Here is a 98814-nt window from a genome sequence, read left to right as displayed (position 1 = left end):
CGACGGACGCGATGGCCGACAATTCCCAGCCGATGCCCTCAAGGGGTTGTCCGGCTCCGAAGCCCGAGGCCAGAAAGACGCCGGCCAGCCCCGCACAGCCACCTGACAGCAGGTAGACGAAAGCCTTGGCGCGATTGACCTTCAGCCCCATTAGGTTCGAGGCATCCTCGCTGCCACCGATCGCCAAGACAGTCCGCCCGATAGTTGTTCTTTCCAACACTAGCCAAAGTGTCAGCGTCAGTCCGGCGACGATAACGATAGCCCATGGAAACAGGCCGAACGCCTGCCCCATGCCAAGTTTGGTGAAGTTCGACCCCCAATCGACCGAAATTGTCTGGGCGTCCGAAATCACCAATGCCCCGCCTTTGGCGGCCAACATGGTCGCCAGTGTGGCGATGAAGGGCGGGATTCGAAGGATGATTATGCAAAAGGCGTTGATCGCCCCGAAACCAACCCCGGCAAGAACGGCCCCCGGCAACGCAACCTGAATCCCGTATGGGCTGAGATAGGCCGCAACAACCGACGTAAAGGCCGCAACGGATCCTACCGACAGATCAATCCCGCCGGTCATGATCACGAAACACATGCCCAGTGCAATCGCGATGAACATCGCGTTGTAATTCAGGAAAGACGAGAAATTGTAGGCGCTGCCAAAGTTTTCATAGCGCATCAACCCGAACAGGATCAAAGCCAGCAGTGCGAGCCACACCGTCACCGAAGCCGAATTGCGCCGAAGGTACTTTCGCAGGTCAAAAGCCGTTTCATCCAACATCAATCAAGCCCTCCGGAACTGTTGGACCCAAACGGCCAGGATAATGATGGCGGCTTTGGCGATTAGTGCGACTTCGTCTTCTACCCCGTTAGCCAATAGTGTATATTTGACCAATTGGATGATGACAGCACCCAGTATGGCACCAAAGATCGGCGCCCGCCCGCCTTGCAAAAGAGCTCCGCCAACAACCGCGGCTGCGATGGCATCAAGCTCCATCAGATTGCCGTTGCGCGCGGCGTCCGAGGCCGAGTTGATCGCAACCACAATCAGACCGGCCAGCCCTGCAAGCACCGCGCAGACGACATAGGCCCCGATCTTGACCCTTCGTACGGGACCACCCGCCAGATAGGCCGCACGTTCATTGCCGCCGATCGCCAGCAGGTAGCGGCCCCAAGTGGTTCTGGTGATCACCCAAAACAGCACACAGGCAATCGCCAGCGCCAGCCACCCCTGGAACGGCAAGCCAAGCACCTTGCCGGTTCCAAGATAACTGAATGAAGGGTTGGAAAATGTCTGCAGGTTCCCGTTCGTCAAGACTTGGGCAATACCGCGACCAGAGATGAAGAGAATGAGCGTCGCAACGATGGGCTGCACGTTCAACACAGCAACCATCACGCCGTTGAATACCCCGCATAAACCCGCGACGAGCAGCGGCAGGACAATGGCCAAAGTGACGCCGAGCATCGGATTGGCGGCGCCCAGATCCGACAGAAAGATCAGCGGAGCCAGCGCCCCGGCCAAAGCCATGACCGCGCCAACCGACAGATCGATCCCACCCGTGGCGATGACCAGCGTCATGCCCATGGCCACGATGGCGATCGTGGCAACCTGACTGATATTCACGAACAGGGTCTGCAGCTGCAGAAAATTGGGGGTGAAAAACGCGTTGAACACCAGCAGGGCGATCAACGCGGCGATGCCGCCATGAAAGCGGAAGGGCATCGATGCGACCCGTTGCGGCAACTTCATTGCGCGGTCCATGAACCAGTTCCTTCTTCATGATGCGCAAGCGCGCGCACCAGTGTATTCTCGGTAATCCCGGGGTTGGTCAGTTCCTTGACCGAGCGCCCCTCGTGCATGACCACGATGCGGTCGGCGCCTTCCACCAATTCTTCGAATTCCGAACTGATGAGGACAACGCCGAACCCCTTTTCGACATAAGACCGAATGAACGATTGGATCTCTCGCTTGGCGCCGACATCCACGCCTCGGGTCGGCTCGTCGAGTATCAGGATGTCGGGCTGTGTCGCCAGCCAACGGGCAAGCAGAACCTTCTGCTGGTTGCCGCCGGACAACTCGCGAATGGGTTGGTCCATATGCGCCGCCTTGATACCCAGATCGTCGATGAAGGCCTGCACGATCTCGCGCTCGCGGGCAAAGTCGATCTGACCACGGCTGGCCAGTTTCGGTAGCAGCGCCAGCGTCATGTTCTCGCGCACGGACATGTCAGGAATGATCCCTTCGGCCTTGCGATCTTCGGTCAGAAAGCCGACCCCGTTTGCGATCGCGTCGCTTGGTCCGGACGGTTGCCCGACCGCACCGTGCAGCTCGATTGCGCCGCTGCGGGCCCCGTCCACACCGAACAACGCGCGCGCAGCCTCTGTCCGGCCAGAGCCCAGAAGCCCGCCCAGCCCAACGATCTCCCCGCGGTGGAGCGTGAGGTCGAAATGCGTCAGTCGCGGGCCTGTCGAGACAGAGACAGCCCGCAAAACGATATCGCCTTTCTTGGCCTTGGCACCTGCAAAGTCGGTGAGCCCGTCTGCCGCGATCTCGTCCTTGTTGCGGCCAAGCATGTCCGCGATCATTTCCAGTTTGGTCGTGTCCTGGACGTTGCGCGTGCTGACGGTGCGGCCGTCTCGCATCGTTGTGACCCGATCGCAGATCTGGAACAGCTCATCGAGGAAATGCGAGACATAGAGAACGGACACGCCCTGTTTTTTCAACTCGCGCACCACACCGAACAAAACCTCTACCTCACTGGCATCCAGCGACGATGTGGGTTCGTCCATGATGACCAGCTTTGCGTCCAGCGAAACGGCCCGCGCGATCGCAACCAGCTGCTGGATCGCTGTCGAGAAGTTTCCCAGTGGCTCGGTCACGTCGATATCTATGCCAAAACGCCCAAGAACCTCGCGTGCGCGCCTGTTGCCCTCGCGCCAGTCAACCAGAAAGCCGAGGCGCTTGGGCTCGTAACCCATGATGATGTTCTCGGTCACTGACCGCAGCGGCACCAGGTTGAGCTCTTGATAGATCGTGGCAATTCCAGATTCCTGCGCTTCCCGCGGGGTGGAAATGCGGCTAGGCCCACGCGCCAAATGGACGTCCCCGGCATCCCGATCGTAAACTCCGGTCAGAACTTTGATCATCGTCGATTTGCCGGCACCGTTCTGGCCAATCAGCGCATGAACCTCGCCAGGTGCGATCTCCAGACTGGCCTGGCTCAGTGCCGGTACACCGGCAAAGGACTTTTCAATTCCCGACATCGAGACGAGCGCATTCATGAGATGTCTTCCTCCGATTGCTTGCAGGCGGCGCCGACCGCAGGCCAGCACCACCCACCAGGGAGAATCAATAGGCTTCGTCGATGTGATCGGCCGCATTATCCTTGGTAAAGATCCGATCTTCGACTTTCACCCATTCCGGGATCGTCTCGCCTGCTGCGTATTTCTTCATGACTTCACAAGCCAGAGGACCGAAGAAGGGCGAGCTTTCTACTGTGACGCCCATCTTGCCATCGATGATAGCCTGAAGCGCATCGCGTGTCCCGTCGATCGAAACTATAGTCACGTCCTCACCAGGCTTGCGGCCGGCCAGTTCCAGAGCCTGGATCGCGCCGATCGCCATTTCGTCATTGTGGGCGTAGACAACGTTCACGTCGGGATGCGCCTGCAACAGGGTCTCCATCACCTGACGACCCAAGTCGCGCGCAAAGTCACCAGTCTGAGAAGCCACGATCTCAAAGCGGTCATCCGCTGCAATCGCGTCGTCGAAACCCTTTTTGCGGTCATTTGCAGGTGATGAACCAGTCGTGCCTTCCAATTGGACGATGACACCCTTGTCGCCGTCAAAATTCTCCATCAGCCATTGTGCGGCCCGATTGCCCTGATCAATAAAATCCGACCCAAGGAACGCTACGAAATGCTCGCCTGGCTTGGCGACGGCCGGATCAACCGAGCGGTCCACCAGAAAAGTCGGAATTCCGGCGGCACGTGCTTTCATAACAGCCGGAATCAGTGGCTTTTCTTCCCTCGGGGGGAGGAACAGAACGTCGATGCCTTGGGCGATCATGCTGTCCACATCCGCAACCTGCTTGGCCGCAGATCCGGCTGCATCCGTCGCGATAAGGTCCCAGCCGCAAGCCTCGGCCGTGTCATGGAAGGATTTAGTCTCGGCAATGCGCCACGGGTTGTTTGACTCCATCTGCGCAAAGCCGACCTTGTAGCGATCCTTCTGTTCAAGCGGTGGTAGATCCTGTGCGATCACCGCAGTGCCCAGGAGTGCACCCGCGACAACCGTCGAGATCAAAAGAGTTCTGCGTTTCATGATTATTCCTCCTCCATTGGTGCGGTCGCCTCCGTTTTGACCGCGAGTTTTAGGTCATGCCCAATTCATGTAAGTCGTCTGTTTCCTCAGATAGCCGTCGAAACCATAAGCGCCGTCTTCGCCCCCAACCCCGGACAATCCCCAACCGGTGTGAAATCCCTGCACCGCCTCGCCGTTGGAACGGTTCAGGTACAGTTCGCCGAACTTCAAACGGTTCGGGGCCTCCATCAATCGCCGGTGTGACGCCGTAAAGAGATATGCAGACAGTCCGAATGATGTGTCATTCGCAAAGTCTATCGCTTGATCAAAATCCTCGACTCGCATTGCTGTCGCCACAGGGCCAAAAACCTCCTCTTGCATCGCGGCATTGCCGTTGTCTGAGACCTCAAGAACCGTCGGTGACATCCAGTGCCCCTTGTGGTGAGCGCCGTCGGTCAGGGTCCCGCCTGCAAGATGAACCGCTGCACCTTCGGCGATGCTGCGCTGGATAACCTCGGCGACCTTGGTCACTTCGGCTTTGCTGACTTTGGGACCCAGATCGCAGTCTTCCATCGGATTCCCGATCGACAAAGCACGGGCGGCAGACACGAATTTTTCAAGAAACTGATCCGCAATCCCGCGATGCAGATACATACGCTCGTTACAGGTGCAAATCTGGCCGCAATTGGCAAACCGGGCTGCAATGGCAGCCGAAACGGCGGCGTCAATATCCGCATCCTCCATCACGATGAATGGCGCCTTACCGCCAAGCTCGAGCCGGACAACCTTGATCCGGTCGGCCGCGGCGCGAAAAATCTCTTTCCCGGCGCGTGTGCTGCCGGTCATCGTTATTAGTGACGTATCGGGGTGTTCGACCAACCGCTTCCCTACCACCGGCCCCTTGCCTGTCAGAACATTCAGCACACCGGGCGGAAACCCAACTCTGTCAGCGAGCTCGGCGATAGCAAGACCGGAAAGCGGCGTGATTTCGTGCCCCAACAGAACAATGGTGTTGCCTGCGACCAGCGCAGGCCCGATTTTCCTGGCGGCCAATGCCAATGGATAGTTCCAGGCCGTCAACGCTACAACAACGCCATAAGGATGACGCCGGATCTGGATTTCCTCAGACTTGTTGTCCGATGCCACTATGTCACCTGAAATCCGCCGGGCCTCTTCAGCCGCATGGCAAAGAAAGGTAACGGCGGCATCCACTTCACCGCGGGCTTGCGAGATCGGCTTGCCTTGCTCGGCTGTGATCAGGGCAGCCAAACGACCGGCGTCCACCCTGATGGCCTCGGCGAGCTTCAGGACCAGCCGCGCTCGCTCGATTGCCGGGCGCGAGGACCAAGGGCCAAAAGCCCGATGGGCCGCCTCGACGGCCGCATCCGCATGAGCGGCGGCGCCATCTAGAACTCGCGCTACGATCTCTTCATTAGCAGGGTTTTCGACGCAAACCTCGGCCGCATCGAAGTCGGTAAAGCGGCCATCGATGAACATCGAGTGACGTACGATTTGACCCAACTCCCCCACTACAGACCGCAATTTCGCCTCCCGCACGTTCCCGGCCAGACCACAATGGCGACCGCACCGCTGATCAAAGCACTAATAGTATTAGTTCGTCAACACTAATATTAACTTGTTGTTGCTAATATTAGTTGCGCGCTGCCCGCTTAATCGATAAAAAGAACGCGCACAAAAAGGTTGAAAGATGAACGATCAAGCGAAAAATGCCGGGCAGCACAGGGGAGTGGGACGAGTCGCGGGCCGGCAGCGCGTAACGATGCACGACATTGCCCGCGTCGCCGGATGCTCGCAAACGACGGTGTCGCTGGTTCTAAACAACAATGATTCCGTCAAAATCTCCGAGGACACAAAACAACGAGTCCTAGATGCCGCCAACACGCTTGGATACGCCATGCCCTCTCAACTTAGGAAACCCCAGGACAGCGCGCGTCGACCCTCGGCACTAGACGGCACCATCGCTTTTGTTGTGGACGATCTAGCGTCGAGCCCCGAAATGGTAAACGCGTTCAACGGCGTGAAACAGGCCGTTCGGGACACCGGAAATCTTGTATTGCTGGCAGAAACCCAAAACGACCCCGAAGTCGAACCAAGAACGCTTAAGTTTTTCCTCGACCAACAGGTTGCAGGCATTATTTACGCGACCGTTTTCACCCGGCGGGTGGTCGTTCCGGAACTCCTAAGGCAGACGGCAACCCCGGTTCTACTGCTGAACTGCTTTTGCGACGACCTCTCCTTGCCTGCGGTGATTCCCGGCGAAGTCGCTGCTGGACATACGGCGACCAACGCCCTGATCAAGGCCGGGCACAAACGAATCGCCACCATCACCGGCGAGCCGTTCATGGAATGCGCCGCAGGACGAACGACAGGGTATAGAAACGCTTTGGCTTCCGCCGACATTCCATTTGACGAGGACTTGGTCATAGAAGGCAATTGGCTGCCTAGCGCCGGATATGCTGCCACGCGTGAATTGATGGATCTGCCCTCTCCGCCAACCGCAATTTTTTGTCAGAATGACCGCATGGCAATCGGCTGCTATGAGGCGCTCAAGGAACTTGGCCTGTCCATTCCCGAGGACATCTCGGTCATCGGATTTGACGACGATGAAACCGCGCGACACCTGTCGCCGCCCCTGACCTCAATGATCCTTCCCACCCGCGCAATGGGACGCTGGGTCGTGGAACAGCTATTCCACGGACCGACGGATGGTCAGAGGCACCCACTCGTCAAGCTTGAATGCGAACTGGTCGAGCGAGACTCGATCAGCGAACCCAAAAGCCGGATCTGAAGGTGAAATCATGACGGAAACCTTCGATCACATCGTCATCGGCGGCGGCTCTGCCGGTGCCGCTGCTGCAGCGCGACTGGTCAACCAAGGCAAGTGCAGGGTTCTGGTGCTGGAGGCCGGGCATTCGCATCGCCATCCGTTGCTGGACATGCCACCGGGTATTTTCAAGATGATCAACGGGTCCAAGTTCATGACCTACCACCGGACCGAACCGCAAGACCACCTGGACGGCCGCGTGCATGACATTCCGCAGGCCAACGTACTGGGCGGCGGGTCGTCAGTGAATGCGCAGGTCTATATGCGCGGCCGCCCTTCTGACTATGACGCGTGGAACGACCTGCTACGACAGACCAACGACGGAGTCGGCTGGGGATGGGACGATGTGCTGCCCTATTTCCGCAGGATGGAAGACAACAACAGGCTTCACAATGACCTGCATGGCAGCGACGGTCCGGTGCAAGTCTCGGACCCGGGGCATATCGACGACATGTCACGTTGGTTCGTTCAGTCGGTGCAGGCCCTTGGCGAACCATTCAACACGGACTTCAACGGCGCAACGCAGCGCGGTGTCGGGTTCTATCAATTCACCAATCGTGCCGGAAAACGTAGCTCGTCAGCCTATGCTTTCCTCGCCCCACTTGAGACAAACCCAAACTTGACCATCCGGCTTGGCGCAAAGGTCAGAAAAGTCATCATCGAAAACGACAGGGCAGTCGGGGTGCAGTATCGCGACAAACGCGGATCCCACATCGTTCGGTGTGATGGTGAGGTTGTCCTTGCGGCGGGCGCTCTGGTCACGCCGAAAATCCTAATGCTGTCGGGTATCGGACCGGATGCACATCTTGCCGAACACAATATTCCCGTGGTCTGCTCAATGCCTGGGGTCGGCCAGAACTTGATCGACCACCCCGAAGTTCCAATCACCGCCTTTGCCAACGGTCCATACGGATATTTCAAACAAGGTGAAGGCTGGCGGATGCTGCGAAACGGCATCCAGTTCAAACTGTTCGGGAACGGCCCGGTGACTTCGGCCGGGGTCGAAGCCGGCGCCTTTGTCAATCCGTCGAACCCTGACGGAGAGCCGACAATTCAGGCTTTTTGCGTCCCCATCGTCTATCTGGATCGCGACGCGCTGGACGAAGTTCAAGATGACTTTGGCCTGACCATTACGACCGTCGTAGTCAAACCAAAATCACGCGGAGAGGTTCGGCTTCGCTCGGGCGATCCTCACGCGATGCCGGTGGTTTCGCCCAACCTTCTGAAGCATGAAGACGACATGCAGGAGATGATCCGGGGGCAGCGGTTCTTTCGCCAGGCATTCACGTCGGGCCCGCTTGCACAAAGAATCCGCGAAATCGTCATTCCGATAGCGGACGACGACGAGACGCTACGAGCACATTGCAAGAGGTTCGTAAAAACCAACTATCACCCTGCCGGCACAGCCAAAATGGGCCGGGACGGCGACGAAACGGCCGTTCTGGACGCCAGGATGCGCGTACGCGGGATCGAGAGCTTGCGGGTGTGCGACATGTCCGCCGTGCCCGATATAAACGCAGGCAACACAAACGCACCTGCCATGATGCTGGGCGAGCGATGCGCCGACCTGATCCTTGGCATCGGATCAGCCCGCGAGAAATTATCTTAGAGCCCATTTGAATTTAAAGGCAAACGCTTGAAGCTAAGCTTGTGTTCAAGTCTCTGGCTCAATGAAAAAAGCAGCACCCGGACGCATTCTAAGAATCAGATCGACCAGATCGCAGCGTTGATCCGAAAGTTCGGGTTCACAAACCCGGTTCTGGTTGATGGCGACGATGGCACTGTTGCTGGGCATGTCCGCTAAGTGACAGATAGCAGACCGAGCGTTGAAAAAAGCTAACGTCCGCCTTGCGGACTTTGCAGCCCTCCGCATTCTTAATTCAAAGGACCGCAGTCAGCCCGAAGCGGACCTACAAAATCCGACTTTGCAATTCTCGTGTTGCGGACAAGTTAGGCCGCGTACCGCCAAGGTCTCAGCGTCGCTAGCCACTGAACTCTGACAGTGGCTCCGCAACTACAATTGCTTAACACAAACTTTGCGCCAAAGACTGTTGCCAAGCTCTGTTTCAGTTCACTTTGCCTGACAACGTTTGTGTCGGCAGTTGTCCAAAGAGTGCTCTGTAGTCTCGCGCGAACTGACCCATGTGCCAAAATCCGTAAGCGTTTGCGATGTCCGATATACTCTCCTCTGGCGAGCAGGACACCAGTTCATGGCGCACAGCACCGAGACGGGCTCTTAGATAAAACTGCTTGGGGCTCACCCCATATGTTTCCTGAAACGCGCGACGAAGAGTGCATGCAGATACCTGAATATCTGCACATACTTCACCGATTGAAACGTTATCCATCAAATGGGCCCGCATGAACTCAACGGCTTGTTGTGCTAAACGGGTTCTATTTTTACTGTTTCGCCGATCACTCCATTCTTCGCCTACCACCAGCATTTCCAGAAGCTCAAAGATCATATCACTCTCTTCACTATCAGAGCTTGGTCCGGCCGCTGATCCAATTAGAAAGCGCGCTTTGTTTTTGACTAAGGAATGAAGCTTTCCAGCGTCGCTAACGAAAGATCTTAAAGCGTCATTTCGCACGGTGCTGATATCAAGACCGCAATCGTCGGCGATCCGTTGAGCCCTTCGGATGTTGATGCCAAAGGTCAGGCCTGTGAGCGTTGAATTGCTCACGCCTTCAAAAGGGTCTCCGCTACCAAAATTCATCAGAGCGGTGTCTGAGGGTGAGCCGTTAAGCCAAGTCCGTACACTCCCTTTGTCTGGTAAGCCAAACGCTAGAATGTCAGGGCGAGAAACACCAGTTTGGTACACAGCCTTATCAAACGACAAATCAATCATTTGAAGGTCAAGACCTGCCCAAACGGATACCGAAGAGTTCATAGTTCCCTCCTCAATTTGGCGTAGCTCAACATCCCATTGGGACAGCTCGCGGAATTGCGAAGGGTCCTGCAAAAAAAGTGTGTTTGGGGCGCAAGTTTTTTTGGGGGCTGATCGTTTTTTGATGTCGTCCATTCCGCCCTGCAGGTAGTTTTCATGAAATGTTATTCGAATATGTAGGCTTGGACAATTGCAAGACAAAGCAGACAAATCGAGAGGGAAGAGGTTCGGACGCCCATTGTTGCCTGACGATACTGCGCGCACCGAACGCGTCGTAACGCTGCTAACCAAAAGCGAAAAAGAGTTGTTGCGCTCACAGGCTGAAGACAGCGAACTCTCCCTTTCAACCTTTTGCCATCATCTGATCCTTGAAGGTCTGAAAACAAGTAAATCATGAAACAGGGGTATCTCATGAAATCAAAACTGTTCCTCTCAGCGCTGGTCTTTACCGGCTCCGCTATCACGGCGGCAGCTCAGGACAGCAATATCGTGCATGATGCGGAATACTATGTCCTGAAGCAGCAAAACGAAGCCGTTTGGGTCGAGAACGACGCACAGGTTGACCAACTGCTGGCCGATTTTCGTGAGAAAAACGGAGGGAACCCTCCAAACATCTTCTACATCCTTATTGACGATATGGGTTTTGGCGACATGGGTATGCCCGAGATGAACGCGATACGCGGGTATTCGACGCCCAATATCAACGCGCTCGCAGAGGAAAGCATGCGGTTTGCGCGCATGTATACCGAGCCGTCCTGCACACCGTCGCGGGTCGCCTTCATGACGGGTCGCCAGCCGTATCGCAATGGGATGGGCGATACCGCCGTCGATATTTCAGGTTTTGGCCTTGCCGATGAAGAAGTCACAATTGCCGAAGTTCTGAAATCCGTAGGCTACAACACCTCGCATGTTGGCAAATGGCACATGGGCGACATTCAGGAATCCTGGCCTACTTATCAGGGCTTTGACTACGCCGCGTTCCCCATCCATCAGCAGGGCCAGTTGGCCATCTTCAACGAAGATGCAGCCAAGGAAGAAATCACCATGGCCATAGGGGAAGACAACTACAACTCCAAATACACGCTGGATGATTGGTTTCGCCCTGATCCGGGACACATGATTACCGGCCTCGAAGCTGTTATTGGCGGGGAGGTCCGCGAAGTCCATATGGAACCGGGTGAGAAATGGACCCAGGACAAATATAATGAAATGAACATCCGCTATCAGGCACAGGCGATGGAACAGTTGCGCCTGCTAGCAGAACGGGATGAACCGTTCTTCCTGCAATACTGGCCGCTTGTCCCTCTGTCGACAACGCGCACGACGAGAGAGGCGTTCACGACACCCAACGGCGGTACATTCGTTGAAAGCATGGAAGAGCTGGATGAATGGATCGGGGTCATTCTGAACGAAGTCGATGCGCTGGGGCTTAGGGACAATACCCTGATCGTTTTGATGGGCGACAACGGTCACTTCACCAAATATGCCCCCGGCAGTGGGTTTTCGCCGCTGGTCTTCCGGGGCGGCAAGGCCGATACGTCTGAAGGAGGCGTTCGGGTGGATGCGTTCGCCCGCCTGCCCGGCTTGATCGAGGGAGACTCGATTGTATCTGACATTATTCATATCTCTGATTTGTTCACGTCAATTGCGCGTATCGGCGGAGCGATGGATGCCATCCCCCGCGACCGGATCATTGACGGTGTCGATCAGACGTCCCTGATGTTTATTGGCGATACGCATGGGCGCAGGGATCATGTACTGATCTACTCGATCAATTCGCTGAAAGAGGTGGTAAAGGAACACATCAAACTCAAAGTTCCGGCCAAAGGTGAAAATGCTATCGTGGCCAAGTTCTACAACCTGTTCCGCGACCCCCGCGAAGAACAGAGCGTATCGACCGAGATCGGAGCATGGGCTGGACATGAGTTTAACCGCATTATTGCCCGCCACCTGAAATTTAAGGAAATGTACCCCGATCAACCGGCCGCGACTGGACGTCCCTATGAAGGTATCGTGAACCTTCGTCCTGAAACCGTCGCAGCGGTGGATGCCTTTGTCGCCAAGCGGGACATTCAGCCCGACTAAAGGGTGAAGCTGATAAGAGTAATGCAAGCCCCGCATCAGATAATGATATGCTTGATGTGGGGCTTGGCATCCACAACAAAAATTCTGGAAACAATATGAAAATCCAAGCGCTTGTCCTTGCATTGGCGACTGGCATTGTTGCGGCCCCAGCAATCGCCGATGAAAACGCTTCAAACCCTTTGGCCGCAGTTAATAACACGGACATCCGGTATCAGTATTTTGATTTGGGCAACGGTGCTGACAAGCAGGACGCCTTTATAGATGGCGCATACATGCTGCGGCCTGATCTGAAACTGAAATATGAGTTGCACTACAACTCAACGGATGTGACTGGAACTCGGTTCACTGACTTCGAGAAATTGAGCCTCAAAGCGATCTATTTCCCTTCTCAGAGACCGCTCAACGAAACGTGGGCCATCAAGTCGGCCATTGGTCTGGAGTGGATTCTGGACTTTGGCGACCCGGAAAAAGGGATCGGAACCGGGTCCGATCAAATTGCGCCTTTTGGCGGGTTCGCCTTTGCAAACACAAAATCAGGGCTGACGCTGATCCCACTGCTCCAGCATTTTGCTTCATACAATGGCCCGACGGACATAAACCAAACCGCGATGCGGTTGATTGCGCTACAACCGTTTGGCGATGGGTACTGGGCCAAGGCTGACATCAAAGCACCATATGACTGGGAGAACGATGCTTGGCCAGCGACCGCTGAGTTCCAGATTGGCAAGAACCTCAGTCCTGGCATCGCAATTTATGCTGATTTCCTAATCGGTATAGGTTCCGACCGCCCCTACGATAAAGGTGCCGGCTTGGGTTTGCGTTTCAACTACTAGTCCACCCACACCCAACCTCGGCGAAGATCATCTATGTCACAGTCCAGAACTCTGTTCAGCCATTTGTATTCTGCGCCTATCTTGACCCTTCCTGGAACTGCCTTGAGCCAATCCCTGCCCGCGCCGGGTTGGTAGGAAATAAATTGGCGTCACTCGCGCCGCATCATTCTATCTGGTCGCTCCGCTCTGAACTCGGGGAAGATCAATAGTCTCTAGGCGATCCGCTGAGATGGATTTGAACCTTGAAACTGAATCCGTTGTTCGCTCTTCTAATCCCCAACCAGCGATGCTTAGGCCCAGAGTTCTGAGAAAAGAGACTTCTATTACGATCTGTACCCAAGACTTTGCAAAGTCCGCTGTCTGCGCACAGCGGTCATTAGAGCTTCGCGCGACGGCGAACTGGAGTTTGGTCCCACAGAGCTGCCTTAGGGGAATGCAAACCCGCAGCGATTTAGTTTCCAATAGGAGAGTAGATTGGAACAAGTGAGCGCCACTACAACGGTGTTCTCCTGATAATTCACATTATGTTAATTATATTTGATTATCTGTTATAACTAGTTTGAAGCCCGGCTTTTTTTGACAACAATATCTTAGGGCTCAATTCGGACGTTGAAAGAATTCCCCTTGATGTCTGTTGTGCGGACTTTGCGGCCATCCACATTCTAACTCCAAAGGACCGCAGTCAGCCCAAAACGGACTTGGAATGCAAGAATTTGCAATTCTGGCTTAGCGGACAGAAGCTGGCGTTACCAAACCGAAGAAACAACTGAGACTGACCTGCCCGAAGACAGGCCAGCACCAGCTCCTTAAGCCTGTCTAGAAGCAGTAATTCGTTACTCGGAATTAAAGCTGCTAGAAGTCTAACGTTAACCACAGAGTGGGCATCATCGTCATACTTCCCAAAAAAATTGTGCCGAAGATGGGAAAACCTCGAGAAGGTCGGAAGCATGTTTCGTCAATCTCTAACCCTCTGACGACTTTTTCTCATCGTAGTCCCTAAGAAGGGCATGTGTGAATTGTACAAACAGTGTGATGAAAACTCCGACGCCTACAAAAATATACAACACGGTAAAGAGTTTTCCTGTGTCGGTTACGGGCGTTAGATCGCTGAGGCCGACGGTAGAAATAGTGGTTGCACTGAAATACAGCGCGTCCACCCAAGACCACCCCTCGACGCTGACATAAAACAAAGTTCCAGAGAGCAACAAGAGTATTGCAAGGATGAGCGCGCCTCGGAACCTAGGGCTACTCCACGAGCGGACAATCGCTTTTAAGAGCCTGAAGAAATTCAAATAAAGTGAAAACATTCCGCTTTCCCATCCCTAGTTCTGTTTAGTAGATGGTCGGGGTGACATTCCAATCCGTCAAGGCAACTCTGCTGTGTCGTACCCGCTATTGGTATTCAACGTCCTTCGACAGAACGAAAAAGGCAACTGGTCAAATGGGTGCAAAACACTTAGTTTGCTCTGAAGGTAGAACTCCATAAACACTTTTGTACAGGCTGCCAAATCGTCCCAGATCGGTGAATCCGTGAGCAAGCGCCACTTGCTTCACCATGGGTTTTGGCTTGGACGCCTGTACAAGTTTATCATGGACACTGGCCAATCTTTGAAGGGCAAAAAACCTTGCTGGTGTTTCACCCGTTACATCGCGAAACGCTGAGATTAATGTTGGGGCGCTTACCTCGGTTGCTCGACACAGATCCGCCACTGATGGCTTATTTGACAAGCCGGATGCGTAGTACTCTCTTGCTTTTGAGACCAAACCTTCTTTTTGAGACCAAGTCGCTTTGTTTGCACTCCCACTATTCACAGACATGGCAAAAATAATGGCCATCGTCCTTGTAAGACGCCCCTCCAATTCACTTTGCGTAGATTGACCATCGGTTAGGTTCAATATGCAGTTTAGTGTTCGTACCAATGTTGCGTGGCAATCAGAAGGCATATTCACAATGACCGTTGGTCCGTATAAATCTGATGCGTCTCTGCCGGAAAAAAGTTGAACTTCTTCGAGAAATCGTTGCAGGGGCACGCGACCACAAATAGAAAGTCGATTGCTAGCAATTACCTCGGTTTCTGAAGTGGTAAAATTAAAAAAAACGGATTTATCTTCCAACTGAGCGCCGCCGACCGTCCAAGACTCTGATGAGCAGATTGGAACAGTAAAGTTAGCAAAGTCTTCGTTTTGTAAAGTTCGTACCAGTGCTTTGGGCAGAAAGCGAACCCTAGACAAACGAGAGTGTCCTAACCGAGCGCCGTGAATTTGACCTTCGTCAGATCCCCTTCCCAATTGTATCACGTCACCATTAAAAACCGCACCCGACATAGCTTCTCGTACGGTTGCAGTGAAAAGCTCAGGTTTCCCTTCACCCAACTCCTTAAAAAAGTTCATATCGATTTTCCTCGGTGCATTGGCTCCAATCGGTACATTCAAGAAATCGAAGTCTGTGATATTCCTAAGGTGAGAGATATGCGCAAAATTTTATTTTCAACTTTCAGCGTGATAATCTCGGGTATGCTGGCGCCGCTGGTGAGCGCACAAGAGGATCCTGCAAAGACTCTCATAACCAATGTTCACATATTTGACGGGGTAAACGAAACGCGCATCGAGAATGCTAACGTTTTAATCGAAGATAATTTGATAACGGCTGTTTCCTCCGACCCAATCGAAGCCGAAAACGCGGTTGTGATTGACGGTGGCGGTCGCACGATGATCCCAGGTTTGATCGACGTCCATTGGCATACGACATATGCCTACACTCCTGCATCCGTTCTAATGTTGAATCAAGGCGACATGTCGGAAGTGGCCATTCGCAGTATGAAGGGGGCAGAAGAGACCTTAATGCGTGGGTTCACCACCGTTAGAGACCCCGGCGGAAATCCTTTTACGATCAAGAAACTGATTGACGCTGGTGAATACCCCGGTCATCGCATTTTGCCTTCCGGACCCTTCATGAGCCAAACGTCAGGCCATGCCGACTTTCACACGCTGCTTGAAAACCCAAGAAACTCCAACTCGGAACTGAGCTATTGGGAAAAAAACATGATGGCGATGATTTCTGACGGTGTACCTGAAGTCAGAAAGAGAACCAGAGAAATCCTCAAGTTTGGTGCTACTCAGGTCAAAATCACGACGGGTGGTGGTGTCTCTTCCCAATACGATCCGCTGGATGTGAGCGAGTATTCGGTCGACGAAATTCGTGCGGTAGTCGAAGAGGCAACGAACTTTAACACCTATGTTTTGGCGCATGTGATGACAGACAGAGGTATCCGTACCTCAATAGAAAACGGCGTGATGAGCATTGAGCACGGCTTCTTCGCATCAAGAGAAACACTGGAATTGATGAAGGAAAAAGGCGCTTGGCTCAGTCCTCAAGCGATGTTTGAGGCCGATATGGTTTGGGACAGCCCAGTTAGCGCAAAAAAGTGGAAACAGGTGACTGATGCTGTAGACGCGCTGTACCCAATGGCCGTCGAAATTGGCGTTAATCTCGCCTTTGGCACCGATCAACTCATGGATCCATCAAAGGCGTATCAACAGAGCGAATATCTTGTGAGGTTGGGAACTTGGATGACTCCTTATCAAGCGCTCAAGATAGCGACCTCTGAAAATGCCCGCCTAATGGAAATGAGTGGCCCCCGTCATCCCTACCAAGAAGGTCCACTCGGAGTTATCAAGGATGGCGCATACGCTGATCTGATCCTCGTGGACGGCAACCCGCTTGAAAACTTGGAGCTTGTAGGGGACCCGCAAGAAAACTTCGACCTGATTATGAAGGACGGCGTCATCTATAAAAACGAGCTTTGAACTGCGTTTCGCTTGAAGCCCAGGTATCCATTAATGCCTTAAGCTGGCAGTTGATGACGAATTGACCAACATCCAAGTGTCCATACGGTTGAAAGGGACAAGTCATGAAGATTTGGAGAATAGTCTGTGTTGCCTCTTTGATTTCAACGTCGTTGTCCGCAGAAATCGCTGAGTTAGACTGGAACCAATTGATTGATGAAGAATCTCAGGAATACGTAGATCCTTTCAAAGAACTGACACCTGACCAGCTTAGTAATCTTGTTGAAGTCGTCCGACTAAAGCTCAGACTGGATAGTGGAGCCCATTCCGAAGATGTCCGCAAAAGTCTTGAAGCGAAAATTCTGGAAAATGAGACGCCGCTGCAAAAGGCTGGAATCGACATTGATTGGTTGATTGAACAACGATGGGTCGTTGCAGAGCGACGAAAGAAAGCCGCCACGGCTGGTAATCCAGAAATTGACGGAAAAGTCGTAAAGCTGGCGGGTTATGCGATACCCGCACCACCGGACCCTGATGGTACAAACGTCGCTTACTTGGTTCCGGAGAGAGGTATGTGCAGCCATACACCTCCACCGAACCCAAACCAGCTTATTCGTGTTCGATTGCCGGAAGATTGGTATCCAGAACGCTTTCACGAGCCAGTTCGTCTTACAGGGATAGTTTCTATTTCGCCGTCAGAGAGGACGATGAATTTCGTGGATGGGTTCGTTCCAATGAGAGCAACGTATTCATTTGAAGCTCAGTATGTAGAGGCAGGAGATGATCTCCCAGCCTATGGTTGGAAGTTCACTGACGCGGATGAGGTCAACGGTCCAAGCGCCACTGGAAAATTAGGTTCCGGGGCTGCAAAATTTGACGCGTCAAAATTGGCAAACTTTCGAGCCAAAGCTGCGCGTGAAGCAAATTCGAATTAAAAGTCGCCTGTCTTAAGCAAATGGAAGCCAGTGTGTTGCGTGCTCAGACTATGGATAAAACAGAATGTCATGCAGCAATACTTAAATGAAATTGCTCAATACGATTACCGATCTGGCGCCCACCAAGCAATGAAGTGCTACTTGAAGTGCAGTCTGTGGCTGTGCAAAGTCAGCTTTCTGCGCATTGCTGTCATTGGGGCATCGAGCAGCATCGGTCAAAGTGGGCTCGATGCGGCCATTCTTTGCGGCAAGCATGGTTGGCTGGTCGCAGCCCAAAGCGGACCTTCGCAACCAAGCTTTGCAAATTCCGAAATGCCAACCGAACAGACCTTTGTCCGAGGCTACACCCGATACCAGTTTTCAACTTCTCGGGCGGCTGCTTCGACTGTAAAGGTAGTCTCTACCTCTGCGATTGCGTACTTTACTTCGTCTGAGCTAGCACTGAGTTCTAAGACGTTCGCATCCAGATCATGGGCTGATCCGGCATTTGAATAAATCGTATCGACCCCAATTCTAATGGCGTTTCGATGTTGCAGTAGGTGCTCAAAAAACCGCAAATAAATCATCTCCTCGTACGGAGAATGACTGTCCGCTTCAGAGATCAAACCCAATTCTGCGGCCTTGGTACACGTCAAACGCCAAGCCAGTTCCATTGTCGATGGAGGCGCATCTCTGGCCTCATCAGGGTGTTTTGGGTTCGCAAACGTAGACCTTCGGATGGCTTCGAGATTGGCGCGCAAACTCTTTGTAGGAACAGGATAGATGAAGGTGGTTGCCTCGGATGCTAAGGCTGGTTCAACCTGATCCGGCTGCGCCTGGATGAACTCGGAAAACCTGTTTCCGATGATAGGGACTTCACCGACAATCATGTCAGTGGGATCGGTAGTCTCTGTCAGCCATCGCGCTAGGGCTCTCCGGCCCCACAATCCGGCTGCCTTTCGGATCAACGGATGAGTTCCATCTGAAACATCTGGGTACTTTGCGAGTATGTCTTCGGTCTGAAACGCCGCGAGTCCTGTATCCCACCGCATGATATGTACGCGTCGTCCCAACGAGACCGAAATGGATATTTGCTGGCGCAACAGAAATGACTTTCCAGACGCTGGTAATCCAGTGAAGAAAACCATACGGCAACGACGTGCAGCGTCGGCGAGGTGTTTTCCAATCTCAGTGTCCGCAAAACTGTCGATAGAAATTGCGAATCTCCTAGTTCGGTGTCGGCAATAGGCCGGCGCGGCGAGCGTTCACCACCTCCAAGATTGTTGCCCAAGAAATCCGGCGATTTCACAGACGAATTGTCAACCTAAATTGCCCCAAAGTGAATTTTGCCTCTCAGTTATTCTCTTAACCACCTAATAACTCGCCGGTCTCAAAAATTGACCATTCCGCAGCACACGCTTCTTGACGAGCGTGCGTCCTTGACTCTTCACAGACTAGGAACGACAAGAGTGCATTGGTAAAAAATTACTCGCCGCCGCGATGCTGCCGGTTACGATAATCCAATGGCCTTCAGACTAATTGTAGCATGTGCCTCAGCATAGGAACGGGTTTCGCTGGGGTCTTCGCTATGAGCTCGTTCCTCGCAAGCATTCGCAACTGTCACTTGACATGCTCCAGTCATCTCGTGACCCATGAAAGAAGGCGCCGTATGAACAGCACATGGCTCATAAATTGCGTGCTTAATGACCGATAGATCAGGTCTCAGGTTCCGTTTCAATCAGTCGTTCATCGTGTTTACGCGCTGCATTCTTTGTTTGATCCCGACACTTTTGGTGTTGCTCACAGGAACGAAGCTTCCTGCTCAAGTCGCCAGCAATGCCGACGGATCTGTTTGTGACGAAAGTTTCGATAACAAGAACGGATCCTGTCAAAGAACGGACGTACCAGAAAACGCATATTTGACCGGCAGTGCCTTTGGTCCAGTTTGGGAATGCAACCATGGATTCCAGCGTGTTGGAGATCTTTGTGAGGAAATAGCAGTTCCCAATAACGGATATCTTGCATCGACCGGAGATCGATGGGAGTGCAATCGGCTGTTCCAGCGTGTCGGAGAAAAATGCGAAGAATTGATTGCGCCTCAAAACGGGTACGTCGAAACCCGGTTTGGCGCGCAGGAGATACACTGTGACTGGGGGTTTCGCAAGGAAGATCAGGATTGTGTTGCGATTAGTGTCCCAAGCAACGGTCGTCTGAGCGACAAAAGAAGCTCAGAAGGATGGGTATGTCTCAGAGGTTATAGGGCAGCGGATAGCGGCTGTGAGCCTGTGGCAGTTCCGCAGCATGCGTACCTTGCACCTGAAACCTATTCCGGATGGAAATGTGAACGTGGTTTTCGCGCAAACCGGGACAGGTGCGTTGCGATCCTTGTGCCTTCAAACGCTCATTTGAATCGAAGAGGTGATGGTTGGGAATGCAATCGGCCGTTCACACGACAGAACGATACGTGCACCGAAAATGTGCCGCGACAATAGGTTAATGGAAATCAATCTCGCCCGACATATCCGGAAGGACCAAGCCGTGAACCACAACTCGATAGACGAAAACTTGGGCAAAATGCTCAAAGCCGAAAAGGCTCATCGCAGGTCCTACATAGTTAAGATGTTTATCGCGTTAGCGGTTTTTGTTGTGGCGATAGTTGTAGTGGTGTTTCTCTGATGCGTAAAAATGCCCCTCAAGTAACCCTTCCGGCTTCAAAGACGTCAGCTCGCGGTCTGGACCAAAGAGCATTTCAGGACCGCAGTGTTCGTAAAACGCAGAACGCTGACGTATCTGGTGTGATTGAAGAAGAGTTCGGGAAGTACTTGATTAAGGCTGGTATTCTGAGCGGTAACAGCGTTGCGCGCGCCTTCCCCAAGCCACCAGCTAAAACGCAGGCAATGATTGCTGATGCAGTTGGTGAAACACCGGCATTGGCCATTGAAGCCTTGAAAGAAATTCTCGAAGAACGAGACAGGACGCGTAGCGGTCAACGCCGATTTGAGGGAAACTCCGGCACCCTTGTTCCCAGTAAAAGAGAATACGTCGAGGCATTACGCCAGATCAGGCTCACCCCTGCGCAGGTTACAATACTCAAAGCACTTACAATCGCAGGCAAGGAAGGTCTGACCATTGGTCACTTGTCTCAGGCAGCCGGTTACAAATCGCGCGAGGCGTCCATCAAAGTTTTCAAGAAAGTCGGACTATTGATCGCAGAATATCTGGAACTCGAACTTCCCGAAGCTGGATCGGCACAGAATGATGGCGCCGCGCAGGTTTTGGCATTTTCTCACATCGAAAGTGAAGATGAGCCAGCAATCTGGATTATGCATCAGGAACTGCGCGACGCTGTTCGTTCGGTTCTATGACGTACATTCCAGACCCAGCTCTTGTAGCGAACTTTGAACCGGAACAAATGCACGAAAGGTTGCACACGTAGCTTATGCTGGAGAAGAAACCATACCCGCTCGACCTGATCTATGTACCTGTGAAGCGTGCAAAAACACTTGATCAGCAAAAAGTCCTGACGCTGGCCGAAGATATTCTGAAGAACGGCCAGAAGACCCCGATCCAGATACGCGCGGACAACAAGAGGTTCGTGCTGATTGAAGGCCTTCACCGACTAGAGGCCATTCGCGCCCTCGGCGGTGATACTGTCGAAGCCTTTTTGGTGCGCGCCAGGCTACACTAGATGCCTATTGGAATTGGCGTTCGACAAAGCCTCGGAAAAAGTCAGCAGACGTTGACTTTTTTCATCCCAAAGATGCAATCGTGCGCAATGAAGGCTCTCATATAGAGTAATACGCTGGCAATTTTCCAACTCGGAATGGTCACGCAATACCTCGTTTAGCCGATAAAACGGTATGCGGCTGGCAAGGTGGTGAACATGGTGCACACCGATATTGGCAGAGAACCACCGCAGGATGCCTGGCAGGGCGTAGTGAGAACTTCCATAGAATGCGGCGTTCTGAAGATTCCACACTTCTTCCCGCTCCCAAGTCGTGTGTTCAAACTGGTGTTGAATATAGAATAGCCAAATACCAATCGATGCGGCGACGATCATGGTTGGAAGGAATACAAAAACCAGTACATCCAGGCCTCCGGTCCAAAAAATCAGAGCCAGGACCACCGCAATCGCGGCGTTTGTTCCCATTGCACTTGCCCAATACAGCCAGCCTGACCGCATGAAACCAAAGGGCAAGCGATTTTGAAAAAAGAACGTGTAGACCGGTACGATACAGAACAGGAAGAAGGGGTTCCGGATTAACCTGTAAGCGGCACGCCCGAACCAATTCCGTTTCAGGTATTCCTCAATGGTCAATGTAGGAATGTCACCCATACCACGCCGATCAAGGTTACCGGTTGAGGCATGGTGAATCGCATGGCTTTGCCGCCAGACGTCATAGGGTGTCAGGGCGAGAACACCCAGAACCCGGCCGGTCCAATTGCAAACTGTGCGGTTTCTAAAGAAGGATCCATGACCACAATCATGCATAATGATAAAGATACGGACCAGAAATGCGGCGTTCAGGATGGCCAATAGAACAGTGACCCAGATACTAAGGGATAGCGCAAACCACGCTGCGCCCCATAGCGCGAAAAAGGGGATGACAGTGATTGTCAGTTCAATAACGCTACGCTTCGTATCGGGCACACGGTATTGCGCGAGCGCCCGGGTCAATTCCTGCTGTTGCAACTGACTTGTTCTCCAAGGGCTTTTAGCAGCCCATTGTGCAAACGGGCACCCCATAAGGGTGCCCGTAAAAGGTCAGGCCAGTGCCAGATTGGCGGCGCTGTCGCGCCCGTCACGGCCAGCTTCGACGTCAAAAGTGACCTTCTGGCCGTCCTTCAATTCGCTGATGCCGGAACGCTCAAGTGCTGAGATATGCACGAACACATCGCGCTTGCCATCTTCAGGTTCGATAAAGCCAAAACCTTTGGTCGAGTTGAACCATTTTACTGTGCCATTTGCCATGGTGGAAGTCTCCTAATACGTGCCGCCCGCATCATTGCGGCGACTCGGCGTGGTCGGTCTGAATCGAAAGACTGAACGCCGAATTGGGGAGACAGCAGGTCGAAAAAGAAAAACGTAAGCCTCGTGTATATGGACTTCGACTACGCACGATACAAGCCTTGATGCTTTGGCGGACAACAGAGAATTTGAGCCTGTCTGGCTTAGAACTAGGCAAGTCGAGGTGAAACCGTTGCTCTTCGATCCAAACTTGAAGGTGGCTTGGGTCAGCGGCACAGAAGACTAACGATCATTTTTGTGATATTAACCTGCTGCATACGAGACAGCGATAAGCGTCCGTTTTGGTGCCTTAGCGAGACTTTGCAAAGTCCGCTTTCTGCGCATCGCTGTCATTGGGGCACCGCGCAGCATTTATCAAAGAGGGCTCAATTCGGTCGCTCGTAGAATTTGGGCGAATGTCTGCTGTGCGGACAAAGCAGTCGTTCGTGGAATCTCTAAAGACGAAGATACAAATGCGTGATAACTCCAGATTATGGCCACGACATCTGCGCGAAATCGATCGCCCATCCCTTACGCATTTGCGGTTATGGGTGTTCTTTTTGCTTCAATCTGTTTCGGCCTGGTTCCCTACTTCAGCCGCAGCCTAACCGAACAGGGTGTTGCTCCCTATGCGGTCGCATTCTACCGCTACATTGTTGCGGCTCTTCTTCTGCTTCCCGTTCTCATCGTGCACCGAAAAGAATGGCGAGAGATCACTTGGGGTCTTTCCGCCGGAGCCGTAATGGGGCTTGGTTGGATCGGGTATGTAACGGCGCTGGAGAAGTTGCCCGCATCGACAGTAGGTGTGCTTTACATGACCTATCCGGTGTTCACCTTAGTTATTGCTTGGACTGTGTTTGGCGATGCACCCACGCGACGCGCCATGTTGGCCGCTGGTCTGATTGTGGTGGCAGCTGTCATTGCTGGCTCGCCTGCGTCAGTGGCTGCGGAACATCTACCAACGCTGCTGCTATCCCTTGCCGCCCCATTTGGGTTTGGCTTCGGAATCTGCGTCCTGGTACACAGGTTGTCACGGATCGCGACGTTGGCACGTATCGCGTCAGTTTCTCTGGGGTCTGTACTGGGCCTCGCACCGCTCATCCTTGGTGCTGAGGTTGGAGAGCTTCTCCCAAGGGAACAATCCGATTGGCTGCTCATTGTTGGTATTGGTCTGGTTACAGCTTTCGTGCCCCAGCTCATATACACGATATGCTCACCTGCTATTGGGGCTCCCCAAACTGCGGTCATCGGAAGCATCGAATTGCCCACGATGTTTGCCGTGGGATACCTTGCTTTTGACGAAGCCATCTCTTTTCCTCAAGTTTTTGCATGTGCCTTAGTGCTGGGCGCAATCGCAATCACAAGAAGTAGAAAGACGCGCACCGTATCTACCGTGCTCGCAAAATCACCGAGGCGGTAGTATTGGGCTCGGTGATGCCGTTCTCTGAGGTGAGCATCACTGGCTGCTTGCGGCTCGAAGCGGATATTCACTAGCGGGTCTTGCGAATCCAGAGAAACGGAACAGAACCGCAAAGATTTTGCACCATATTTTGCCAAGATTTATCGAATCCGTCACAAGATTGAGAACATATTAGGACGGCTGAAAGAGCGGTTTCGGGTCGCGCAACCACCCCTTTGGTTTTGATGCGGTTGGAAGATCGCCAAGATCAACTGTCTTACCTGACGAGACACCCCATGCGGTACTTTTGACTTTCCCTTCAAAGACCTGTCCCGGAAACGCATCGAGGGCTATTTCGGCTTTGTTGCCCGGCGCAAGCCGCGTCAGGTCGTTCTCGGTCATGAATGCTTCCACCCGTTGATCCTCGATTGAAATCAGGGTCATCAGGGGCGCACCAGCATTTGCAAATGCCCCCTCGTCAATCTTCAGCCCACCCACGATAACGTCCGCGGGGGCGAAAAGATCTGTCTTCTCAAGGTCAAGGCGCGCGCTGGAGCGTAAATTCCTTTTTCTTCCAGCGTGAAGATGCGGGCAGATTGCGCTCGGGTTTCCTCCAGAAGCGCCTGAGCCTTTGCCAAAGCTGCGGTTGCTGTGGCAACAGAAGCAGTCGAGGCACCAACGGTCTGTCCAGCGGCCTCCAGCTCTGCTTCAGCCGCTTCAACTGCATTTTCAAAGCGCGTTTTTTCTATGGATGCCAACGTCGTGCCAGTTGGAACGAGCGTGTTCTTTTTAATCGGAATGTCAGCGATGTAACCCGATACTTCGGGAACAACCGCAATAGTGTAACCTTGTACCGAGGCATTGTTAGTTGTCGGGGTGATCCTGTCGCTAAATACATACCAAACAAAAATCAGCAGTATGATTGCCGCGACGATTGGAACTGCCCATCCTGGTCGCTGAAGCTCGTGGTCAGAGTCCGCCATATCACCTCTCTCATCGTTAGCAAGCTCACCGAGGTTGGCAATATTTTTGCCTTTGGCAGAACCAGTTCTAACAGATCGCCTACTGACGGAATTGGTTCAAAGGCACTTCGACGAGCGACTTGCTGCAAAACATTTAGGCATCTGAATATCTACAATACATGATAGCTCTGGTCATCAAGCTTCGATTTTTGATGAAAATCATCAGGTCGACGGAACTCTGTTGCGGTTCCATGTCATAGTAACGAGGTGGAAAATGAGCCTTGCACTTTCCGAGGGTCGAACATGAATGGCCCCGCGCAGCCCTTGATCCGGTTGTCTACAGCGAGACCGATCTTGAGCACGCTGGATGCAGTCTATGCCGACACCGATGGGCTGCTAACACGCTTGGGCATTTCAAGATCCTCGTTCGATGACCCCGACGCGTATATCCACGCAATTGTCATGTACCAGCTGTTCGAAGAGGCGGCTGAGGCCACAAATGATATTCATCTGCTGGGGAAGCTTAGCGTGAAGATGGCGGTTTCAAACTGGCCACCATTGGTCGACGCTGCCAAAGATGCGAAAACGCTCGGCTCCTTTCTGACGGCAGTCGTTATCGTTGCGACTGAGCATTCAAGTTCAACCGAGCACCACTTGGACATACATGGCAAGTCAGCGCTTATGTCCGGGAAGCGGTATTTTGAAACACCTTTCGTTCCTGCTCAGATAGACGCGTTTTTTGCCTGCTTATTTTCAGAGATTTTCGCAAGGAGTGTCGGGAGTAAGTGGTCCACTGCCAATACGATGATAACCGTAAGCGACCCCAATGCATTACCCGATGACTTCAAAGGTTCCAAACCTATCAAAGGGGACAGGTATGGGCATCGCGTAGCGTTTCCCGCTGAGTGGTTGAACTTGGAGTTTTCAAAGGAAGGGTACTTCCAAGTCCCCGTAGATGACAGTGGTGAACGGAAACTCCTCGCTCACTTACCGAGAGTGTCAGCGAAGCCCTTAGACCACACGTGGATGCAGGTTTTCCAAGCAACAAAAAGGCGGCTGAAATCTTTGGCCTATCCGAGCAGCAGCTTGCTCGGAAGCTTAGGAAAGAGGGCACGACCCTTGGAATACTGCTCGCGGATCTGAAGCGTAATCGCGCGGAAGAATTGTTGAAGGAAGGCGATCACAGTGTGACGCAAGTGGCGGAAATGCTCGGCTACTCTGACGCAACGAGCTTCGCGCACGCATTCAAGGGGTGGACTGGAGTACCACCGAGCAATATCAAAAAGGATGCCTGATCTAACTTCTCAAATTCAAAAACTTAGACAAAACCAATCCTAACAAAATTGACAGAAGATCACTTGCTTGAACGGGGAAACAATACACCATGGAAATGCTTGATCCGATAGAAATTGACAGCTTTGGCGCCGTTACAATCGGTATATTGGTCTATTTCCTTGGCGCACGGTTGACCCGTCGTTACGCAGTCTTGTCCAAGTACAGCATTCCGGAGCCAGTCAGCGGAGGCCTTCTGGCGGCCATTCTGGCTTTGCTTGTGTTTTTAGCCACTGGCCGTGCAATCAGCTACGAACTGAGCGCCAGAGACTTTTTGTTGGTCTACTTTTTCACGACAGTTGGTCTAAACGCCCGTTTTGCTGATCTGACAAAGGGTGGACCACTTCTTGTGCTCATGCTTGGGCTCACGATTGCCTTTATGCTCGTGCAGAACGTGGTGGGCATGATTGGTGCGCTTTTGTTCGGCTTGCCGTCACAAGCAGGAGTATTGTTGGGAACCGCATCCTTGATCGGAGGTCACGGCACAGCCATTGCTTGGGGCCCAACCATAGAAAATAGCTATCAAGTCGTCGGTGCTTCCGAACTGGGTATAGCTACGGCGACCGTTGGTCTGATCTTGGCCAGCGTTCTGGGTGGACCCATTGCCCGTTTTCTCATCCAAAAGAACGATCTAAAGAGTGTCGACGATTCAGAGGAAGAAGTTGCAACGGTTGCGGAGCCAACTACCGACCAACCATCGACAGTTACTCATGTAGACCTGATGAATTGTGTGCTCTGGATTCACATCGCAATCGCGATTGGGTATTCCGTATTTGAAGCACTTGAGGCAGCAGGAGTTAAACTGCCCCTCTTCGTGCCTTGCCTCTTAAGCGGAATCTTACTGTCGAACTTGCTGCCGCCCTTGTTTTCTAAGCTCAAATGGCCCGCGGGCACTCCTGCGATGAACGTGATTTCCGAATTCAGCCTGTCAGTATTTCTGGCAATGTCGCTGATGAGCATGGAGTTGTGGACCCTGGCCAGCAGTGCGGGAGTTTTAATCACCACCATGCTTTTGCAATCCTTTGCGGCCGTCACGTTTATTATTTTCATCGTGTTCCGGCTGATGGGAAAAAACTACTTCGCAGCAGTCATATCAGCGGGGTTCGCCGGTTTCTCTTTGGGTGCAACACCAACCGCCATTGCGAATATGACCGCAGTCACGCAACGGTATGGCCCTTCGCCGATAGCGTTCATTGTTCTGCCTTTGGTGTCAGCTTTCTTTGTCGATCTTGCGAACGCGTTCATAATTCAGTGGTTTCTTGGATTTGGTTGAAACACAGTGATTTGGGTCAAAGGTATAGATTTGCCTCGGCAGATCTAGTTCGGCTTAGCCACGCGTCATGGAACCTGCAAAGTCCAGTTGTGAACGTCCCCTTAGGGTTGACTGCGGTCCTTTGGAGTAAAAAATTTGGACGGCTGCAGAGCCCGCAATGCGGTCATAGACGTTTTTCTCACCAGCGTCTACGATCGCCCTAAGCGGTAATTGGATGTGGAAAGTTTGGTCTTGTGTGCTTGAACGACCGCTCAGCGGCGCTTAGCTCATGATTTGAGCAAATTGCTCGAATGACCGTGTCGAGCCTGCAACATGCTACTAGACTGCAACAGTTGTCTCCGTGTGGCGACTCGGCAATTGAGCAAATCGCATCTTTCGATCAGAGATCATGAACCCCAATTTAGCTTGATGCCTCGCAATACGGCCCCAAAACTTGTGGTTCTAGATACTTGTGGTTCTAGATAATAGTAGCCAACTTAAGCCGTAGAGATTTAAAGCTGCACTGGACATTGCCTTTCTGAACAGGAAAGCATCTCAATAAAGACTGTTTGCGAGGGCGGTCCTCGCTATAGCAACCTCTACCTAGGCCGGACAAATGCAGCCGGTGCTAGTGGAAAACAACATGGGGGGAACTTATGACGTATAAATCGATTGCCATTGCCGCATCCATCGGGTTGCTGGCCACAGGAGCATTCGCTGAGACCAAGGTTGGCATGATTACTACTCTGTCCGGTGGTGGAGCCGGCTTGGGGATCGATGTGCGCGACGGTTTCATGCTGGGTATCAAGCAATCCGGGCGGGATGACATCGAAGTCGTCGTCGAAGATGATCAGCGTAAACCCGACGTCGCCGTGCAGCTTGCTGACAAGATGATCCAATCCGAGAAGGTTGATATCCTGACGGGCATTATCTGGTCGAACCTCGCAATGGCGGTTGTTCCGGCGGCAACGGCCCAAGGTAAGTTCTATTTGTCGCCGAACGCCGGACCGTCTGCGTTGGCCGGTCAGGGCTGTCATGAAAACTACTTCAACGTCGCCTGGCAGAACGACAACCTGCACGAAGCAGCCGGCGCCTATGCCAACACGGCAGGGCATAGCCACAGCTTCATCCTCGCCCCGAATTATCCGGCGGGCAAGGACGCTTTGACTGGGTACAAGCGGTTCTTCCAAGGCGATCTTGCCGGTGAGATTTACACCGAGCTTGGCCAAACGGATTATGCGGCCGAGATTGCTCAAATCCGCGCGTCCGGCGCAGACAGTGTCTTTTTCTTCCTTCCCGGCGGAATGGGGATTTCGTTTCTCAAGCAATACGCGGATAGCGGCGTTGATTTGCCCGTGGTGGGACCGGCGTTTTCGTTCGATCAGGGCATCCTTCAAGCCGTCGGGCCCGCAGCACTTGGGATTGTGAATACCAGCCAATGGAACAAGGATATCGACAATCCAGCAAATGCCGCGTTCGTTGAAAGTTTTGTTGCCGAGTACGGGCGGCTTCCGTCTCTCTACGCAAGCCAGGGCTTCGACACGGCACAATTGATTGTTTCGGCGCTCGGATCGGCTGACGTCTCGGATCAAGACGCGTTCAGAGATGCATTGCGCGCGGCCGAATTCGACAGCACGCGTGGCGACTTTGCATTTGGTCCAAACCACCATCCAATTCAGACTATCTATGCGCGCGAAGTCATTCAGGAAGGGGATGTATTCACCAACCGGATCATTGGTGTGGCGTTGGAAAACCACTCGGACGCCTACGCGGCAGACTGTAAAATGTAATCGGAGGGCCGCCCCCAACTAAATGGCGGCGGCCCGTTTTTGCTCGAACCGTGACTTTAATCCTTATCGCCGAGCAGATTCTGAACGGAATACAGTTCGGCTTCATGCTCTTTCTCATGGCGGCAGGCCTGACGCTGATCTTCGGCGTGATGGGCCTTATAAATCTTGCGCACGGATCACTCTACATGGTCGGCGCTTTTGCAGCTGCGGCGGCCGCTGCAGCGACGGGGTCTTTCTTGGCGGCTGTTGCAGCTGCCATTGCTGCGGCGGCTATGGCCGGGGTCATCGTCGAATTGGCAGTCATTCGTCGGCTCTATGCCCGCGATCACCTCGAGCAAGTGCTTGCGACTTTTGCGCTGATACTGATTTTCTCGGAGGGTACGCGATGGATCTTCGGTTCATTCCCGCTGTTTCTCGAAATTCCGAGCTATTTGTCCGGTCCGGTTTCATTGCCAGGCGGCATTCAGTATCCGCTATATCGCCTTGCACTCATCCTTGTAGGGCTTTTGGTGGCGGTTGGGTTGTGGTTGTTCATCTCACGGACCCGCGTTGGCATTCAGATTCGTGCCGGAGAAAATGACCGGGAAATGATTGCAGCACTCGGCGTTGATATTGGCAGCTTGTACACGTTTGTCTTCGCGCTCGGAGCAGCGCTCGCCGGACTAGCGGGAGCACTTGTAGGTGCCATCCAATCGGTCCAGATCGGTATGGGTGAGCCGATCCTGATCCTCGCTTTCGTCGTCATAGTGATCGGGGGCATCGGGTCCATTCGCGGGGCGCTTATCGGCAGTTTGTTGGTTGGATTGACCGATACCCTGGGCGGAATCTTCCTGCCGGAACTGTTCAAACTGTTCGTGGCGCCGGATGTTGCGACATCGACTGGTTCGGCATTAGCTTCAATGTCAATTTACGTTCTTATGGCTGGCGTGCTGATCTGGAGACCTACCGGGCTGTTCGGGGCGCGCGCATGATCCCGGAAAAAGCACTAAACGCCATTCTCATGAGCCTGCTTCTTTGTGCGCCGCTTTGGGCTTGGGTCTCGGATGAACCCTTCACAATTACATTGGCGACCCGCGCGGTCATCTTCGCTCTGGCCGCGGTTGGTCTCAATGTCGCGCTTGGGCTCGGAGGGCTCGTGAGCCTCGGACACGCGGTCTTCTTTGGGATTGGCGGCTATGCGATGGGTATTTTGGCGTTTCACGCTCAGACGTATTCGCCATTGATGGAATGGCCGTTCACGATTTCTGGAACCAAGCTCATGCCTGTGATCTGGTTGGTGGCAATACTGTTTTCAGGTGTTACCGCTTTGGTAGTTGGGCTTCTGTCGCTTCGAACTTCCGGCGTGTATTTCATCATGATCACGCTGGCCTTCGGGCAGATGTTTTTTTTCTTCGCGATCAGCTGGCCCGCCTATGGCGGAGAAGACGGCCTTTCCATCTACATTCGAAATTCGTTCCCGGGGATGAACACGCTTGATCCCATACAGTTCTTCGGGATCTGTTTTGCAATTCTGAGCCTAGTCCTTTGGCTAAACGTGCGGCTCGCAAAATCATCCTTTGGGCTTGCGTTAAATGCGGCGCGGCAAAGTCCCGAGCGGGTGGAGGCGGTAGGGCTTGATCCTTTTCGGCTGAGACTCATCGCATTGGTGATTTCCGGCATGATCTGTGGGCTGGCGGGGGCGCTTTTTGCCGATCTTAATCGCTTCGTCAGTCCGACGATGTTCAGCTGGCAGATGTCAGGTGAACTGATCGTTTTCATAATCCTCGGAGGGTTGGGCCGGACGTTCGGGCCAGTTGCAGGCGCGACTCTGTTCGTCGTACTCGAACACGCGCTTGGAGGTATTAGCGAATATTTCCTATTCTTTCTTGGTCTGCTTTTGCTGGTGGTCGTCCTTTTCGCCCGCGGCGGCCTTTATGGCGTCATTACGGGAAGGTCTGAACGATGATGCGGCCCGTGTTGCAAGTTGAAGGTCTCACTAGACGCTTTGGCGCCCTGATTGCAAATGACGACGTGACATTGGACCTTAGGCCCCGCGAAGTTCACGCCGTGATCGGCCCAAACGGGGCTGGTAAATCAACGCTCATCGCTCAGATCTGCGGCGGCCTGAAGCCTGACGCAGGTTCGGTTCGCCTTCAGGGCCAGGATATCACTCACGAGACCACGAAAAACCGGGCAAGGCTCGGGCTCGGACGCACCTTCCAGATTTCTGCTCTTGCATCAGAGGACACCGTCTTGCAGAACGCCATGCTGGGCGCGCTTGGGGCCAAAGGCCGACCCTGGCAATTCTTCCTACCCGTTCTTGGCGACAAAAACCTGCGCGATCACGCAGAGAATGCATTGCGTCGCGTGGACCTGATCGACTTTGCAGACAAGCGAACAGGCGAACTCAGCCATGGTCAGCGCCGCCAACTGGAAGTCGCAGTTGCGCTGACCTTAGAACCAAAGGTATTCATACTGGACGAGCCGATGGCCGGTTTAAGCGCGGAAGGCACACAGCTGCTCACGGACCTGCTGAGCGACTTGCGAAATCAGGCCCCGATCCTGCTTGTCGAACACGACATGGACGTCGTCTTCAAATTGGCTGACCGAATAACGGTTCTTGATTACGGGCGTGTGATTGCCACCGGATCAGTCGAAGATATTCGCAAAAATCCAATAGTTCAGCGCGCCTATCTTGGAGAGAACTTATGAGCCTTCTTTCCATTTCCGACCTAGTCGCAAACTATGGCAAGAGCCAAGCCCTCTTTGGCGTTGATCTGACGATCGAAGCGGGCCAAGTCGTCGCCCTTATGGGGCGCAATGGTATGGGCAAGACGACCACCGTTCGCGCTATTTGCAGAATGATCGGAAGTAAAGGCTCGATGGTGTTTGCTGGCACCGACATTCGCAAACTGTCGAGCCACCAAGTGGCAAGGTTGGGGATCGGCCTTGTCCCCGAAGGCCGCCGCGCATTTCGCGATCTAACGGTGCGTGAGAACCTCGTAGCTGTGTCCCGACCTGGCCATTGGGATATAGACAAGGTCGTTGCGCTTTTCCCGCGTCTCAGCGAACGTGCCGATCAGCTTGCGGGCTCACTGTCAGGCGGGGAGCAGCAAATGCTGGTGATCGGGCGTGCGCTAGTTACCAACCCACGCTTGCTCATACTGGATGAGGCTACGGAAGGGCTTGCGCCAAATATCAGGCGAGAAATCTGGGCGACTGTGGAGCAACTGAAACGGGAATCTGGTCTTTCAATTCTGGTAATCGACAAATCGCTTAGCGAGTTGCGAGCGGTCTGTGATCGCGCGACCATCCTTGAGCGAGGCAGATCGGTCTGGTCAGGCGCAATTGACGATCTGGATAGTGAAATCAGCCAGCGACATCTCGGCGTGTAGATGGTACAAATGCCGAAGCCTTGACAGCTACCACGCGGCCACTAAGCCGTTTTTGATGTTCGACGCAAAATCAGAATAGCTATCGCGAAGCGAACCGTATTGCTTTCGTCTGGATGGAATGGATGTTTCGCCCACGAACCAGCCATTGAAGAGAGTTGAGATGAATGACTGCTCTGCGGACTTTGCGGTCATCCGCATTATCAATGCACAGGACCGAAGTCAGCCCAAAGCGGAAACTTCAGATCTGCGGTTCGAATGGGGAGCCGACCTTTGTTGCGCGCAGAGACCAACTTGAGCGCCGGAAAGTAAGCCGACATTCAAAGTGTGGGTGTTTCAAGATTTTGGTTGTCTCGGCTAGGCCATTGTAGCTGTCCTTATTGCCGCACCAAGTTCGCACCACTCTGCGAGAGCGCCGGTGCAGGTCAGCTTGAAGGTGTCTCGGCTGGCTAGCGATCTTTCCTGGTTGAAGTGATTTTAGACCAACGAATGGACGGAGGCGAATTTCTGTAGACTTCGCATGCGCCTGAACCGCTGCATGGCGCGTTAACGCCGTCGGAAAGGCAGATGCGAATTCTCAACGCGGTTGTTGAGCCACCTGCCCGTCTGCTGCTTTTCCCTAGCACCAAGTTCTCTAAGCGCGGCCCGGTACGATGCGAAGCGATCCGTGACGATGGTTTCCGATTTACCGTATGGCTTCATCATTTTTTGAGGAATTTCAGTGCTGCAGCTTTGTTTCGACGTTTGGTGACAACGGCATCCAGTACCTCGCCTTTGTGACCCACAGCCCGCCAAAGGTAGTGCCGCTTGCCATTCACCTTCACGAAAACCTCGTCCACGTGCCACTTCCATTTGGAGTATGCTATCAATTTCTGAACACGCTTTCTTCGGACCTCAGCAGCAAACATTGGGCCAAACCTGTTCCACCAATACCGGACAGTTTCGTGACTCAAGTCGATGGCTCGCTCGTGCAACAAATCTTCGACATTCCGAAGCAAGAGCGGGAAACGGATGGACAGCATCACAGCAAGGCGAATGATTTCGGGACTAGTTTTAAAGTACTTGAAAGAGGCAGGTCTGGTCATCGGAAAAAGCTACTCAACCACCCTGCCCCGCTTAAGCAAAGTTTTTTTTGACAAGGCCAATCAGCATATCATTGATAGAAATCGCCAATATTCCGGTCAGTACGAACGCAATACCAACTGTCGGGTTTTGGAATTTTTGTGTCGCTGTCATGGAGTGCCCTTTCATTGGGCCGCTACCATGGGTCAGCCAATAGATCACGTCGCTTTGCGACACGGTAAGTCGCGCAGCCTTGTCCAACTTAGGTCTTGTGCTTAGCCTTTCTGGCTATGTGCAACCTCTACTCCAACACCATCCCTGCCACAGCGATGCGCCAACTGTTTGATGTGGCCGTTGAACGTGACAGGCTCGGGAATGCGGAACCATTGCCAGCCATCTACCCAAAGCACTTAGCCCCGGTAATCAGGAAAGGCGAGGAAGGTCAGCGAGAGTTGGTCCCACTGAGTTGGGGCTTTCGCACGACAAAGAAGTCAAAGAAAACCGGCGCAATTATTCAACCCGGTGCCTGGAACAACGCACGTGATGACAAGGTTCGCTCAAACGGCTTTTGGAAACAGAGCTTTGAGGAGCGGCGTTGCCTCGTTCCGGCTAGTTCGTTCTGTGAGGCCCAAGGAAGAAACCCTGCAACCTATCACTGGTTTGCCTTGAAAGGCGATGAAGACCGCCCGCCACTCGCATTTGCGGGTATGTGGCAAACCTCGCGATACCAGGGCATTGAAGGGCCAGAGGAGGTTGGAACCTACACCGTCATCACCACGACGGCCAATGAACTGGTAAAGCCCATACACCCGCAGAGAATGCCCGCCATCCTCAAGCCGGAGGACTATGAGCAATGGATGGATGGCAACGCGGATGACGCATTCGAACTGCTGGAGCCCTTCAATTCGAACGAAACGCAAATTGTTCGGTCTGGCGAAGGTGAGAAGTCGGATCCAGCAGGAAGATTGCCGTGAAAATCGTATCGGGTGGTCAAACTGGCGTAGACTTGGCTGCACTTGAGTTCGCTATCCAACGCGGTTTGAGCTACGGCGGCTGGGTCCCCAAGGGTCGCATCAACGAAGCTGGCCGCATTCCAGAACGATACTCAGGTCTAACGGAAGCACCGTCGGCTGAACCCGACGTCAGAACCCGGCTCAACGTCGGTTCAAGCGACGCGACGCTTATTCTGACTGATGGATCAGAAAGCCCGGGCACGAACTATACTCATAAAGTCGCAATTGAGGTAGGAAAACCGGTTTTGCGTATCGCGCTTGCAGATAAAAACCGTCTAGAAACTGAGCGAGTTCGGAAGTGGGTCGCATCAATCACACCTTCGGTTCTTAACGTTGCCGGACCACGTGAATCTGAGGCACCTGGGGTATATTCAAAGGCGTTTGCTTTCCTGAGCGATGCTTTTTCGACCAACTAGGCCAGTTTCTCACACGCCCGAAGTTCTTAAAGGGCTGACCGGTAAACCCGACGGTATTAACAACTCCTACGGTCCAATGATCGAAAATTCCATACTGCCACAATTGAGGTAGCGAAGAATGTCTTGTCACGCGATATGGCAAGATAGATGTCTGCTAAATCATTTCATTTTCACTATTTCCATGCTCAGTGTATTTCGGAGTTCACGTGAATTTTCCCTGATGTCCGACACCAACACTTGCCGAGGGTATTTTTCTTGACCGCCGACCGGCCCACATGGCTAATTTTTGCACCAGGTATATTTGTGGCGGTGTGGTCAACCGGCTATGTCGGTGCCAAGTTCGGCCTCGGTTATATAGAGCCGATGACTTTCCTTGCACTGCGCTTTGCCTGTGTAGTGGTGATTATGGCCGGCTTGTTTGCCATCCTGCGCCCACCGCTGCCAAAATCACCTAAAGAGTGGATACACTTGGCCATCGTTGGTTTTCTGCTTCAGGCGATGTATTTTGGCATGTGTTACATGTCGTTTGACGCAGGTTTGTCGGTTGGAACACTGGCCCTTATCCTCGCTATGCAGCCCATTCTGACCAGCCTGATCGCACCGCGTTGGGCAGGTGAAAGTGTGAGCTGGCGGCAATGGGCCGGATTGGCCCTTGGCCTGACGGGGGCGGTTCTTGTCATTACTGCAAGGTCGGAGGTAGCTACACCGCCATTGTTTGGTTTTCTTTTCGCCGCACTCGCCCTGATCGGTATTACCGGCGGAACCTTGTGGGAAAAACGCTTCGGAGTTTCGCATCATCCTGTCACTGCAAATTTGGTCGGGTTTACGGCAGGCTTGTTGGGGGTTGCGCCATTCATGGTCGCCTTTGAAACCATGCAGATCACTTGGACTTGGCAGCTTTTTGCGTCGCTGGTCTATCTCATCATTGCAAGTTCACTCATCGCCGTTGGCTTGTTGCTTGCCATGATCCGCGCCGGGGAGGTGTCAAAAGTTTCCGCGCTCTTTTTTCTAGTCCCACCGGGAGCGGCAGCTGTTGCTTGGCTGGTCCTCGGAGAAGTCATGCCACCGATTGCTTGGGTTGGGATGGTTGTCGCTGGATTTGGCGTCTTCTTGGCGACCAAAAAATCAAAGGAAGCGTCCTGAGAGAAGTCGAATTGTCTGAACGCAAAAAAACAACTATTGTCAAATAAACAATCGACCGCTTGGAAGAGATGAGTACTCAAAGCTGAACTTGGTGCAATTCTCAAGAATTGGCGCTTTGTCCGCAAAGCGGTCACTCGCCTTCTGTCTCACAAACGAAGTCTGCTATTACGCTGACGCGGCTAGTATCAAGAAGAGCCCAGTAACCGCTTTCGACTAAGATTCCGTTTGGAAGCATCACGAAAGTTATCACGCTAGCGCCACGCTTGCCGTAGCTCTCTGACCTGTGGCATGCAGACAAACCGTTTCGTTGGTCATTGCACATGAGCAACCATTTGCGCTTGATGTCGTGGTCATCCCAGGTAAATACACCCTGATCACCGGTAACGCTGTAAGTGTGATTTGGGCTGTCAGGGTGAGTGCAGGACATCTCCAAAGATACTGCCGCCGTACTAGCAAGCGTCAGAGTGGTTGCAGTCAGTATGATCCGTTGCAAGGTTGGCATGCGTCCATTGTGCATCGCTGCTCTTGCGCCTTGCAAGCTCTCCAAAACCGATGAGACGTTGGTGGCATAGGCCTTTGCTTTGAACGTCTGCTCCATCCACTCCGCTGCCATTTGCGTCCGGCATGGTCGTGTTTCCGCCTGCCGTACTGCCGCATGTCCGGTTTGAGCTGTAAAGCACACCGTTGTCATTCTAGTGCCCCCGCCTCAGAACACGCCACAACGAGTGTTTGGCAAAAGCCTAATACAATTGAGCGTTACGTGGTAATGTCGTAAGAAAAGACCTCTAAGTCTTCATCAAAACCCCGCAAAGAATGCCGCCCCAATTTTTGTGGCTCGTCAGATACCAAGTTCACAAAATCGCCCGTTGCCAAAAGCCGCGCGTCCAGTTTTCGCGTCAGGCCTTCTAACCTGCTGACAATCGCGACTGATGTGCCAGTTACCGTAAAATCCAAGCGCCTTTCGGTGCCAACATTCCCGTAGACAGCGGCGCCCGTGTGCAAACCAACCCCAAACTCAGCACGGTCTGATGGATCAAGTTCTTCATTCCTTTGAAACGCTTCACGCGCTGCGGACAGGGCTGCTTCGCACATGTCCTCAGGTAGTCTTCGTTGACCATCAAATGGAAAGATCGCAAGCAACCCATCACCAACGAATTTGAGAATCTCTCCGCCGTGATCGTGCACCGCCCCACCAACACAATCGAAGAATTGGTTAACCGTCGCGACATATTTTTCCGATGACAAGCGCTGGCTCAAAGCGGTAGAGCCGCGCATATCACTGAACAAGAGAGCACAGTCAATTCTGCTGACATCTCCTCGGGCTATTTGACCGTTAAGTACGGATCGACCGGACACTTTGCCTAGATAGACCTCCATCAATTCAGCTGCCAAGAACTGCTCCGACAATACACGCGCTGCACCAAGCAAAGGTAACGATAGCCGCGACAGACCATCTACCTCACGGTCCGTGAAGCCAGAACGACGCTTTGTAGCAAAAGAAACAGACGCGCCCAAAGCCCACTCCATCTCTCCGTCAAAGACAACAGTACGATTGCCGAATGGCGCACTGAATACGACATAATCGGTGACACCTGCTTCAGCGAGTTTTCGGAATAGCGGAAATTTGTCACGGGTCGCTTCGACAGTCAGATTTGCTCGCATGAAAGGAAACTTGATTGTTCCGTTCGAAAGTCCGTCGGCTAAGTCCCATACTTCCTTACTAAAGTGCTGTTTGGCAATCTCATTGGCCAATTTCGAATTCTCTCCGAAGGGTGCTTTATCAAAGAGATCAGCCGTTACTGAGCTACGTGGAAGAACAGTCCATTCAATACGATGGTTCGAAGCATCCCACGTTGCATCGAGCAATCCGATTACAGGGTGCATCATCAGGCGGCCCAACGAAACACGTGTGACCGGCACGCCACCATCGATCAGCCTGAGACTTAACTGCTCGACTAGTCCGCCAAGATCAGCATCAAAAAAGGCCAGCTTTTGCAGCCAATCTGCAATGCGGTCGAAAACATCCGCCATACCGTAAACCTCCCCCACCATCTTGTTACAGCCGGAGGCTCGTGTCATTCGGTTTGTCTTCGAACTCTCAATTCTCTAACAATGAGATCGCAAATTCTTTTGCGCGTTCGCTCTCAGTATTCAGGTGATCGTCAGCATCAGAGCCCAATTTGAGTTTTGCTGCTTTTCGTCACAAAGTCCGGTGTTTGTTTTTTAGGCAATTCAAATAGGAAGGGCAAAAAAGTGAAATTCATAAAATTGTACTCAGACGCCCAAGGCGAAAGCCATTGGAAAGACATCGAAGTTGAATTTGAGGAGCAAACATTCGCGCCGCCTGCGAAAGCAATTGAGATTTCAAAGCCCGAGGCGGCTACGCAAACCATGTTTTTTAAGGCTCAAGAAAGGTTGGGATGAACCAATTCATCCTACACCTGTCGCTCAAAAGCTCATTTGTCTTTCTGACTCGGTACGAGTGACCGCGAGCGATGGCCACTTCAGGGAGGTGCCGTCAGACGAATTCGAACCAGTCTCAGTTTGCCGCGGAAACCGCGAACCTATCCGGAACAAAGTTGACGCCACTCGCTAAGAGCGGTGGCGCGGGTCGGCTTGAAGGTGTCTCGGCTGACTAGCGATCTTTCCCGGTTGAATTTGTTGCACAAAGAGGAATGGACGGAGGCGAATTTCTGTAGACTTCGCATGCGTCTGAAACGCTGCATCGCGCGTCCGCATCATCGGAAAAGAAGGTGCGAGTTCTCGACTGGGTTGTTGAACCACCTGCCCGTCTGCTGTTTTTCGGTAGCGCTTAGTTCTCTGAGAGCAGTCCGACGCGAAGCGATCCGTTACGATCTCTTCTGAACAGCCATGGCGTTTCATCGATTTCTTGAAGAATTTCAATACCGCCTGCTTGTTTCGGCGTTTGGTGACAACGGTTTGCAGCCCCTTGCCTTCATGGCCAACAGCCCGCGAAAGAAAATGCCGCTTGCCATTCACCTTCAAGAAAACCTCATCCAGGTGCCACTTCCATTTCGATAATACGCAAAGTTGTTGCACCTGCTTCCGTCTGATCTCAGCAGCAAACTTCGGGTCAAACCTGTTCCACCAATTTCGGACAGTTTCGTGGCTCACATCGATGCCTCGCTCATGCAGCAGATCTTCGACATTCCGAAGCGAGAGCGGGAAACGGATGTACAGCATCACAGCAAGGCGAATGGTTTCGGGACTATTTTAAAGCATTTGAAAAAGGCAGACTTGGTCATCGGAAAAAGCTACTCAACCACCTTGCCCCGCTCGAGCAAAGTTCTTCTGACAAGGCACTTCTGATAAGTCCAGATGATCGCTGGCAGAAGCTTAATAAAGACCCTCGACTTTTGCCCGCAGTTTTATCAGTGATGCAACAGTGTCGATTGTGGGTGTTGTGATCCCGATCAGTTGCCCCAATTCCTGCACCGAAGTAACCAGTGCATCAATTTCCATTGGTCGGCTCAACTCCAAGTCCTGCCACATAGAGGTTTTGTGGGCGCCAACTGCTACCCCGCCGTCAATACGTTTTTCAACATCTACCGGAAACCTGATCCCAAGTTTCTCGGCGATTTCCTGAGCCTCTAGCATCATTCCGCGCGCCACAGACCGTGTACCCGGATCAGTACACAATACATCAAGTGTTGAGTGGGTAAGAGCGGAGATCGGGTTGAACGACAGATTACCCCATAACTTTAGCCAAATTTCGTCCCGAATTCTTGGTCTCACGGGCGCACGTAACCCAGCGGCGGATAGTGCCGCCGAAAACTTGGCAGCGCGGTCTGATTTGGAACCATCAGGCTCGCCTAACGAAAAACGATTGCCTTCGACATGCTTGATAGTTCCCGGAGTAACGACTTCTGCGGCTGGGTAGACGACACATCCAAGAACCCGATCTGGCCCGAAACCATTCCATTGCACGTTACCCGGGTCCACAGACCGCAACCTCTTCCCTTCGTAGGGACCTTCCAGTTTGTGGAAGTACCACCAAGGCACCCCGTTCACACCACTTACTAGTGTTGTCTCGGCTCCAATCAGCGGCTGCATTGTATCTACAACCGCTGGAACAGAGTGCGCTTTTAGAGTGATAAAGACATAATCTTGTGGGCCAAGATCGGCGGTATTGCCTGAGGCGCGTACCGGCACGTTGATCGGGTCCCGCCCGCCCTCAAGGAGAGTAAGCCCATTTTCCTGCATTGCAGCCAAATGGGCGCCACGCGCAATGACACTGACGTCGACGTCAGTCTGCGCGAGCTTCGCGGCAACGTAACCTCCGATAGCTCCGGCACCAAAGATGCAAACTTTCATGTGTCTAAGCCTTTGTCAGCCCAAGTTTAGCGGCCAGCCCAATCCGTTGTATCTTACCAGTCGCGCCTTTTGGAATCTCTTCGAGAATGACCACTGATGTCGGCACCTTGAATTTTGCGAGCCGTTCGCCGACAAAATCCCGAACTTCTGTACCCGCGATCGCCGCGCCCTCGGACAGTACCACCGCCGCCGCGATATCCTCGCCCAGTTTTTCGTGTGGGAGGGCAAAACAAACTGCCTGAGCAACGTCCGGGTGGCTCAGAAGCACGGCATCGACTTCGAGCGGGCTGATTTTTTCTCCACCACGATTTATCAGCTCTTTAAGGCGTCCGGTCAGCCGCAGGTAATTCTCTTCGTCGAACGACCCTTGATCACCGGTACGAAACCAAAGCTTTCCATCCGCTTCAAAGAAATTGTCTGCATTTGCCTGCGGGTTGCTCTCGTATCCCGGTGTCACGTTCGGACCGCTGATAACGATTTCTCCGACATCCCGCGAAGCGATCAACACATCTTCCGTTTCGTGTGCAATCCTGACTTCGGGTCCTGCAGCTATTCCAACAGATCCGGGCTTTTGCTTTTGCGGAGGAAGCGGGTTGCAACACATTTGGTGCGCGGCCTCTGTCATGCCGTAGGCTTCGATGACGGGCGCACTAAATGTTGCAACCAACTCTTCCATAACTGGTGCGGGCAACGAAGCAGAGGAAGATCGAAGAAAGCGCAACCGCGATTGATCAATGATTGATTGGTTTCGTGCAGCTCGGGTCAGAATAGCTTGGTGCATCGTCGGGACTGCCGTATACCAAGTCGGATCAACTTCAGCGACCTGCGAAAAAAAGCTTAGAGCGTTGAACCCAGGGGCGCAGCTAATTTGCGATCCGGCGCCTAAAGAAGCCGCGACTGCTGCGATCAGCCCATGGATATGGAACAGCGGCATGATGCTTAGACAACGATCATTGATTGTCAGTGTCAAAGACGAAGCCACATTTCTCGCAGATGCGTAGATATTTGCCTGCGTCAGAGGGACGATCTTTGGGCGCGACGTCGTTCCCGAAGTGTGGAGTATCAGGGCGACATCATCTTCACGCGGCGCAGAGGTATCAGCGACTCCAATTGGGTCGCGGGACAAAATCGAAAACTGGCCGGCCTCTGGGAAGCTATCGGAAGACGCCCGCAATATAGCGATGCCGAGATCGGTTGCCGCTTTTACTGCAGGTCCATCTTCGTTTTCACTTACAAGCAGTGCCTTAGCCCGCAGGTCCTTGAGGTAAAATACGTACTCTTCATAAGTGTAGGCGGGGTTCAGAGGTGCCGTCGTAGCCACTTGGGCAACGGATATGAAAGCCGTCGCCATCTCTGGACCGTTGGGCAAAACGATCGCAACTCGATCTCTACGACCTACTCCGATCTGATATAGATCCGCTTTGACCTTTGCGCAAAGCTCGCGGAGCCCATGGTAATTCAACCAAGACCGGCCAGGAGCACCGATAGCATTTGCAGTGCCGGAATGGGGAGCAATCAATTCAGCGACTAGATAGGGCATCCGGGATCCGTTCACAAAAGCATTGGCCTAACTCGCGGAGAGGGTTTGTTGTAGTACTTGCTAAGTTACGTTGACCGTTATGCTACCCAGTTTGTCGACGGCCAGAACCATAACATCGCCACGGCTCACAGGGCCAACGCCAGAAGGTGTTCCAGAAAGGATGACGTCTCCGGCAGCGAGCTCAAAGTAGTCGCTCAGGTAGGAGATCATCTCTGGGACCTTCCAGATCATCTGGTTCAAATCACCCTCTTGCCGAACGTCACCATTCACCGTCAAAGTAATTGGACCATGGTCGAGATGCCCAACTTCTGATGCCTTGTGAATAGGCCCGCATGGCGCAGAGCGTTCAAACGCTTTACCAATTTCCCAAGGACGGCCCATTTTTTTCATCTGCCCCTGCAGGTCGCGTCGGGTCATATCAAGCGAGAGACCATATCCAAAGACATGATCCAATGCATCGTCCACCGAGATATTCGTACCGCCGGACTTGAGCGCAATGAGCATTTCTGCTTCGTGGTGCACGTCGGAACTGTGCGGTGGGTACGGGAATTCACCCGAGGAATCCAGATTGTTAGGATTCTTCTGAAAGAAAAACGGAGGTTCCCGGTTAGGGTCATGACCCATTTCAATTGCATGTGCGGCGTAGTTTCGGCCGATGCAATAAACGCGACGCACTGGGAATGTGCCGCCCCCCGCTACGGGTATAGTATGCACCTGCGGCGCGGGAATGACATGACCGGACATCGCTTTCCTCCTCAGCGTATAGTTGCCAATGATCGGATTTCCAAACGGCCAGAGACCTTCCGATCGATGCTACGCCAGATACGATCAGACGCGGCTTCCTATGAAGTCATCGCCAAATTTGGGGTGAGTATGCAAGAGCTCCAACCTCGTTGCAGCCCGACCATTTCTAGAATTGGTTGGGCACTTATTCTACATCAGCCGTCAGATTGCATGCTTTTGGGTAGTACGCGCGAATAAACGGATTTCAGGTGATCCACCATGGCACTGGCGGCAAGTTCAGCGTCGCCCTTTGCAATGGCGGATACGATCGCATCATGCTCCCGAAAACTGGAGTAATTTTCAGCGGGCTTCAGGGTTTCGCGTGGTTGCCCCCAAACAATCGACCTACGGACCGAATTCAAAGTTTCGAAAAAGTATAGAAAAAGTTGGTTTCGAGTAGAGCGGGCTATGGCGTAGTGCAAATTGTTGTCCCACGCTTCGTAGGTGCGCCAGTCTTCTGCCGTGCGACATTTGTCAGCGCAAAGCCTCATTTGCTCACGGTCTGAACGAGTGGAATGGAGTGCCGCCAGCCGGCTAAGCTGCGGTTCGACCGTGAATCGCACCGACACAACCTGTTCAGGTTTAATTTGATTGCCCAAGTAAGTTACGTCGGTGAGGTTGAGAACCGGTCTGGAACCAACAAATGTTCCCCGCCCCACATGACGCCAGATCAGCCCCTGGGCCTCGAGTTCTGCCAACGCTCTTCGCAACTGATTGCGAGTTGTCCCAAGTTTTGAACACAGCTCACGTTCAGGTGGGAGCCTGTCGTTATGCCTGTATCCCGCATTGTTAATTAGGTCGCGTACGCGGTGCGCGAGTTCGGTTGGTGCGCTCATATCTCCACCCAATTTAGTGATTGGTTGATTGATTGAAACGCCAAGTCGGAAAAAACTCAAGAGCAAGAGGAAAGCAAGAAACGAGTCGCAGGACAGGTTCCGTGACCACGGCTTGACATAAGCACGAGGGAGGAGTGCCGAGTGCGGTTAGCAACTGTTTCCGTAGAGGGTCACGCCGTTTGCGTGGCAATACTTGAAGATGGCAGCAAGTTGGACATTTTGCGCGCAGCGCAAATGATTGGCAAAACGCTGAACGCCGGTTCAATGCAGCAATTGATCGCGGGTGGAGAAGATACGCTTGGAGTTTTGAGATCCCTCGTTTCATCGGCTGAAGCAGGTAGTCTAAAGGACGCACTGGTTTGGGATGACGCGCCGTTTCTGGCGCCAATTCCCAGTCCGAGTAAGAACGTGTTTTGTGTAGGGCGCAATTACGCTGAACACATTGCCGAGGGCGAACGGGCACAAAATCAAAAAATTGGTGTAACAGAGCATCCGGTTTTCTTCACAAAACCGCCAACCTCGATTGTGGCACCTGAGGCAAACATTCTGATTTTCCCATCGGTATCACAAGCCATCGACTACGAAGTGGAACTGGCAGTTGTGATTGGAAAACCGGGCCGAAACATAGCCAAGGCTGACGCATACGACCATGTATACGGCTATACGATCCTCAACGACATCACCGCACGCGACATTCAACGCCGACATGGTGGGCAGTATTTCAAAGGCAAAGGTTTAGATGGGTCTTGCCCATTGGGTCCCTGGATCGTGACTGCTGATGCGGTCAGCGATCCGCAGTCTTTGTCAATTGGAATAACCGTCAATGGCGAACAGCGCCAAAACGGAACTACGTCGGACATGATTTTCGACATTCCGACGCTGATCGCATCCCTATCAGAAGGCCTGACCCTAGAACCGGGCGACGTACTTGCGACCGGCACGCCGTCAGGCGTCGGATACGCAATGGACCCGCCTCAGTTCCTGAAAGACGGGGACACGGTGGTTTGTGAAATTTCAGAAATTGGCACGCTCAGGAATACCGTGCGCGCCGTGTAAGTGGCTCCTGCATCTCTGAAGCTGCTGGAAGCCAACCATGCAAGGGAGGAAGACTAAAATGATGAACAGAAGGACTTTCACAGCGTCCTTGCTTTCGGCAGTTCCGGTAGCGGGAGCAATGGGAACGAAAGGTTTTGCGCAGGACTTGCGTAAGATCACTTTTGTACAGCCGAGCCCATCGGCGATCAACTCATTTCCTGTTTTTGTCGCCATTGGAGAAGGTTACTTCGCAGACGAAGGTTTGGACGTGACCGTCGAGGCGATCAACGGTTCGGGAGCCGTGCTTCAAGCTTTGTCTGCAGGGCAAGCGCATTTCGGTCGCCCCGGACCTGGCCCCCTAATCGCAGCGCGATCGCGGGATGTGGACGCAGTACATATCTACAACGTTGCGGCACGCAGCAACTTCGGCATCGCCGTGCCAGAAGACTCTGACATCCAAAGTGTTGAAGAGCTTCGAGGTAAAGTTATCGGAACAGGTACGGCTGATGGCGCGGAAGTCGGCTTTGCACGCAATGTGATGACCGGAGCAGGCATGAAAGAGGGTGAAGACTTCACTTTCCTGACTGTCGGCGACGGTGGCCCGGCAACTGCGGCTTTCCTGAACGGTGAAATCGACGCATATTCCGCATCGACAGCTGACACGGCAATTCTGAACCAGCGCGGAATGGCAGTGCGCGACATTACGCCGGCAGAATTTGGGCGTTTCTTCGGCAACGGCATCGCCACTATGGCCGACACAATCGCCAATGATCGGGAACTGGTCGAGGCCTGGAGCCGCGCATTCGCTCGTGGCCATGCCTTTGCGCTCGATGATGCCAACCGCGAAGCCGTGTTGAAGCACCTGGCCGACGGCAATCCGCAGGAAGGCGAAGACAAGGAGTTCCAGTCGGCACTTTTCGATGCCGTGCGTTCAAAAACCATAGCGGCGGATCCAAGCAATGGTCTGGGATGGTATCCCGCCGAAGTCTGGCAAGAATGGCAAGACGCGCTGGTCGCAGGTGGCGAAATTCCAGGACCACTTGATGACCTGAGCGCTGCGTGGACCAATGAGTTTGCTGCCATTGGCAACGAGGCTGTCAGTAAATGAACGCTGAAGTCACCCATGAGTTTTCCGGCGCGCCCTTGGGCACGCCGGTCTACGAGTTGACACACGTAAGCAAGACCTATGCGCGCAATCTGGTGGTCGCTCTCGAGGACATCAATCTGACGCTTCGGAAAGGAAGCTTCACATCTGTCATCGGGTCCAGCGGGTGCGGCAAGTCAACTCTGCTAAAGATCATGGCGGGTCTGATCCCGCCAACTAAAGGACGTGTGATCCTGCAGGGGTTGCCGGTCACTGGGACCCGCCGTGATATTGGTATGATGTTCCAGCAAGCGACACTTTTCCCATGGAAAACAGCTGTGGAAAATATCGTACTGCCGATCGAGATCCGCGATGGAAAGGCAGCAGCCAAACAAGCCATGGCAAAGGCTCACGAACTTTTAGATGTCGTAGGCTTGAAAGGTTTTGAAAACGTATATCCGAACGAATTGTCGGGCGGGATGGCACAACGCGCGTCGATCTGTCGAATGCTGATAACTGAACCAGCCGTGCTTTTGTTGGACGAACCGTTCAGCGCTCTCGACGAGCTGTCGCGCGACATGATGAATATGGAGTTGCAGCGGATTTGCCGGGAACAGGAAGCGACCGCGTTTCTTGTGACGCACTCCATTCAAGAGGCGGTGATTTTGTCCGATGAAATCGTCGTGTTGAAGCCACGTCCAGGCAGGATTGCTGAAATCGTTGAAGTCGACCTGCCTCGCCCGCGCACGCTCGATATGATGACGACTCCTAAGTTCGGCGCTATTGTAGACTACATTCGCAGCCTCCTGGATAAGGGAGAAGAAATGTGAGCCAAGTTCAGGACTACTCGCCTTCCGTAAAGGACGCTGACCCCGCAGAAGACACTGTATGGGAGCAGAAAGTTCACTTTATCGACTCGGTTCCCCGTTGGATTGCGATGACGTTTGTTTTCGTCGTTTTCGTGGGCACTTGGCAGATTGTGACGAGCTTGGGGCTTGTATCGCCGATCATCCTGCCTACCCCGATGGAGACCCTTAGGGACATGATTTTCGTCGGACAAAACCTTTTGACCGGAGGTTACATGCTGGGTGCGCTTTGGATCACTTTCAAAGAGGTCATCTATGGCTTTGCCTTGGCGATCGCGATCGGTTTTTCGCTGGGCGTGCTAGTCGGGGAAACCGCATTTGGCGAAAAAGCAGTGATGCCTTACCTCGTGGCCATCGACACCATGCCAAAAGTCGCGTTCGCCCCGCTGTTTGTGGCGTGGCTGGGGTTCGGCATTGAATCCAAGGTGGCACTTGCCGCATTTATTGCGACATTCCCAATTGTGGTTGGAACAGCCGCTGGGCTTCACGCCGCCGACGAAAACGCGCGCATGTTGTTCAAGACGATGGGCGCGAGCCGGATGCAGACATTGATCAAGATGAAGCTGCCAACTGGCCTGCCGCAGATATTCACCGGTCTCAAGATCGGTGCAGTTGGCGTGATGGCAGGTGCAATTACAGGAGAGTTCCTGGGCGGCGGAAAGGGATTTGGTGAGCTGATCCGTGTTGCAGCCTCGCAGCTCAATACACCTCGGGTGTTCTCGTTGATCCTGTATCTCAGCCTCGTCGGCCTAGCCGTTTTTGCAACGGTGGTTTGGACACAGCGTAAACTAGTGTTCTGGCATAAAGAGCAGGTCGGCAGAGATGACTTCTGAACCTGTGAAAATACACTGCCAGGCCCTGCGTGAGTTTGTGGCGAGCGCACTCGAAACGCGAGGTGTGCCAAAAGCGGACGCTGTTCAGGTGGCCTCGACGATGGTGGAGGCCGACATCTATGGTTACGGCACACACGGTGTATTTCGCCTGCGCCAGTACCTTGCCCGGTTGGCGGGCGGCGGCTCTAATGCTACGCCAAAAGTCACGGTAGAACATGAGACTGTTGCAACCGCTTTGATCGACGGAGATGACGGACTTGGTCATTTAGCTATGTCGGCGGCGCGAGATCTTGCAATAGAAAAGGCGAGAGAGGTCGGCATTGGATGGGTCGGCGTTCGACGCGGCAACCATGCGGGACCACTCGCACTATACGTGCGTCCACAAGCCGAGGCTGGGATGCTTGGCATGGCCGCAGCGGTTGGCAGTGCGAACCACGTTCCGCCCTATGGCGGAAGCGACCTGCTTCTTGGCACCAATCCTATCGCTTTCTCTGCGCCTGCCGATGGCCCCGATCCATTCGTATTTGATATGGCCACAACTGTTGCCGCTATGGGCAAGATCAAGACCCTGTTACAGCAAGGTAAGCCTATGCCTGAGGGTTGGATGGTCGGGCTCGATGGAAACCCATTGACGGACCCTGCCCGCAAGTCAGAAGGATTTCTTTTGCCGATCGGCGGTCCAAAAGGTTTCGGTCTTTCTGTAGCTATCGGATTAATGGCCGGGGTCTTGAACGGCGCGGCCTTCGGCTCAGACGTGGTCAACTTTACCTCAGACACGACCTCATCCACAAACACAGGGCAATTCGTAATGGCGCTAAATCCGGCAGCGTTTGGGATGGAAAAAGACTTTGCTTCCAACGCGGCCCGCGTCTTTTCCGAAATGCGCGCGTCAGCCCCACTGCCCGATCATGACCCGGTGCGCTTGCCCGGAGACGGCAAAACGGCCGCAGCTGAAGCCCGTCGTAAAGACGGTCTGAGGTTGAATCCCGCCCTTTGTCGAGACCTCAACAACCTTGCCCAGGATTGTGGGCTGACACACCCATTTCCTGATCTCAACACTGACTAGCGGTCGATCCGTGAAAAGTTTGTAAGCGCTTTGGAACAGAAGTCAGCGAAACGCCTCATCCTCGGCCTCAAGCGCTTTCACAAGAGCCGAAAGCTTGTTCATCATGTGTAGCTTCATGGTTTTGCCAAGCCCATCTGCATCGCGAGCCTTAAGCAACTCCATCATTGCTTCATGTTCGCGAATTGCCTGCGCCCAGCGTTCGTCTGACAGATTGGCCACAAAACGTGCTCGGCGGACCCGCGCCGCCAACAGTTTGTGGTGGGTTTCAAGAATGTCGTTTCGCGCGCCACTTATCAGTGCCTGATGGATGTCCTGATTGGCTTTAAAGTAGGCCTGTCGATCACGTGACCTATAGGCTTTCAACATATCGGCGTGGCGACGTTCAATCTGTTTAATTTCCGAGGAGTTCATGCTCTGACACGACAACTCTCCTGCCAGTTGCTCAAGCGTCGCAAGAACTGGAAACGTATTCTCCAATTCTTCTCGCGTGACACTGGCAACGCGCGCACCTCGGTTGGCTTGGAGTACCACAAAGCCTTCTGATGCAAGCACCTTTAGGGCTTCCCGCAATGGTGTCCTTGAGACCCCCAACGAGTCGCAGAGCTGTTTCTCGGGCACTTTCTCTCCCGGCTTCAGAACATCTTCGACAATCAGGTTGCGCAGACGTTCGACCAGTTCTTCATGTAGTGTTGTGCGCTTGATGCCATCCGTTAGATTCATAACCACGTCCTAATCATCAAGTACCATTTCCAACAAGCGAGCGACATGCATGGGCTGCCGTCGGGTACCCTCAGTGATTTGGTGCCGACATGATGTCCCATCTGCCACAACAATTGCATTCACTGGTGCCGCGTCCAAAGCTGGAAATAGGTCTAGCTTTGCCATCTCGATAGAGACATTGACAGTTTCCGGGGCATATCCAAACGCCCCAGCCATACCACAACAACTGCTTTCGATCATGTTAACCTGCGCCTCAGGAATACGCTTCAGGAGATTGAGCATAGGCGTGACGACGTCATGTGCCTTCTGATGACAATGTCCATGGACGTAGATCGGTCGATCTATCGGTTTCAAAGGCAAGCTCGGCTGCTCGGCCAGAAATTCCTCAATTGTATGTGTGGCCTTCGCCAACATCTCCGTTTGCGGTCCCGGGCAAAGAGCCAAATACTCGTCCCGAAAAGTGAGGATAGAGGAAGGTTCAAGTCCGACGACAGGTATGCCTTTGGCAACCATATCTCGTGTCGCGTCAATCACGCGCTGAGCCTCGTGTCGCGCTTCTTCCACACAACCCACAGCCAACAAGGTACGCCCGCAATCCAACGCTCTTTTAGTGTGGTTATCCCGTGCTACGGCGACACGCAGCCCTAGCGCACGCAGAACCCGGACCGCGGCACGCAGATTGTCAGGCTCGAAATAACGGTTGAATACATCTGCAAACAGAAGAACGTGCGGATCACTATCTTGGGCCTCGTCATCTCGGAACGGAACGGAAGACCATTCTGGAAGATCACGTCGCGCGGCAATACCGGTCGGGCTTTCCAAAAGCTTACGCATGGGTCCAATTTTGTTTCGAATATTCATAAGCCACGCGACTTTTGCAGCTTTTGGCGCATATCTGGGCAAGTAAGCTATCAATTTATCTGCCAATGTCAGCCCATCTTTTTTACGTTTCGCTGACAGTACTTCGATCTTCATTTGCGCCATGTCGACGCCAGTCGGGCACTCCCGAGCGCACGCCTTACAGGATACACAGTACTTCATCGCGTCCAACATTGCATCGGATTCCAAACCGCGCGGCAACTGCCCGCTGATCACGAAACGCAAAGTGTTTGCACGCCCACGTGTGGAATCACGCTCGTTTCGGGTGGCACGGAAGGAAGGGCACATAACTCCGCCCTTGAGCTTGCGGCAAGCACCGTTGTTATTGCACATCTCAACGGCACCCTGAAATCCTTCTCCGGTACCCGGCCAAGCTGACCAATCCAGCGCTGTTTCGAAATCCGGGACTGAATAGTCTTGGCTATAGCGGAATAGACGGCGATCATCCATTGAGGGCGCATGCACAATCTTTCCAGGATTGAGCATCCCGATTGGGTCAAACCGGTTTTTAACTTCTTCAAAGGCGGAAATAATTCGCTGACCAAACATTTTTTCATGAAATTCAGAACGCACGATCCCGTCACCGTGTTCACCTGAATGAGAACCCTTGTATCGCTTAACCAGATCAAATGTTTCTTCTGCAATCGCCCGCATTGTGCTGACGTCTTTGTCCTGCCGCATATTCAGGACAGGACGAACATGTAGGCACCCTACGGAGGCGTGCGCGTACCATGTTCCCTTGGTGCCATGCCGGTCGAATATTTCGTTTAGGCCCGCGGTGTAATCGGCGAGGTCGGACAACGGAACAGCGCAATCTTCAACGAAGGATATCGGCTTGCCTGCCTCCTTCATCGACATCATGACATTCAAGCCGGATTTCCGGTACTCGGCGATAGAATTCTGCAGCTTGGTGTCTGCAATTGAAACAACTCCACCCCACCGGTTTTTCGTTCCGGTAAAAGACAAGCCGAGATCTCCGATTAGTTGGGAAAGCTTAACCAGTTTTGCGGCATTGTCCTCAGCGTTGCCCTCGGCGAATTCTACTAGTAGCAAGGCTTCGGGTTTGCCTTTGACAAAGGCCTCTATAGTGTCGCGAAACAATGGGATATCGCGCCCCAACGCGATCATTGTCTCGTCGATCAATTCTACCGCCTGAGGGTTGAGCGTCACGATGTGCTGGGTGGCCTCCATTGCAGCGCGAAATGTCGAGAAATGGCACACGCCGGTAACTTTCTCACCCGGTAACTTTGCCAAGTTCAATTCCAATTCAGTGAAATAAGCCAGCGTGCCTTCTGACCCCACCAACAAATGGGACATGTTGATGTCGTTGCCGACGAGCGCGTCGATATTGTACCCGCCCACACGGCGCTGGACCTTGGGAAAACGGGCGTCAATCTCAGACGCCTCACGACGTCCAAGTGCGCGCATGTCGCCAACAAGATCCGCATAATCGCTAGATGCGGGCGTTTCAGCGCTGAACCGCGCTTCGCTTCCGTCGACCAGAATTGCGTTTATTGCATGGACGTTATCTCGCATGATCCCGTACCGCAGAGACTTTCCGCCTGAAGAATTGTTTGCTGCCATCCCCCCAAGAGTGCAACGAGACGCTGTTGAGGGGTCCACTGGAAACCAAAGGCCATGCTTCTTCAACGCTTCGTTCAATTGATCCAACACAACACCTGGCTGAACGCGCGCAATACGTTTCTCAACGTCTATGTCTAGAATACGATTCAAGTATTTTGTGTTGTCCAGCACAATACCCTGATTGACCGTTTGCCCACATTGCGACGTGCCGCCACCGCGAGGAAGTACCGAAAATCCCTCGTCCCGAGCGACAGACATCACGGCTTTTACATCTTCTGTGGATCGGGGGATCACAACAGCGTCAGGTATCATCTGATAGATTGAGGCATCGGTCGAGTACCGCGCAAGCGACGCCGGATCTGACATCACCTCTCCCCGCACATCAGACAACAGTCGGCGGTACAACGATCCATTCTTTACCATCAGGTTCGCCTTCCCTTCCCAGTAAGCCCATTGAGGCTCTACTTACCCATTGACTGAATAATGAATTCATAATTAACTTTTGCAATGGTTAATAGCACCACTCTTTTGGCACCAGCATAAGGATCATTTCAAATGCGTCAGGCGGGCAGGCACTTTTTACAGATTCCAGGGCCAAGTGCTGTGCCAGAGCGCATCCTGAAGGCCATCAGCACACAGACCATTGATCACCGTGGGCCCGATTTTGCTGAAGTAGGGAACAAGGCCCTAAGTGGGATAAAAACCATTTTCAAGACAAAGCAGAACGTCTTTATTTACCCCTCATCCGGCACCGGTGCATGGGAAGCAGCACTTGTGAACAGTATTTCGCCAGGCGAAAAAGTTCTCATGTTCGAAACAGGACACTTCGCCTTCATGTGGTGCAACTTGGCAGGAAAACTGGGATTGCAGCCAGAACTGATTGAAGGAGATTGGCGTGGCGGTGCGGATCCAAGTCAGATCGAAGACCGCCTGCGCGAAGATAGTCAGCACGAGATCAAGGCGGTATGCGTCGTCCACAATGAAACTTCTACTGGGTCAGTCTCGTCGATCGAGGAAGTACGCAGAGCAATAGATGCGGCAAAGCACCCTGCGCTCCTAATTGTTGACTCCATTTCTGGCCTAGGGTCGATCGATTTTAGGTTCGACGACTGGGGCGTTGATGTCTGTGTCTCTGGTTCGCAAAAAGGACTGATGCTACCGCCTGGTCTGAGCTTTAACGCTGTAAGCGACCGTGCACTGGAACATTCAAAATCCGTGAGTATGCCACGAAGTTATTGGGATTGGCATGATATGATCGAACCCAACCAGAAAGGGTTCTTCCCTTATACGCCCGGCACCAATCTCCTTTATGGACTAAATGAGGCCATCGATATGTTGCACGAAGAGGGGCTGGAGAACGTGTTCGCACGGCATTCCCGCCATGGTGCCGCGACGCGGGCTGCGGTGCAAGCATGGGGACTTGAGGTATTGTGTGCTCGCCAAGGCCAGGAGTCGGGCGTACTGACCGCTGTTAAAGCACCTGAAGGACATTCTGCTGATGTATTTCGCGCAACTACGCTGGAGCACTATGATATCTCACTTGGAAATGGCCTGTCCAAAGTAGCCGACAAGGTTTTCCGCATAGGTCACTTGGGCGATTTCAACGACCTGATGTTGATGGCCACACTCTCAGGCGTAGAAATGGGTCTCGCCAAGAGCGGCGTGCCGCATACAGCAGGTGGCACGCAGGCTGCGTTGGAGCATCTCAAGGCCGCGTAAATCCAAGCTGAGTCTCCAATAGCGCGACCGAGTCCCATTGACGGGAAATTACCAACCCTCCGGATCACAAAACTCTTTAGGAGCTTCACCATGACCCGTATGACGGCAAAAGACTTCGACCAGGAACTTCTTGATCTGTATGACTTTTATGCGCACGGCAAAATCACAAAACGCCAATTTCTGGACCGCGCCAGCAAATTTGCGGTTGGCGGTTTGTCAGCGGTCGCGTTGCTGAAAATGCTTAGTCCGAACTATGCCCTAGCACAGCAGGTGTCATTTAACGATCCCGATATCCATGCAGACTACATCACCTATCCCTCACCAAATGGAACCGGTGACGTGCGGGGCTACCTGGTCCGGCCCGCAGGCGTTGAAGAGCCCCTGCCCGCGGTGCTGGTAGTCCACGAAAACCGCGGCCTTAACCCGTACATCGAAGATGTCGCGCGCAGATTGGCGAAAGCCGGGTTTATGGCTCTGGCTCCAGACGGCCTGACATCGGTGGGAGGATACCCCGGCAACGACGCAGATGGGCGCGAACTGCAAAAGACAGTGGACCGGGTCGAGTTGATGAACGATTTCTTCAATGGATTTGAATACCTACTGAACCGAGATGACAGTACTGGAAAGGTCGGCGCAGTGGGTTTCTGCTACGGTGGCGGCGTAGTCAGCGCAATTGCTGTGGCCTATCCGGAATTGGCAGCGGGCGTGCCGTTCTATGGTCGCCAGCCGGCAGCTGAGGATGTGGCTAAAATTCAGGCGCCACTACTGATTCAAATGGGAGAGCTTGATGAGCGCATCAACGCAGGGTGGCCGGATTTTGAAGCTGCTCTTCAGGCCAACGACAAAGTATACGAGGCATATATATACGAAAACGCCAACCACGGTTTTCATAACGACAGTACGCCACGCTATGATGAGGAAATGGCAAACCTAGCCTGGGACCGCACAATTGATTGGTTCAAAACCTATCTGAAGTAATTGGTACAAGCTACCAAGCCAGTCATGCGTTGATATCCTTTCGTTGAAATCCTCGGCCCATCTTGGCCAAGCCCTTGGAAGCCCCGGAAACTTGAACTTTGGAGTTAGAAATTCTGCGACAAGGTGTCGGCCCGCTATGCCTACTATTAACTTTTTTAACGTGTCGAAACGATGGAAGGATACTGTCGCAACGGTTTTAGGTGAAGCGATCCATCGTTAAGTGTTCAGCTCATCTGCGGGTCAAAAGTATTATCACTTTTATGCGTGGTTAGCCGTTCCTTTGGTTCTATTCGGTATCCCGAAACCGCCGCGCGAGATAATCCACAAACGCGCGCGTTTTTGGTGCCAGATTCCGCCTTTCGGCAAACATTACGACGATATCCGTGCTGGGAGGTGCATACTCCGGCATGACATGGACAAGTTCGCCGGAGAGAAACTTCCTGTTTGCCATATAGCAGGGCAGCCGTGCGATCCCGATACCAGCCAGAGCGGCTCTAAAGACGACATCGGTGCTGTTCCCCTCAAAGCTGCCCGTTGCTTCAAATTTTTCGCCTGCGTTCGGTTCGATGCTGTTCCAAGCGTTCCGCTGGCTTCTCCCAGCAACTCTCAAGCAATTGTGCTCAGCCAATTCGGCAAAATTCGACGGTGTTCCACAACGCGCAAGGTATTCAGGTGAGGCACATAGTACCCTTCGACTCTGCATAACGCGCCTGATGACCATATCTGGATTCTTGCGTTGTTCCGCAAAGCAGATCGCCGCATCGAAGCCTTCACTCCGAAGATCAATTTCTCGGTCGGTCAAATCCAAAGACATTTGAACCTGAGGGTTCTCTTTCATGAACTCTGGCAGAGCAGGAATCAGTTGGGACTTACCGAATGCAACAGTGGATGCGATCCTGAGTTCTCCGCGTGGGACACCGTCAAAGCTGTGGATCATCGCTTTGGCTTCATTGAATTTGTCAGCCATCGCTTTGCATTTTTCATAGAAATCTTGGCCTTCCCGCGTTGGAGAGACACCCGTTCTGGTACGATTCAGAAGTCGGTAGTGCACCTGATCTTCAAGTAACCCGATCTGCTTACTTACTGCTGATGGGGTTTGCCCCATTGATCTTGCAGCCGCAGAAATACTGCCCTGCTCGACAACCGTCGCAAAGATTAGCATTTGCGCAGAAATGTCCATGTCATGACCTTTGCTGTTCCAATATGGCATGGGGCCTTTGCCAAAATGGCGAGTTGTGAGCGCTACCAAATGCCCTTATCTCTGCATTGCAGCATAAATACTGCATTGCAGCAATGGACGAGGCAATATCATGGCAATTACACGATCAAACAGCGCGCTGGATGTCGTTTTCGAAGCTGGCCGCACGTTCTTTCATCAAAAGCTGGACACGATACGCAAGGCACAGGCCAAACGCAGGGTTTATCGCGAAACTTACTATGAACTCTCGGTGTTATCTGACCGTGACTTAATAGATTTGGGTATCTCGAGAAGCAGCATCAAAAATCTTGCGTTGGAGGCCGCCTATGGCTGTTAACACCCAAGCCCCTGCTACGTATCGCGATCACGCGATCGCCCAATCAATCGCATTCTTGGTGTGGATCAGATCCACGACTAAAGCTGCTTTGAAAGCACTGAAAATGGCCCGGATGCTCTCTGCGCTTTCGAATATGAGTGACTACCAACTCGCTCAGATCGGAATTTCGCGATCTGAGATCCCGGAATATGCCGAAAAACTAATGGCTGACGAATAGAGAAGTGGGCCTTCAGGTCAGAAGATTACACAAGTTTGCTGGTCCTCGCTCCTCCCAGAGTAAGCCAGCATAAGCGGCGGCGAAAAAGCCAACGGGGAGCGCCATCGCAAAGGGCCAGCATTTTCACCTCCTCCCGAAAATGCTGGCCCATACCAACCTGCCAAACAGGAAACGCGAAAACTGAAAGTCATGAGAGCACTACAAGACCCGATCGTTCGTCGTCTCCGTTCTGGCGATCAAAGTAACATCTGCAATCATTTTCTGTAGTTAGATATCGAAACGCGGCGAGCACGGTTTTGTGGAGCCGTCAACGCCAATTGCGTCCTGAGCTACGCACAGAACATCCTTCGGTACAACAGTATCGCTTGTGGGGCGTTTGTCTGGGGCCAATTGAGGGGCCTTGTGGAACTGCGCGGCCTCTTTCATTCATGGCTATCAAAGCCAGAGGCTGCATTCTCAGTCGAAGCCGAGTGGCGGGGCCTTGGGATTGGCGACGCTTTGTTTCAACAGATGTACGCGATGGCGCAGAACAGAGGCGTCCGGACTATCCAAATGATGTGCCTGAAGGAAAACCGCCACATGCGCCATCTTGCGGCGAAACATAACGCGCAGTTTGTAGCTGGCACGGATATTGTTGAAGCAATCTTGCACCCCAACTGGCCGACGCCCGCGTTAATTGCCATTGAGATTTTCGCTCAAACTAAGGCACACTCACATCTTCTTTTTACTTAGACGACCAATGGCACACTGCGTATTGCGGTCGTTTGATTGGACTCAAGCGAATGACCTTTTCTAACGCCTTTATTGTTTCAGTATTTAAGCTGCCTTTCTGCAGATAGTGGCCGTGCGGTGCGCTTATTCCACGTTAAACACAAGTCGGGGATTACCACCTCAAGCTGTAACACGCAGTGGATCGACAGGAACTAGCGCTCCTTTGGCTTGGATCACGTAGCTGGCCAATTTGCAGCCCAACGATATCCCTGCGCGGAAATCACTTTTCTCCGATACGCTGAGCAAAACGCCAGCGTTGAAGCTGTCACCAGCGGCTGTTGTATCAATAGCGGAAGTTTCCGGCTTAGTAGGCACCTCCCCTCTAATATTCCCATCTTTATAAACCACAGAATGCTCGCCGTTCTTTACGACGACCCGCTCCACACCAAGTCTTGCATATCGTTCAAGAGTCGCGGTCGGACAGTCGTCATTAAACCACGCGCTTTCATCGTCAAAAGACGGCAACACGATATCCGAGAGCTCAGCAGCGCGCATGATTGAACGCTTCATTTCTTCGGTACTCGACCAAAGTTTGGGTCTGATGTTCGTATCGAAAGCCACGGTTTTCCCTACATCGCGACCCCTTTGGAGAGCACCAAGTAGATTTTCACGCGATTGAGGACCAAGAATTCCCAGCGTAATTCCTGAGTAATAGATCAAATCCGCTTTTTCGATAGCACGGTCAAGCGCATCTGGGTCGTCAGCAAGCCGTTTGGCTGCAGAGCTGTTGCGCCAATAGGAAAAACTGCGTTCGCCGTTGGAAAGGTGGATCATATAGAGACCCACAGTTCCATCCGAAATTTCGCAAATGTGAGAGGTATCGATGCCTGTTCTGTCAATAAAGGCTCGCATTTCGCGAGACAGTTTGTCGTCACCAACTGTCGTGAAATAAGCGACGTCTGTATTTGGTGATATATTCGCTAAATACCAAGCCGTGTTGAACGTATCACCAGCGTACCCGATCTTGAACTCCCCTGGACCGCCTAGGGGAGCAAGTTCCGCCATGCACTCGCCGATTGCTAAGATACGCATGGGTTCTACAAAAAATCGTCACGCCGCGGAGTGAAGCTATCTACGAGCTTTCCTGGTTCCAGGCAAACACATCCGTGGGTTTGATCTGAAGGAATGACAAAACTGTCTCCTGGCCCGAACTCTTGATCACTTTCGCCTAAAGTGAACCGGAACCGGCCACTTTCGACATATGTTGACTGGACATGCGGATGGCTGTGCAACGCGCCTATCGCACCTGCTTTGCTGAACCGAAAGGCAACAACCATGAGATTGGGATGATCAGAGAGAACTTGCCGTGTGACATTCTCTCCTGTCGAGACAACTGGAAATTCAGGCAAGGTGTACCTCCGCTACACTATGAGAAAAGCATTCCACCATTCAGATCGACATTAGCTCCTGTAATGAAAGCACTGTCGTCGCAGGCTAGGAATAGGACAAGGTTTGCGACATCCTCAATGGTGCCCTGACGTTTCATTGGCGCAGCGGCTTCAAAGCCGCGACGTCCTGCGTCCGGTGTGTGGATGTTATGAAAATCGGTATCAATCATCCCAGGGCACAGCCCATTGACCCTGATATCCGGGCCCAGCTCTTTGGCCAAACCCCGCGTCAGCGTCATGATCGCGCCCTTTGAGGTCGCATAGGGAACTGAGCCGGGGCCGCCGCCATCGCGAGCAGCTTGGCTTGCCAAGTTGACAATCGCACCGCTTTTCATATGAGCCAAACAGGCGTTCGTCATCATGAAGTTGCTGGTCAGATTCAAGTCCATCACATACTTCCAATGTTCAAGTGAGGACTCTGCAACTGTTTTGCGGGCAACCAAACCGCCCGCGTTATTGACCAAAACGTCAATACTGCCGAATTCCGCGAGAGATCGCGCCACCAATGCGTCAACGTCGCTTTTCTGCGTTAGGTCTCCTTGAAGCGCGATTGCGGTCCCGCCATTTGCTTTGATTTTGGCCACAACGTCCTCAGCGCCTGCGCTGCTGGCAAAATAGTTTATTGCGACGTTTGCGCCCTCGGAGGCAAGCTTGAGAGCGACTGCTGCACCGATATCGCGGCCGGCTCCAGTTACAATTGCCGATTTTCCAGCGAGTTTCATGGGCATCCCTCATCTTTGCTCAGCTTTGAAAGTTGTCGTGTGCCATTGTGGGTCGCCTAAGCTGCACCGCGTTTGACGAACATGTCGTAGATTTCGGGTACATTGCCTTCGCCCATCCCTGCATCAAGCGCCGTTTGAAGATTTGCGGAAGTGCCTTCAGCGATTTCGGAGCGCGTTCCAATGTCAGTAATCATCTGAACGAAGTAGGCGATGTCCTTGTTGGCATTGCTGATCGAAAACCCAAGATCACTTACGCCATCGACGGCGTAATTCTTGCAAAATTGCATAAATGGAGAATTGGACGGGCCCGCAGACATGATCTCAAAAAGCTGCTGGCCATCGATGCCCGCTTGTTTTGCAACTGCAAATGCCTGGCTCATGGTACACGCTGTTGTCATACCCATGAAGTTGTTGATCAGCTTTGTCGTATGGCCCGCGCCGAGTGTGCCAAGATGGAACACGTTCTCGCCCTGCACGTCGAGCACAGGTTTGACCTTTTCAAACGTTTCGATATCGCCCGCTGCCATGATGTTCAGCAAACCGTCCTTGGCGTGCATAGGTGAACGCCCCAACGGTGCGTCGAGCATCCCCGCCCCTTTTTTCGCAAGTTCCGCGCCAATTTTCTTTGTTGACGCTGGAATGGACGTTCCGAAATCTATGACCACCGCGCCTTCTTTGATCCCGGCGAGAATACCATTCTCGCCGTAGATCAGGCTTTCGACCACGTCAGATGTTGTCACGCAGAGCATGACGATATCACTGGCCTCGGCGAGTTCCTTAGGGGTGCTCACCTCGACCGCTCCGCGCGCAACGGTTTGGGCAACCGCCGCTTTGTTGCGGCCCATAACCATAAGATCAAAACCATTTTTTTGGAGGCATTCAACCATCTTGCTGCCCATTTGGCCTAGGCCAATAAAACCGATTTTTGGATTCGACATATGCGCCTCCTAAGCGTTTAGGTTTTTCATTTTGGAAAAGACATCGGCCCCGGCTTGGGCGACGTCATGATCTTGCGCAGGCGAGCCTGAACTAACGCCAATGCCGCCGACGACATCAGAACCAGAAAGCACAGGAAGACCGCCGGCAACGGTCACCATACGTCCGCCTAAGGCCGAGGCGATGCCATGCGCTGGCATTCCCGGTTGACTGACTTCACCCAAGGCTTGCGTGCTCTTCTTGATGCCGCATGCGGTATAAGCCTTGTCGATCGCCAGATTGACGCTGGTAATCTTGGCGCCATCCATTCGCTCAAATGCGATGAGGATACCGCTCTCATCGGTAACAGCGATGCACATAGGCACCCCGATATCTTCGGCTTTTAGCCTAGCGACCGCGATCAGCCGTCGCGCCTCTTCAATGTCCAATCGTTTGATATTCAGCATAACGGCGTCCTTTGGGCTTTATGGGCCGATTAGGAGAGTGGGAAGTGTGAGCGAGATGGCAGGAACGAAGGTGATCAGCATCAGCGCTGCGAAGATCGCAAGGTAGAAAGGCCAGATCGTTCTGATGGCTTTTTCCATCGGCAACTGGCCAACCGCACAGCCTACAAACAGGCAGGTCCCGACCGGAGGCGTGCAAAGCCCCAGACCAAGGTTCACCAGAAGGATCATGCCGAATTGCAGCGGATCGATCCCAAGCATATTCATCACCGGCAAGAAGATCGGCGTGCAGATCAGGATCAAGGCTGCCATATCCATAATCATGCCAAGCAGCAAAAGAACCGCATTGATCATCAGCAAAATGAGGATCGGGTTCTCGGTTATACCCAAAAGGAACTCGACCGTTTTGGTTGGTACGCGGTTGTAGGTCAGCATGTAGGCAAAAGCCCCGGCGCAGGCGATCAGGATCATGACCATCGACGTTGTGCGCACGGACGAAATTACAGCAGTCTTAAAGGCATCCCATGACAGGCTGCGGTAGACGATCAGTGTGACAACAAAGGCATACATAGCCCCGAACGCACCGGACTCTGTCACAGTAAAGATGCCTGATAGGACACCTCCGACGATAATGACGGCAGTCAGCAAGCCGGGGATGGAGCCGATAAACGCGTACGCCAGCGCCGTCCATCCTGGAAACCGTTCAGCCTGATAGCCGCGCTTTACTGCGACCACATATGCAGCAATTGCCAAGCAACAGCACATCAGGATGCCGGGGACCACGCCCGCCAAGAACAGCTTGGAAATTGACACCACACCACCCGTTGCAAGAGCAAAGATGATCATATTGTGACTGGGTGGAATGATGATCCCGGCGATAGAAGACGTCACCGTCACATTTACCGCATAGTCAGCATCGTATCCCTTGTCTTTCATAACGGGGATGAGAATTGAGCCCAGCGCGGAGATGTCCGCGATCGCCGAACCTGAAATCCCGCCAAAAAGCATGGAGGAAAACACGTTTACAATGCCAAGCCCGCCGCGCACGGCACCGACAGCAGCTTGCGCGAACCTGACCAATCTAACGGCTATCCCGCCGTGGAACATCAGCTCGCCAGCGAAAATGAAAAACGGGATCGCCATAAGCGAAAAAACGTTGATTCCCGCCACTATTCGTTGAAAGCCGACGAACAACGGCAAACCTTCATACCAAAATGCAGCCAAGGCAGAAATCCCAAGTGCGTAAGCGACCGGAGTGCCGATTATGACAGAAAGGGCAAAGACCCCGAGAAGAACTGCAAGTCCCATGATTAACCCTGATCTATACTGTCTTGACGCGCATCCTCGCCCAGAAACAGGCGGATCAGATGACCGGTGGAAAACAGAAGGACCAATGCTCCGCTAATTGTCATAGGCAGGGATCTCAGGCCCTCGGGCCATTGAATAAGCGGGATCAACGTGCCCCATTTGAATTCGGTCAATTCAAGCCCATACCAGAACATCATCGCGCCAAATCCGGCTAGCAGCATATCTGTGATGCAGACAAAGACTGTTCGTACTTTCGGCGGCACCATCCCCCGAAAAAGAACAACAGAGAGGTGGGTATGGTTGTGCACTCCGGCTGCTGCGCCGAGGAATGCAATAACCATAACAAGTAAAAGCGATACCTGTTCAACCCAGGTGGGCGTGTCATTGAGGACGTACCGGCCAAAGACCAGCCACGCGAAGATGGCGGTCATAGTCACGATGGCGACGCCGGCCAACAAGTTACAAAGGCGGGCGAGCAGGTCGAGGAAGAAATCCATCCTCCGTAGAAACTCTGATGTCTTGTCTGAAACTTGCATACTGCCCCCCTTTTTTGGATTTACGAGTCCGGCTTCTTTTAAGGAAACCGGACGCGCTTATTTGTATTCGCTTTGGCAAATCACTCAGTGGCCTGGGCCATCTCGACCAACGCCTTCATATCTGGGTTGGCAGCGAGGTAGTCGGCATAGACTACGTCCATCGCGGACTGGAAGGGACCTTTGTCTGCGATTTCGTTGACTGTGATGCCAGCCGCTTCAACGTCAGAGCGCGCTTGCTCAGATCCAACAGCCCACAGTTCGCGCTGATAAAGAGCCGCTTCTTGTGCCGCACTACGTACAGCTTCTTGTAGTTCGGGGCTAAGCGCGTTGAACTTGGCTGTATTCACACAGATGCACTCGGGGATGATCAAATGCTCAGACAGCGAATAGTGCGACGTCACTTCGTAATGGCCGACGTTTTTGAACGACGGGAAGTTGTTCTCCGCCCCATCAACAACGCCTGTTTTCAGTGCCTGTTGTACTTCCGAAAAAGCCATTGGAGACGGATTTCCACCCATAGCCGAAATCATCGAAGTGTAGAGATCGTTGTTCATAACTCGGATCTTCAGACCTTCCACATCGGCTGGAGAGTTGATTGGTTTCTGGCTGTAGAATGACCGGGCTCCAGCATCAAAATATGCAAGGGGAAGAACTCCTGCCTCACCCATCGCTTCGGCAACGACCGCACCAGCTTCACCTTCCATCACGCGGAACATGTGCGGCACACTTTTGAAGATGAACGGAAGCGATACAAGGTTTGCCTCTTTGACCATCGGACCAATCGGGCCAAGGTTGAAGTTGCCAACCTCGATGGCTCCAATACGCACTTGCTCCAGCGCATCGGGTTGCGAGCCAAGAACGCCGCCGTGGAAAACATCTACCGTGACTTCACCATCTGTGGCTGTGTCAACAAGCTCAGCAAATTTGTCCATCGCCGCCGTATTGGGGTGGCCGTCATTGTGAATGTTCCAAGCGCGCCAGCTTTCAGCCGATGCTGAAGAGGCGATCAGTGCAACGGTTACTGCTGCAAAAAGCGATTTCGTAGAAGTCATGGGTCTCCTCCCGTTTTTTCTGAGCAGCAACAGGCCAAAAGGTGTCGTCTGGAGGATGAAAGTCGCAAAACTTCCTGCTTCCTCCCAGAGCCGGAATCACTGCTGCACTCATAAGGACACTAGTATCCAAGTTGTGTCAACAACTCGTTTGAAACATGTGACGGCCTTGACTTCAATGGTTACAGGCTCTTTGATATTAACCGAAAAAGCCTTGCTGAAATACGTACGAAGTATGGCTTTTTGATATATAAAACAGTGCCTTAACCACCCATCAGATCGTGGTGGCAGGATTATGAATCAGAGGATGAAAGAAAAAATCGTGGACGGAATTAGAACCCGAACAACCACTGATGCCGTCTACGAAACACTGCACGATCAGATCGTTTCGCTCGAAATTCTTCCCGGTACAAAATTGTCCGAGACGGAAGTCGCACGTCGATTCGGCGTATCTCGCCAACCTGTTCGCAACGCCTTCACCAGGCTTGGAAATGAGGATTTGCTACTTATCCGACCTCAAAAAGCAACCGAGGTGCGCGGCTTTTCAATGGATCGCCTAGAGCTTGCTCGTTTGGTGCGAAGGGCCGTCGAACTTGAAATAGTTTACATGGCGGTTGAGACTTGGGATTCAGATCGGGATGCGAAGCTAAGCGAAAACTTAGCCCTTCAGGAGAATGCTCTGACGCAAGGGGATCTATCTGCCTTTCACGCGCTCGATTACGATTTTCACAAACTAATCTACGTCCTTGGCGGCAACCCGTTAGCGTTCGAAGTTATGCTGGAATGCAAACAAAAAGTAGATCGTCTCTGTATGCTTGGTCTTGAGAAAGATCGCGAGGCGAATTCCATTTTGGAAGACCACTATGAGATCGCAAATGGGCTTGCCTCGCGGGATCTGTCAAAAGCGCAAAACGCAGTCAGAAAACACTTATCCCGCCTCGACGACACTATCGCGTTTATTCATGAACGCCATCCCGAGTACTTTGAATAAGTTCGGAAACTCGTACCGCTAACTTCATTCAATATCCGGCGCCGACAAAGTGCCTATCGTGCCGGCCGGATGCTCGTTATTCTTAGCGTTTTTTTTCGTTGTTGGGGATCAGGGAATTTGCAGCATAAATCTCCGAAAATATACAGATCTGGGTGCCGTCAGACGAATTCGAACCAGTTTCAGTGTGCCTAGGAAACAGCGAACCTATCTGGAACAAAGTTGACGCCACAAGCTAAGAGTGGCGGAGCGGGTCAGCTTGAAGGTGTCTCGGCTGGCTAGCGATCTTTCCTGGTTGAATTGGTTGCACAAGGAGGAATGGACAGAGGCGAATTTCTGTAGACTTCGCATGCGCCTGAAACGCTGCATCGCGCGTCCGCGACGTCGGAAAAGAAGGTGCGAGTTCTCGACGCGGTTGTTGAACCACCTGCCCGTCTGCTGTTCTTCGGTAGCGCCTAGTTCTCTGAGAGCGGCCCGATACGACGCGAAGCGATCCGTTACGATCTCTTTTGAACTGCCAGGGCGTTTCATCAATTTCTTTAAGAATTTCAATACCGACTGCTTGTTTCGGCGTTTGGTGACAACGGTTTGCAGCCCCTTGCCTTCATAGCCAACAGCCCGCGAAAGAAAATGCCGATTGCCATTCACCTTCAAGAAAACCTCATCCAGGTGCCACTTCCATTTCGAGAATACGCGCAGTTGTTGCACCCGCTTCCGTCTGATCTCAGCAGCAAACTTCGGGCCAAACCTGTTCCACCAATTTCGGACAGTTTCGGGCTCACATCGATGCCTCCCTCGTGCAACAGATCTTCGACATTCCGAAGCGAGAGCGGGAAACGGATGTACAGCATCACAGCAAGGCGAATGATTTCGGGACTATTTTAAAGTATTTGAAAAAGGCAGATCTGGTCATCGGAAAAAGCTACTCAACCACCTTGCCCCGCTCGAGCAAAGTTCTTCTGACAAGACCGTTGGACAAACCGCAGTTGGACAAACCTAAGACCCGATCTAATCTACCGCCTTTTTTCGAATGAGCGATCAGGTTCTCCTACCAGACAGTTCAGTACCCACGGGTAGCTTGTCGTGACATAGTATCCGTACTGGCCATCCACAGTCATGCCATTGCACTTATCTAGATCGCCAGCCCCAGTGAACTCGTAGTCTTCGATATATGTCCCGTCCGGAGTACCACCCGGCCCGTTAGGCGGCGCAGGCCGAGGCGTAGTTTTGAGTTGGTAGCCGGAAATCGCAGGTCTTATCGTACCATCCCTGTCTTTGAATATAGTCCCGTAAATCGGAAAGCCGTCAGCGGCGAAGCCAATAGCTGGTGACGGCTTATCAAGGTCGTGATCCAAAAACAGAGCATTTGGATTGGAATGGTAATGATACCTGCCATCGGGCTGGGCATGGGCATTGTGCAGATCTACACCAAAATACTGATCGTAGGACGGCGGATCTAGTAACCATGGATCAGTATCTCGACACCCCGCCAATACATTGCCGTTCTTGTCTGCTCGCGGGCCGCTCGGACGATAACACCCAGCCGAAAGCAAATCGACCGGCACGCCATTCAATAAAATGGCATCATAACTCCGTTGCGACAGCGCGGTTTGGTTGCGGGCCTTCTCCGGATTTCTGGGAATCCGAAAAGTGCCAGGCAATTCGCGTACATTGTTAGCGAAGTTGGCTGTAGGCCCATTGAAATCATGGTTAGGAATGCCATTGGTCTTGAGGGTGCAGTGCTGGCTTTCTGCCGAGATTTCGATTTCGGAGTTAAACCGTTGTTGGCGCGTTACATCCTCCACTGAAGCGGAATACACTCCTGCATAATCCGCGCAGTCTCCAGATCGGTTGCTGAGCAAAAGGTTGGTGATGTCCTGGGCTTCGTTTTGCGCATTAGCCTGAACGGTAACAAAACCCACGAAAAGCGCGCTGATTGCCAAATATACCAATCGCATGGTTCGATCTCCTAAAGGTTTTCGGAATTCCATAAAAAAGTCACTCGATGAGAGGTTAGGCCAAGCGTCCAATCGTCAGAAGGCTACGCGATCACCACCCTTCAAACCCAGAATTTCCCTGGCTTCATCAGGCGTCGCCACCTGACTGCCTAGATCTTCTACGATGCGTCGAATTTTGGCGACCTGCTGAGCGTTGCTTTCGGCCAGCTTTCCACGTGAGATGAACAAGCTGTCTTCTAGGCCAACGCGAAGATTGCCGCCCATCTGACTTGCAGTGGTAGCAAGCGACATCTGCGCACCGCCGGCTCCGAGAACGGACCAGCGGTAGTCATCACCAAACAGGCGATCTGCTGTGCGTTTCATGAAGATCAGGTTGTCGACCTCAGGCCCGATACCACCGAGGATTCCAAAGATGAACTGAATGAAAACAGGTGCTTTGAACAACCCAATATCCATGCAGAATTTTAAGTTATACAAGTGGCCGACATCGTAGCATTCATGTTCGAATTTGATGTCATGCGGCGCGAGCGTTTCTGCCGCTTCGCGTATGTCCCGGAACGTATTGCGAAAGATGTTCTGATCGGAGTTCGCGACATAGTCTTTCTCCCAATCAAAATTCCAATCATCATCGCCATACCGGTTGGCCAATGGGTGAAACGAGAAGTTCATCGAACCCATATTCATCGAGCACATCTCGGAGCTGAAAGTCTTGGCCGGGGTGATCCGGTCTTGAATGGATAGTGTCAACGATCCTCCAGTCGATAGGTTCACAACGGCATCGGTCGCCTGTTTTATGCGGGGCAGAAATGGCGCAAAGTCATTTGGGTCGACGGATGGCGACCCGTCCTTGGGGTTTCGCGCATGCAGGTGTAGGATCGACGCTCCGGCCTCGGCGGCCTCGATCGCCTGCCGCGCGATGTCATCATAGGAGTAAGGAAGTGCATCCGACATGGTTGGCGTGTGGATTGCTCCTGTTACAGCACATGTAATGATGGTTTTTTTCTGACGGGCCATTGGTTCAGTTTTCCTTGGATTGTCCGGTGTGCTTGACGCGATAGCCCAGCGGGAAAAGTTGCAGATCATAGCGGCTGCGGATCACGCCCCAGATGCCTTTTGGCGCCTTGAGCATGACGACAATCGCAACGACGCCCAGAACAATAAGGTAAGTTGTTCCGAGGTCGGCCAGCGTTTCGCGCAGCGCGAAGAAGACGAGCGTACCGATAATCGGACCTTCGATGGTGCCGATGCCGCCGATTACGACGATGAAGATGACAAAGGCAGTCCAGTCATTGACGCTGAACGCCGCATCCGGTGATATGCGCAGCTTTTGAAGGAAAATAAGAGCGCCGATCATTGCCGTGAATGCCGACGTTACGACGTACACAATGAACTTCGTTCGCCAGATATCGATGCCGAGGCTACTTGCAGCCAATTCGTTGTCGCGAATTGCCGTCAACGCCAAACCTTGGCGAGAGCGCAGGAAGAGATACACGGCCGTCACCACCAGGACAGCGGCCCCGAGCGCCAGCCAATAACTGAGCGCTTCTCGCATCGCGCGCCCGGAGGCCAGTGATTTAACGATGGCGACGGGTAGTGAAGATCCTGATCCCCCGCCAAGCGCTGAGATTTGCGCGAAACTCAACCGAAAGACTTCTGCGATAACCCAGGTGCCAATGGCAAAATATGCGCCCCGAAGCCTGAAGATCAGAACAGCAACCGGGATCGAGATCAAAGCCCCCAACGCACCTGCGGCTGCGATGGCAACCAGCGGGTGCAAACCACCAAGCATGGTAAGCGCAAAGAGCATATAGCCGCCGAAGCCCACATAGGCCTGCTGGCCAACCGAGACGAGGCCGGCGTAGCCCGCCATGAGGTTCCAAAGGGTGGCAAGGGACAGGTAGAGAAACAGCTCTCCCATCAAGCGCATGTCGGCGCGGCCTGCCCACCAGGGCGCTGCAATCAGAACAAGCAGAGCAATTGCGGTTAGAATCGCAGCAACACGGGCTGCTTTTGATGATCGAGATACGGAATAGCCTTGCAGATTCATCCAGAAACCCTCGGGAAGAGGCCATTCGGACGAACGGCAAGAATGACAAGGAAAGCGATATGGCCGGCCAGCACTTGCCAGCCCGGATCAATCTTGGCTCCAATGGTCTGCGCGACGCCAAGGATAACGCCGCCAATGAGAGTGCCCCAAAGGTTGCCGAGCCCGCCGATAATGACAGCCTCAAAGCCAAAGATCAGGCGACCGCCACCGATGGAAGGATCAAAGCTTGTCCGAATGCCAAGCAAGATGCCGGCGATTGCTGTAACGCCGAGGGCCAGCGCCATGGCCAGACCAAAGATGTGCCGGCGATTGAGGCCCATAAGCTGGGCGATGTCTTGATTGTCGGAAACCGCCCGAAATGCTCGACCAAGTGCGGTGTGATAAAAGGTCCATTGCAGCCCCCAGATCACAGCGATGGCGATCCCGAAGGTCAGTAGCGGTAAGATCCCAAGGGTCACACCGCCTACTGCAACGCTGGCTGTTTCCAGCGCTCCGGCATTCAGTGTTTGGGGGTCAGCCGTGTAGACCTCCAACAACCCGTTTTGAATAATTACACTCAGCCCAAAGGTTACAAGCAGTGGTGGAAGAATATCATCGCCCAGAGTTTGGTTCAGCAGGCCGCGTTGAAGGACATACCCGATCAACGCCATAGCGGGAACAACGATCACCAATGCGGTCATCGGATGCATCCCGGTCGCGGTCGTCACGGTCAGCCCGAGATATGCCGCCAATACAATCAGATCGCCATGGGCAATATTGACAAGCCGCATGACCCCAAAAATCAACGACAGACCTGCGGCAAACAACGCGTATAGCCCACCCAGCAAAGTTCCCTGCACGATAGCGTTCAGCCATTCCATATTATTCGATCCCGAAATACGCGCGCGAAATCTCTTCGCGCGAAACGGTGTCAGACGCGCTTTCCAGCGATACGCGCCCCTCCTGCAGGCAGTAGACCCGGCTCGAGACCGACAGTGCCTTGGTGATGTCCTGTTCGACGATGATCGCGCTCATGCCCTCGCCGATGATGCCGGGCAGTGCTTCGTAGATGTCTTTGATGATGATCGGTGCCAGCCCAAGGCTAATTTCGTCGAACAGGATGAGATCTGGATTGGACATCAGGGCACGCCCAATGGCGACCATCTGTTGCTGACCGCCCGACAGCGATGTAGAGGCCTGATCTTTGCGCTCCTCAAGGATCGGAAACAGATCATAGACAGTTTTGAGATCCCAAGGGCCTGAGCGACCAACTTGGGCCCCGATCATCAGGTTTTCTTTGACTGACAACGATGGGAATAACTGACGACCTTCCGGAACCATGGCGAGGCCAAGTTCTGCAACCTCGTCTGCGCGAAGCCGGCTGATATCATTACCTCGGTAGTGAATCTGATCCGCTCCGTTCGTCAGCAACCCGGTGATTGACCGCATCAGGGTCGTCTTGCCTGCGCCGTTTGCACCAATGATGGCCAGAACTTCTCCCTCGCCGACGTCCAATTCGACATCATAAAGCGCTTGGAAATCGCCGTAGTAGGAGTTCAAACCGCGTGTCTGAAGAATAGGATCAGGCATCGGCTTCGATCCCCAGATAGATCTCTTTGACTTCCGCGCTTTCCATGATTGCCTGCGGCTCGCCCTCGGCGATCTTCTTTCCGAAGTCTATGACGATCAGACGATCCACGACTGCCAGCAGGGCGTGCACAACATGTTCGATCCAGATGATGGTGACGCCAGAGGCGTGGATGTCTTTGATGGTCTGGACCAGTGACTTGCACTCGGCTTCGGTCAAACCACCTGCAATCTCATCCAGCAACAGCAGTTTGGGCTTGGCGCAAAGCGCACGTGTTAGTTCCAGGCGTTTGCGCTCCAGCAAAGTCAGGCTACCGGCAAGAACGTTTGCCTTGGGTAGCAGTTCTGTTTGGTCCAGAACCTCCAGACAAAAGTCTTCGGCCTGGTGTCCATGCATGCCAGCTGATTGCGTGGCGGCGATCATCGCGTTTTCGAAAACAGTCATGCCGGAAAACGGTTGCGGGACCTGAAAAGAACGCGCGATACCTGCATGGCTGCGCTTTGCCGCGCTCCATTTGGTGACGTTCTGCCCACTGAATTCTATCACCCCGGAATTGGATTTGAGCGTCCCAGTGATCAAGTTGAACATCGAGGTTTTGCCAGCGCCGTTGGGGCCTATTACCCCGAGTGCCTCGCCTTGCTGGACCTCATAGCTCATGGCATCGGCGACAGTGACCGCGCCAAATGCCTTGCTCAGGTCTTGGAGTCTCAAGATTGTCGTCATGTTTCTCTCGGATGGAGGTTTCGGCGCCAAGATTGGCGCCGAATGTCTGGTCAGCCCAGCAGTTTCATGTCTGCCGTTACCGGAACTTCGGGCGCGGTGCTGTTTGCAACAATCTGCAGCTCATAGGCGTCTCCGGATTTCTGCCACTGGCCACCGACCAGCGGAGTTTTGGTGACGTTGTTCATCGGCCCATCACCCCAGTTCACGGGCCCGACAATTGTGTTCAGGTTGGTGGACGTGATTGCGGAAATGATCGAAGACGGGTCTTCCAGATCATCCGCCCGTTTGATGACATCCGCAACGACCTCGAACAGCGCGTGCTTAAAGCCGAGCGGTTGCGTCCAAGGTCGACCCGACTCTGCTGTATAACCTTCGGCAAGGTCTTTCGAGGAAATGCCGGTGAGTGAGGACGAGAACGGATGATGCGGGGACCACCAGACCTCGGTCGACAATCCCTCACCACGGTCTCCCAGCGATTCAATGACCGATGGGAACAGAAGTGCCTTGCCAATGGTCACGACCTTTGGGTTGAACCCTTGCTGTGCGGCTTGGCTCCAGAACGTAGCGAAATCGGGTGGAATCATGTTGCCAGTGACGATTTCGCAACCAGCTGCTTTGAACGCTGCGATTTGATTTGAGAAATCGTCGGACAGAGGCTGATAGCGACCGGGATCTGTCAGCGTATATCCAGCGGCGGCCAGCGGTTTTGGTAGACCAAGTTCCGCATCGCCCCATGCATTGCCATCAGCATCGTTGGGGAACAGACCGCCGACGGTTTTTGTGACACCCGTTTTATCCCACATATCAAGGAACGCTGCGATCACGTCTTCCAAACCCCAGAAGAAGTGATAGGTCGTTTCGAAACCCTCACCCGGAACACCATTGCGGCCAAAGAAATAGGGCTGCCAAGGGCAATCAGTCGTGATGCAGGGAACTTCGTTGATCTCTGCCTGATCAGCAACAGGGTTCACCGTGTCCGGCGTTGAAGCCGCCACGATGATATCGACCTCATCGCCCAAGATCAGGTCAGCGGCGACCTCGGCTGCGCGGTTGGGGTTGGATTGGCTGTCTTTTGAGATGATCTCGACGTTCCAAGTCTTTCCATTGTTGTCCAACCCGGCCGAAAAGACCTGCTGTATGGCTTGAAGCACATACTCGTCGGCCTCAGCGAAACCGGCCAATGGACCGGTACGTGGGCTGACGTTGCCAACCCTTAGAGTCGGGTTTGCGGCGTACGCGCGCGTTGCCCGGAGGATGGCCGGAGTAGCGATTGCCGCCGTAGCCCCGGCAATAAAACCGCGCCTTGTGGCCGTCTTAAAAGTCTTTGTCATTGCGTCCTCCCTTCACCGGCCTCCCGCCAGTGTTTGATTGATCTTACAAAGTCTTCTCGAGATTTTTCAGATGTTTCGCGACACGTCGGCGAACCTGATCTGCTTCGCCCTCGGCCCATTTCCTGAAACCTTCGCCTGATTTCATGCCCAGCTTGCCCGCATCGACAAGCGACTTGAGGTAGGATGAAGGGCCTTTATCCGCCTCAAGATCGTGTAGTACGTTTTCGTGGATATCGAGTGTCAGGTCAGTACCAACCAGATCTGCGTTTTCCAACGGGCCAAGGACCGCCAATCGCCGCCCAAAGCTGGACTTGATAACGGTATCAACGGCTTCCGCATCGCAAATACCGTTTTCCACCAGACTGACCGCTTCGCGCCACAGCGCATGCTGAAGGCGATTGCCGATAAAACCGGGCACGTCCTTCTCGACCATCACCGGAGTTTTTTCTGCGTCCTTCAGCAGATCGAACATGGTTTGCGCGATCTTGGGATCTGTCCATTCCGTCTTGATAACTTCAACTAGCGGGATCATATGCGGCGGGTTCCACCAATGCGTCCCCAACGAGCGGTTTCTCAGCCGCAAACCGGACATGATCTGAGTAATCGGCATAACAGAGGTATTTGATGCGAGTATGCAGGTCTCTGGTGCGTGCGCCTCGATCTCAGCAAAAATCGCTTGCTTGAGCTCCAGCTTTTCCGGTGCCGCTTCGAACACAGCGTCGGCACTTTGAACCGCACCTTCCGTCGTCGCAAAGATCTCAATCATCTTGAGGGTTTTCGTGATTGTGACCTCGTCGTCCCCCATCGCAGCCATGCTGGCACGAATGCGGTCAGGCACGGTAGCGCGCGCCTCTTCAACGGGATCTGTGATGGCGACATATTGACCTGCTTTTGCTAAGGTCAGGGCGATACCGTGCCCCATGAGACCCGCGCCGATTACCGCTATCTGCTGCTTTTTACGCACCATTCTTTAACCCGCCGTGTATCCGCCGTCGGCATGAAGGATATGCCCGGTGTAAAAATCAGATGCCCGCGACGCGAGAAACAAAAGCGGGCCCGCAAGGTCTTCAGGCTCACCAAGTCGTCCTTTGGGAACACGGGTCAGGAAGCCATCGCGTACTGCCTTCGCATCGTCGGTGTCTTCAAACATCCAAGCCGTCAAAGGCGAGCGGAATACCGTTGGCGCGATCGCGTTGACGGTGATCCCTGTTGGACCTAGCTCACATCCTAAGGCTTTGGTTATCCCATTCACAGCAGCCTTTGACGCGCAATACGCCGTGTAGCCAGCTGGGTGACCCAGGATGCTGCGCGCGGAACTGACGAAAATGATCTTGCCGTATTCGCTTTGCTTCATGTGCGCCGCCGCCGCGCGTGCCAACAGCCAGCTTTGGTTCACATTGGCGTCCATCACTGCATCGAAGGTCTCTGGCGCCATTTCGTTGATCGGCGCAACTTTGTTCATACCGGACGCGACAACGAGAATATCGAGCCTACCAAAATTATTGACTGCTTCTTCTACCAGCGCACTGCAGGATGCCTCGTCGGACGGACGCGTATTCACCGCAACGACGGTCGCACCAAGCGACTTGCACTCTTTGGCGATCTCGTTGAGCGCGTCCTGATTGCCCGCAGCCAGAACCAGATTGCACCCAGCTCCGGCCAAGACGCGCGCAGCGACCATGCCAAACGCGCCGGATGCTCCGGTGATCAGCGCGACGTTGTCTTTTACGTCAAACATCTTGAGTGGATCAGACATTCTTTTCGTCCTCAGCTTTCTGGCGGATACGGAATGACCACCAGCATTTTGCAGGTGTGGTTGGCGCAGTTTTCAATTTTGCGCACTTCGCCCGGTGCGATCGTGCAACTATCCATCGGCCCAAGAATGATTTCGGTGCCGTCAACGATGACGGTCATCTCGCCCTCCAGGACGACGTAGACTTTCTCAAAGGGTGTGGAGTCCGGCCCGGCACCACCGCCCGGTAGGAACTGGCTGAAGCCAATCCACTGATTTGTCGGCCCGCCTTCCTCAAACCCTTGTAAGCGCAGCCCATGACACCCAAAATGGTTCGGTGCTTCGTAGGGTTGTGCGTCTTGAAAACGCTTCAGATGCATGTCCGTCTCCGCTCAAGGTTATTGGCGGCCACCGGCGAACCGGCGACCGGTCCGTGAGTGTTCAGAAATCTTCACCAGCCTCGATGCGGTAGGACTGGTTCTTGTCTATCATCGCCACCAGTCGGATAATGCAGCCATCGCCTCGGTCCCAATTCCACGGGAAGAACGCAAAGGTGCAGCGCTTGCCGGTCACCGCATCCAGATCACCACCAACGTTTTCAATGCCCAGTATACCTTTTGAGAACAGCATGTTGTGCACCGGCTCCCACTCGGGGAAGTCAACCTCCCACGGGGTGCCGCCTGACCATTCAAGATACTCTTTTTCGAGGTGTGGCATGATCGGGCCGTTTCGCTGCGGACCAATGGCAGTTGCCAGTGGGTGATCGTTCGCCTGGGTATCGTGGCCAACAACTTTCACACCTTTCTCGATCATCCACTCAGCAGCGGAAGGAACGAGACCCGGGCAGTAAGCGAAATAGTCGCCGTCTTCATACTGCTTGTGCCAGCCTGTGTTGATGATCAGTACATCGCCTTTGCGGATTGCATGACCACAGGCCTTTTCCAGATCATCTCCTGTGATTTGCTCCCATTTCTTTTTGGGCACGGAAACCACCAGGCCCGAGCCGAAAAAATGGGGGAGCGGAACCTCGTCGATGAACGGCGTTCCCTGAACTACATGCGCTGGCGCATCAATATGCGTAGTCACGTGCATCGTCGTGGTAATCGTCTGAGACAACACGCCAGACTTGGCCATATAGTGCTTTCGGTCGATCTGGACGTCCTTGAAATACGGCCAGTTGGGGCACTGAAACCCGTATCTGTGGCTCAGATTATAAAACTCAAGCCCCATGTCATTGTCGGTGTTTGCCTGAAACTCAATGCCGCGGATTTCGACCATTGGGCATATCTCCTTTGTTCGCCGGCAACGCGGCGGTGTTCGCTTTTCAGTTGTCTGGGTGGCCTCCCCACCTGTCCCGCATGATGATGCACACGCACCGCATTACGGTCAACTTAAAACTCACTATACGGTTGACTTGCACCGCATTGTGATACAACACTAAAAAATCGCCAGGCATCCGAAGCTACGATGCCAAGACAGAATGGGGTAGGTTAAATGACTGAAAAACCGGATAAAGGTGGCATTCAGGTCATTTCCAGAGCAGCCTCTATTTTGCGTGTTCTAAAAGAAAACCAATCCGGAATGAGCTTGGGGAAAATCGCCGAGCGTGTTGACCTGCCCCGCTCTACGGTACAGAGAATCACAAGTGCACTTGCTGAAGAAAAACTTGTCATAGCAGATGTAAATGGGGGTGGCTTGAGGCTCGGCCCCGAACTAAGCGCTCTCGCGGGTGCCGCGCGGTACAGCATCGTCGAACACTGCCGGCTGCTTTTGACAGAACTGACCCAAAAAACCGGGGAAACCACAGACCTCGCCGTCATGCGCGGTATCGGCATGGTTTTCTTAGATCAGGTCCCAGGTGTCTATCGATTGACGACCGTTTCGCAAGTGGGCGAGGTTTTTCCACTGACCACCACTGCAAATGGGAAAGCTTGTCTCGCTCAACTCGATGAAGAAGATGCGACAAAGCTCATTCAAAACGAATGGGAACGGAATGGTAAACAAAGGAATTTGGATGAGTTCCTTTCCGAACTGAATACGGTCCGCGAACAGGGCCTTGCCTATGATTTGGACGAGCATTCCGCCGGCGTGTCGGCGATCGGGTTTTCGTTCGTCGACTGGGTCGGAGACCTGCACGCAATCTCAATTCCAGTGCCAACGACGCGATTTGCGCGACAAAAAGAAAACATCGAAAGAGCTCTGCTGGAAACATCCTCAAGTATTCATCAAACCTTCCAATGAATACATGAAAACGCCTGCGGCTCGATTGAGGCTCGCGACGGGTAAAGCTTTTGTGTCTGCAATATACGCGAACGTGCTGTCAGACGAATTCGAACCAGTCTTTGTTTGCCGCGGAAATCGCGAACCTATCCGGAACAAAATTGACGCCACTCGGCGAGAGCGGCGGCGCGAGTCAACTTGAGGTTGTCTCTGCTGGTGCACGATCTTTCCTGGTTGAAGTGGTTTTAGACGGAGGAATGGACGGCGGCCAATTTCTGTAGACTTCGCATGCGCCTGAAACGCTGCATCGCGCGTTTGCGTCGTCGAAACGGCAGGTGCGAGTTCTCGACGCGGTTGTTGAGCCACCTTCCCTTCTGTTGTTTTTCGAGCGCGCCCAGCTCTCTGAGCGCGGCTCTGTATGAGGCGAAGCGATCCGTGATGACGTTTTCCGCTTTGCCGTGTCGCTTCATCAATTTCTTGAGGAATTTCAACGCGGCCTGCTTGTTTCGGCGTTTGGTGACAACGGCTTCCAGCACCTCGCCTTCGTAATCCACAGCTTGCCAAAGAGAATGCCGCCTTGCATTGATCTTCACAAACGCCTCATCCAAATGCCACTTCCATTTCGAGTATGCTCACAATTGCTGAACACGCTTTCTTCGGATCTTTGACGCAAACATTGGACCAAAAACGGTTCGACCAATATCGGACAGTCTCGTGGCTCAGGCCGATCCTGCGTTCGTGCAGAAGGTCTTCAACAATCCGAAGCGAGAGCGGGAAGCGGATGTACAACATCACCGCAAGACGGATAATCTCGGGACTGCTTTCATAGTATTTGAAAGAGGCAGGTCAGGTCATGGGCAAAAGCTATACAACCGTCCTGCCCGCCTCAAGTCGAGTTCTCCTGACAAGACCATTGCTGAATCTTGCATTGATGCCGGAAGTGCAAAAAAGCGTCCGTATAGCCAAGATTGCTTTGCTGGTTCGTTTCACGCTTTCGGCAGGTATTGATCAAGCAGAGCGTCCACCAGACCTTCTTGCAACCGGTACCCTTTCTGCTGGTCTATTCGCAGTATGTCTTCCAATACTACAAACTGTTCCATGCCTGTTGTCATTGCCAAACGAAGAGTCAGGTCATCGTAATCGCTCTGTTTCATGGAGCCACGAACGGGTGAAAGGGCCTCGCCAAATGCTGTCACCCTTCTGGCACCGCGCATTTTGACAGTACTGTCCTGAAGTGATGCCTTTAGAGACTCAGCCAAAAACTGACGGAAGTACGCCTCATGTTCGCGCGAGAAATCCAGATAGTAGCGCGCCACAGCATGCACACGGCTTCGTACATCCTCAAGGCCTTCCAGCAGCACAGCAGTTGGAGTCACCTCTACGTCGAGGGTTGCGTCCAAGGCCAAAACACCGGGGTCGGAGAAGTACCGATATACCGTCGCGCGGCCAATTCTCGCTCGCTCTGCGACTTTAGCAAGGGTCACGTTTTCTCCTTCGGACATGAGCTCACGTGCCGCCGTCAGCAATGCCTCTCTTGTTCTGTTTTTTTGATTGGTTCGAGGAGCCAAATCGCGAGTCCTTAATGATACACTTGTCTCATGAAGAGATTTGTGTATCATATAGGCACATTCATCGAAGTAAAGGGAGCCGTTGAAATGACAGAGTCTCGCCCACGCAAATATCACCTTCTCGGTAATCTTCTGACATTCCACGCGTTTCCTGCTGAAACCGGAAATCGCTGCACCATCGTCGAGATCAAGACCGCCCCAGGTGCAGGCGCGCCACCCAACCATCACGCTGGCGAAGATGAAAGCTTCTATGTGTTAGAAGGTGAGTTTGAATTTTTCCTGAACGGCGAAACAAAAAATGTAAGCATCGGTGATTTCGTGAAAGTCCCGGACGGCGCCGTGCATGCGTTTACTTGTGTTGGGCAAAGCCCAGGTCGCCTATTGTGCATCAATGCTCCAGGAGAAATGCACGATACATTCTTCACTGAAGCGGGTGAAGCAATGCCTGACGGCACCACAGACATTCCTGCTCCCGATGGGCCACCCGACATTCCGGCCATCATGGCGGTGGCGGAAAAGGCCGGCATGACGATCCTGGCCCCTGAAGACGCACCTGCTTGAAGCAACCTAAGCAACGCGCTCAAGTCTGGGCGGTAAGCTGACATATTATCCCTGCTGATATATCCTGCCATCATCACCATTGGGGAGGCTATGTCATGACAAACCTGCAAGAGGTCGCCCAACACTATCATTCAGGACATCTGCTTAAACGCATCTCTGACGGCTGCGCTGCACTGGATATGACACCACCGATTGCGCACGACGCACTCGCTCCGGTGGACGAATTTCATATTGGTGGCCGTCGTGCAACCGAACCGTTTGTTAAGTCGTTACAGCTTTCCAAGGGTAGTCGCGTCCTGGACCTTGGCTGTGGTCTGGGAGGCCCAGCCCGCTTTGTCGCGGCAACGACAGGAGCTCATGTCACCGGCATCGACCTGACGCCCGAATTTGTAGAAACCGGGCGCGCTTTGACCGAGTGGACGGGATTGAATGACAAGATTGAATTGGTTGTAGGCAGCGTGCTCGAATTGCCTTTTGAGGACGCATCAATCGACGCGGCCTACATGATCCACGTCGGCATGAATATCGCCGATAAAACTGGGATCGCGCGAGAAGCAGCGCGGGTTCTCAAGCCTGGCGGCATCTTTGCGATCTACGATGTGATCCAGGTCGGAAGCGGACAAATGGATTACCCGGCGCCGTGGGCATCATCTCGTGAACTAAGCGCGTTGGACCCGCCCGAAACCTATGAAGCGGCCTTGAAATCGGTGGGGTTTGAAGTTGGGGAACGCATTGACCGTACAGCGTTTGCTAAACAGTTCTTCGCTGATCTTGCTGCCGCAATAAGTCAGGCCGACGGTCCCCCGCCACTCGGGCTACATCTCATCATGGGCGATGACACCGCGCTGAAAGTGCGTCACATGGTGCAAAACATTGAGAGTGGTTTGATCGCACCAATTGAGTTGCACGCACGGCTGTATAGCTAGCAGCGGCCCTCGAGCAGTTCGTGTCTTTTTGAAGTGGCCGCTTTGGGCTCGGAGCAACCGTTCGCCGCAACCCTTAATAACGGCTGCTTCGCGGACAAAGCGGACGCGCGCAAAGAAGGCGGATAAAGATGTCTAGGCATCGACTTTTCCCCGAAAGCCATACTCCAACCACTCTCGTTCTTGAGGATTCAGATATGCATTCATTGTGTTGTCGTAGTTTGCCAGTTCGTCGTCCGTCAGTTTTCCGAGCCATTTGCCACTCGTGCCGCTGTGGAAAAACTCAGCGTCCGACTTAAAGAACCCCTTACCACCTGAAGGAGCATAGCGCTCTGCTCTATCCTTCATATTGTCGAAGGTCGCAGCCTGAACAAGTTGATCCATGACTGCTTCAGAATGGGTCGTGCCCAACATGTCAGCCAGTCTGGAGAACGTGCCTCTCAAATCCCGAGTCATATCCGCATAGTGGAAAAGCGATACGTTCGGCCGGTTGGAGACTGCTGCAGCGGCTTTGTAATGCCGGAGGATATGTGCGAGTGGCATGGCGTCACCATCGAATCCCTCCGCCCCACCGTCCAGAAAGCGGCGGAACGTGATACCCTCTTCATCGTTTTCGGGATACCATGAGTCAAACCAAGTCATTGGGATGTTTTTCACGTGTTTGCGAAAGGAGAAATGAGCATCCAAAGGATGACGAAACACACAAATGTACTGCGCTTGATCATCTAAAGGTAGCCCATCCATGGGCGTGTGGCTTTTCATGCTGCGCCGATGCTTCATAGCTTCGAGCCGCTCAGCGACTTCAGGCATCTCTCGGATTCGGATGTCTACCCAAGGCATTTTGACGGACAACTCCGTTTCAACTTCGGGATCACCAGAAAACAACAGAGATACCATGGTTTGCATCCAGGTGGTTCCGCATTTCGGAGGTGTCACTACGAAGACATCATCGGGGCGGATGCGAACCATATCCCCGCGCCTATTGTCGGTTAAGGGACCAAGGTAGAGCTTTCGGTTCTTCATGTCTGAAATCTCCTGCGTGCGGAAAGTGTCTGCAATGCGGACCTCTATGTCGCTGAGCAACCTTTCTTGCGCTTTCTTCAAAACGCTTTTCGTGCCGTCACAACAAAGTGGGTTAGCGAAAAGAAAAAACGCCCACTGTCCGCCAGCGAACGTTGCTCATCCGCCCAATTCGTGGCCTCCTCGGCTGGAACTAGGTTCTTGGCTTCGGCAAATCCACGCATCAAGACAATCATCATATTCGCCAACCCATCGGGCTTCAGTTGCGTATCACAAATTGTGATTGGCGTGACACTTTCCACCGAGAAGCCAGCCTCTCTCAGCAATGGTGGCAAAAGGGCTGGAACGCGGCGTTCGGCGAAATGATGGTCCCAAGCCTTGACCATTCGCTCCATTCTGTCCGGAGCGTCGCTGTGCCAAATCAGACTGTCAAAGTGAATATCGCCGATGACGAGTATTCCACCGGGTTTGAGCACGCGATGAATTTCAGACAAAGCCGAAGGGATATCTTCCAAGTACTCAAAGACCTGTACCGAAACCGCCTTGTCTATCGTACTGGACGAAATCGGTAGACTGTCTGCTGAACCGGCAGCAAGCTCAACACAGCTTTGGCCTTGGCACCTTTGTTGAGCCGACTGAAGCATGTCTTCACTTGGGTCTACGCCAATAATACGACCGCTGGTTCCAACCGCCCGGGCAAGCTCTAAGGTCAAAAGTCCGTTGCCGCAGCCAACGTCAAGGATCGTTTCACCTGGACCAGGCCTTAGGGCATCAAAGGACCCATGACGCCGTCGAGTCACATCAGCGCCCTGGTACACGCTATCGAGAAGCCGCGTGGTTTTCGCATCGAATTCAAGCATGAAATGTTCTCAGTCGCTCTGACCAATACCAAGGCATTATCACACCGGTGTATGAATGTCTGCTTTGGGCTCAAAGCAGACCTTAGCTGCACCAGGCCTGAATGACGGCGCTGCGGACGAAGCTGTCATCTGGAATATCGTTGCGTATGGCCGCACTCAGCCCAAACCGGACATTCGAAACTGGGATTCGCAACTCCCGAGATGCGGGAAGAGGTGGCCATTTCCTTTTTGTACAATTGAATGCGACAAGCCAATGCGAGTTTGTTTCGGGAATCAAACTTGCGGTAAGACAAATGCGTAGAGGCGTGACTTTTTTCCATCATCGGTCAAGATGTATAGAACGCCACCACTTTCATCCAAAGCTATCCCCTCAGGGTTCTTCACTTCCTTTACTTCATCCTTTTTGGAGTAAATTAAGTCGATAGTTTTGACCGTCAGAACTTCAGGATCAAAAACGAATATTCGGCGCCCTTCATCGCTGAGTATCCATAAAGACTTGGTCTCGCCGGACCAGGCGATCCCGCTGATGTCTAATTCGTCATCGTCGGCACGAGATGAAACAAAACCAGCTTCAGCCGTTAATGGAACTACTCCAATAATTTCATCAATTTCCGAGGAAATGACGAGCAGAAGCCTTGGCTGGCCCTCAATGACTACGAATACTTGCCCAGAGTCTTGATCTACAGTGATCCCTTCCGGTCCCTTGTTCAAAGGGTTCTCAGCAAGCATTTCCGCAACTTTGCCGTAGCCCCTGAGTGAAGAAAGTGGAGTAGAATTGACTTTGATTGGGTCCGTAGGTTGGACCGTTACAATAGATCGGTCAGTTTCTTGTAACAGCAATACAGACCCATCATTTCTTCCAGCGACACCTTCCAAGTCTGCACCTAGATGTTCTGGAAGTTTGAACGAATTCTTTAGCTCTCCATCTACTCCCAGAAGGTGCAGCTTCGATGCTTCATCGCTTACTGCCCACAAGAATCCATGAACACTGGAAAGCGACAATCCGGATGGCTCAGAAAAGCCCTCTGATTTGTCTGCCACTTTGTAAGACGCAATAAGTTCCAACATATCAGTCTGCGCTCTCACTGGGCTGGTTAACGCCAAAGTGTTGGCGACCACAGCAAGGCTCGCGCAAATTACCTTCGCTACTCTTCGTTTGTGCCGGTCATTTGACTGGTTCATTCGAGATAAATCTGCGCTTGTGTGGATCTGGTTCATATTCGATCAAAAATCGATGTTGTCCAACCTAACACAGTATTTTGCGGAAGTATGATGTTTGATCCCGCAAGGCTTTACCGAATGTAAATTCATAGGGTTGAATTAGTTTATGGGCGTGCGACTTGGTCGAGAGGTGTGGAGTGATTGCTTCAAGTTACGCACTTTGGAGCGACTATTCGACGGTACAGCGGGAGGGAAAGACTTTTGAGTAAGCTGTTTTCAATAGCATCGGTCCTTTCGGCCGTGCTTTTGCCTAGTATTGGCTATTCTCAAATTGATCCTGCTTCCTTGCTCGCAGGAACGTCCGAATCAGAGATAGTGATTGAAAGAGGCTGGACTCAGTTCCGCGGCAAGCAGGAACTCTACTTTTTCACGCTAGACGTCATTGTAACGATCATTTTGACCGCTTTGATTGTTTATCATCCCGTTCGACGTAAAGCACGCCGAAGTGTCAGCGATCTGGTTATGCCCAGACTGTTCTTCCTTTACGCGCTAATTGGAATGGCTGTGGGATTCCTGGTAGTCCAGCACGGGTCAATGATTGGGTTCGTTATTTTTGGCATCGGCGCGTTGCTCAGGTTCCGCTCCAATCTGGATGATCCGGTCGATACAGTCGAAATGATAATCGTAACGGTTCTTGGTCTTGCCGTCGGTTTGGGCTTACCGCTGATGGCCACTCTGGTGGCGATTGTGTGTTGGTGCTTCATTTGGCTCGGAGGGCGAAACAAGGGCGTGGAAGTTTCGCTCAAGGCTTCGGATGAAGAACACTCATTGAAAGTCAGCCGAGACATTGAAGCCATGGCCGCAGACGCTGGCTGGAAGCTTGTCAGAAAACACCACGTCCCAGGAAAATCTCGCGTTTCGTTGCTTTTCATCACCTCGGGAGGACTTTCAGAAGCCCGGATAGAAGAGATGGTAAACGATCTGGTCCCAGAAAAAGTCGAACTGAAACTCAACCTCTAGTCATTTCACAAGGTCTAATCGTTTCAAAACAGCATTCGGAGATCTGATCTCTTTCGGGAGCGACTTGAAGTTTACCGACCTTTCGAAATCAGGCCCTCGATATACTGCTATCCCAAACTCTCCGTTCGGCTGGAACTTAACATGAGTGAAGCTGTGAGGTGATCTGGCGCTATCGCCAATAAGCCGACGCGGACCACCTCCCAAACAAGCTTGAGAGACGTAGGCCACACCGTCTTTCCAACCGGGATAGAAGGCATGATGGTGGCCTGACAGGTGCAGAACGACACCGCTTTCCAGGTAGATTTTCTCAAGTGTTGAGTCACCGATGATTTCGCGTTCGCGCTGGATCGCGAAGGGCCAAAGCGGAAGATGACTGAAAGTCACAATCGGGTCTCCATTTGCACCCAGTTCCACAAGTCGGTCCTGTTGATCACCGGATAGCGGCCCTAAGGTCGTAGCATCCAAAGATGCAAACGTTACGCCCTGCATCTCAAACGCGTAGAAGAACGGGTAGTCATCCGAAACCAGGAAGTCGACGTCTGGTTTTCTTGTTTCCCATTCTTCTGCGTATATTTTTCTTTCGCGCTCGAACCCTCGGTAAGCGGAGGCGTCATGGTTTCCAGGCGTGACCGCAAACGGAATTCCGGCAGCCGCTAGAGGATCTGATACGGCCACGTGAAACGCCTTCCACATCTCCCTGACCTGTTTGTCGGATAAGTTGGGGATGCGCTGTCCCGCAACCATATCTCCGGTCGAAATAACCAAATCGGGATCAATCTCGACTATCCGCTCAATCGCTTTGTCGACGCGGGCATCGTATCTTACCGAACCATAGCTTCCGTTCAGATCCGATATGACGATAACATCCAATGCCACCGCTTTGCAGGCGATCAGAGCGGTCCAAATGAACGCCGTAAAAAGGGTGGAAAGCTTACGGGGCATTACAGTCCACAGCCTCTACCTCGATGTCGTTTCTCAAAAAGAATGCGACAGGATCCAAGTCGAACATTAAATCACCATTAGAACAATTGTCCTGGAGAATGGACGTTGCCAGCGCAGTATTTTTCACAACTTGGGCAATCTGACTGTCTGACAACCCAAAGCTTTGTGATAGCCAGTCATAGACCGGGCCTTGGGTTTGAAGGTCACTGTTCAATGCAACCAAGCGCCGGTAGGTGCTTGGAGAGAAGTGCCGCATTTTCTCCAGCATTTGAGTAGATTTCGCGAAGTTGGCATACTCGACCCGCCCACCAGCATCGTTGTCGTTTAGATTGCTGCGACGGATCAATAGTGCCTCGGCGGGAACATCTCCGTCGCTGGGCTGATGGTGCTTGGCCTTCTTATGCTTCAGGTCTCCGTCTTCGACCCAATACCAATAGGGTGTGAAGTCTATGTTTCCTACGCGGTCCTGCTGGCTAAAGATGAAATCGAGGAGTACAATCTCGGTAAGCTCTTGCATCCAAAAAGCCATCTGTTGGTCGCTGACATCGGGACCGAGATCCTTGTTGATCATCCGGTCTCTTCGACCTTCTTTAACGCCCTCTGCAATGGCCTTTGACAAGGGCTTCGAAGAACGCAAAGCCAAGAAAGCAGGAGTTTCCTGAAAATCGCGGTTCTGACCTATCCCCCAACCAGATTTACGGGTGCCGTTGATTTCCGAGCCGTATCGATGCCCAGGGCTATCAAGCAGCACACCATATATTTGCGTTCGATCTGCGGTGAACAGATCGTCGGTTGGCTGGTATGAGTTCGGGTCAGCATCCGCAGCTGCGAAGACCCGCCAGCCTTCGTGGTTCATGCGCCCGCCATGAGAGCCACCAGAAATCGCAAGGCCAGGCTCGGCGACCTCGGAGAAATGCGCCTGGGCGTCCATGCTACGCCAAACGGCGACTGGAACTTTGACAGTCGCGTCGAAATATCTGGAGAAATGATAGTAAAGCAGTGAAGACGTGGAAAACGTTCCACTGGTGCCTTTTTGGTTCATGGTGGACTTGAATTTAGCCACCCTGTCCATGGCCAGATCTTTTGCTGCTTTCCCCTCTTTGCAAGCGTTTCTCTCGAATTCAGAACGGTTCCCCATGTAAGGTCCTTCCGAAATATTGTAGACGGCCATTCCTGGGCTGGTGCTCCAGGTTTTCGGGCAAATGGCAATTTCGGAGGCATAGAAATCGATCTCGCAATAGGCAGTTTCTTCTTCAAGATCGCTGTTCTTGTACTCGCCCGTTGGAACTTTTTCGATCCGAATACAGCGTTCCATAACACCATTGGGACTATCAAATGTCGTGGCTTCACCTAGAACATCGTCGTTCGCCCACAAGACAGTGGGTGCAATGAGAGCAAGTGACCCCAGAAGATTGAACTTCATTTGGATAGTCCTCCCGGTATCATTTAGGGCATATCGCTGCCTGTTGTTCGGTGGAGATTTTCAACTTGGGGTCGACACTAAAGTTGGAGAATTTTGAGTCGATCCACTGGTCGCACCCGCCTGAACATGGGGCCCCATTTCGGGCATCATTCCAATATTCCTTGGCCCTTTCTTCTGTCCAACCGCAAAACTGAACGAGCGCCATCGCCGACAATGCACCTGAGGAATGAACCCCCCACATACAGTGCACCAGAACAGGGCCCTTTCCAGGGTTTTCAATCACCTCGTGTATGGACGCCATGACAGCACCGGGTCGGGAGGACCTGGCGCTTTGATAGTCAAGGGACCCGTTTCCACAACTGGTGCGACCGTATTCGGTGTTTTTGCCAAAGTCGGCATAAAAACCGGTTGAAAATCCTTCATTGCACAGAGTTTCGAGTTGACCTTCACTCAGACCAGTTCGATCCTTGTCGCCGCCCTTGAAACCGGATCGATACAACACTCCGCTTAAGACTGGGCGAAAGAAAGCGACACCATCAACGCCTCCGTCACCCCCCTTTGAAAGCATTTGACTGTTGGTTGGACCGCCATTTCGACTGGTCACGTCAGAGTTCGCAGCGGTTGCGAGAAAACCAATGAATATGAGGGACGCAAAAAACCGCATGCCAACTCCTTTCTATTCTTAAACCTCTGATGCCCAAACCTTTGCGACCTGATAGTCTCTCGGAAAGGCTAATTCACGACGACCATATCAAGTGGGCAGTTAGCTTTCCGCTGTGGAACTTTAAATAGGCCACACCAGATTGATGATAACGACGACCACGAAGTAGGCTAGAAAAACTTTCCAATTCCATTGGTGCTTGTTTTCTTCGTTGATCACGCCAGCCGATTTCAATGCCAGGTTAGTGATGATCAAGGCGACTACGATGACCGCCGCGTGTGCCAGGTCGAAATGCAAGTTTGAGCTCCTTCTTCAAGATTTGGGATTGATGGAAATTTGTCAGCAGTCACCTGATGGCAGCATAGCTACTTCTGAGTATCTTCCCTCAGACGTCGTAATCCGAGCACATGCACCAGTATCCTTGTTAAACCAGTACGAGGTCAGACCTTCGCTTCGGATGAGTTCAAATCCGAGACTTTGGATGCCCATTTCAGCTTGGCCCGCTCTTGCCCCTTCAAATGACGAAAGATCGCTAGCGCTGCCCACAGTTGGTGCACTTGCATCCACCGATCCGTCACTCTCGTCGCATGCTGCAAGCGCAGCAGTACACGCCGTGCCGATCACCAACAGGAACTTGGATTTCATCTGTTTTTCCTAGCTTCTTTGGGAATACATTTCCGGGTTTCTGGTTGATCACCTATTCAATTCCGAAAATTACGTTGTAGTCGACGGAAGAGTTGCTGCGATTGATAACCTCCACAACATGATCACCAGATTGCCAAAGCTGCCCTCGATACTCCTTGTCCGCCGACATCAATCCCAACAGTTCAGAACCATCGGGGTTGCGAATAACGTAGCCCAAGGAGCCATTTCGCGGAGCAACGCGGACGTAAAGAAACTGTTCGTTTTTGGCACCCAGAACGTATTGCTGCGACGCTCCGGGCGCGAGTTCACCGACGAGTTCTGCGCCAGTTGAACCAGCATCAAATTTGACACGTTGGCTACTAGTAGATCCGGCTGCGCCTGCCATGGCTCCTCCTCCATCATCCATCGCCTCGACAACCGACATCTCGCCGATGCTTCCATCCTTGTACGCGATGCAGCGCCAAAGTGTTCCGCCTGCGTCTCGCAGCATTACGAGCGTACCAGCTTCCGAGAACTGAGAGCTTTCAATCGTACCTGATTGACCGTCTGGTCCACCAACCTGCCGCAAATGGTCGATACAAGCGTCGTCAGCTTCTGACATCGCAAATGCAGCTGTGCCCGCGATTGCGAACATGGGTGTGAGGAGCTTGAGTAAAATGAGTTTCATCAGATGGTTCCCTATTGGCTTGTCCTTACAGTTTTGTTCCGTGCAAAGCGGAACCTCACTTCGCTTCTCGTAACTTTGACAGAAATTCATCGCATGCCTGCGCGCTGCCGACGATCTCGCCCGTCGTTTCAATTCCTTGCATTGACGCCATCTCGGAATTCACGCGATTCAGGATCTGGTCCGCTTGCTCGGCGGTGATCAGGTTTTCGGCTTGTGCTCCTTTCAATGTGGAGCAGACACCGGCGGACAAGCCTGTCGCAACGCCGACACCTACCGCGGCCCCGCCACCCAAGGTCATCGCCCCGACCACGCCGAGGACGAGCCCGACCACAATGCCCAAGATCACTTTTCCCATGTTTTCCTCCCTTTTGGTGAGACAGAGCTCCGCCTTCACTATTGGCGCAAACTGCGTGCCCATCTGCAAATCAAGACCAGCACTGACAGGTTGAGCACAGGCGCAATCGCCGCAAACCACGGTTTGGCCGACTCCGAGACCAAGTCCGCTACAAGTATCCAAGGTAGTCCCAACGGTAGAAGGAACACTCCGGACAAAGGGTCTCGTTCCTGTCCCAACCAGCCAAATGTGCCCGTCAAGAATGCAACCAACGCCAACAGGTACAGGACCGCGAATACGATGATGGTGGTTCTACAAACCAAGTCGAGCCTCAGCAGATCAAACCAGTGCTGCGCAGCCGTTTTCAGCTACGCAGCAGACAGGTCACAATGCGCCTTCGTCGCCCAGGAATTCGATACCAGCTGTCGCGCCATCACTGTAAGCAATGCAATTCCAAGGAGCACGATCCTCGCCAACGCCGACTGTAACCTGTGTTCCCGCCTCGCTAAACGCGGATGAGAGCACCACGACTTGCGAATTGTTCGTCGTGTTGGCTACGTCCCGCAAACATGCTTGCTGGGCAGGAGTCAGTTCTGCTGATGCAGTCGAGCTGCCAGTATCTTCACATGCTGCAACTGTCAGCGCTCCTAACACCAAAGCAATGGGCTTCCAAATTTTCTTCATTGTCGTTCCCTCTATGGTTCCAACTAATACTTGGCCAAAGATGCAATACAAAATCAACTATTTGATTGTGTCGAAGTTTCTGCGCAATAGCAGGTGCTAAACGGAAATGATCTCTTTCGATGGCGAGATTCTTTCTGGCGGAAGGTCCATTCAAGCTTCCGTTTTGGGCTCGAACCATACCGTATCTGAAGCACTCTCGAATGACGTTAACGCGGACAATGCTGCCGTCGGATGTCGAAAGATAGATGACCTCTCGCAGCCCAAACCAGACATTCAAATGAGTGCTTGCAATCCCCAAGTAGTGCAAGAATTCAACAGCTCAGTTTTGAAGTCCCTGTTTACCCTATGTCTATCTTCAGTAGTGAACCTGGTGTCCTATTCCCGAAACTTCAAAGTTGTCCGATTCACCTCGGTTCTTTCTGATACAGACGTTGAATCTCTATCAATAAAGCGATCCAATTGATCGACTTTCTTCACCGATGGATAGACGGGCACCAGTATGAGCATGCGAGATCACCAACTGCTGGCACGCGAATTGGAGCTGCCTTGCGGCGTTGTATTGAAAAACCGAATTGCCAAGTCCGCGATGTCGGACTCCCTTGGAGATGGGCGAGGAGATCCGACAAACCAACAGATCAGCCTGTACAGGCAATGGGCCGAAGGTGGGTTGGCGTTGGCGATCATTGGTGAGGTTCAAGGCAATCCCAGCAAAGCCGAGAAGCCGGGCAACTTGGTGCTGAGACACGATGCAGACCTGCCTCAGTTTCAACGCCTTGCCGAGGCAGGATCAAAAAAGGGTGCACAGCTTTGGCTTCAACTTGGTGATGCTGGGGCGATGGCGCACCCCCCGATCAGTACGCCAAAAGGTCCGAGTGCGCTTGAAGTGGGCCCACTAAAATGTGGTGCCCTTTCTCTGGAAGAGATCAAACGATACCCATCAGACTTCGCACGCACAGCTCTTCTTGCGAAGCAATCAGGGTTTGGCGGTGTTCAAATTCACGCCGCACACGGGTTCCTGCTCAGCCAATTCCTGACCCCGCTTTTCAACAAAAGAGAGGATGAGTATGGCGGTTCCATCGAAAACCGAATGCGTCTGATTATCGAGGTTATCTCCGAAGTTCGCCAGCAAGTTGGCCCAGGTTTTCCTATCGGGATCAAGCTCAACGCCTCAGACCAGTTACAAGGTGGGCTCAGCGAAGAGGACGCTCTAAAGGTCGTCGCTGCGCTGAACGAAACAAGCCTTGATCTCATCGACATCAGTGGCGGTACTTACTTTCCCGGTGCGCGGGCCGCTTCTGATGCCGCCGGAAAAGGCCCTTACTTTGTCGACTTCGCACGCCGCGCTCGCTGTTTGACATCAAAGCCCCTGATGCTCACAGGTGGGTTCAAGGTCTACGAACAGGCCATAGATGCCCTTTCTGTTGGTGTCGATTTAATCGGGCTGGCGCGCGCGCTTGTTCTTGATCCATCACTCCCAACCCGTTGGCTGGAAGGCGACAAACAAGCCCCCGCTTTCCCAAGGTTCCAAGATCCACCGGAAGGCGGTGTGACGGCCTGGTACACCATGCGGTTGACCGAACTTGCCGAAGCTCGGAATTTGTCTGGCCCTGAATGCCTGCCTGAGGCAATGCGCGCCTACCAGGAGCGAGATGCCGCGCGCGTGAAAACCTGGAACGCCCGCTTCAAAGTTTGACTGACACACATCAGTCGTGTTGGGTCTCGAGCTTACGAACAACGATGGCTGGTGCCTTTGACTGACTGAATGAACTTATCGAAGTGATCGCTATGATTGAAACTGAACGCCTGTTCCTTCGCAAACCGCAAACCGATGACCTAGCTGGCTGGACGAGCTTTTTTACCTCAGAACGCGCTCGGTTCGTCGGTGGAGGCAAAGGCAAGACCGATCTTGCCTGGCGTGTCTTTGCAGTTTTTCTTGGGCATTGGGCGCTTCATCAAACGGGTCCCTTTGTAATCTGCCGCAAAGACACTCAAAAAGCGATTGGTATGGCTGGTCCATGGTATCCAAACGGATGGCCCGAGAAGGAGCTCACATGGTCTATTTGGTCGACTGAAGACGAGGGCCAGGGTTTTGCTGCGGAGGCTGTGACCGCGCTTAGCACTCATGCTCATAAAGACCTGAAATGGTCGCGGGCTGTAAGCTACATTGACCCGGACAACACAGCATCAATTCGACTGGCTGAGCGGATCGGATGCGTGTTGGATGCGAGTGCCCCAACGCCCGATGACGATCCAACACTGGTCTATGTTCACCCAATGGAATAGCTAACGCGTCGTGCCGAACCCACCCGTATCCTCGAAAAGCCAGACCATTCGATCCAGGAACCAGAGCTTACCGCCCATCACTGCAATGAGACCTGCAACAACTGGCCAAGGCTCCATGACCCAGAGCCCCCATGTGAGTGGTATCAGACCAAGACCACTAGCAGCTGCAAGAAAATGAGGCATCCGCCTGTGACGTTTTGGGATAGGGTCGATTTTGCGGGCGATCCATGTGCGTTCGCCCAAGACACCCTTGGACATCCAATTATCGAGACTTTTCGGTTTTGGGAATGCACGCGGGTTCCACCATGTCCAAAAACAAACCAGCGCTAGCGGCAAAAGGGACCACCATTCAAGCCAAGCGCGGCTCCAGATGGCAACAACAAAAAGCGGAGGTATCGTGATGCGGCTCCATCCGCTCCAGGGGTTTGCATGACGCTCCCAAACCTCATCCGACATGGACATAAGGCGTTCTGAAAAAGTGTTCCGGGTCATGTTCATACCTCGAAAAGCGAATGAGCGATGGCGGCAATGATTTCGCGTTCACCGCCAACGCGTCCATCGCTTGCGACTATGCAACAAGCTTGGCCTGAGGCGAAGGCTGATCGCGTACCGGCGTCTCGGCCTCGGACAGAATACCGTTTCCGATCCGTTGGGCACCTTTTGCGGCTGAATAGAAGAAACCTTGGAACTCGGGCCTAAATCCGTTGAACCAAAGCCCCGGCAAGGCGGGAACATGTTCACCCGTCGGATACTTGGGAATGCCGACCTCGTTCAGAACGCCCAGATGACCGAGCATTGGTTCCAATGCAGTTTTGTAGCCCGTGGCGCAAATCACTACATCCGGTTCAAATGTACGGTGGCAATCAAATGAGACACGATCATACCAAAACTCCGTAACTTCGCCGACAACCTTGAACCGACCATTTTTGATCGCCGCCACGAAGCCATCGTCAATTGCGAAGGCGGTGCCGTCGGTGGCCAAACGTGTTCCCCCTCCCATTGAATGCGACGTAAGGCCATACTTCCTCAGATCGCCAAAGAACAAACGCTGCGTCAATGCAAAGGCCGGATCAACCATCCAAAGCGGCATGGCCGCAAAAAGATGGGCCGCGCGGTGCAGCGGGAAGCCAAAGACACGTTGCGGCGCAATGCAAGGGCCATGGCGAACAGAGATACGAACATCTTTGGGCTTGTGCCGCGCGAGATGGTTCAGCAAGTCGCCGCCAGAGTTGCCCGCACCAACAACAAGGACTTTCTTTCCATCATATTGGGAGACGTCGCCAAGGTTGGCGGCATGGATGACTTTTCCTTTGAAACGCTGCAAACCGCGCCAGTTGGGAATATGAGGACTTCGGTCACGTCCAGTGGCAATCACCACGTTTGAGGCATCAAAGATGCGGCTGCCAGCCGTCACTCGCCACCCATTGGATGTCTGATCAACGCCCGACACAAGAACTCCGGTCTCAATGCAATCCCGAAGATCAAACGCATAGTCTTCGAGATATTGAACAAGCGTGTCACGCTTCAAATACGCTCCGTCCGTGCGCGGTGCCGGTTTGCCGGGCAGTGCAGCGAATTTGCGATGAACATTCAGCCGAAGCGCCGGGTGACGCTGCTGCCAGTTCCAGGCAACGCGGTCAGATGCATCCAAGACGGTTACGGGGATACCCCGGTTCCGCAAGACATGCGCCGTGGCGAGGCCGGTCAAACCGGCCCCTATTATGAGTGTGTGTTTGTCCCAATGTTTCATTGCCAATGTCCTATCGAGATCGGTGCAACACCCCATCGGACAGACCGTCGATCAAGCCGATGTCCCGTTGGATGCTTCTTGGAAGATTTGTGACGATGGGTTTCTTGCTCACGTCGAAGAGACGCTGAAAAATGCGCGTAATCATAAGATGTTCCTCAGATGAATCGATCAATCCTAGCGTCGCGCGACGAAGTAGGCGTTGACCTGATCATGAGGAAGCCGGTGCATCTGCACATCCGCAAACCCAGCTTCTGCGAGAAACTCCTGAGCGGTTTCAACACCCCACATCGTCCCAAGGCCCGGACCACCCTGGCCTATTGAAATCGGCGTGCAGTGCATCAGCGAGATGGTGAACAACAGCGGTGCGAGCGGGTTTTCCATGTTAGTGACAAGGTCGCGAGAACCGCCGATGTCCTGCATCAGGAATACGCCGCCTTCGTTTAACGAATTGTGGATTGTCTTCACGAGACCAAGTGGATCTTTTTGATCGTGAACGGCATCAAAGCCGGTTACGAGATCAAACGCTCCAAGCGTTGTAACCGTACTCAGGTCCAGCGTTTTGAAGGACAGGTTTTCCATCCCATCCTTGATTGCCTGAACCCGCGACTCCGCAAATGCATCCTCACAAAGGTCTATCCCAGTGAATGTGCTGTTCGGAAATGTTTCGGCCATTTTGAGGAGAGCACGACCACCGCCACATGCGACATCAACAACATCGATGCCGTCTTGCAAGCGCTCGATCAGACCGGGAACAATGGGCAGGATGTTGTCGGTCAGAGACATGACGGTGGTTTGGAAGCTGTCTTCCGCCATAACTTCGTGGAAGCGTAGAAAGTGGTCGTAATGAAGTCCGTCACCGCTCACAAAACGCTCGATCATCTGCTCTTCAACCGAAGCCGCCACACCGACGAACTGGCTGGTTACCGCTAGGTTGTTTGGAGCGGCAGTGCGCGTCAGGAATGCGGCATGCTCAGAAGGGAGGGAGTAGGTTTGCACCTTTGGCTGGTAGTCAACGATGCGCGAGGTCACCATGACAGCCAGCCACTCCCGCACGTAGCGCTCGGAAAGACCTGCGGACGCAGCTAGGCCCTCAGAACGGCTCGGAGGTAGAGCCGCCATGGCATCGAATAGGCCGACGCGGTGGCCGAGTGAAATCATGATCGAGGTCGCAGCGTTGGTGATTGTACCGACAAGTTGACCTGCGAAGGCTTCAGCACGCTCAGCGTCAAAGTCGGCGGGCAAGGAAAGATCGTTCATTTGTGTCTCCGTATTTGAATGCGCAAAAGCGCTCAGCTAGAGACCAGTTGCATAATACCAACGAGTCGGTTTAGCCTTCACTTCGACAAAAACGGTTTAAATCGGACACCAGGAATGCCAAAATCATTTGAAACAGTTGTTGTAGGACTTCCTTGGGCAGGAACTTCAACCGTCTACGCTATCCTGGATGTGCTTGCGTCCGTGGGCCGGGATTGGGCCATGTTACATGGTGAGCAGATGCATCCATCCCCATTCCGGGCGCGTCTTTGCACCCCGGATGGCACTGCTTACCGCGATTTGAATGGCCGCTTGATCACCCCGGAGTCCGTGCTGCCCAATCCCTCACAAACTGATCTTGTCATCGTGCCCGACCTGCATCTCGACCCGTGGAAGCCTCTTCCAGTGGAGTTGAAGCCAATAGCGGATTGGGCCGCTCAAGTGCATGAAGCGGGTGGTATTGTGACTTCAGTTTGCTCCGGTGCATTGCTGCTCGGATTGAGTGGGCTACTCAATGGCGTTGATGCGACAACCCACTGGGCTTACTCGGAACGGCTTGCCAAAGAGTTTGAGGGAGTGCGTGTTCGCCGTGAGCGGGTTTTGATACCGGCTGGCGACGGGCATCGGATTGTGACTGCTGGCGGAGCCTCTGCCTGGGCCGACCTTGTCCTTTACCTCATCGCGCATCTTGTTGGGTGCGAAGAAGCCCGTCGCATTGCCAAGCTCTATCTCATCGAACCACATTCCCAGGGTCAGATGGGCTTTGCATCCTTGTCTGCCAGTCGACAACACTCGGACGCCGTGGTCGGTGATCTGCAAAGCTGGATCGCAGTCAACTATGAGCACTCCAACCCGGTACAGGAAATGGCACGCAGGGCCGGTATGACCGAGCGCACATTGCTGCGTCGCTTTCGGACCGCAACAGGTCAGACGCCGAGTGACTACGTGCAAACCGTGCGCGTCGAAGAGGCAAAGCAGGCTCTCGAGACCTCTGATACGTCGATTGACGAGATCGCGGGCGAGGTCGGTTACGCCGAGCCGTCGGCGTTTCGGACAGCGTTCAAGAAACGTGTTGGGTTGAGCGCCAGTGAATACCGCCGAAAGTGGCAGGCAAAACTGAACCATGCTCTTGGGGACGCAATCTGACCTCTGTTCCAGCTTTGTGTAAGGCCGTCCACTGAATTATGCAAAGTTCGCTTTCTGCGCGTTGCCGTAATTGGTGCTTCGCGCAGCATCGGTCAATTTGGGCTCAGGGTTGCCATTCCGTGCAACAAGTTCGATTGATTGGACTCAGCCCTAGGCAGTCACAAAAATTAGACTTCACGGTCTCCTATTTTCCGAACGAAAACGCCGTTGGCGGTCTCAAGGTGAACATCCACCACACCATTTGTTGCAGCTCGATGCAGATATAGCCGCCGCACTTTGCATATGGATTTGGATCTAGTTTTGATGTCCATTCACCTCGTCGTCACGGTGACCTATTCCTCTCCAGAGCAAGTACCGCGTCTGTAACGTCCGCACTTTGACCATCAGGTCCTTTAGCTTCTCGTTGAAAGGGTCCGACAAAGGCCTGACGCCATTCGGTTGGATCAAGGTCTATTTCGGCAAGGCGGTTTTCGGCTGTGATCTCTGGTTCGCTTGGGTTGCTCCATGACCACGGCGCATAGGTTTGGTGCGTAGCGATTAGCAAAAGCCCGGATGGCCGCACCAACGACGCGGCGGCCTGCAAGACTTCCGCGCGCGGAAAGTCGAACGGGGTTTGCAGGAAAAGGGCTGAAACAAGGTCGAAGGAACCCGTCGGTAAGCTTCTGGACAAATCGTGCTGTTCGAACGTGACACGATCCATCACTCCATTTCGAGCGGCGTTTCCTGATGCAATGTCCAGAGCTGCCTTGGAGATGTCGACGCCCAGAACTTGCCAACCTTGCTTCGCCAGCCAAACGACGTCATCTCCTTTGGCGCAGCCCAGATCAAGCGCCTGACCCGGTGCGAGTCCTTCGACGAATTGTTCGAGAATCTTTGACGGAACACCGGATGTTTCAGGTGACGCGTTGCCATAGATCTCCTCCCAAAATTCTACAGGCTTTTTCGATCCGAGATCAGGCAGTTGCATGTCCGTTTTCCTTTGACGTCAGTTTCAATGAGACGAGACTCAGCCCCGCGAAAAGCGCGAACGGCACCCAGAGCGCGACTTTCAAGGCTTCGATGTATGTTGATGCGTCAGGGGTTTTGCCCAACGCGACTACAAATACTTGCCCAACAAGGGCAATGCCCAAGGCTATTCCGATCTGCTGAAAAGCCTGTAGCGCACCAGAACCTGCCCCGGCCTCGGTCTGCGGCACTTCCTTTAGAATCAGTTGGTAGAGAGCCACGGTGGCTGTCCCGACCCCGGCACCGACCAAGACCAAGGGCGCCCAGATCATGAGGAGGGGCACACCGGGGATAACGGCCAGATGCAGCCCAATCATACCGCCAAGCAATGAGACAAGGCCGAGTGTGACACGGCGCTCAAGGAACCGATTGCCTATCGTTGGCGGATGTCAGGCAGCGACTTGCACCACCATCTCCACCTCGATCTGAAGCTCAGGCCCCGCAAGAGCGGTTACTCCAATGCCGGTCAGGCTCGGCATTGCGCCGTTTAGAAAGCGCAGGATGGCGCCCATCGCGATCTCTTGTGTCTCGTGCCGCAGGTCAGTCATGTAGACCCGCATGTGGATGATGTCGTCAGACGTCGCCTGAAGCGCATCGAGCGCTCCTTCCAGGTTCTCGATGACGATAGCAGTCTGCTCAGCTAACGATGTGGGCGTCGATGTCCCATCAGGTCGCCAAGCCACCTGACCAGATACAAAAGCAAGTGCACCGGTATGCGCGATGGAGATCTGCGAATACCCAACCTTGCTCGCGTCCGGCAACGTCGGAGGGTTCATACGATCAATTGTTGTGGACATGTCTTTCTCCGTTTGTGGTCGGTCTTGGCGAAAGACGTAGGCTTTATAAGTAACGAATGGAGATCGCTTCAGATGCGAATTTTATGCTACAAAAGACCATGATTGGATCGAAAGTGAATGACCTCCTCCTGTTTCTTACGGTCGTCGAGACCGGGAGCTTCGTGGCCGCCGGAAAGATGTTTGGGCTGTCACGATCCACGGCCGGAAAGGCCATCGCGCGACTGGAGGATGGATACGGTGCTCGGCTCTTGAACCGAAGCACGCGCGCAATGGGCCTGACCGAAGAAGGCAAGCGCCTTTATGAACGCGGGCTAGCCATTCGGGAAGCAATCGAGGCCGCCGACGACAGCATCGCTAGTGATAGCGGCGTGCCGCACGGCGTCTTGAGAATAACGGCTCCGGACGCGCTTGGACGAATGCTCTTGTTGCCCACGGTGCGCCGATATCTTGACACCTGGCCTGATACCCAAATCGAAATGTCGCTCTCTGATAGGGTCGACAACATCGTCGAAAAGGGGTTTGACCTTGCAATCCGGATCGGTGTGAGCTCTCCAGATCAAGGCTTCATCACGCGTACGCTTCTCCGGGATGAAGCAGTCTTATGTGCCGCGCCGACCTATTTTAACGAGCGCGATAGACCGCTGAACGTTGAACAGCTTACGCGCCACGATCTGCTTCAGTTCGCAAGCCGGAACGAACGGCAGGGTTGGCATCTGCAAGAAGATGACGGCACTTGGGTTCGCGCTCAGGGGCAAGTCCGTCTCCGTCTCGACAGCGCAGAGGCCCTGCGCGCGACGGCATTGGAAGGCCTTGGCATCGCATTGTTGCCGCAACTTCTGGTCGGCACCGACATTGCAGAGGGTCGTCTTGAGAAGGTCCTGCCACACCTCGACCACGGTCAGCTTCCGATCCTTGCACTTTATCCACACAAACGTCTGCTGGAGCCACGTGTGCGGCGCTTCATCGACATGCTGAGTGAGGATCTCCAGAAGCTTGTTTCCGGCAAAGGGAGTTAGTCCGAGTTTCCAAAGTTCATTGCGATGCGGAACTCTGGAAGAAAGGGCTTCGTGTCGTCGTTCCCTACGTTTTGCGTAAATGAGCGGTCGCAGCCCAAACCTAAGTAACTTAGTATTCGTGCTGCCCATCAAAATCGGCCTTCCCAAGATTGAGTCCGGCGTGGCGTAATCCCGCATACGCCTGGGATAAGTGAAACAGCATGTTTGGAAAGGCAAATACGTGACGATGTCGTGTTGATAGTGGGCATTGTGAAGCTGTTGAGGGCCGAATTTCCGTGTAGCGTCCAGTCATGCTGAAAGTGTCTGATCTATCCCGTCTCCAGAACTTTGAGGAGAGGCGCGGAATCCGATCGGTGCTTACGACGACGATGTATCGGGCCGCTTTGCGAAGCCGGATATCCGTCTGCAATCGTGATCACCGAACCAAGTCAAACCAGACCGTTGCAATCAGGAGGGGTCCATGTCGGTCCACAAATAACGTCGCGCCCACCGGACAAGTTTGAAGGTTTTTACATCGGAGATACAGTCGTCGAGCTGAATCATCATAGTGGATGTGCTGACTTGCAACTGAGAGGAGATGACCATGACGCGTTACTTTGGGCTAGATGTTTCGCACTCACGAACAGCGCCCAAGCCGTACGGGCAGAAAAAGTGGCGTTGGACAATCATCTCCGCGGTATTCTTTTGACCTTTGGCCTGAACATCGGGCGAGTCACGATCGGTCGTTTCGAAGCCCGGTATGCGTCAAATGATCTCTAGCACCGCGGTTCTCACGCTGGCTGCAGAGGCGATTCATCGCCCGCGGCCATTGTTTAGATTGATGTAGTAGCGATCAAATTTGACCAGTCAAATCAATCCGCCCATGTGACCTTGCTAGCCATGGTTTCGTTGCAAAGTTTTAGGTCAGCCAAATAGTTCTGCGATCGCTTCAGTTCAGGTTGCCAACTCGGAGAATTGACGAAACGGGCAGAT

Annotated in this window: 102 protein-coding genes and 4 pseudogenes; 41 read left to right on the top strand and 65 right to left on the bottom strand. The window is 53.1% G+C overall.

Translation table 11 applies throughout. The features are described 5' to 3' along the window. The 5 genes from ACR0JF_RS20650 to ACR0JF_RS20630 form a co-directional block, all read right to left on the bottom strand. The coding region (locus tag ACR0JF_RS20650) for an ABC transporter permease (protein WP_480669790.1) at positions 1–772 on the bottom strand (772 nt) is incomplete at its 3' end. A gap of 3 nt (positions 773–775) precedes the next feature. After that, positions 776–1753 carry an ABC transporter permease gene (locus tag ACR0JF_RS20645; RefSeq protein ID WP_170662599.1) on the bottom strand — a complete coding sequence of 326 codons (978 nt, stop codon included), beginning with the start codon at positions 1751–1753 and terminating at the stop codon, positions 776–778. Next, positions 1738–3273: a sugar ABC transporter ATP-binding protein gene (locus ACR0JF_RS20640; protein ID WP_480669788.1), complete on the bottom strand. Its 1536-nt coding sequence runs from the start codon at positions 3271–3273 to the stop codon at positions 1738–1740. The genes ACR0JF_RS20645 and ACR0JF_RS20640 overlap by 16 nt, the downstream gene beginning before the upstream one ends. A 67-nt stretch (positions 3274–3340) precedes the next feature. Continuing rightward, the gene (locus ACR0JF_RS20635; RefSeq protein WP_170556656.1) at positions 3341–4315 is read right to left on the bottom strand and encodes an ABC transporter substrate-binding protein; all 975 of its coding nucleotides are present in this window, start codon (positions 4313–4315) and stop codon (positions 3341–3343) included. Between the two features lie 54 nt (positions 4316–4369). Then, positions 4370–5836, bottom strand: coding sequence for an aldehyde dehydrogenase family protein (locus ACR0JF_RS20630; protein ID WP_480527461.1), 1467 nt, complete (start codon positions 5834–5836; stop codon positions 4370–4372). Positions 5837–6074: 238 nt separating this feature from the next. Here ACR0JF_RS20630 and ACR0JF_RS20625 point away from each other — a divergent pair, with 238 nt between their 5' ends. Together ACR0JF_RS20625 and ACR0JF_RS20620 are read left to right on the top strand one after the other, a co-directional pair. Further along, a complete protein-coding gene (locus ACR0JF_RS20625; RefSeq protein ID WP_170556655.1) occupies positions 6075–7103 on the top strand; it encodes a LacI family DNA-binding transcriptional regulator in 1029 nt (342 codons plus the stop codon). 10 nt (positions 7104–7113) lie between these two features. Beyond that, complete coding sequence (locus tag ACR0JF_RS20620) at positions 7114–8748, top strand: GMC family oxidoreductase N-terminal domain-containing protein (RefSeq protein ID WP_170662601.1); 1635 nt, start codon at positions 7114–7116, stop codon at positions 8746–8748. A 457-nt stretch (positions 8749–9205) separates the two neighbouring features. On the opposite strand, the gene ACR0JF_RS20615 is transcribed toward ACR0JF_RS20620, so the two are convergent. Beyond that, on the bottom strand, positions 9206–10162 hold the full coding sequence (locus tag ACR0JF_RS20615; RefSeq protein WP_170624377.1) for a helix-turn-helix domain-containing protein: 957 nt from the start codon (positions 10160–10162) through the stop codon (positions 9206–9208). Positions 10163–10268: 106 nt separating this feature from the next. On the opposite strand from ACR0JF_RS20615, the gene ACR0JF_RS20610 reads away from it, so the two are divergent. The 3 genes from ACR0JF_RS20610 to ACR0JF_RS20600 all read left to right on the top strand — a co-directional run bounded on the left by ACR0JF_RS20610 (position 10269) and on the right by ACR0JF_RS20600 (position 12945). Next, a complete protein-coding gene (locus ACR0JF_RS20610) occupies positions 10269–10424 on the top strand; it encodes a hypothetical protein (RefSeq protein ID WP_170380012.1) in 156 nt (51 codons plus the stop codon). A gap of 14 nt (positions 10425–10438) precedes the next feature. Further along, positions 10439–12112 (top strand): sulfatase-like hydrolase/transferase, encoded by a 1674-nt coding sequence (locus ACR0JF_RS20605; protein ID WP_170477051.1) that lies wholly within the window; start codon positions 10439–10441, stop codon positions 12110–12112. Between the two features lie 95 nt (positions 12113–12207). Further along, positions 12208–12945, top strand: coding sequence for a hypothetical protein (locus tag ACR0JF_RS20600; protein ID WP_170477049.1), 738 nt, complete (start codon positions 12208–12210; stop codon positions 12943–12945). Between the two features lie 962 nt (positions 12946–13907). Here ACR0JF_RS20600 and ACR0JF_RS20595 read toward each other — a convergent pair. Next, positions 13908–14252: a potassium channel family protein gene (locus ACR0JF_RS20595; RefSeq protein WP_170556641.1), complete on the bottom strand. Its 345-nt coding sequence runs from the start codon at positions 14250–14252 to the stop codon at positions 13908–13910. 130 nt (positions 14253–14382) lie between these two features. Next, on the bottom strand, positions 14383–15336 hold the full coding sequence (locus ACR0JF_RS20590) for a helix-turn-helix domain-containing protein (RefSeq protein WP_170662693.1): 954 nt from the start codon (positions 15334–15336) through the stop codon (positions 14383–14385). Between the two features lie 78 nt (positions 15337–15414). Between ACR0JF_RS20590 and ACR0JF_RS20585 the strand changes: the two genes are divergently transcribed. Together ACR0JF_RS20585 and ACR0JF_RS20580 are read left to right on the top strand one after the other, a co-directional pair. Continuing rightward, positions 15415–16752 (top strand): metal-dependent hydrolase family protein, encoded by a 1338-nt coding sequence (locus tag ACR0JF_RS20585; protein ID WP_170556639.1) that lies wholly within the window; start codon positions 15415–15417, stop codon positions 16750–16752. 104 nt (positions 16753–16856) lie between these two features. Next, positions 16857–17666, top strand: coding sequence for a DUF3299 domain-containing protein (locus ACR0JF_RS20580; protein ID WP_170644398.1), 810 nt, complete (start codon positions 16857–16859; stop codon positions 17664–17666). A gap of 341 nt (positions 17667–18007) precedes the next feature. On the opposite strand, the gene ACR0JF_RS20575 is transcribed toward ACR0JF_RS20580, so the two are convergent. Further along, entirely contained in the window at positions 18008–18535 is a 528-nt protein-coding gene (locus ACR0JF_RS20575; RefSeq protein ID WP_170380624.1) for a hypothetical protein, read from the bottom strand. 1785 nt (positions 18536–20320) lie between these two features. Here ACR0JF_RS20575 and ACR0JF_RS20570 point away from each other — a divergent pair. Both ACR0JF_RS20570 and ACR0JF_RS20565 read left to right on the top strand, forming a co-directional pair. After that, complete coding sequence (locus ACR0JF_RS20570; RefSeq protein WP_170644446.1) at positions 20321–21010, top strand: hypothetical protein; 690 nt, start codon at positions 20321–20323, stop codon at positions 21008–21010. 74 nt (positions 21011–21084) lie between these two features. After that, positions 21085–21333, top strand: a complete 249-nt coding sequence (locus ACR0JF_RS20565; RefSeq protein ID WP_170452343.1) for a ParB N-terminal domain-containing protein — start codon at positions 21085–21087, stop codon at positions 21331–21333. Here the strand turns inward: ACR0JF_RS20565 and ACR0JF_RS20560 are convergent. Next, entirely contained in the window at positions 21325–22338 is a 1014-nt protein-coding gene (locus ACR0JF_RS20560) for a fatty acid desaturase (protein WP_480669782.1), read from the bottom strand. The two genes, ACR0JF_RS20565 and ACR0JF_RS20560, sit on opposite strands and share 9 nt — an antisense overlap. 72 nt (positions 22339–22410) lie before the next feature. Continuing rightward, the gene (locus tag ACR0JF_RS20555; protein ID WP_170430361.1) at positions 22411–22617 is read right to left on the bottom strand and encodes a cold-shock protein; all 207 of its coding nucleotides are present in this window, start codon (positions 22615–22617) and stop codon (positions 22411–22413) included. Between the two features lie 583 nt (positions 22618–23200). Between ACR0JF_RS20555 and ACR0JF_RS20550 the strand changes: the two genes are divergently transcribed. After that, complete coding sequence (locus ACR0JF_RS20550) at positions 23201–24073, top strand: DMT family transporter (RefSeq protein WP_480669780.1); 873 nt, start codon at positions 23201–23203, stop codon at positions 24071–24073. A 171-nt stretch (positions 24074–24244) separates the two neighbouring features. On the opposite strand, the gene ACR0JF_RS20545 is transcribed toward ACR0JF_RS20550, so the two are convergent. Together ACR0JF_RS20545 and ACR0JF_RS20540 are read right to left on the bottom strand one after the other, a co-directional pair. Further along, positions 24245–24496, bottom strand: a complete 252-nt coding sequence (locus tag ACR0JF_RS20545; RefSeq protein ID WP_480669778.1) for a hypothetical protein — start codon at positions 24494–24496, stop codon at positions 24245–24247. A 41-nt stretch (positions 24497–24537) separates the two neighbouring features. Then, a complete protein-coding gene (locus ACR0JF_RS20540) occupies positions 24538–25035 on the bottom strand; it encodes an HlyD family secretion protein (RefSeq protein WP_170662609.1) in 498 nt (165 codons plus the stop codon). Between the two features lie 333 nt (positions 25036–25368). Here ACR0JF_RS20540 and ACR0JF_RS20535 point away from each other — a divergent pair, with 333 nt between their 5' ends. The 8 genes from ACR0JF_RS20535 to ACR0JF_RS20500 all read left to right on the top strand — a co-directional run bounded on the left by ACR0JF_RS20535 (position 25369) and on the right by ACR0JF_RS20500 (position 32762). Next, on the top strand, positions 25369–26157 hold the full coding sequence (locus ACR0JF_RS20535) for an AraC family transcriptional regulator ligand-binding domain-containing protein (protein WP_170662611.1): 789 nt from the start codon (positions 25369–25371) through the stop codon (positions 26155–26157). Next, positions 26076–26309, top strand: a complete 234-nt coding sequence (locus ACR0JF_RS20530; RefSeq protein WP_480669792.1) for a helix-turn-helix transcriptional regulator — start codon at positions 26076–26078, stop codon at positions 26307–26309. Before ACR0JF_RS20535 ends, ACR0JF_RS20530 begins: the two co-directional genes overlap by 82 nt. Before the next feature lie 89 nt (positions 26310–26398). Continuing rightward, entirely contained in the window at positions 26399–27619 is a 1221-nt protein-coding gene (gene gltS / locus ACR0JF_RS20525; RefSeq protein WP_170662613.1) for a sodium/glutamate symporter, read from the top strand. Between the two features lie 635 nt (positions 27620–28254). Then, complete coding sequence (locus ACR0JF_RS20520) at positions 28255–29388, top strand: ABC transporter substrate-binding protein (protein ID WP_170662615.1); 1134 nt, start codon at positions 28255–28257, stop codon at positions 29386–29388. Positions 29389–29438: 50 nt separating this feature from the next. Beyond that, positions 29439–30359 (top strand): branched-chain amino acid ABC transporter permease, encoded by a 921-nt coding sequence (locus tag ACR0JF_RS20515; protein ID WP_170662617.1) that lies wholly within the window; start codon positions 29439–29441, stop codon positions 30357–30359. Next, positions 30356–31333, top strand: a complete 978-nt coding sequence (locus ACR0JF_RS20510; RefSeq protein ID WP_170662619.1) for a branched-chain amino acid ABC transporter permease — start codon at positions 30356–30358, stop codon at positions 31331–31333. Before ACR0JF_RS20515 ends, ACR0JF_RS20510 begins: the two co-directional genes overlap by 4 nt. Beyond that, on the top strand, positions 31330–32079 hold the full coding sequence (locus ACR0JF_RS20505; protein ID WP_170662621.1) for an ABC transporter ATP-binding protein: 750 nt from the start codon (positions 31330–31332) through the stop codon (positions 32077–32079). The genes ACR0JF_RS20510 and ACR0JF_RS20505 overlap by 4 nt, the downstream gene beginning before the upstream one ends. After that, on the top strand, positions 32076–32762 hold the full coding sequence (locus ACR0JF_RS20500) for a branched-chain amino acid ABC transporter ATP-binding protein (RefSeq protein ID WP_170662623.1): 687 nt from the start codon (positions 32076–32078) through the stop codon (positions 32760–32762). Before ACR0JF_RS20505 ends, ACR0JF_RS20500 begins: the two co-directional genes overlap by 4 nt. Positions 32763–33116: 354 nt before the next feature. Here ACR0JF_RS20500 and ACR0JF_RS20495 read toward each other — a convergent pair. Then, a pseudogene (locus tag ACR0JF_RS20495) lies at positions 33117–33844 on the bottom strand (IS6 family transposase). Positions 33845–33875: 31 nt separating this feature from the next. Continuing rightward, a complete protein-coding gene (locus tag ACR0JF_RS20490) occupies positions 33876–34082 on the bottom strand; it encodes a hypothetical protein (RefSeq protein ID WP_170747602.1) in 207 nt (68 codons plus the stop codon). A 29-nt stretch (positions 34083–34111) separates the two neighbouring features. Here ACR0JF_RS20490 and ACR0JF_RS20485 point away from each other — a divergent pair, with 29 nt between their 5' ends. The 3 genes from ACR0JF_RS20485 to ACR0JF_RS20475 all read left to right on the top strand — a co-directional run bounded on the left by ACR0JF_RS20485 (position 34112) and on the right by ACR0JF_RS20475 (position 36393). Next, entirely contained in the window at positions 34112–34795 is a 684-nt protein-coding gene (locus ACR0JF_RS20485; protein WP_170662625.1) for an SOS response-associated peptidase, read from the top strand. Continuing rightward, positions 34792–35250, top strand: coding sequence for a putative molybdenum carrier protein (locus ACR0JF_RS20480; RefSeq protein WP_480669774.1), 459 nt, complete (start codon positions 34792–34794; stop codon positions 35248–35250). Before ACR0JF_RS20485 ends, ACR0JF_RS20480 begins: the two co-directional genes overlap by 4 nt. A gap of 255 nt (positions 35251–35505) precedes the next feature. Continuing rightward, a complete protein-coding gene (locus ACR0JF_RS20475; RefSeq protein ID WP_170662627.1) occupies positions 35506–36393 on the top strand; it encodes a DMT family transporter in 888 nt (295 codons plus the stop codon). A gap of 130 nt (positions 36394–36523) precedes the next feature. Here the strand turns inward: ACR0JF_RS20475 and ACR0JF_RS20470 are convergent, their stop codons facing one another. The 7 genes and pseudogenes from ACR0JF_RS20470 to ACR0JF_RS20440 form a co-directional block, all read right to left on the bottom strand. Beyond that, positions 36524–36991, bottom strand: coding sequence for a hypothetical protein (locus ACR0JF_RS20470; protein WP_170662629.1), 468 nt, complete (start codon positions 36989–36991; stop codon positions 36524–36526). A 158-nt stretch (positions 36992–37149) separates the two neighbouring features. Next, entirely contained in the window at positions 37150–38472 is a 1323-nt protein-coding gene (locus ACR0JF_RS20465; protein WP_170662631.1) for an adenylate/guanylate cyclase domain-containing protein, read from the bottom strand. 485 nt (positions 38473–38957) lie between these two features. Further along, a pseudogene (locus ACR0JF_RS20460) lies at positions 38958–39659 on the bottom strand (IS6 family transposase). A gap of 91 nt (positions 39660–39750) precedes the next feature. Further along, the gene (locus tag ACR0JF_RS20455) at positions 39751–40728 is read right to left on the bottom strand and encodes a 2-dehydropantoate 2-reductase (RefSeq protein WP_480669771.1); all 978 of its coding nucleotides are present in this window, start codon (positions 40726–40728) and stop codon (positions 39751–39753) included. Between the two features lie 4 nt (positions 40729–40732). After that, a complete protein-coding gene (locus tag ACR0JF_RS20450; RefSeq protein WP_170662635.1) occupies positions 40733–42268 on the bottom strand; it encodes an acyl--CoA ligase in 1536 nt (511 codons plus the stop codon). 60 nt (positions 42269–42328) lie between these two features. Further along, entirely contained in the window at positions 42329–43012 is a 684-nt protein-coding gene (locus ACR0JF_RS20445; RefSeq protein WP_170375887.1) for a fumarylacetoacetate hydrolase family protein, read from the bottom strand. A 194-nt stretch (positions 43013–43206) separates the two neighbouring features. Then, positions 43207–43887: a FadR/GntR family transcriptional regulator gene (locus tag ACR0JF_RS20440; protein WP_170375889.1), complete on the bottom strand. Its 681-nt coding sequence runs from the start codon at positions 43885–43887 to the stop codon at positions 43207–43209. A 210-nt stretch (positions 43888–44097) separates the two neighbouring features. Here ACR0JF_RS20440 and ACR0JF_RS20435 point away from each other — a divergent pair, with 210 nt between their 5' ends. The 5 genes from ACR0JF_RS20435 (at position 44098) to ACR0JF_RS20415 (ending at position 48771) form a co-directional block, all read left to right on the top strand. Next, complete coding sequence (locus ACR0JF_RS20435) at positions 44098–44943, top strand: fumarylacetoacetate hydrolase family protein (RefSeq protein ID WP_480669768.1); 846 nt, start codon at positions 44098–44100, stop codon at positions 44941–44943. 118 nt (positions 44944–45061) lie between these two features. Continuing rightward, on the top strand, positions 45062–46030 hold the full coding sequence (locus ACR0JF_RS20430; protein WP_480514259.1) for an ABC transporter substrate-binding protein: 969 nt from the start codon (positions 45062–45064) through the stop codon (positions 46028–46030). After that, positions 46027–46836 (top strand): ABC transporter ATP-binding protein, encoded by an 810-nt coding sequence (locus ACR0JF_RS20425; protein ID WP_170467807.1) that lies wholly within the window; start codon positions 46027–46029, stop codon positions 46834–46836. Before ACR0JF_RS20430 ends, ACR0JF_RS20425 begins: the two co-directional genes overlap by 4 nt. Next, entirely contained in the window at positions 46833–47705 is an 873-nt protein-coding gene (locus ACR0JF_RS20420) for an ABC transporter permease (protein WP_170375895.1), read from the top strand. Before ACR0JF_RS20425 ends, ACR0JF_RS20420 begins: the two co-directional genes overlap by 4 nt. Further along, positions 47695–48771, top strand: coding sequence for an Ldh family oxidoreductase (locus ACR0JF_RS20415; RefSeq protein WP_170662637.1), 1077 nt, complete (start codon positions 47695–47697; stop codon positions 48769–48771). Before ACR0JF_RS20420 ends, ACR0JF_RS20415 begins: the two co-directional genes overlap by 11 nt. 42 nt (positions 48772–48813) lie before the next feature. On the opposite strand, the gene ACR0JF_RS20410 is transcribed toward ACR0JF_RS20415, so the two are convergent. Beyond that, the gene (locus ACR0JF_RS20410; RefSeq protein WP_170662639.1) at positions 48814–49491 is read right to left on the bottom strand and encodes a GntR family transcriptional regulator; all 678 of its coding nucleotides are present in this window, start codon (positions 49489–49491) and stop codon (positions 48814–48816) included. 9 nt (positions 49492–49500) lie between these two features. Then, the gene (locus ACR0JF_RS20405; protein WP_170662641.1) at positions 49501–52377 is read right to left on the bottom strand and encodes an FAD-binding and (Fe-S)-binding domain-containing protein; all 2877 of its coding nucleotides are present in this window, start codon (positions 52375–52377) and stop codon (positions 49501–49503) included. A 132-nt stretch (positions 52378–52509) separates the two neighbouring features. Here ACR0JF_RS20405 and ACR0JF_RS20400 point away from each other — a divergent pair, with 132 nt between their 5' ends. Both ACR0JF_RS20400 and yghX read left to right on the top strand, forming a co-directional pair. Continuing rightward, complete coding sequence (locus ACR0JF_RS20400; protein WP_170662643.1) at positions 52510–53673, top strand: aminotransferase class V-fold PLP-dependent enzyme; 1164 nt, start codon at positions 52510–52512, stop codon at positions 53671–53673. A 90-nt stretch (positions 53674–53763) separates the two neighbouring features. Continuing rightward, positions 53764–54651, top strand: a complete 888-nt coding sequence (gene yghX, locus ACR0JF_RS20395) for a YghX family hydrolase (protein ID WP_170662645.1) — start codon at positions 53764–53766, stop codon at positions 54649–54651. A 286-nt stretch (positions 54652–54937) separates the two neighbouring features. Here the strand turns inward: yghX and ACR0JF_RS20390 are convergent, their stop codons facing one another. Next, the gene (locus ACR0JF_RS20390; RefSeq protein WP_170662727.1) at positions 54938–55831 is read right to left on the bottom strand and encodes a LysR family transcriptional regulator; all 894 of its coding nucleotides are present in this window, start codon (positions 55829–55831) and stop codon (positions 54938–54940) included. 130 nt (positions 55832–55961) lie between these two features. On the opposite strand from ACR0JF_RS20390, the gene ACR0JF_RS20385 reads away from it, so the two are divergent. From ACR0JF_RS20385 to ACR0JF_RS20375, 3 genes are all read left to right on the top strand, one after another. Further along, entirely contained in the window at positions 55962–56186 is a 225-nt protein-coding gene (locus ACR0JF_RS20385; protein WP_170375908.1) for a DUF1127 domain-containing protein, read from the top strand. After that, complete coding sequence (locus ACR0JF_RS20380; RefSeq protein ID WP_170642888.1) at positions 56176–56403, top strand: DUF1127 domain-containing protein; 228 nt, start codon at positions 56176–56178, stop codon at positions 56401–56403. Before ACR0JF_RS20385 ends, ACR0JF_RS20380 begins: the two co-directional genes overlap by 11 nt. Before the next feature lie 402 nt (positions 56404–56805). Beyond that, entirely contained in the window at positions 56806–57135 is a 330-nt protein-coding gene (locus ACR0JF_RS20375; RefSeq protein ID WP_170662647.1) for a GNAT family N-acetyltransferase, read from the top strand. 159 nt (positions 57136–57294) lie between these two features. On the opposite strand, the gene ACR0JF_RS20370 is transcribed toward ACR0JF_RS20375, so the two are convergent. From ACR0JF_RS20370 to ACR0JF_RS20335, 8 genes are all read right to left on the bottom strand, one after another. Continuing rightward, positions 57295–58206 carry a sugar kinase gene (locus ACR0JF_RS20370; protein WP_170662649.1) on the bottom strand — a complete coding sequence of 304 codons (912 nt, stop codon included), beginning with the start codon at positions 58204–58206 and terminating at the stop codon, positions 57295–57297. A gap of 5 nt (positions 58207–58211) precedes the next feature. Beyond that, the gene (locus tag ACR0JF_RS20365) at positions 58212–58523 is read right to left on the bottom strand and encodes a cupin domain-containing protein (protein WP_170662651.1); all 312 of its coding nucleotides are present in this window, start codon (positions 58521–58523) and stop codon (positions 58212–58214) included. A gap of 17 nt (positions 58524–58540) precedes the next feature. Then, the gene (locus ACR0JF_RS20360) at positions 58541–59284 is read right to left on the bottom strand and encodes a glucose 1-dehydrogenase (RefSeq protein ID WP_170474672.1); all 744 of its coding nucleotides are present in this window, start codon (positions 59282–59284) and stop codon (positions 58541–58543) included. Between the two features lie 56 nt (positions 59285–59340). Beyond that, a complete protein-coding gene (locus tag ACR0JF_RS20355) occupies positions 59341–60222 on the bottom strand; it encodes an NAD(P)-dependent oxidoreductase (protein ID WP_170662653.1) in 882 nt (293 codons plus the stop codon). Between the two features lie 9 nt (positions 60223–60231). Further along, positions 60232–60666: a heme-binding protein gene (locus tag ACR0JF_RS20350; protein ID WP_170662655.1), complete on the bottom strand. Its 435-nt coding sequence runs from the start codon at positions 60664–60666 to the stop codon at positions 60232–60234. Positions 60667–60684: 18 nt separating this feature from the next. Beyond that, entirely contained in the window at positions 60685–61971 is a 1287-nt protein-coding gene (locus tag ACR0JF_RS20345; protein WP_170375920.1) for a TRAP transporter large permease, read from the bottom strand. Positions 61972–61973: 2 nt separating this feature from the next. After that, a complete protein-coding gene (locus ACR0JF_RS20340) occupies positions 61974–62507 on the bottom strand; it encodes a TRAP transporter small permease (RefSeq protein ID WP_170662657.1) in 534 nt (177 codons plus the stop codon). 80 nt (positions 62508–62587) lie between these two features. Then, a complete protein-coding gene (locus tag ACR0JF_RS20335; protein WP_170376061.1) occupies positions 62588–63559 on the bottom strand; it encodes a TRAP transporter substrate-binding protein in 972 nt (323 codons plus the stop codon). A 304-nt stretch (positions 63560–63863) separates the two neighbouring features. Here ACR0JF_RS20335 and ACR0JF_RS20330 point away from each other — a divergent pair, with 304 nt between their 5' ends. Beyond that, a complete protein-coding gene (locus ACR0JF_RS20330) occupies positions 63864–64547 on the top strand; it encodes a GntR family transcriptional regulator (protein WP_170642894.1) in 684 nt (227 codons plus the stop codon). 204 nt (positions 64548–64751) lie between these two features. On the opposite strand, the pseudogene ACR0JF_RS20325 reads toward ACR0JF_RS20330, so the two are convergent. The 12 genes and pseudogenes from ACR0JF_RS20325 to ACR0JF_RS20270 form a co-directional block, all read right to left on the bottom strand. Continuing rightward, positions 64752–65457 (bottom strand): annotated as a pseudogene (locus tag ACR0JF_RS20325) (IS6 family transposase). Positions 65458–65557: 100 nt separating this feature from the next. Further along, positions 65558–66502, bottom strand: coding sequence for a YHYH protein (locus tag ACR0JF_RS20320; protein ID WP_170662659.1), 945 nt, complete (start codon positions 66500–66502; stop codon positions 65558–65560). A gap of 75 nt (positions 66503–66577) precedes the next feature. Further along, on the bottom strand, positions 66578–67516 hold the full coding sequence (kce, locus tag ACR0JF_RS20315; protein WP_170662661.1) for a 3,5-dioxohexanoate:acetyl-CoA acetone transferase: 939 nt from the start codon (positions 67514–67516) through the stop codon (positions 66578–66580). Positions 67517–67520: 4 nt separating this feature from the next. Next, the gene (locus tag ACR0JF_RS20310) at positions 67521–68549 is read right to left on the bottom strand and encodes a branched-chain amino acid ABC transporter permease (RefSeq protein WP_170662663.1); all 1029 of its coding nucleotides are present in this window, start codon (positions 68547–68549) and stop codon (positions 67521–67523) included. Further along, positions 68546–69409: a branched-chain amino acid ABC transporter permease gene (locus ACR0JF_RS20305; protein ID WP_170662664.1), complete on the bottom strand. Its 864-nt coding sequence runs from the start codon at positions 69407–69409 to the stop codon at positions 68546–68548. The genes ACR0JF_RS20310 and ACR0JF_RS20305 overlap by 4 nt, the downstream gene beginning before the upstream one ends. 1 nt (position 69410) lies before the next feature. Continuing rightward, positions 69411–70118: a branched-chain amino acid ABC transporter ATP-binding protein gene (locus ACR0JF_RS20300; protein ID WP_170662667.1), complete on the bottom strand. Its 708-nt coding sequence runs from the start codon at positions 70116–70118 to the stop codon at positions 69411–69413. Then, entirely contained in the window at positions 70111–70839 is a 729-nt protein-coding gene (locus tag ACR0JF_RS20295) for an ABC transporter ATP-binding protein (protein WP_170662669.1), read from the bottom strand. The genes ACR0JF_RS20300 and ACR0JF_RS20295 overlap by 8 nt, the downstream gene beginning before the upstream one ends. A 50-nt stretch (positions 70840–70889) precedes the next feature. Beyond that, the gene (locus ACR0JF_RS20290; protein ID WP_170662671.1) at positions 70890–72170 is read right to left on the bottom strand and encodes an ABC transporter substrate-binding protein; all 1281 of its coding nucleotides are present in this window, start codon (positions 72168–72170) and stop codon (positions 70890–70892) included. 43 nt (positions 72171–72213) lie between these two features. After that, positions 72214–73137 carry a 3-hydroxyacyl-CoA dehydrogenase NAD-binding domain-containing protein gene (locus ACR0JF_RS20285; RefSeq protein ID WP_170662673.1) on the bottom strand — a complete coding sequence of 308 codons (924 nt, stop codon included), beginning with the start codon at positions 73135–73137 and terminating at the stop codon, positions 72214–72216. A 3-nt stretch (positions 73138–73140) separates the two neighbouring features. Then, positions 73141–73926 (bottom strand): SDR family oxidoreductase, encoded by a 786-nt coding sequence (locus ACR0JF_RS20280; RefSeq protein ID WP_170662675.1) that lies wholly within the window; start codon positions 73924–73926, stop codon positions 73141–73143. Between the two features lie 11 nt (positions 73927–73937). Beyond that, positions 73938–74282 (bottom strand): cupin domain-containing protein, encoded by a 345-nt coding sequence (locus ACR0JF_RS20275; protein ID WP_170662677.1) that lies wholly within the window; start codon positions 74280–74282, stop codon positions 73938–73940. A 61-nt stretch (positions 74283–74343) separates the two neighbouring features. Continuing rightward, positions 74344–75180, bottom strand: coding sequence for a cyclase family protein (locus ACR0JF_RS20270; protein ID WP_155150267.1), 837 nt, complete (start codon positions 75178–75180; stop codon positions 74344–74346). 216 nt (positions 75181–75396) lie between these two features. Here ACR0JF_RS20270 and ACR0JF_RS20265 point away from each other — a divergent pair, with 216 nt between their 5' ends. Further along, a complete protein-coding gene (locus ACR0JF_RS20265; RefSeq protein WP_170662679.1) occupies positions 75397–76143 on the top strand; it encodes an IclR family transcriptional regulator in 747 nt (248 codons plus the stop codon). 125 nt (positions 76144–76268) lie between these two features. Here the strand turns inward: ACR0JF_RS20265 and ACR0JF_RS20260 are convergent. Beyond that, positions 76269–76932 (bottom strand): annotated as a pseudogene (locus ACR0JF_RS20260) (IS6 family transposase). Between ACR0JF_RS20260 and ACR0JF_RS20255 the strand changes: the two are divergent. Beyond that, a complete protein-coding gene (locus tag ACR0JF_RS20255) occupies positions 76837–77130 on the top strand; it encodes a hypothetical protein (protein WP_170662681.1) in 294 nt (97 codons plus the stop codon). The pseudogene ACR0JF_RS20260 and the gene ACR0JF_RS20255 sit on opposite strands and share 96 nt — an antisense overlap. Here ACR0JF_RS20255 and ACR0JF_RS20250 read toward each other — a convergent pair. Continuing rightward, complete coding sequence (locus ACR0JF_RS20250) at positions 77109–77690, bottom strand: TetR/AcrR family transcriptional regulator (protein WP_170662683.1); 582 nt, start codon at positions 77688–77690, stop codon at positions 77109–77111. The genes ACR0JF_RS20255 and ACR0JF_RS20250 overlap by 22 nt on opposite strands. 87 nt (positions 77691–77777) lie before the next feature. On the opposite strand from ACR0JF_RS20250, the gene ACR0JF_RS20245 reads away from it, so the two are divergent. Both ACR0JF_RS20245 and ACR0JF_RS20240 read left to right on the top strand, forming a co-directional pair. Then, the gene (locus tag ACR0JF_RS20245) at positions 77778–78251 is read left to right on the top strand and encodes a cupin domain-containing protein (protein WP_480669756.1); all 474 of its coding nucleotides are present in this window, start codon (positions 77778–77780) and stop codon (positions 78249–78251) included. Between the two features lie 95 nt (positions 78252–78346). Continuing rightward, a complete protein-coding gene (locus ACR0JF_RS20240) occupies positions 78347–79177 on the top strand; it encodes a class I SAM-dependent methyltransferase (protein WP_170662685.1) in 831 nt (276 codons plus the stop codon). Positions 79178–79309: 132 nt separating this feature from the next. Here ACR0JF_RS20240 and ACR0JF_RS20235 read toward each other — a convergent pair whose 3' ends face one another. From ACR0JF_RS20235 to ACR0JF_RS20225, 3 genes are all read right to left on the bottom strand, one after another. Next, positions 79310–80197: a sulfotransferase domain-containing protein gene (locus ACR0JF_RS20235; RefSeq protein WP_170747591.1), complete on the bottom strand. Its 888-nt coding sequence runs from the start codon at positions 80195–80197 to the stop codon at positions 79310–79312. Between the two features lie 77 nt (positions 80198–80274). Then, positions 80275–81054 carry a methyltransferase domain-containing protein gene (locus ACR0JF_RS20230; protein ID WP_170662689.1) on the bottom strand — a complete coding sequence of 260 codons (780 nt, stop codon included), beginning with the start codon at positions 81052–81054 and terminating at the stop codon, positions 80275–80277. A 273-nt stretch (positions 81055–81327) separates the two neighbouring features. Further along, a complete protein-coding gene (locus tag ACR0JF_RS20225; protein ID WP_170662697.1) occupies positions 81328–82122 on the bottom strand; it encodes an SdiA-regulated domain-containing protein in 795 nt (264 codons plus the stop codon). A 354-nt stretch (positions 82123–82476) separates the two neighbouring features. Here ACR0JF_RS20225 and ACR0JF_RS20220 point away from each other — a divergent pair, with 354 nt between their 5' ends. After that, positions 82477–83235 (top strand): DUF4956 domain-containing protein, encoded by a 759-nt coding sequence (locus ACR0JF_RS20220; protein ID WP_170465773.1) that lies wholly within the window; start codon positions 82477–82479, stop codon positions 83233–83235. Here ACR0JF_RS20220 and ACR0JF_RS20215 read toward each other — a convergent pair whose 3' ends face one another. The 8 genes from ACR0JF_RS20215 to ACR0JF_RS20180 all read right to left on the bottom strand — a co-directional run bounded on the left by ACR0JF_RS20215 (position 83236) and on the right by ACR0JF_RS20180 (position 88591). After that, positions 83236–84177: a metallophosphoesterase gene (locus ACR0JF_RS20215; protein WP_170747590.1), complete on the bottom strand. Its 942-nt coding sequence runs from the start codon at positions 84175–84177 to the stop codon at positions 83236–83238. Continuing rightward, entirely contained in the window at positions 84167–85600 is a 1434-nt protein-coding gene (locus ACR0JF_RS20210; RefSeq protein WP_170662701.1) for a hypothetical protein, read from the bottom strand. The genes ACR0JF_RS20215 and ACR0JF_RS20210 overlap by 11 nt, the downstream gene beginning before the upstream one ends. A 19-nt stretch (positions 85601–85619) precedes the next feature. Further along, entirely contained in the window at positions 85620–86264 is a 645-nt protein-coding gene (locus tag ACR0JF_RS20205) for a protein-tyrosine phosphatase family protein (RefSeq protein ID WP_170662703.1), read from the bottom strand. A 120-nt stretch (positions 86265–86384) separates the two neighbouring features. Next, positions 86385–86558, bottom strand: a complete 174-nt coding sequence (locus tag ACR0JF_RS20200) for a hypothetical protein (RefSeq protein ID WP_170355752.1) — start codon at positions 86556–86558, stop codon at positions 86385–86387. 42 nt (positions 86559–86600) lie between these two features. Further along, positions 86601–86906 carry a hypothetical protein gene (locus tag ACR0JF_RS20195; RefSeq protein WP_170662705.1) on the bottom strand — a complete coding sequence of 102 codons (306 nt, stop codon included), beginning with the start codon at positions 86904–86906 and terminating at the stop codon, positions 86601–86603. A gap of 52 nt (positions 86907–86958) precedes the next feature. After that, the gene (locus ACR0JF_RS20190) at positions 86959–87573 is read right to left on the bottom strand and encodes a hypothetical protein (RefSeq protein WP_170662707.1); all 615 of its coding nucleotides are present in this window, start codon (positions 87571–87573) and stop codon (positions 86959–86961) included. A gap of 55 nt (positions 87574–87628) precedes the next feature. After that, the gene (locus tag ACR0JF_RS20185; RefSeq protein WP_170662709.1) at positions 87629–87928 is read right to left on the bottom strand and encodes a hypothetical protein; all 300 of its coding nucleotides are present in this window, start codon (positions 87926–87928) and stop codon (positions 87629–87631) included. 363 nt (positions 87929–88291) lie between these two features. After that, positions 88292–88591, bottom strand: a complete 300-nt coding sequence (locus ACR0JF_RS20180; RefSeq protein ID WP_170556642.1) for a hypothetical protein — start codon at positions 88589–88591, stop codon at positions 88292–88294. Between the two features lie 499 nt (positions 88592–89090). Between ACR0JF_RS20180 and ACR0JF_RS20175 the strand changes: the two genes are divergently transcribed. Both ACR0JF_RS20175 and ACR0JF_RS20170 read left to right on the top strand, forming a co-directional pair. After that, entirely contained in the window at positions 89091–90284 is a 1194-nt protein-coding gene (locus ACR0JF_RS20175) for an oxidoreductase (protein WP_480543479.1), read from the top strand. A 92-nt stretch (positions 90285–90376) separates the two neighbouring features. Beyond that, positions 90377–90874 carry a GNAT family N-acetyltransferase gene (locus tag ACR0JF_RS20170; protein WP_170556637.1) on the top strand — a complete coding sequence of 166 codons (498 nt, stop codon included), beginning with the start codon at positions 90377–90379 and terminating at the stop codon, positions 90872–90874. Here ACR0JF_RS20170 and ACR0JF_RS20165 read toward each other — a convergent pair whose 3' ends face one another. From ACR0JF_RS20165 to ACR0JF_RS20155, 3 genes are all read right to left on the bottom strand, one after another. Then, entirely contained in the window at positions 90875–91366 is a 492-nt protein-coding gene (locus tag ACR0JF_RS20165) for a DUF6653 family protein (RefSeq protein ID WP_480669750.1), read from the bottom strand. Between the two features lie 76 nt (positions 91367–91442). Continuing rightward, positions 91443–92624: a flavin-containing monooxygenase gene (locus ACR0JF_RS20160; protein WP_170662713.1), complete on the bottom strand. Its 1182-nt coding sequence runs from the start codon at positions 92622–92624 to the stop codon at positions 91443–91445. Between the two features lie 174 nt (positions 92625–92798). Then, the gene (locus ACR0JF_RS20155) at positions 92799–93881 is read right to left on the bottom strand and encodes a class I SAM-dependent methyltransferase (protein WP_170662715.1); all 1083 of its coding nucleotides are present in this window, start codon (positions 93879–93881) and stop codon (positions 92799–92801) included. 114 nt (positions 93882–93995) lie between these two features. Between ACR0JF_RS20155 and ACR0JF_RS20150 the strand changes: the two genes are divergently transcribed. Further along, positions 93996–95024, top strand: coding sequence for a helix-turn-helix domain-containing protein (locus tag ACR0JF_RS20150; protein WP_170662717.1), 1029 nt, complete (start codon positions 93996–93998; stop codon positions 95022–95024). Positions 95025–95346: 322 nt separating this feature from the next. Here the strand turns inward: ACR0JF_RS20150 and ACR0JF_RS20145 are convergent, their stop codons facing one another. The 3 genes from ACR0JF_RS20145 to ACR0JF_RS20135 form a co-directional block, all read right to left on the bottom strand. Next, a complete protein-coding gene (locus ACR0JF_RS20145) occupies positions 95347–95991 on the bottom strand; it encodes a methyltransferase domain-containing protein (RefSeq protein ID WP_170556632.1) in 645 nt (214 codons plus the stop codon). Beyond that, entirely contained in the window at positions 95978–96346 is a 369-nt protein-coding gene (locus ACR0JF_RS20140) for an MFS transporter (RefSeq protein WP_170662719.1), read from the bottom strand. Before ACR0JF_RS20140 ends, ACR0JF_RS20145 begins: the two co-directional genes overlap by 14 nt. A 72-nt stretch (positions 96347–96418) precedes the next feature. Then, a complete protein-coding gene (locus tag ACR0JF_RS20135; protein ID WP_170662720.1) occupies positions 96419–96826 on the bottom strand; it encodes a RidA family protein in 408 nt (135 codons plus the stop codon). Between the two features lie 56 nt (positions 96827–96882). Between ACR0JF_RS20135 and ACR0JF_RS20130 the strand changes: the two genes are divergently transcribed. Then, positions 96883–97842, top strand: coding sequence for a LysR family transcriptional regulator (locus ACR0JF_RS20130; RefSeq protein ID WP_480632297.1), 960 nt, complete (start codon positions 96883–96885; stop codon positions 97840–97842). A gap of 109 nt (positions 97843–97951) precedes the next feature. Here ACR0JF_RS20130 and ACR0JF_RS20125 read toward each other — a convergent pair whose 3' ends face one another. Continuing rightward, the gene (locus ACR0JF_RS20125; protein WP_170662722.1) at positions 97952–98134 is read right to left on the bottom strand and encodes a DUF1993 family protein; all 183 of its coding nucleotides are present in this window, start codon (positions 98132–98134) and stop codon (positions 97952–97954) included. Positions 98135–98814 lie beyond the last annotated feature (680 nt).

It is taken from the genome of Ruegeria sp. BG11, assembly GCF_056538565.1.
Note: the sequence above shows the minus strand (reverse complement) of the source record. Positions and strands in the feature narration are given on the sequence as shown.

Excerpts from the sequence above, each read along its gene's own strand:
- ACR0JF_RS20645 (WP_170662599.1), bottom strand. The coding sequence starts at position 1,753 with ATGGACCGCGCAATGAAGTTGCCGCAACGGGTCGCATCGATGCCCTTC.
- ACR0JF_RS20640 (WP_480669788.1), bottom strand. The coding sequence starts at position 3,273 with ATGAATGCGCTCGTCTCGATGTCGGGAATTGAAAAGTCCTTTGCCGGT.
- ACR0JF_RS20635 (WP_170556656.1), bottom strand. The coding sequence starts at position 4,315 with ATGAAACGCAGAACTCTTTTGATCTCGACGGTTGTCGCGGGTGCACTC.
- ACR0JF_RS20625 (WP_170556655.1), top strand. The coding sequence starts at position 6,075 with ATGCACGACATTGCCCGCGTCGCCGGATGCTCGCAAACGACGGTGTCG.
- ACR0JF_RS20620 (WP_170662601.1), top strand. The coding sequence starts at position 7,114 with ATGACGGAAACCTTCGATCACATCGTCATCGGCGGCGGCTCTGCCGGT.
- ACR0JF_RS20615 (WP_170624377.1), bottom strand. The coding sequence starts at position 10,162 with ATGGACGACATCAAAAAACGATCAGCCCCCAAAAAAACTTGCGCCCCA.
- ACR0JF_RS20605 (WP_170477051.1), top strand. The coding sequence starts at position 10,439 with ATGAAATCAAAACTGTTCCTCTCAGCGCTGGTCTTTACCGGCTCCGCT.
- ACR0JF_RS20600 (WP_170477049.1), top strand. The coding sequence starts at position 12,208 with ATGAAAATCCAAGCGCTTGTCCTTGCATTGGCGACTGGCATTGTTGCG.
- ACR0JF_RS20595 (WP_170556641.1), bottom strand. The coding sequence starts at position 14,252 with ATGTTTTCACTTTATTTGAATTTCTTCAGGCTCTTAAAAGCGATTGTC.
- ACR0JF_RS20590 (WP_170662693.1), bottom strand. The coding sequence starts at position 15,336 with ATGAACTTTTTTAAGGAGTTGGGTGAAGGGAAACCTGAGCTTTTCACT.
- ACR0JF_RS20585 (WP_170556639.1), top strand. The coding sequence starts at position 15,415 with ATGCGCAAAATTTTATTTTCAACTTTCAGCGTGATAATCTCGGGTATG.
- ACR0JF_RS20580 (WP_170644398.1), top strand. The coding sequence starts at position 16,857 with ATGAAGATTTGGAGAATAGTCTGTGTTGCCTCTTTGATTTCAACGTCG.
- ACR0JF_RS20575 (WP_170380624.1), bottom strand. The coding sequence starts at position 18,535 with ATGATTGTCGGTGAAGTCCCTATCATCGGAAACAGGTTTTCCGAGTTC.
- ACR0JF_RS20570 (WP_170644446.1), top strand. The coding sequence starts at position 20,321 with ATGCGTAAAAATGCCCCTCAAGTAACCCTTCCGGCTTCAAAGACGTCA.
- ACR0JF_RS20565 (WP_170452343.1), top strand. The coding sequence starts at position 21,085 with ATGCTGGAGAAGAAACCATACCCGCTCGACCTGATCTATGTACCTGTG.
- ACR0JF_RS20555 (WP_170430361.1), bottom strand. The coding sequence starts at position 22,617 with ATGGCAAATGGCACAGTAAAATGGTTCAACTCGACCAAAGGTTTTGGC.
- ACR0JF_RS20550 (WP_480669780.1), top strand. The coding sequence starts at position 23,201 with ATGGGTGTTCTTTTTGCTTCAATCTGTTTCGGCCTGGTTCCCTACTTC.
- ACR0JF_RS20545 (WP_480669778.1), bottom strand. The coding sequence starts at position 24,496 with ATGACCCTGATTTCAATCGAGGATCAACGGGTGGAAGCATTCATGACC.
- ACR0JF_RS20540 (WP_170662609.1), bottom strand. The coding sequence starts at position 25,035 with ATGGCGGACTCTGACCACGAGCTTCAGCGACCAGGATGGGCAGTTCCA.
- gltS (WP_170662613.1), top strand. The coding sequence starts at position 26,399 with ATGGAAATGCTTGATCCGATAGAAATTGACAGCTTTGGCGCCGTTACA.
- ACR0JF_RS20520 (WP_170662615.1), top strand. The coding sequence starts at position 28,255 with ATGACGTATAAATCGATTGCCATTGCCGCATCCATCGGGTTGCTGGCC.
- ACR0JF_RS20510 (WP_170662619.1), top strand. The coding sequence starts at position 30,356 with ATGATCCCGGAAAAAGCACTAAACGCCATTCTCATGAGCCTGCTTCTT.
- ACR0JF_RS20505 (WP_170662621.1), top strand. The coding sequence starts at position 31,330 with ATGATGCGGCCCGTGTTGCAAGTTGAAGGTCTCACTAGACGCTTTGGC.
- ACR0JF_RS20500 (WP_170662623.1), top strand. The coding sequence starts at position 32,076 with ATGAGCCTTCTTTCCATTTCCGACCTAGTCGCAAACTATGGCAAGAGC.
- ACR0JF_RS20485 (WP_170662625.1), top strand. The coding sequence starts at position 34,112 with ATGTGCAACCTCTACTCCAACACCATCCCTGCCACAGCGATGCGCCAA.
- ACR0JF_RS20470 (WP_170662629.1), bottom strand. The coding sequence starts at position 36,991 with ATGGAGCAGACGTTCAAAGCAAAGGCCTATGCCACCAACGTCTCATCG.
- ACR0JF_RS20465 (WP_170662631.1), bottom strand. The coding sequence starts at position 38,472 with ATGACACGAGCCTCCGGCTGTAACAAGATGGTGGGGGAGGTTTACGGT.
- ACR0JF_RS20455 (WP_480669771.1), bottom strand. The coding sequence starts at position 40,728 with ATGAAAGTTTGCATCTTTGGTGCCGGAGCTATCGGAGGTTACGTTGCC.
- ACR0JF_RS20450 (WP_170662635.1), bottom strand. The coding sequence starts at position 42,268 with ATGCCCTATCTAGTCGCTGAATTGATTGCTCCCCATTCCGGCACTGCA.
- ACR0JF_RS20445 (WP_170375887.1), bottom strand. The coding sequence starts at position 43,012 with ATGTCCGGTCATGTCATTCCCGCGCCGCAGGTGCATACTATACCCGTA.
- ACR0JF_RS20440 (WP_170375889.1), bottom strand. The coding sequence starts at position 43,887 with ATGAGCGCACCAACCGAACTCGCGCACCGCGTACGCGACCTAATTAAC.
- ACR0JF_RS20430 (WP_480514259.1), top strand. The coding sequence starts at position 45,062 with ATGGGAACGAAAGGTTTTGCGCAGGACTTGCGTAAGATCACTTTTGTA.
- ACR0JF_RS20425 (WP_170467807.1), top strand. The coding sequence starts at position 46,027 with ATGAACGCTGAAGTCACCCATGAGTTTTCCGGCGCGCCCTTGGGCACG.
- ACR0JF_RS20415 (WP_170662637.1), top strand. The coding sequence starts at position 47,695 with ATGACTTCTGAACCTGTGAAAATACACTGCCAGGCCCTGCGTGAGTTT.
- ACR0JF_RS20410 (WP_170662639.1), bottom strand. The coding sequence starts at position 49,491 with ATGAATCTAACGGATGGCATCAAGCGCACAACACTACATGAAGAACTG.
- ACR0JF_RS20405 (WP_170662641.1), bottom strand. The coding sequence starts at position 52,377 with ATGGTAAAGAATGGATCGTTGTACCGCCGACTGTTGTCTGATGTGCGG.
- ACR0JF_RS20400 (WP_170662643.1), top strand. The coding sequence starts at position 52,510 with ATGCGTCAGGCGGGCAGGCACTTTTTACAGATTCCAGGGCCAAGTGCT.
- yghX (WP_170662645.1), top strand. The coding sequence starts at position 53,764 with ATGACCCGTATGACGGCAAAAGACTTCGACCAGGAACTTCTTGATCTG.
- ACR0JF_RS20390 (WP_170662727.1), bottom strand. The coding sequence starts at position 55,831 with ATGGACATTTCTGCGCAAATGCTAATCTTTGCGACGGTTGTCGAGCAG.
- ACR0JF_RS20385 (WP_170375908.1), top strand. The coding sequence starts at position 55,962 with ATGGCAATTACACGATCAAACAGCGCGCTGGATGTCGTTTTCGAAGCT.
- ACR0JF_RS20380 (WP_170642888.1), top strand. The coding sequence starts at position 56,176 with ATGGCTGTTAACACCCAAGCCCCTGCTACGTATCGCGATCACGCGATC.
- ACR0JF_RS20370 (WP_170662649.1), bottom strand. The coding sequence starts at position 58,206 with ATGCGTATCTTAGCAATCGGCGAGTGCATGGCGGAACTTGCTCCCCTA.
- ACR0JF_RS20360 (WP_170474672.1), bottom strand. The coding sequence starts at position 59,284 with ATGAAACTCGCTGGAAAATCGGCAATTGTAACTGGAGCCGGCCGCGAT.
- ACR0JF_RS20355 (WP_170662653.1), bottom strand. The coding sequence starts at position 60,222 with ATGTCGAATCCAAAAATCGGTTTTATTGGCCTAGGCCAAATGGGCAGC.
- ACR0JF_RS20350 (WP_170662655.1), bottom strand. The coding sequence starts at position 60,666 with ATGCTGAATATCAAACGATTGGACATTGAAGAGGCGCGACGGCTGATC.
- ACR0JF_RS20345 (WP_170375920.1), bottom strand. The coding sequence starts at position 61,971 with ATGGGACTTGCAGTTCTTCTCGGGGTCTTTGCCCTTTCTGTCATAATC.
- ACR0JF_RS20340 (WP_170662657.1), bottom strand. The coding sequence starts at position 62,507 with ATGCAAGTTTCAGACAAGACATCAGAGTTTCTACGGAGGATGGATTTC.
- ACR0JF_RS20335 (WP_170376061.1), bottom strand. The coding sequence starts at position 63,559 with ATGACTTCTACGAAATCGCTTTTTGCAGCAGTAACCGTTGCACTGATC.
- ACR0JF_RS20330 (WP_170642894.1), top strand. The coding sequence starts at position 63,864 with ATGAAAGAAAAAATCGTGGACGGAATTAGAACCCGAACAACCACTGAT.
- ACR0JF_RS20320 (WP_170662659.1), bottom strand. The coding sequence starts at position 66,502 with ATGCGATTGGTATATTTGGCAATCAGCGCGCTTTTCGTGGGTTTTGTT.
- kce (WP_170662661.1), bottom strand. The coding sequence starts at position 67,516 with ATGGCCCGTCAGAAAAAAACCATCATTACATGTGCTGTAACAGGAGCA.
- ACR0JF_RS20310 (WP_170662663.1), bottom strand. The coding sequence starts at position 68,549 with ATGAATCTGCAAGGCTATTCCGTATCTCGATCATCAAAAGCAGCCCGT.
- ACR0JF_RS20305 (WP_170662664.1), bottom strand. The coding sequence starts at position 69,409 with ATGGAATGGCTGAACGCTATCGTGCAGGGAACTTTGCTGGGTGGGCTA.
- ACR0JF_RS20300 (WP_170662667.1), bottom strand. The coding sequence starts at position 70,118 with ATGCCTGATCCTATTCTTCAGACACGCGGTTTGAACTCCTACTACGGC.
- ACR0JF_RS20295 (WP_170662669.1), bottom strand. The coding sequence starts at position 70,839 with ATGACGACAATCTTGAGACTCCAAGACCTGAGCAAGGCATTTGGCGCG.
- ACR0JF_RS20290 (WP_170662671.1), bottom strand. The coding sequence starts at position 72,170 with ATGACAAAGACTTTTAAGACGGCCACAAGGCGCGGTTTTATTGCCGGG.
- ACR0JF_RS20285 (WP_170662673.1), bottom strand. The coding sequence starts at position 73,137 with ATGGTGCGTAAAAAGCAGCAGATAGCGGTAATCGGCGCGGGTCTCATG.
- ACR0JF_RS20280 (WP_170662675.1), bottom strand. The coding sequence starts at position 73,926 with ATGTCTGATCCACTCAAGATGTTTGACGTAAAAGACAACGTCGCGCTG.
- ACR0JF_RS20275 (WP_170662677.1), bottom strand. The coding sequence starts at position 74,282 with ATGCATCTGAAGCGTTTTCAAGACGCACAACCCTACGAAGCACCGAAC.
- ACR0JF_RS20270 (WP_155150267.1), bottom strand. The coding sequence starts at position 75,180 with ATGGTCGAAATCCGCGGCATTGAGTTTCAGGCAAACACCGACAATGAC.
- ACR0JF_RS20265 (WP_170662679.1), top strand. The coding sequence starts at position 75,397 with ATGACTGAAAAACCGGATAAAGGTGGCATTCAGGTCATTTCCAGAGCA.
- ACR0JF_RS20245 (WP_480669756.1), top strand. The coding sequence starts at position 77,778 with ATGACAGAGTCTCGCCCACGCAAATATCACCTTCTCGGTAATCTTCTG.
- ACR0JF_RS20240 (WP_170662685.1), top strand. The coding sequence starts at position 78,347 with ATGACAAACCTGCAAGAGGTCGCCCAACACTATCATTCAGGACATCTG.
- ACR0JF_RS20235 (WP_170747591.1), bottom strand. The coding sequence starts at position 80,197 with ATGAAGAACCGAAAGCTCTACCTTGGTCCCTTAACCGACAATAGGCGC.
- ACR0JF_RS20230 (WP_170662689.1), bottom strand. The coding sequence starts at position 81,054 with ATGCTTGAATTCGATGCGAAAACCACGCGGCTTCTCGATAGCGTGTAC.
- ACR0JF_RS20225 (WP_170662697.1), bottom strand. The coding sequence starts at position 82,122 with ATGTTGGAACTTATTGCGTCTTACAAAGTGGCAGACAAATCAGAGGGC.
- ACR0JF_RS20215 (WP_170747590.1), bottom strand. The coding sequence starts at position 84,177 with ATGCCCCGTAAGCTTTCCACCCTTTTTACGGCGTTCATTTGGACCGCT.
- ACR0JF_RS20210 (WP_170662701.1), bottom strand. The coding sequence starts at position 85,600 with ATGAAGTTCAATCTTCTGGGGTCACTTGCTCTCATTGCACCCACTGTC.
- ACR0JF_RS20205 (WP_170662703.1), bottom strand. The coding sequence starts at position 86,264 with ATGCGGTTTTTTGCGTCCCTCATATTCATTGGTTTTCTCGCAACCGCT.
- ACR0JF_RS20195 (WP_170662705.1), bottom strand. The coding sequence starts at position 86,906 with ATGAAATCCAAGTTCCTGTTGGTGATCGGCACGGCGTGTACTGCTGCG.
- ACR0JF_RS20190 (WP_170662707.1), bottom strand. The coding sequence starts at position 87,573 with ATGAAACTCATTTTACTCAAGCTCCTCACACCCATGTTCGCAATCGCG.
- ACR0JF_RS20185 (WP_170662709.1), bottom strand. The coding sequence starts at position 87,928 with ATGGGAAAAGTGATCTTGGGCATTGTGGTCGGGCTCGTCCTCGGCGTG.
- ACR0JF_RS20180 (WP_170556642.1), bottom strand. The coding sequence starts at position 88,591 with ATGAAGAAAATTTGGAAGCCCATTGCTTTGGTGTTAGGAGCGCTGACA.
- ACR0JF_RS20175 (WP_480543479.1), top strand. The coding sequence starts at position 89,091 with ATGAGCATGCGAGATCACCAACTGCTGGCACGCGAATTGGAGCTGCCT.
- ACR0JF_RS20170 (WP_170556637.1), top strand. The coding sequence starts at position 90,377 with ATGATTGAAACTGAACGCCTGTTCCTTCGCAAACCGCAAACCGATGAC.
- ACR0JF_RS20165 (WP_480669750.1), bottom strand. The coding sequence starts at position 91,366 with ATGACCCGGAACACTTTTTCAGAACGCCTTATGTCCATGTCGGATGAG.
- ACR0JF_RS20160 (WP_170662713.1), bottom strand. The coding sequence starts at position 92,624 with ATGAAACATTGGGACAAACACACACTCATAATAGGGGCCGGTTTGACC.
- ACR0JF_RS20155 (WP_170662715.1), bottom strand. The coding sequence starts at position 93,881 with ATGAACGATCTTTCCTTGCCCGCCGACTTTGACGCTGAGCGTGCTGAA.
- ACR0JF_RS20150 (WP_170662717.1), top strand. The coding sequence starts at position 93,996 with ATGCCAAAATCATTTGAAACAGTTGTTGTAGGACTTCCTTGGGCAGGA.
- ACR0JF_RS20145 (WP_170556632.1), bottom strand. The coding sequence starts at position 95,991 with ATGCAACTGCCTGATCTCGGATCGAAAAAGCCTGTAGAATTTTGGGAG.
- ACR0JF_RS20140 (WP_170662719.1), bottom strand. The coding sequence starts at position 96,346 with ATGATTGGGCTGCATCTGGCCGTTATCCCCGGTGTGCCCCTCCTCATG.
- ACR0JF_RS20135 (WP_170662720.1), bottom strand. The coding sequence starts at position 96,826 with ATGTCCACAACAATTGATCGTATGAACCCTCCGACGTTGCCGGACGCG.
- ACR0JF_RS20130 (WP_480632297.1), top strand. The coding sequence starts at position 96,883 with ATGGAGATCGCTTCAGATGCGAATTTTATGCTACAAAAGACCATGATT.
- ACR0JF_RS20125 (WP_170662722.1), bottom strand. The coding sequence starts at position 98,134 with ATGACTGGACGCTACACGGAAATTCGGCCCTCAACAGCTTCACAATGC.